Origin of the sequence: Micromonospora sp. ANENR4, assembly GCF_015354395.1 — a bacterium.
In the GTDB taxonomy this organism is placed as follows: domain Bacteria; phylum Actinomycetota; class Actinomycetes; order Mycobacteriales; family Micromonosporaceae; genus Micromonospora; species Micromonospora aurantiaca.
Genome location: NZ_JADKYQ010000007.1, coordinates 111,449 through 225,616, shown reverse-complemented (window position 1 = coordinate 225,616; position 114,168 = coordinate 111,449). Strand labels below are relative to the sequence as shown.

The following is a 114,168-nucleotide window of genomic DNA, read 5'->3' as shown; positions in this document are numbered from 1 at the left end:
CCGCGAGCACTGGAGCGGCTGGTGGCACGCGATTTCACCGTCGAGTCGCACGCCTGCCTGGCCTGCGACGTCTGCGGCGACGACGTGGTGGCGTTCAACGACATCGCCCTGGTCCGGCAGCCCGGGGCGGGCTTCGTCACCGCGACCTTAGCGGTCGACGGTCAGCGCTACGGCTACTACCGGTGCGACGCACTGGTGGTGAGCACGCCCACCGGCTCCACCGCGTACAGCTACGCAGCCGGTGGGCCGTTGATCTCGCCCGCGACCGAGGCGATGGTGGTGACGCCCTCCGCACCGATGGCCGGGATCTCCCGATCGGTGCTGCTCTCCGCGCACGAGAGCGTGCACCTGGAGCTACGCCCGGATTCCGCGCCGGTGGCGGTGGAGATGGACGGGTTGCTGATCCGTCAGGCGGCGACGGAGGGCTCGGTGCACGTCCGATACGTCCGCGACGCCGGCCGCGTCGTCCGCCTCGATCCGCGCCGCTACCAGGAGCGCAACCAGCTCAAGCTGAGCCTGCTCGACCTGCCGTTGCTGCCCGACCAGTTGCGCGAGCTGTTGCCGGAGGGCTTACGGGAGCAACTCGACCGCCGGAAGCTGCCCCCGCCGCGGTGACGGTGGCGCCGCGTCCCCCGGCGTCGCTCTCCGCCCACGGCACGGCAGCGGCGCGGTCCTGGCCAGGAGCCGAGTTCAACGCCCGGCGGAAGCACTCGACCAGCTCGGGGTAGTCGTCCGGCTCGACGTCCTGGTGCACCGGGAAGTTGATGATGTGCCGCGCGAGGCGCGCCGTCGTCGGGTGGTCGCGGAGGTGCTCGATGAGCGTGTGGTAGAGACTGACCATGCCGTAGCCCTCGCGGTTCATCTCGGCGTAGACGTGGTCACGGTTCTCGCGTCCGTCCCCGAGGATCCGCACCGGCAACGTCTGCGGCACGTCGTCCTCGTCCAGCTCGGGCCAGATCAGCTCGAAGGCATCACCGAGTTCCGGCAACGCGCCGAGCAAGCCGGTGAGGGCGCGGAAATTCTGCCGACGTCGCCGGGCGACGCCCAGCGTGTCGTAGTTGAGCAGGTGTCGCGCCAGCTCGGGCGCGGTTTCGCGCTGGCCGGTGAGTCGATCGGGGTTTCGGTAGGTCACCATCCCGCCGCGCGCGCCCGGCATCGGCAGCATCTTGTGCAGGGAGTAGAGCGACACCTCCCCGGTGCGCCCGGCCGGACCACCGAGCGCGTGGGTGAACCAGGCGTGCGCGAGGTCCTCCAGCAGCAGTGCCCCGTGCCGATCGGTCAGGGTACGGATTCGCCCGACCGCACGCTCGGTACGGCCGAAGTAGTGGATGACCACGACCACGTCGTACCGGCGCTCGGCGAGCCGGGCCTCCAGCGACGACAGGTCCACCGCGAGGTCCGGGGTCAGATCGTAGAAGCCGGGGTCGAGACCCAGATCGGTCACCGGGTCGAAGACGCCACTGCCCTCGTGCGCCGACCAGCCGATGAATGACGGCAACAGGATGTCGCGTTGCTCGCCTCGCCACACCTCGGGCTGCGCGAGAAGGTCCCGCATCCCCTCCCGGGCCGCGCCGTAGTACAGGCTCGGAGTGCGGAAGCCGTCGGGGTCGACGGCGGTCTTGGCGATCGTCCTCGTCACGGCAGCTCCAGTCGGGTGCGGATCTCGGTTGTGGACATCCTCAGCGAGCGGTTGGCGGCGCGCAGGGCACCGGTGGCGCTGGGTGGCGGGATGTCACCCGGCGCGATGACCAGCACACGATCGATCTCGGGGAACTCGCGCAGCACGGCGGCGACGACCGCCGGCTGCCGTAGGGTCGCGACGTCGAAGCAGCGCAGCACGCGGGCGCTCGGGCGACCGAACCGTACGTCGGAGTCACCGACGACGGCCGTGAGTTCGCCGAATCCGTAGGTGTCGAACCAGGCACGGGCGGCGTGCAGACCGTCGAGCCGTACGCCGGCGAACGGAGCGGATCGGTCGGGTGCGACGTCCGTGACCCACCATGTGCTCGTGGACTCGGTGGTGAAGCCGAGCCGGTCATACAACGCCCGGGCGGGGGGATTGTCCGCGAAGACGTCGAGCTGCATTCTCCGGACGCCGGGATGGCGAACGAGGTACGCCCGCAGCAGCGCGCGAGCGACGCCCCGGCCACGCGCGGCTCGGACCACGCAGATGTAGGAGAGGTGCGCGAGTCCCGGCTCGACGAGCGTCAGGTCCGCGAAGCCCAGCCGCTCGCCGCCGTCGGTCTCGGCCACCAGGAAACAACGGCCGGGGAAAGATGCCGGATGCGCCAGCACGACCTCCCAGAACCGTCCGACGCCGGGCTGGGCCGAAGTCAGATAGTCATGGAGGTGACGGACGAACGACGCCTGGCTGACCGAGGCCAGCCAGGCGGCGTCGGCGACCACCGCCGGACGGACGTGCACGTCGGGTGGAGCAGCCGTGGCATGTGTGCCGGATACGGGCGACATCGAATCCGACAGAGGCGCAGGACGCGGGACGACCGACATGGCCCACACCATAGGACGCAGACCACTCGCAAGGGTGGATTTCAGGCAGAAACCCGCCCGGTGAACGCCGGCCGCCCGAGCGGTCAGGCGGTGGCGAGCACCCCGTCGACCAGCGCCTTGGCCTCCTCCTGGATCCGGGCCAGGTGCTCCGGGCCCTGGAACGACTCGGCGTAGATCTTGTAGACGTCCTCGGTGCCGGACGGGCGGGCGGCGAACCAGCCCGATTCGGTGGTCACCTTGAGCCCGCCGATCGCGGCGCCGTTGCCGGGCGCGGTGGTGAGGATCGCGGTGATCGGCTCACCGGCCAGCTCGGTCGCGGTGACCTGCTCCGGCGACAGCTTGCCCAGGACGGCCTTCTGGGCCCGGTCGGCCGGGGCATCGATCCGGGCGTACGCGGGCGCGCCGAAGCGGTCGGCCAGCTCGGCCCAGTGCTCGCTGGGCGTACGGCCGGTGGTGGCGATGATCTCGGCGGCGAGCAGGCAGAGCAGGATGCCGTCCTTGTCGGTGGTCCAGGTGCCGCCGTCGCGGCGCAGGAACGACGCGCCGGCGCTCTCCTCGCCGCCGAAGCCGACGGTGCCGTCGAGCAGACCGGGCACGAACCACTTGAACCCGACCGGCACCTCCAGCAGCGGGCGGCCGAGATCGGCCGCGACCCGGTCGATCATCGAGGAGGAGACGAGCGTCTTGCCCACCGCCGCGGCCGGGCCCCACTGCTCCCGGGTACGGAACAGGTGGCCGATCGCCACGGCCAGGTAGTGGTTGGGGTTCATCAGGCCGCCGTCGGGCGTGACGATGCCGTGCCGGTCGGCGTCGGCGTCGTTGCCGGTGGAGACCGCGTAGTCGTCCCGGGCGGCGATCAGCGAGGCCATCGCGTTCGGCGAGGAGCAGTCCATCCGGATCTTGCCGTCGCCGTCGAGCGTCATGAACCGCCACGTCGGGTCCACCAGCGGGTTGATCACGGTGAGGTCGAGGCGGTGCCGTTCGGCGATCTCGCCCCAGTACGCCACGCTCGCCCCGCCCATCGGGTCCGCGCCGATGCGCACCCCGGCGTCGCGGATCGCGTCGATGTCCAGCGCGGCGGGCAGGTCGTCGACGTACCGGGCGAGGAAGTCGTACTCCCCGGTGGTGGCGGCGGCGCGCGCCCGCGCGTACGGGATACGTTTCACCTCCTTGAGCCCGGCGGCGAGGATGGCGTTCGCGCGGTCCTGGATCCACTTGGTGGCGTCGGTGTCGGCGGGCCCGCCGTGGGTGGGGTTGTACTTGAACCCGCCGTCGGACGGCGGGTTGTGCGACGGGGTGATGACGATGCCGTCGGCGAGGCCGCTGGTGCGCCCCCGGTTGTGGGTGAGGATGGCGTGCGAGACGGCGGGCGTCGGGGTGTAGCCGTCGCGGCTGTCGCGCAGCACTGTGACGTCGTTGGCGGCGAGCACCTCCAGCGCGTCGGCCTCGGCGGGCGCGGAGAGCGCGTGGGTGTCCCGGCCGAGGAACAGCGGCCCGGAAAGGCCCTGTTCGCGGCGGTAGTCGCAGAGCGCCTGGGTGACGGCGAGGATGTGGTCGGAGTTGAACGCGTGGCGGAGGCTGGATCCGCGGTGCCCGGAGGTGCCGAAGGAGACCTGCTGCGCCGGGTCGTCCGGGTCCGGGTGCTCGGCGTAGTAGGCGGTGACCAGCCGGGGCACGTCGACCAGGTCGGCGGGCTGTGCGGGCTGGCCGGCACGGGGGTGGGCCACTGCGGGATCCTCCTCGTTGATGCGGTGGGGATTGCTCAGGGCTCGACGCGCTGGCCCTTGCCGATGACGACGATGCCGTTGTCGGAGACGGTGTAGCGCTGGCGGTCCTTCTCCAGGTCGACGCCGATCTCGGCGCCCTCCGGGACGTGGACGTTCTTGTCCAGGATCGCGCGCCGGACGACCGCGTGGCGGCCGATCTGGACACCCTCCATCAGCACTGCCCCGTCGACGTGCGCCCACGAGTGGACCTTCACCTTCGGCGCCACGATCGAGTTCTCCACCAGCGAGCCGGAAATCACCGAGCCGGGCGAGACCATCGAGCTGACCGCGCGGCCGACGCGCTCGCCCCAGGCGTGCACGAACTTGGCCGGCGGGTACGGCGGCTGCTCGGTGTAGATGGGCCACTCGAAGTTGTAGAGGTTGAACACCGGGTGCACGTTGATCAGGTCCATGTGCGCGTCGTAGAACGAGTCGAGCGTTCCCACGTCCCGCCAGTAGCCGCGGTCGCGGTCGGTGCTGCCGGGCACCTCGTTGTCCTTGAAGTCGTAGACGTTGGCCTCGCCGCGCTCGACGAGCATCGGGATGATGCTGCCGCCCATGTCGTGCTTGCTCGTCTTGTCCGCCGCGTCGCGCTCGACCGCCTCGCACAGCGCCCGGGTGGTGAACACGTAGTTGCCCATCGAGGCGTAGATCTCGTCCGGCGCGTCGGGCAGCCCGACCGCGTCGGTGGGCTTCTCCCGGAACGCGCGGATGCGCTTGCCGTCCTCGCCGACCTCGATCACGCCGAACTGGTCGGCCGTCGACAGCGGCTGCCGGATGCCCGCCACCGTCACCCCGGCGCCGGAGGCGATGTGGTCCTCGACCATCTGCCGGGGATCCATCCGGTAGATGTGGTCCGCGCCGAAGACGATCACGTAGTCGGGTTGCTCGTCGTTGATCAGGTTGAAGCTCTGGTAGATCGCGTCGGCCGAGCCGGCGAACCACCACGGGCCGCGGCGCTGCTGCGCGGGCACCGGCGTGACGTAGTTGCCGAGCAGCGTCGACATCCGCCACGTCTTGGTGATGTGGCGGTCCAGGGAGTGCGACTTGTACTGGGTCAGGACGACGATCTTGAGGAAGCCGGCGTTCGCCAGGTTGGACAGGACGAAGTCGACCATGCGGTACATCCCGCCGAAGGGGACGGCGGGCTTCGCCCGGTCGGTCGTCAGGGGCATCAGGCGCTTGCCCTCCCCGCCGGCCAGGACGATCGCGAGCACCTTGGCAGCCATGCTCAGACGCTAACGACCCGGAACCGACTTCACCACTCGGACGCCCACACTTGCCACCGCGTGCGACGTGGCGCTCTGCACTAGGGTGCGGGCATGGCACCGATGCGCGTCGACCTGCTCACCCGCGAGTACCCGCCGGAGGTGTACGGCGGTGCCGGGGTGCACGTGGAATACCTCGCCCGTGAGCTGCGCCGGCTCGCCGACGTGCGGGTGCACTGCTTCGGCGCGCCGCGCGACGAGAAGGGCGTCACCGCGTACGCCGAGCCGGCCGCGCTCGCCGGCGCCAACGCCGCGCTGCGCGTCATGGGCGTCGACCTGGAGATGGCCGCCGGGACGGCCGGCACCGACGTGGTGCACAGCCACACCTGGTACGCCAACCTGGCCGGGCACACCGCAAAGCTGCTGCACGGGGTGCCGCACGTGGTGACCGCACACAGCCTGGAACCGCTGCGGCCGTGGAAGGCCGAGCAGCTCGGCGGCGGGTACGCGCTCTCCTCCTGGTGCGAGCGGACCGCGTTCGAGGCGGCCGACGCGATCATCGCGGTGAGCGCGGGCATGCGGCGCGACGTGCTCACCGCGTACCCGGCGGTGAACCCCGACCGGGTACGCGTGGTCTACAACGGCATCGACACCGCGCAGTACGCCCCGGACCCGGGCACCGACGTGCTCGACCGGCTCGGCATCGACCCGGGGAGGCCGAGCGTCGTCTACGTCGGGCGGATCACCCGGCAGAAGGGCCTGCCGTACCTGCTGCGGGCGGCCCGGGAACTGCCCGCCGACACCCAGCTGGTGCTGCTCGCCGGCGCGCCGGACACCCCGGAGATCGCGGCCGAGGTGGAGGGCCTCGTGGCGGAGCTGCGGGCCACCCGGTCCGGGGTGATCTGGGTGGCGGCGATGCTGCCCAAGCACGAGGTGATCCAGGTCCTCACCCACGCCACGGTCTTCGCCTGCCCGTCCGTCTACGAGCCGATGGGCATCGTCAACCTGGAGGCTATGGCCTGCGAGACCGCCGTGGTGGCGACCGCCACCGGCGGCATCCCCGAGGTGGTCGCCGACGGCAAGACCGGGCTGCTGGTGCCGATCGAGCAGGCCGGCGACGGCTCCGGCACCCCGCTGGACCCGGAGCGGTTCGTGGCCGACCTGGCCGCGCGCATGAACGAGCTGCTGGCCGACCCGGAGCGGATCGCCGCGTTCGGGGCGGCGGGGCGGCGGCGGGCGGTGGAGCACTTCTCCTGGGACGCGATCGCCCGCCAGACGCTCGACGTCTACCGCTCGGTGGGGGTGTAAGGAGGGGCACCCTGTTAACGCCTCCGGTAGAGGAAGGGCCCCTTATCAACGGGCGCGGCCCACCTCGCCGGGCGCTACGACGTGCGGGCGCCACAAGCCGGGTTAGGGTCGCCCGATGCCCGATGCGATCTTCGCCCATCCGCGTCTCGCGCCGGTCTACGACGCCTTCGACCCCGACCGGGACGACCTGGCCGCCTACCTCGCGCTCGCCGGGGAGCTGGGCGCGCGCACGGTGCTCGACGTGGGCTGCGGGACGGGGTCGCTGGCGGTCCTGCTGGCCCGGCACGGACACGCGGTCGTCGGCGTCGACCCGGCCGAGGCGTCCCTCGACGTCGCGCGGGCCAAGGACGGGGCCGGCGCGGTCCACTGGATCCACGGCGACGCCGCGGCGCTGCCCGCGCTCGACGCCGACCTGGCCACGATGACCGGGAACGTGGCGCAGGTCTTCCTGACCGACGCCGACTGGGGACGGACGCTCCGGAGCATCCATGCCGCGCTCCGGCCGGAGGGGCATCTCGTCTTCGAGACCCGGCGTCCCGACCATCGCGCCTGGGAGGAGTGGGCGACGGACACCGGCCCGGTCATCCGATCCGCCCCGGGCGTCGGGCGGGTGGAACGGCGTTTTCGGGTAACCGCGATCGACCTGCCGTTCGTGTCCTTCCGCTTCACCTACCGCTTCCTGTCCGACGGGGCGGTGGTCACGTCGGACTCGACGCTGCGGTTCCGCGACCGCGACGAGGTCGAGTCGAGCCTGACCGCCGCCGGATACCGGGTGCTCGACGTGCGGCAGGCGCCTGATCGCCCCGATCGGGAGTTCGTGTTCGTCGCGCAGCGGACGAGCTAGAGGCGGAGCGCGGGTCACGTCGCAGGGCGGTCACCGATTATTGACGCTTCCCGCCAAAAATGCTTCACTTGCCGCATGGCCTCGGACAACCCGCCCGCGCGGCGCCGACGCGGCCGGCCCACGGTGCTCGATCCCGAAGCGGTCGGCACCGCGGCCCTGCGGCTCTGGTCGGAGCGCGGCTACGGCGCCACCGGCTGGGACGACCTCTCCGCGGCCACCGGGATCAGCGCCCGCACCCTGATGCGGCACTTCCCGTCCAAGGCCGCCCTCGCCTGGGTGGGGGTGCCCGCCGCCACGCGGCGGCTGACCGAGACGTTCCGCGCGCTGCCCCTCGACGTCCCGCTGTCCGACGCGCTGCGCGCCGCAGTGGTCGCCTCCGTCTCCGACGACGCGCTCGTGCTCAGCGCGGGCGGGTACTGGATGCGGGTCGTCGCCGAGGAACCCGAACTGGCGGAAGCCTCCGCCCGCGCCTACGCGCCCTGGACCGAGGCCCTCGCCCGGGAGATCGCCCGGCGTCGACCGGGAGCGCCAAGGGCGATCTGCCACGCCGTCGCCGCCGCGTACCGCGAGGCGGCCCAGGCCGCGCTGTACGACTGGGCCCGCGGCGGCCCCGACGGCTCGCCCTCCCACGCCGTCGACGCCCTGCTGCGTCTGCTGGACATCCGCATCACCACACCCGAGGAAGCCCCGTGACCACCACGCGCCCGATCCCCGACCCGCTCGCCCCCGCCACCCTCGGTCCGGTTCGCCTGCGCAACCGGGTCATCAAGTCCGCCACCTTCGAGGGGGCGACCCCGGACGCCCTGGTCACCGACCGCCTGATCGACTACCACACCGCTGTGGGCCGCGGCGGCGTCGGCATGACGACTGTCGCCTACCTCGCCGTCGCGCCCGAGGGACGCACCGAACGGGGCCAGGTCTACTGGCGGCCCGAGGCGCTGCCCGGGCTGCGGCGACTGACCGAGGCGGTGCACGCCACCGGCGCCAAGGTCAGCGCCCAGATCGGGCACGCCGGGCCGGTGGCGAACTCCCGCTCGAACGGGCTGCCCTCGCTCGCCGCGTCGGCGCGGTTCAACCCCCTGGCGATGGGCTTCGACCGCGCCGCGACGCACGACGACATCCGCCGCGTCGTGGCCGCGCACGGCAGCGCCGCCGCGGCGGCCCGCGAGGTGGGCTTCGACGCCGTCGAGGTGCACCTGGGCCACACCTACCTCGCCGGATCGTTCCTGTCGCCGAAGCTCAACCGGCGCCGGGACGAGTTCGGCGGTGCGCTGGCCAACCGCGCCGAGTTCCCGCGCCGGATCCTGGCCGCCGTCAAGGAAGCAGTCGGCGACGACGTGGCCGTCATCGCCAAGATGAACATGAGCGACGGCGTACGCGGCGGTTTCGACCTCGACGAGTCGATCCCGTTCGCCCGGACGCTGGAGGCCGACGGGCACCTGGACGCCCTGGAACTCACCGGCGGGTCCTCGCTGCTCAACCCGATGTTCCTGTTCCGGGGCGACATCCCGCTCGCGGCGATGGCCGCGCCCCAGCCGCCGCTGCTGCGGCTCGGCATGAAGATGTTCGGCCGGTTCCTGTTCCACGACTACCCCTACCAGCCGCTCTACTTCCGCGACCTCGCGCTCCAGTTCCGCCGTGAGCTGTCCATGCCGCTGATCCTGCTCGGCGGCATCACCGACCTCGACGGGATGCGCACGGCCATGAGCGACGGCTTCGAGTACGTCGCGATGGCCCGCGCCCTGCTCCGGGAGCCGGATCTGATCAGCAAGATCAGCCGCGACGCCACCACCCGGTCGCGCTGCACCCACTGCAACCTCTGCGCCGCCAGCATCTTCACCGGCACCCACTGTCCCCTGGACGCCGAGGGGACGGCGGCGCTCGTCGCCGCCGGCACCCGGCCCGTCGTCGCCCCGTAGCAAGGAGTCCCCCGATGTCCGTACCCCGGCAGCCCCAGCCGGCCTCGGTCGACCTCGTCGTGATCGGCTCCGGCACCGGCCTCGCCGCCGCGCTCAGCGCCCACGAGGCAGGCCTCTCCGTCGTGGTCGTGGAGAAGTCGCGCTGGGTCGGCGGCTCCACAGCCCGCTCCGGCGGCGCCTTCTGGATCCCCGCCAACCCCGTCCTGGCCGCCGAGGGCTCCGGGGACACGCCCGAGCGCGGCGCGGCGTACCTGGAGGCAGTCGTGGACGGCTCCGCGCCCGACCAGCGCTGGCGCAGCTTCCTCGAGCACGGCACCGCCACGATCGAGATGCTCACGCGGACCACCCCGATGCGGTTCCTCTGGGCTCGCGGCTACTCCGACTACCACCCGGAGCTGCCCGGCGGCACCGCTGAGGGCCGGAGCTGCGAGTGCCGCCCGCTCGACCTGAAGGTCCTCGGCGCCGACCGCGCGCGGCTGCGTCCCGCCGTCCTCTCCGCGCCAGTGCCCATGCCGGTCACCGGCGCGGACTACAAGTGGCTCAACCTGATGGCGAGGACCCCGGTCCGCGCGCTGCCCCGCATCGTGACCCGCCTCGCCCAGGGTCTCGGCGGCCTCGCGCTCGGGCGCGAGTACGCCGCCGGCGGCCAGGCCATCGCCGCCGGCCTGTTCGCCGGCGTCCGCCGCGCCGGCATCCCGGTGTGGACCGGGACGGCGCTGGAGCGGCTCCTGGTCGACGGGGACCGGGTCGTCGGGGCCGAGCTGCGCCACGGGGAGACGACGTTCACCGTACGGGCCGAGCGAGGTGTCGTGCTCGCCACCGGCGGCTTCGACCACGACCTGCCGCTGCGGCACGTCCACCACCACCGCGACCTGGGCGACTGGAGCCTCGGCGCGGACAGCAACACCGGCGACGGGATCCGCGCCGCCCAGGCGGCGGGCGCCGGCACCGACCTGATGGAGCAAGCGTGGTGGTTCCCCGCCGTCGCGCCGGTCGGCGACGCCGCGCCGTCGGTGCTCCTCGCCGAGCGTTCCCTGCCCGGGTCGCTCATGGTGGACGGCACGGGCCGCCGGTTCGTCAACGAGTCCTGCGACTACATGACGTTCGGGCAGCGGGTGCTCGGCCTCGCCCACGAGGTCGGAGCACTGCCGGCCATGTGGCTGGTCTTCGACCAGCGGTACCGCAACAGCTACGTCTTCGCCGGCACGCACTTCCCCCGCGCCCCGCTGCCGAAGTCCTGGTACGCGGCGGGCATCGCGCACCGCGCGGGCACCCCGGGTGACCTCGCCCGGTCGATGGGCGTGGACGCCGACGCGCTGAGCGCCACGCTGGCGCGGTTCAACCAGCTCGCCGCCGCGGGCGTCGACGACGACTTCGCGCGTGGCGCCAGCGCGTACGACCGCTACTACGGCGACCCGACGGTGACGCCCAACCCGAACCTGCGGCCCCTGGCCGGCAACCTGTACGCCGTCCGGGTCGTCCTGTCCGACCTCGGGACCTGCGGCGGGGTCCGGGCCGACGGCCTCGGCCGGGCGCTGTCCGACGCGGGGACACCGATCCCCGGGCTGTACGCGATCGGCAACGCCGCCGCCAACGCCTTCGGCCGCACCTACCCGGGGGCCGGGGCGACCATCGGCCAGGGCTTGGTCTACGGCTACATCGTCGGGCGGCACGCGGCGGGCAAGCTCCCCGCCGCCGACCGGGCCGAGGGCCGCCGGACGGCGGAATAGGCACGGTTTTGTCGCACCCGGGCCCGCCCCGCGTGCCAGCATCCGGCAGACGCACGGGGCCGGCCCGGACCGACCGCCGGCGAAGCGGAGAGGAACCGACATGGGTACGTACGCGGTGACCGGCGCGGCCTCCGGCATGGGCCGGGCGTCCGCCGAGCGGCTGCGGCGCGACGGGCACACAGTCGTCGGCGTGGACCTGCGGGACGTGGAGGTCGTCGCCGACCTCTCCACGCCGGCCGGGCGCGCGGCGGCGGCGACCGAGGTGCTGGAGCGCGCCGGAGGGCGGCTCGACGGGGCGGTCTGCGCCGCCGGGCTCGGCGGCATCCCCGGCCGGGACCGGCTCGTGCAGCAGGTCAACTTCTTCGGCGTGGTGGAGCTGCTCGAGGCGTGGCGACCGGCGCTGGCCGCCGCCGGCAACAGCAAGGTGGTGGTGTTCGGCTCGAACTCCGTCACGCTCACCCCGATGGTGCCGGAGCGCGCCGTACGGGCCCTGCTCGACCGCGACGCCGACAGGGCGCTGCGCGTGGTGGGGCGCTTCGGCAAGCGCTCGGCGCCGTTCGCGTACGCGAGTTCGAAGCTGGCGGTGACGCGGTGGGCACGCCACGCCGCGATCTCGCCGGAGTGGGCCGGCGCCGGCATCCGGGTGAACGTCCTGGCCCCCGGCATCATCGCCACCCCGCTGCTGGAGGAGCAGATCGCCCGTGGCGAGAAGGAGGCGGTCGAGGGGCTGCCGGTGCCGATCGGCGGGCGCGGCAGGCCGGCGGACGTCGGCGAGTGGGTGGCGTTCATGCTGTCGCCGGCCGCCGACTTCCTCTGCGGTTCGGTGATCTTCCTGGACGGCGGCTCGGACGCCTACTTCCGCACCGACGACTGGCCCGTCTCCACCGGGCCGGCCGGGGTGCTGCGTTACATGCGGCGCGCCAAGGCGTGGCGCCGTGGAAGCAGCGCGCAACCGAGCGCGAGAGGATCTCGCGCAGTAGGTTGAGCGGGTGACTGGACGGTTCCCGATCGAAGACGTCTCCCCCGTCGTCTCCTGCGGTCGCTACCCGGCCAAGGCGGTGGTCGGCGAGGTCGTGCCGGTGTCGGCACGGGCCTATCGCGAGGGCCACGACGCGCTCGGGTGCAACGTGGTCTGGCTCGGCCCGGACGGCGCGGCCCGCCCGTTCACCCGGATGCGCCCCGGCGAGCCCGGCCAGGACCGCTGGCACGCCACCATCCGCCCGGACGCGGTGGGCCTGTGGCGCTTCGCCGTGGAGGCGTTTCAAGACCCGTACCTCACCTGGCAGAACGCGGTCACCAAGAAGCTCGCCGTCGGCCAGGGCGCGGCCGAGCTGGCGAACGACCTGGCCGAGGGCGTACGCGTGCTGACCGCCGCGCTCGACCTGGTGCCGAAGGTCGACCGTGATCGCGTACGCGAAGCCGTGCGGGCCCTGGCCGACGACGGCCTGGACCTGCCGCGGCGGGTGAGCGCGGCGCTGGATCTGGCCGGCCTGCTCTGGGAGCACCCGGTCCGCGAGCTGGTCACCACCGGCGAGGAGCGCACGCTCTGGGTGGACCGGCCGCGGGCGCTCTTCTCCGCCTGGTACGAGTTCTTCCCCCGTTCCGAGGGCGCGGTCCCGGCGACTGTCGACGCGCCCGCCCGTTCCGGCACGTTCGCCACCGCGATCGAGCGGCTGCCGGGTGTCGCGGCGATGGGTTTCGACGTGCTCTACCTGCCGCCGATCCACCCGATCGGCCGGGTCAACCGCAAGGGCCGCAACAACGCGCTCACCGCCGGGCCGGACGACGTGGGCTCGCCGTGGGCGATCGGCGCGGCCGAGGGCGGCCACGACGCCATCCACCCCGACCTGGGTACGCCGGAGGACTTCCGCGACTTCGTCGCGGCCGCCGCCGAGCAGGGGCTGGAGGTGGCGATGGACCTGGCGTTGCAGTGCGCGCCGGATCATCCGTGGGTCACCGAGCACCCGGAGTGGTTCACCACCCGGGCCGACGGCAGCATCGCGTACGCGGAGAACCCGCCGAAGAAGTACCAGGACATCTACCCGCTGAACTTCGACAACGACCCCGAGGGCATCCGGGCCGAGGTGCTGCGGGTGGTGCTGCACTGGGTTTGCGAGGGAATCCGGATCTTCCGGGTGGACAACCCGCACACCAAGCCGTTCGACTTCTGGCACTGGCTGATCGCCGAGGTCAAGAAGGTCGACCCGGACGTGCTGTTCCTGGCCGAGGCGTTCACCCGGCCGGCGATCATGCACGGGCTCGGCAAGATCGGTTTCACCCAGTCGTACACCTATTTCACCTGGCGCACGACGGCGGCCGAGATGCGGGAGTACTGCGAGGAGCTGGTCGCGTCGGTGGACTGGATGCGGCCGAACTTCTGGCCGAACACGCCGGACATCCTGCACTCGTCGTTGCAGCACGGCGGGCCGCCGATGTTCAAGATCCGGGCGGTGCTGGCGGCGCTGCTGTCCCCCTCCTGGGGCATGTACGCGGGGTTCGAGCTGTTCGAGCACGTCGCCCGCCCGGGTGCCGAGGAGTACCTGGACAACGAGAAGTACGAGCTGCGGCCCCGGGACTGGGACGCCGCGCTGACGCAGGGCCGGTCGCTGGCGCCGTTCATCACCACGCTGAACCGGGTACGCCGGGACAACCCCGCCCTGCACCGGCTGCGCAACCTGCGGTTCCACGACATCGACAACCCGGCACTGCTGTGCTGGTCGAAGCACGACCCGGAGACCGGCAACACGGTGATCGTGGTCTGCTCGTTCGACTCCCGCGAGGTGCAGTGGGGCAACACCACGCTCGACATGCCGGCGCTCGGCCTGGACTGGCACGAGCGGTTCACCGTGCGCGACGAGCTGACCGGCGCCGAGTACGACTGGGGACAGCGCAACGCGGTACGCCTGGACCCGTACCTGCAACCGGCGCACGTGCTCACCGTGCGCCGCCCGGCCGCACCGGCCCCCGCCGAGCCGGAGCACCCGGCCGCGCCCGACCTGACAGTGGAAGACGTACCCGCCGACCTCTCCGGCGGCACCGCCCCGACCGCACCGGCCGACAAGGACGACGCCCGATGGACCAGCTGATCGCCGGCGAGGTACACGACCCGCACGCCGTGCTCGGCGCGCATCCGGCCGACGGGAGCACCACGATCCGGACGCTGCGCCGGGGCGCGGGTGAGGTGACGGTGCTCGCCGACGGCGAACGGCACCCGATGAAGCGGGTGCACGACGCCGGTGTCTTCGAGGCGGTGCTCCCCGGCGAGGTGCTCGACTACCGGGTCGAGGTGGACGGCACGCCGCACGACGACCCGTACCGTTATCCGCCCACGCTCGGCGACCTCGACCTGCACCTGATCGGCGAGGGCCGGCACGAGCGGCTCTGGGCGGCGCTCGGCGCCCGTGTCTTCGACGAGGGCGTCGCGTTCACCGTCTGGGCTCCCAACGCGCGCGCGGTGCGGCTGATCGGCGACGTCACCGGCTGGGCGCCGGACGACGGGTGGCCGATGCGCTCGCTCGGCTCCAGCGGCGTGTGGGAGATCTTCGTGCCCGGCATGCCGGTGGGCAGCCGCTACAAGTACCGCATCCTCGGCGCCGACGGCCGGTGGCGGGACAAGGCCGACCCGATGGCCGCGCGCACCGAGGTGCCGCCGGCCACCGCGTCGGTGGTGCACGAGTCACGGTACGAGTGGGGTGACGCGGACTGGCTCGCGCGCCGGTCCCGGCAGGCGCCGCACCAGGAGCCGATGAGCGTGTACGAGGTGCACCTGGGCTCGTGGCGACCCGGCCTCGGCTACCGGGAGCTGGCCGAGCAGCTCACCGCGTACGTGCTGGAGATGGGCTTCACCCACGTGGAGTTCCTGCCGGTGATGGAGCACCCGTTCGGCGGCTCGTGGGGTTACCAGGTCACCGGCTACTACGCGCCGACCGCCCGGTTCGGCGACCCGGACGACTTCCGGTACCTGGTGGACCGGCTGCACGCCGCCGGCATCGGCGTGCTCCTGGACTGGGTGCCGGCGCACTTCCCGAAGGACGAGTGGGCGCTCGCGCGTTTCGACGGCACCCCGCTGTACGAGCACCCCGACCCGCGTCGCGGCGAGCACCCCGACTGGGGCACGTACGTCTTCGACTTCGGCCGCAACGAGGTGCGCAACTTCCTCGTCGCCAACGCGCTGTACTGGCTTGACGAGTTCCACATCGACGGGCTGCGCGTGGACGCGGTCGCGTCGATGCTCTACCTGGACTACTCGCGGCAGGACGGGCAGTGGGCGCCGAACGTGCACGGCGGCCGGGAGAACCTGGAGGCGATCGCGTTCCTCCAGGAGGTCAACGCCACCGTCTACCGGCACCACCCGGGCGTCCTGATGATCGCCGAGGAGTCCACCGCCTGGCCCGGCGTCACGAAGCCGACCTCGGAGGGCGGGCTCGGGTTCGGCTTCAAGTGGAACATGGGCTGGATGCACGACACCCTGCTCTACACCTCGAAGGACCCGATCTACCGGCAGCACCACCACCATCAGCTCACGTTCTCGCTGGCGTACGCGTGGAGCGAGAACTACGTGCTGCCGATCAGCCACGACGAGGTGGTGCACGGCAAGGGGTCACTGGCGGGCAAGATGCCCGGCGACACCTGGCAGCGGCTGGCCACCGTGCGAGGGCTGCTGGCGTACATGTGGGCGCACCCGGGCAAGCAACTGCTGTTCATGGGCTGCGAGCTGGCCGACGACAGGGAGTGGAGCGAGGAGCGGGGCCTCGACTGGTACCTGACCCACGACCCGGCGCGCGCCGGCGTGCAGCGGCTGGTGGCCGACCTGAACCGCGTCTACCGGGCCAGCCCGGCGCTCTGGGCGCAGGACACCGACCCGGCCGGCTTCCGCTGGATCGCCGGGGACGACGTCGCCAACAACGCGGTGTCGTTCATCCGGATCGCCCCGGACGGGCAGACGCTGGTGTGCGTGGCGAACTTCTCCGCGACTCCGCTGGAGGACTACCGGATCGGCCTCCCGGCCGCAGGTACGTGGGCGGAGTCGCTGAACACCGACGCCCACCACTACGGCGGGTCGGGCGTGGGCAACCTGGGCGAGGTGCACGCCGAGAACGTGCCGTGGCACGGCCTGCCCGCGTCGGTGGCGCTGCGCGTCCCCCCGCTGGGCGTCCTCTGGCTCTCCCCCCGCTGACCCCGTGCCGGCCCCGCGACCCCCGTTGATCATGAAGTTGGCGGCACTCTAAGAGATCCACAACGCCGTCAACTTCATGATCGACGCGGAGAAGCAAAAGACGGTCAGACCAGGTCGGCTTCGCGCAGCAGCTTCCAGAGGCCGGCGCCGTCGGGGGCGCTCAGCCACTTCTGGCCGATCGGGCCCGACGACGAACGGCCCGCCGGTGCCGGGAGGCTGCCTGCGAGCACCGACTGGGTCGGGGACAGTTGCCGGATCGCCACCCCGGCCACGTGGTCCGGGTGCGCTGCGGCGAACTCCCGGTAGATCTCCGGGTCGTGCTGTCCGTCGTCGCCGATCAGCAGCCATCGCACCTCGGGGAACTCCCGGGACAGCCGGGCCAGCGTGGCCCGCTTGTGCTCCCGGCCGCTGCGGAACCACCTGTCCGCGGTCGGCCCCCAGTCGGTGAGCAGCAGCGGCCCGGCCGGGTAGAGGTGCCGGGACAGGAACCGGGTGAGCGTCGGCGCGACGTTCCAGGCGCCGGTGGACAGGTAGAAGACCGGCGCGCCCGGGTGGGCGGTGGCCAGCCGCTCGTACAGCACCGCCATGCCGGGCACCGCCGTGCGGGCGTGCTCGTCCAGCACGAACGTGTTCCACGCGGCGAGCAGCGGCCGGGGCAGCGCGGTCACCATGACCGTGTCGTCGATGTCGGAGAGGATGCCGAACCGGACGGCCGGGTCGAGCACGCGGACCAGCGCCTCCACCGGCTCGGCGTCGGCGACGCTGAGGCGTACGCAGCCCCAGCCGGGGGCGAAGTCGGCCTCGATCACGGTGTCGACGAAGCCGCTGCGGTCGGCGGTCACCTCCTGGCGCACGCCGTCGGCCTCGATGGTCACCTTCACGTGCTTGGCGGGCAGCGTGGCGAAGCTGCGCCAGCCCCGCACCTTGTCCAGCCGGCCCCGCCGCCGGGTGTCCGGACGCCCGAGCAGCACGCGGCAGAGCACGCGCGCCCAGCCGGGGGCGCCGTAGCCCGCGTACGCGATGATGTTGGGCTGCCACCCGGTGCGCCGCAACCGGCGCTCCACCAGGCCGTGCACGGCGTCCTCGAAGCGCGCGGCGCGGTGCAGTTGCGGAACGGCAAGCTGGTCCGGTGGTGTGGGCGGCACACGGCAACAGTGCCACAACCGGACCGGCCGGGCCACGCGAGTGATCCACGCCGATCCGACCCGGCGGCGGGCGCCGCCGTGACAGACTGCGGTCGGGACGACGACGGGGGCGTTTGTCGTGTCGACGACGAAGCGGGACCGGGTACTGCCGCGTCCGGACGCGCCGGCGCTGGTGGCGCTGCTGCTCGGCGTCGCGGCCGTCGGCTACCGGCTGGTGCTGACGCTGCTCACGGTGCCCGCGTCGAACAGCGACGAGGCCACGTTCGGCCTGGCCGCGCTGCACATCGCCGAGCGCGGTGAGCGGCCGGTCTTCCTCTACGGCCAGCGCTACATGGGCGTGCTGGAGTCGTACCTGGCCGCGCCGCTTGTCGGCTGGGCCGGGCCGAGCTGGCCGCTGCTGCGGCTGCCCCTGCTGGCGCTCTTCGCGGTCTTCCTGTGGCTGGCGTACCGGCTGACCCGCCGCCTGTTCTCCCCCTGGCTCGCAGTGGTCGTGGTGGGCCTGCTCGCGCTCGGCTCGGAGCGGGTGGTCCGCGACCAGCTCACGGTGGTCGGCGGCCGTCCGGAGGTCAAGCCGGCGGTGCTGGCGATGCTGCTGATCGCGGTGGCCCTCGGCGACCGGCGGATCCGGCACCACTGGCTGGCCACCGGCGCGTTCGGGCTGCTCGCCGGGCTGGCGCTGTGGTCGGACTGGCTGATCGCGCCGTACCTGCTGGTGGCGGCGGTGGTGCTCGCCGTGGCGGTGCCCCGGGATCTGATCGGCTGGCCGGGTGTGCTGCTGGTGGTGGGCTTCCTGGCCGGGATCGCCCCGGTGGTCAAGGACAACCTCGTCGCGCCGCCCGGGCAGGACTCGCTGTCGGTGTTCCGCGAGATCAGCACCAAGGAGGGGGTCGCGCCGTCGCTCGCCGAGCGGCTGCGCGGCGGGCTGCTGGAGGGGGTGCCGCTGGCGTCGGGCATGTGCCCGATGGACGGCTGCGCGCGCTGGGCGCAGTGGTTCGGCGTGCTCTACCCGGTGCTGCTGGTGGCCGCCGCCGGGCTCGGGCTGCTCGCGTACCGCCGGGCCGCCGACCACGCCGCGCGGGTCCGGGCCGTGGCGATCCTCGCCCTGGTCGTGGGCGCGGCGCTGACACTTCTGGCGTACGTGCGCAGTCCGCTCGCCGCGACCGACCCGCTCGGCAACGCCCGCTACCTGTCGGTGCTCCAGATCTCGCTGCCGGCCGTACTGTGGCCGCTCTGGCTGGCCGCCGCGCACGCGGTGCGGGGCACCGCCGGACGGGCGGCCCGGCTGGGCGGCGCCACGGCGGCGGCGGTGCTGGCCGGGCTGACCGCCGCCACCGTCGCCGGGACCGTGGCATTCCTGACCGGTGTGCCGGGCGTACGGGACGAGGAGCGTACCGCCCGCCGCCTGGCCGACACGGTGCGGCAGGCCGGTCTGCACGAGGTGTACGGGGACTACTGGACCTGCAACCGGCTGATCTTCAACACCGGGGAGACCGTCGCCTGCGGTGTGCTCGACGGCGCCCTCACTCCCGGGCAGAACCGCTATCCGGCGTACTGGCAGCGGGTGGCGCGCGCGGACCGGCCCGGGTACGTGGTGGCGGCCGGCTCCCCGGCCGAGCGCACGCTGCGGCGGCTGCTGGGAGACCGCGCCGACGCGGCGGTGGTGGCCGAGGTGGGCGGTAGTCGCGTGTACCACCCCGAGCGTGCCGTCCGGCCGTGGCGCTGACCCCGGCCCGTACGCTGTGCCGGTGCTCATCCTGCTGCCCCCGTCGGAGGGGAAGGCCGAGGCCGGCACCGGCCGCCGGCTGGACCTGTCCCGGCTGTCCCTGACCGAGCTGAACCCGGCCCGGGAGGCGGTCCTGACCGCGCTCGTCAACCTGTGCGCCGGGCCGGGCGAGACGGCGGCCCGGACCGCGCTGGGCCTCACCGAGGGGCAGCGCGGCGAACTGCGGCGCAACGCCCGGCTGCGGGAGGCGGCCACCGCGCCGGCCGGGCGGCTCTACACCGGCGTGCTCTACGAGGCGCTCGGTCTGGACACGCTGCCGCCCGACGCGCAGCGGGCGGCCCGCCGCCAGGTGCTGATCAGCTCCGGCCTGTGGGGCGCGGTACGCCTCGCCGACCGGATCCCGCCGTACCGCTGCCCGATCGGAGCGCGGCTGCCGGGGCTCGGCGCGCTGTCGGCGTACTGGCGGGAGGCGCTCGGCCCGGTGCTGGAGCCGGCCGCCGGACGCGGCCCGGTGCTGGACCTGCGGTCCGGCGCGTACGCGGCCACCTGGACGCCGCGCGGCGCGCTCGCCGAACGCACGGTGACGGTGCGGGTGCTGCACGAACGGATCGTGGACGGCACGCCGACCCGGTCGGTGGTGAGCCACTTCAACAAGGCCACGAAGGGCCGGCTGGTGCGGGATCTGCTGCTCGCCGACGCCCGGCCGCGTACCGCCGACGCCCTGGTGGGGGCGCTGCGGGAGCTGAAGTACACGGTCGAGGAGGCGCCCCGGGCGGCCGGGCGGCCCCGGCAGGTCGACCTGGTGGTCACCGAACTCTGAGCCGCGGGCTTCCCGCAAATTTTGCTCAAGGCTGGGGCGCATCGGTTCCCGGTCCGGCGCTCGGCAGCGACGGTAGAGGTACCCCGACTCTGACCGAGGAGCCGCGCCGATGCTCACCACGCTGCTCGACCGCCCGCGCCCGTCGCCGCCGCCACTGGACTGGCTGACCCTGACCGACGCCTTCGAGGTCGCCTGCATGGTGCGCTGCACTCCGCCGCCGGCCGCCGACGTCCGCCGTCTCGACTCCGGACCGCACCGGGGCGGGATCGCCGAGTTCAACCGCGAGGACGCGGCGCAGCGGATGCGGCAGCTGCTGGGACGCCTCGACGTGCCGGTGGAGCACGAGCTGACCACCGGTGGCCTGCGCCGCCGCTACGAGCTGCACCGGTTGTCGGTGCCGCCGCCGCACCGGGCGGCGTACGCGAATCTGCTGGCCGCGGGCTGGCGGCAGGGACGCCGGGAGCTGCTCGGCGGGCCGTTCCCCGGCGCATCGGCGCCGCGGCGGCTGTGGCGGCCCCGGCTGGCCGCGGCGGCCTGGCGGGCCGCGCTGCTCGCCGGTGGCCGGCACGTCCGCCGGCACTGCCTCGGCATCCGGCTCGCCGACCGGGACCTGGCGGCGGTGCTGGTACGCGGCGCGGCGCTGCTGGACGTGCCGGCGGCACTGCGGCCGGGCTCGGGCTGCTTCCTGGTGGTGGTACCGAACGGCGAGCACCGGCAGCGGATCACCGAGAGCGCGGAGCTGGCCCCGGCGAGCTGACCGGCCCCGTGCGGGCTCGCGCGGCGGTGCCCCCACCGTGCGGGCTTGCGCCGTGACGGGTGCACGGCGCAGAGTGCAGCCCGTGAGCCGACACTGGCCTGTGCGCGCCGCCGCCCCGCTCGTGCTGGTGCTGCTGCTCGTCGCCGGGCTGGCCGGATGCCGGGACGAGCCGTCCGAGCCGACCCGGATCCGCATCGCCACCGGCAGCCCGACCGCCGTCTACCACGCCTTCGGCCAGTCGCTGGCGTCCCTGCTCAACCGGGAGGTACCCGGCGTACGGGCCGAGGTGGTGGTCACCGCCGCGTCGGCGCAGAACGTCCGGCTGGTCGGCGCCGGGGAGGCGGAGCTGGGCTTCACCCAGGCCGACGTGTTGCCGCCGCGCGAGCCCGAACATCCGTCGGTGCTCGCCGTGGCCCGGGTCTACGACGACCTGCTGCACCTGGTCACCCGCGCCGGCGGGCCGATCCGCACCCTCGGCGACCTGCGCGGCCGGCGGGTGTCGGTGGGCGCCGACGGCTCCGGCACCGAGATCACCGCCAGCCGCCTGCTGGAGGTGGCCCAGCTCGGCGGCAACCGGGTCCGCCAGGAGCACCTGGGGCTGGACGACTCGGTGGCGGCCCTGCGGGACGGGCGGATCGACGCGTTCTTCTTCTCCGGCGGGCTACCCGTACGCGGCGTCGCCGAGCTGGCCCAGCGAACCTCGCTGCGGATCGTGGACCTCGGCGACTGGACCGAGCCGCTGCGCCGGGCGTACGGGCAGGTCTACGTGACCCGGGACGTGCCGCGCTCGGTGTACCGGGCCGACCCGGTCAGCACCGTGGCGAACCCGAACTACCTGATCGTCCGCGCCGACCTGCCCGCCGCGCTGGTGCGGGAGGTGACCCGCCTGCTGATGGACCGCCGGCAGGAACTGGCCGCAGCGCACCCGGCGGCGGGACGGATGAGTCCCCGGTCGGCGATCGTCACCACTCCGCTGCCGCTGCATCCGGGCGCGGCGCAGTGGTATCGCGCCGCGAAGCCCTGACGTGGGTCAGCACCGGACCGGCGCGTCGGCGGGCGCCGGGAACCACAGCTCGGCGACCAGGCCCCGGGGCTCGCCCTGGCGCATGGTGAGCCGGCCGTCGGAGGCGTCGACGAGCACCGCCGCGATGGTCAGCCCGAGGCCCACGCCGTCCACGTTCTGCGCGTCCGGCGCCCGCCAGAACCGCTCGGTGGCCTGGTCGAGCTGACTGGCGGTCATGCCCGGACCGGTGTCGCTGACGGTCAGCACCGTCCCGCCGCCGACGGCGCGTACGGTCACCGTCACCTCTCCCCCGGTGCCGCTGAACTTCACCGCGTTGTCGATCAGGGCGTCCAGCGCCTGGTCGATGGCGGTCGGCACGGTCCGGGCGTACGCCGGCGCGTCCTCGGCGTCGAGGCGGAGCGTGACCTCCCGGTGCCGGGCCAACGGCAGCCAGGCCGTCACCCGGGAGGCGGCGGTGGCGGTGGCGTCCACAGTGACCCGCTGGTTCTCCTCCCGCTCGGCGCGGGCCAGCGTGAGCAGCGCGTCGAGCACCGTGGCGAGCCGGTCGGTCTCCTCCAGCGCGAGCCGGTGCTCGGCGCGCCCGTCCGGGTCGGTGAGGCTGGGGCCCAGTTCCTCCACCCGCAGCCGCAGCGCGGTGAGCGGGTTGCGCAGCTGGTGGCTGGCGTGCGCGACGAAGGCGCGTTGCCGGTCCATCACGTCGGACACCGCGTCGGCCATGTCGTTGAAGCTGGTCGCCAGCCGGCGCAGCTCGGGCGGCCCGAGTCCGGCGCGGACCCGCGCGGCGCGGCGGCCCTCGGCGATCTCGTGGGTCACCGCGTCCAGCTCGGTGACCGGGCGCAGCACCCAGCCGGCCAGCCCGAACGCGGTCGAGACGCAGGCCAGCACCGCCAGCAGCCCGATGCCCGCCAGCAGCAGCCACCACACGGTGACCGTGCGGCGCACACCGTCCGCCGGGCTGGTCGTGACCACGGCGCCGAGCACCTCGCCGCCGTCGTTGATCGGCACCGCCGTCACCACCGGGCCGCCGACCCAGGGCCAGACCGACTCCGGGCCGCTGAACTGCTGCCCGGACAGCGCGGTGTCGAGCGCCGGGCCGGTGCCCGCGCCCGGCTCCCACCCGGACGAGGCCACCACGGTACGGCGGTCCCGGTCCACCACTGCCGCGCCGATGCCGTAGAGCGCGTCGTAGGCGGCCAGTTCCCCGTCCAGCGGGCCGGGGCTGCCGCCCCGCAACGCGGGCCCGGCCAGCGAGGCGAAGCGGGTGGCGTCGGCGAGACGGTCGGCGCGGACCCGGTCGGTCTCCCGGGTCGCGAGCGTGGCCGCCAGCGGTGTCTCCAGGGCGATCAGGACCAGCACCATCAGCAGCAGGTAGCTGATCACCAGCCGGCGGCGCACGACCCGGCCCTCACGCCTCGCGGAGCCGGTAGCCGACCCCGCGTACGGTCTCCACCAGCGTCGGGTCGCCGAGCTTGCCGCGCAGCGACCCGACGTGCACCTCCACGGTGTGCCGGTCGGCCCAGGTGGTGCCCCACACGTCGAGCAGGATCCGCTCGCGCGGCACCGCCACCCCGGGCTGGCGGGCCAGGGACAGCAGGATGTCGAACTCCTTGCGGGTGAGCGAGACGTCCCGGCCGGCCACCGTCACGGTCCGGCCGCCCACGTCGATGCGGACCGTACCGGCCTCGATCAGGTTGCGCTGCGGCGCGGTGTGCGCGGCCCGGCGCAGCACCGCCTCGATCCGCGCCTGCAACTCCACCATCGAGAACGGCTTCACCACGTAGTCGTCGGCGCCCAGCCGCAGCCCCAGCACCCGGTCGCGTTCCTCGCCGCGCGCGGTCACCGCGATGATGCCGAGCCGGCTGCTGCGCCGCCGCAGCTCGCGGCACAGGTCGGTGCCGTCGCCGTCGGGCAGCCCCAGGTCGAGCAGCACCAGGTCGCAGGGGGCGGCGGAGAGCGCGGCCGCCACCGTCGCGGCGTGTTCCACCTGGTAGCCGCGCCGGGTCAGCGCGGACGACAGCGCGGCGGCGACCCGGCGGTCGTCCTCGACCAGGAGGATCCGCACCCGTTCCTCCCTCGAGTCGACGTGTTGCCCTGGGAATGGTGGCAGACGCGCCGCCGGGACGCGAGGCCGCTCTAGGCTGCTGCCGTGATCTACAAGATTCTCTCCGACGACGAGTGGGCGCAGGCGCGGGCGGACGGGCGGTTCGCCGGCACCGCGATGGACCGCCAGGACGGCTACGTCCACCTCTCCGCCGCCGACCAGGTGGTGGAGACCGCGCGCAGGTTCTTCGCCGGGGTCACCGGCCTGACCCTGCTCGCGGTCGACGAGGCCCGGCTCGGTGACGCGCTGCGCTGGGAGGAGTCCCGTGGCGGCGCGCTGTTCCCGCACCTGTACGCGGCGTTGCCGGTGGACGCCGTGGTGGCCACGCACCCGCTGCCGGCCGACCGTCCGGCCGCCGACGCGGTGGCCGAACTGCTCGGGTGAGCGCTCGTTATGCTGCGTCGAGCCCGCCCGACGGCGCGACGCGCCCTGGCATGTGATGCGAGTTGAGATGACTGACAGCAACGACCGGTCCGCCTCCGTCTTCGTCCACCCGACGGCCGACGTGGAGTCCGGCGCCCAGGTCGGCGACGGCACCAAGGTCTGGCACCTGGCGCACATCCGGTCCAGCGCCCAGGTCGGCGCCGGCTGCGTGATCGGCCGCAACGTCTACGTCGACGCGGGCGTCACCGTCGGCGACCTGGTGAAGATCCAGAACAACGTCTCGGTCTACCAGGGCGTGACCATCGAGGACGAGGTGTTCGTGGGCCCGTGCGCGGTGTTCACGAACGACTTCCGCCCGCGCGCCCAGAATCCGGACTGGACGATCACCCCGACGCTGGTCCGCCGGGGCGCGTCGATCGGCGCGAACGCCACGCTCGTGTGCGGCATCGAGGTCGGCGAGTACGCGATGATCGCCGCCGGTTCGGTGGTGACCCGCGACGTCAAGCCGTACCAGCTGGTGGCCGGCAACCCGGCCCGCCCGAAGGGCTGGGTGGACGCCAAGGGCGAGGTCATCTCCCGCGACGTCGACAACCCGCCGCAGCAGGGCTGACCGGACGGACAGGGGCGACGACCGGCGCGGTCGTCGCCCCTGTCACCGGTACGCCTCAGCCGCAGAGCCGGCCGATCTCGTCCCGGAACCGGTCCATCGGGTTCGACCCGGCCGGTCCGAGCAGGTACTCCTTCAGCTCCCGCCGCGCCCCGGTCATCGGGTCGTCGCCGGTCCGGGTCACGTCGAGGATCTTCGCCAGCTCGCCGCAGTCCGCCGAGAGCAGGTACGCCGCCCGCGCGGTCGGGAACTGCCGCCGGAACTCGTCCTCGGGCAGGCCGGCCGGATTGGCCACCACGTACGGGCGCTCGCTCTGCACGAAGTCGGAGACCACGCTGGACACGTCGCTGACCAGCAGGTCGGTGACGTTGAAGCAGTCGAACAGCCCCGGGGTGCGGCCGGTGACCACGAGGTGCGCGGCGCTGTCCAGCGAGGACGCGTCGGTCTCGCCGCCGGCCGCCTTGATCCGGGCCACGATCCGCTCGTGCACAGCACGGGCCTTGGGCGAGCGCGTGCCGGTCAGCGGGTGCGGCTTGTAGATCACCCGGACGTCCCCGGCGGCGAGCAGGCCGGACACGATCCGCTCCCCCATCAGCACGAGCGAGGTGTGGTACGGGTCGTCGTCGAGCCAGCCCTCCCAGGTCGGCGCGTACAGCACGGTGAAGCGGTGGTCGGCGGCCCCGGAACCGAACGTGTGCACCCCGGCGAGCTGCGGCCGGCCGATCTCCACGATGTCGCGGTCCAGCACGCCGACGTCGGCGCGGGCGTACCGTTCCCGCCCGGCCGGCCCGGCCACCCAGACCTCGTCGTACACCTTGCTGTACGGGTTCACGCTCGCCTGCTTGTCGCTGTCGCCGTGACCCACGAAGACGTGCTTGACGCCCGGCTCCCGCAGCAGGTGGATGTTGGCGCCGACGTTGGCGGCGTACAGCGCCACGCGCAGCGAACTCAGGTCCAGGTTCATGAAGTCCACGCCGGCCGGCACGCAGATCACCGGCAGCCGGGTGTCGGCGAGCTGCCCGAACGCGTCCGCGGCGCGCAGCAGCACGACGGCGCGGCGGCCGGTCGCCTCCACCGGCGCGAGCCACATGTTGGCCTGGTAGACGTCCTTGGCCGGGCCGGCGAAGTAGAGCGCCACCTCGGGCCGCTCCCGGGCCATCCAGTCGTGCACGGCGGGCAGCACACCCGGGGCCCTGCCCCGGCCGCGCAGCGCGGTGAGCGCCAGCACCGCGGCGGTGACCAGGCCGGCGGCGAGCGTGACCAGGCCGGTGACCACCACCGGGGCGACCCGGTCGAGCGCGGCGGCCACCACCGCGGCAGGCACCAGCAGCACGTTCAGCAGCGGCATCTGCAGCCCGGCCAGCCGCCGCGCCCAGGCCGGCGGCACCGGCACCCGCCGCAGCGCGCCGAGGTCGATGTTGCGGGTGTACGCCGGCGGGTCGACCCGGCCGTCGATCACCTTGGTCACCGCGCCGGTGGCGACGGCTACCGTCCACAGCGCGGCGGGCAGCAGTAGGACGGCGACGGTGCCCGCCACGCCGGGACGCACCGCGGCGACCACCAGCAGGGCCACCGACAGGTCCCGCACCAGCCGCCGGAAGGTCGTGCCGAGACCGGCCTTGTCCAGCAGCGTGGCGGTCCCGGTGTGCCGCCCGGCCAGGGCCAGCTCACCGGCGACGGCGACCACGGCGGCCACCGCGTACGGGACCACCAGGCCGAGGACTCCGGCGAGGACCATGACCGCGTAGCCGAGAAGCGTCGCGCCGACCGCGGCGAGACCCTGCTGGCTGCGTACTCTGCTCAACAACGAACGCTCCCTGTCTGCCCCGCCGATGTCGGTCCGAGTCGATCTCCGACGGCTGCGACCCTAAACGGATCACATGACACAAGTATTGCCGGGGTGTCCGGCAGGTGAACTGCGGACGGCGTCATGACGATGACGGCATGCGACGGGCCCCGGCCGTCCGAGAACGGCCGGGGCCCGACGAAAGCGCTGGGGTCAGCCCCCGATGACCACCCGGCGCACGCCGGTCCAGCGCGCCGGGTCGGTGACCCGGCGGCCGTCGACAAGCACCGTCACGCCCGGCAGGTCGGCCGGGGCGAGGGTGCGGTACTCCGCGTGGTCGGCCTGGATGACGGCGGCGCCGACCGGCTCGCCGTCGTACCCGGGCAGGCCGTGCGCGACCAGTTCCTCGTTCGTGTACATCGGGTCCGAGACGTACGGCACCGCGCCCCGGCGGCGCAGCGCCTCCACGGTCGGGAAGACGCCGGAGAACGCGGTCTCCTTCACGCCACCCCGGTAGGCGGCGCCCAGCACCAGCACGCCCACCCCGGTCAGGTCGCCGTACGCGGCGGCGAGCAGGTCGACCGCGTACTCCGGCATGGCCGCGTTGGCCTCACGCGCCGAGCGGACCACTGTGGCGGCCGGGTCGTTCCACAGGTACATCCGCGGGTAGATCGGGATGCAGTGGCCGCCGACCGCGATACCCGGCGAGTGGATGTGGCTGTACGGCTGCGTGTTGCACGCCTCGATGACCTTGGTGACGTCCACGCCGACGGTGTCGGCGAAGCGGGCGAACTGGTTCGCCAGGCCGATGTTCACGTCCCGGTAGGTCGTCTCGGCGAGCTTGGCCAGCTCGGACGCCTCGGCCGAGCCGAGGTCCCACACGCCGTTGGGCCGGTCCAGATCGGGGCGCTCGTCGAAGTCGAGCACCGCCTCGTAGAACCGCACGCCGTGCGCGGCCGACGCCTCGTCGATGCCGCCGACCAGCTTCGGGTAGCGGCGCAGGTCGGCGAAGACCCGGCCGGTGAGCACCCGCTCCGGGCTGAACACCAGGTGGAAGTCGGTGCCGGCGGTCAGGCCGGAACCCTCGGCGAGCATCGACGCCCACCGGTTACGGGTGGTGCCGACCGGCAGCGTGGTCTCGTAGCTGACCAGCGTGCCCGGCTTCAGCCCACGGGCGATGGCCCGGGTGGCGTCGTCCATCCAGCCGAAGTCCGGCACGCCCTCGGCGTCCACGAACAGCGGCACGACCACGACGACCGCCTCCGACTCGGCGACCGCGGTGGCGGTGTCGGTGGTGGCCGACAGCAGGCCGGCGGCCACCGCCTCCTTGAGCTTGACGTCCAGGTCGGCCTCACCCGGGAAGGGCACGGCACCGTCGTTGACCAGCTGGACGACCCGCTCGGAGACGTCGGCGCCGATCACCCGGTGCCCCTTGGACGCGAACTGCACGGCCAGCGGCAGACCGATCTTGCCGAGCGCGACGACGCAGATGTTCATGAACTACTTTCCTCCAGAGGGCCAGATTCGGCGCAGGCGGGCAAGGAACCGACCGGGGGTCACCGGCGTGATCGCGACGATCACCTGGCCCTTGTGGTTCGTGGTGGGCGTGACGAGGTGCCAGCGGACACCGCGCCGGGCCACCAGCCGGGGTGCGGCGACAGGGCGTTCGGTGCGCAACGGCGCCGAGCCCGTCCCGCCCAGGGCGGAGACCTCGGCGCGTACGATACGACGCTCACCTGTCCCCGCGACGACCGCCAGCAACCGGTCCACCGCGAAGTCCGTCCGTACGACGGTACCGGGGCCGGACGCCTCGACCGACGTGACACCCGTCAGATCGCCCACGCTGACCCGCAGCGCCTCCGCGTTCAGCTCGGCCAGCTCGGCCCAGCGGCTGCGCGCGGTGACCACCAGGGCCCGGGCCCCGGCGGCGTCGCGTCCCCAGGCCAGCCCGGTCGCGGTCAGCTTGGCCAGTATCGCGGCGGCCCGGTCGGTGACGTCGTACCAGTCGTCCGGGTAGCCGAACGCCGGGTCGCGGAAGCCGACCTGGGCGGCGTACCAGCGGTCACCCTCGATGATCACCTCGGGCAGCGACCGGTCGGCGTGCTGGCCGACGATCGTGCGCAGCGCGTCGAGGTCGCCGTCCCGCGCCACCGCGACCCGCAGCCGCTCCTCGGGTGCCATCCGGGCGGTCACCCCGTCGGTCAGGTACGCCTCGGCGAGCTTGCGGATCCGGTCGTGGACCTGCCGCTGCACGTCCGGGGAGAGGGCGAGGAACTCCGCGCGGAGCAGCTTCGCCACCTCCCAGGTGAAGTGACGCACCAGCACCGCGTCCCGCCGCGGGCCGGGCTCGATCAGCCCGGCGACGAAACCGACGAGTTCCTCGGCGCAGCGCAGCCGCTCCTCGAACCGGCTGGCGTACGTGATGTTCTGGGCGTTGTCCCGCTTGACCGCGTAGTAGTACTCGTAGTCGCCGAGGACCGACACCTTCTTGGCCCGGAAGCACGCCTCCAGCGTGAACGGCTGGTCGCTGCCCATCGGCATGTCGGTGCGGTACCGCAGGCCGTGCCGCTCGATCAGGTCCCGGCGGAACAGCTTGGTGTTCGACAACGACCAGGGCAGGTCGCTGCCGAACAGGTCGAGCCGCTCCTGGGTGGTGGCGTACACGGCCTGGTGCACGTAGCGCTTGTTGGTGCCGACCATCCGGCCGAGCACCACGTCGGAGTCCCACCGGTCGGCGGCGTCGACCAGGCGCTCCAGCGCCTCCGGACCGAGGTGGTCGTCCGAGCCGATGAAGAAGACGTACCGGCCGCGGGCGTGGTCGAGCGCCACGTTGCTCGGCGCCGCCGGGCCGCCGGAGTTGGCCTGGTGCAGCACCCGGACCGTGCCCGGGTACCGCTTGGCGTAGCGGTCCAGTTCGGCGCCGCTGCCGTCGGTGGAGCCGTCGTCCACGGCGACGACCTCCAGCCGGTCCAGCCCGATGGTCTGCCCGACCAGCGAGTCCAGGCAGGCGGTCAGGTACGGCATGGTGTTGTAGACGGCGACCACCACTGTCACGTCCGGCCCGCTCACGCCCCCACCTCCACCTGCGCCGGCTGCACCGGTGCGTGCGCCGCCGGCGCCGGCCGGGGCGGTGCGTCCGGCAGCAGCCGGGAGTAGACCTCGTCGAGCACCCGCGCCTGCGCCTCCCAGGTCCAGCCGGCCAGCAGGCCCGGCCGGTCGTACGCGGCGCGGTACCGCTGCGGGTCCGCGAGCACCGCGGTGACCGCGCGGACGAAGTCGGCCACGTCCTCGGCGCGGAACACCTCGCCCTGACCGGTCTCCCGGACAGTCTCGGCCATGGTGCGCACGTCGGACACGACCAGCGGCAGACCGGCGTGTGAATACTCGAAGAACTTGGTGATCAGCGCGATCTCGTGGTTCGGCCAGTGCTGGATCGGGATGACGCCGACCTGTGCGCCGCTGAGGAACCGGACGACCTGGTGGTGCGGCACGTACGGCAGCACGTGCAGCCGGTCCGCCACGCCCAGCTCACCGGCCCGGGTGACGAGGCCCCTGACGTACGCCGAGTCGGGCTTGTTGACCACGAACGCGACGTGCGCGCCGGGCAGCCGCGGCAGTGCCTCGACCATCACGCCGAGGCCGCGCTTGGCGGCGGCCACCCCGCTGTAGACGAGCAGCGGCTCGTCCGGTCCGAGCCCGCAGCGGGCGCGGATGTCCGGCACCGGCTCGGCCGGGTCGGCCGGCAGCTCCGCCACCGCCGGGGCGTTCAGCACGACCGCCGGCCGTTCGGCCAGCCCGTGCTCGGTGCGCAGCAGGTCGGCCAGGCCACCGGAGACGGTCATGGTGGCGTCGGCATACGGCACGTACTCCCGCTCGTGCGCCACGTTGCCTGGTAGCCAGCGGGCGTTGTCGCGCCACGGCTGCACACCGGGAAGATATTCGTGGGCGTCCCAGAGCAGGGCGATCCGGCGGCCCTTCGCGGCGGCCCGGACCTTCGCGCGGGCGCCGACGCCGAGCATCCGGAAGTCGTTGGCGTGGATCAGGTCCGGCGCCAGCTCGTCGACCACCGGGCCGTAGGCCAGTTCGTAGTCCCACAGGCCCGGTTCCAGGCGCCGCCACGCGCCGTCGCCGCGCAGCCCGCGCCAGAACATGGTGTACGCGCGGTCCCAGGGGCCGTCCAGCTTGCGGCCCTTGCGGGCCCGGGTGAGCTGACGGTTGCGGAACCCGACCCACTTGCGGGTCAGGCCGGACAGCTTCTCCTCGGCACGCAGCGCGGCCCAGGGCAGCCCGCCCGGCCGGCCCGCGCCGGACTCGCGGGCCGCGACGGTGAGCGCCGCCCGGCGGACCGCCAGGTCCGCGCGCCAGGCCTTGACCGCCTGGGTACGGTGCGCCGCGATGCCGCTGGGCGGATAGGCGAGCGGGTGCCGCAGCCAGGCCCGGCGGAACTCGTGCCGGCGGCGGGCCAGCGGCTCGGGCATCGGCACGAGGCGTACCTCGGCGGCGCCGAGGCGCCAGCTCTGCGGGCTGCCGACCGGCGCCCGCCCGAGCAGCACCACGTCCCAGCCGGCGTCGGCGGCGGAGCGGGCCGCCTTCTGCACCCGGGAGTCACCGATGACCCCGTTGTCCACCAGCATCACGACCCGTCCCCGGGTGCCCGCCGCTGCGGTCGTGCCGTCAGATCCCATTCCTGCCCGTTTCGTCGTCGCCAGCACCGCGCCCGCGGACCCGAGCGAGTCTACGACAGCGGATCGGGCCCGGACGTCCGCCGCCGCCGGTGCCCCCCGACCTGCTGTGACTGTTGCTACCCTCCACCCTGTCCAACGACCGGCGCCCGCTCCGGGTCGTTCGCCGGGTCGCCGGCCGCGCCACGCGGGCCCTCGGCCAACCCCAGCTCAGCGCGAACGGGACCGCACAATGGACGTGGTGACCACCGAGGAACCCCGCCGGCCCGCACCAGCCCCGGCGACCGAGCCGGCCACAGCCGATCGCGCCCGGCCCGGTCCCGTCCGGCGGCTGCGCGACGCCGCCCGGGACGCGGCGCCCGCGCTGGCGGTCTACGCGGTGATCCGGCTCGTCGGCGTCCTGGCCGTCTACGTCTGGGCCCGCTCGCTCAACCTCTCCCCGGTGCGCGAGCTGACGCTGTCCGACGCGACGTACTACCTCGCCATCGCCCAGCGGGGCTACGACGGGTACGAACGGGTGCAGAGCGACATGGCGTTCTTCCCGCTCTACCCGGCCCTGATCGGCGTGGTCGAACGGGTCACCCCGCTCGGGCCGCGTACCGCGGGGCTCGCGGTGGCCGCGCTGGCCGGCCTGGCGGCGGCCTGGGCGCTGTACGCGATCGGCTCGTACCTGCACGACCGTCGCACCGGCGTGCTGCTCGCCGCGCTCTGGGCGGCGCTGCCGCACGCCGTCGTGCAGTCGATGGCCTACAGCGAGACGCTGTTCACCGCGCTGGCCGCGTGGACGCTGTACGCGCTGCTGCGTCGGCACTGGCTGACCGCGGGCGTGCTCTGCCTGTTCGCCGGTCTGACCCGGCCCACCGCCTCGTCGCTGATCCCGGTGGTCGGCCTGGCCGCGCTGCTCGCCGTGGTCCGGCGCCGGGACGGCTGGCGGCCGTGGGTGGCCATGATGCTCGCCCCGGCCGGCTGGCTCGCCTACCTGGCCTGGGTGGGCGTCCAGACCGGGCGGCCGGACGGCTGGTTCCACATCCAGTCCGCCGGCTGGCGCAGCCACTTCGACTTCGGCGTGGACACGTTCCGGCGGGGACGCGAGGTGCTGGCGGTGTCCGCGACACCGCAGATGCTCGTGGTGAGCCTGGTGCTGCTGCTGGCGCTGATGTTCTTCGTGCTCAGCGTGATCGACCGCCAGCCCTGGGAGTTGCTGCTGTTCAGCGGGCTGATGCTGGTCACCACGCTCGGCGCGGCGGGCTACTACCACTCCAAGGCGCGGTTCCTGGTGCCGGCGTTCGCGCTGCTGCTGCCGGCCGCCGTCGGCCTGGCCCGGGCCGGGCGGGCCCGGGCCGTCACCGTGCTGGTCGCGCTCACGGCGTTCTCGACCTACTTCGGTGGCTACCTGCTGCTCATCTGGACCCGGTCGCCGTGACCCTCACCGGGTGAGCGGGCGGACGTCCCACAGCCAGACGTCCGCCACCCGCTGCCCCGGCCCGTAGAGCGCGTCGAGCACCACCTTGAGGTCGTCGTGGCGGCGGGCCCGGTCCGGCAGCGCCACCGCGTCGGCCTTCCAGTGCCGCACGTCGGCGCGGGCCTGCTCGACGTCGGCCGGGCCGACAGCGGTGTCCCGCTGGCCCCGCGACACGGCGGTGAGCAGCTTCGCGGTCGGCTGCGGCTCGACGCCCCACCGGCCGGTGTTGTCGGTCTTGGAGACCGGCCCGAGGAAGTACCCCTCCGGTACGGCGAAGCCGGCCAGCGCGGCGGAACTCCAGTACAGCGACGTCATGCCGTCGACCGGGACCGGCACCAGGGTGCGGCCGGGGGCGACGTGCTCCTTCCAGACGCCGGCGGTGACGAAGTCCGGCACCGGGTTGCGCCCGCGCGCCTCCAGCGGGGTGGGCAGGATCGGCAGCAGCGCGGCGAACAGCGCCACAGCGGCCAGACGGGGCACCAGCCGGGACTGGCCGGGCTCGTCCGCCCGTACCCGGGCCACCCGGTCCCCGGCCACCGCGAACAGCACGCCGAGCGCCACCGTGGTGATCAGCGCGAACCGGGACACCACCACCGAGTCGAACACCGGCAGCTCGGACACCAGCGCGAACGGCGCCGGCACGTCGGTGCGGCGGGTGCCCACGGTCCAGGTGGTGCCGATCGAGAAGACCGCCGAGATCAGCGCGACCACGGCGAGCACCCGGACCACGATCTCGCGGCGCAGCCACAGGGCGGCGCCGATCGCCAGGATCACCACCGACCAGCCGTAGAAGCTGGCCTGCTCGGTGGTGTTCGGGCCCCAGCGCAGGGCGCTGGTGGGGCTGCCGGCCACGGACTCGGTGGCGTACCGCACGAACGAGCCGAGGGTCAGCGCGTAGACGTCCGGGTCGCCCGGGTGACCGACCCGGTGCTGCGGGCCGGCGAACTGCATCCACAGCGGGTACGCGGAGGCCGCACCGACGAGCACGCCGGTGATGGCGAGCCCGCCGAGCATCGGCCCGGCCCGGCGCAGCGCCTCCCGCGGCCGGAAGATCACGTAGCCGACGACCATCATCAGGCAGCCGAGCGCGGTCAGGAACAGGATCTCCAGGCTCACGAAGAACTGCGCCACCACGAGCGCGCCCAGCACCAGGCCGTTGCGCACCGGGCGGCCGTCCCGGGCCAGCCGGATCACCTGCCAGAGGATGAACGGCACCAGCCACTGGGCGGTGATGTGCGGGTGGCCGTTGCTGTGCGACACCAGCGCCGGCGCGAACGCGCAGAACAGGCCGCCGGCGAAGGCCGCCACCCGGGACGAGACCAGGTTGCGGGACAGCACGTGGTACCAGGCGTACGCGGTGCCGGCCAGGTTGAGCGTGATGAACAGCAGGTACGCGAACGGCGCGCCGAACAGCAGGGTGACCGGAGACAGCACCAGCCCTGGTAGCTGCATGCCGACGTTCGTCATCAGGTTCACGCCGTCCGGGGCGTTCTGCAACGAGGTGAAGAACGGGTTCTCCAGGTTGCTGACCGCGTGCGCGGCGTACGCCAGCATCCACTCGTTGAAGCCCTGGTCGTTGGGGCGACTGCCGAGCAACCGCCCGTCGGGGTTCACCCAGCCCCGCGCGGTCACCCAGAACGCGCCGGCCAGGTAGATCGCCGCGACCAGCAGATCCGGCCGCATCCGGTGCCACCGCCCGGGGCGGTCGGCACGCTCCGCCGCGGCGGTCTCCGGCTGCGCCTGCTGCTGCGCGGCGTCGGCGGGCCGGTCCGCGCCGTCGGCGGTCGGCGGCTTCGCGGTCTCGCCGGTGGCGTCGGCCACCGATCCACCGGCGTCTGCGGTGCGGGTACGGGTCTCGGGCCCGGGGGCGGTCATGGCGCCGTAGTGTACGCAAGCCGGGCCGCGCCGCCGGGCCAGGCTCGCCCGGCCCGGTGAAGACTCGGCGACGATCCCCCGGCGGCGGGACGTACCGGCGGTGACCGGACCGTGCCGCGGCGGCGGCGAGCAGCCGGGCGGGCGCCCGCCGGACCGGGGTGATCCGGCCGGTTCGGTTAGGCTGGTCCCTCGTGTCCCGTTCCACGCCACCGGTCACCGTGCTCCCCGTCGGGGCGACGGCGTCCGGTGACGGCGGGTGGCCCGGCCCACCATCGCGTACCGGCCACGTCCGCGTACGTCGTCCGGCGGCGGGTGGGGCACTACTATTTCTAGGGCCTGCGGGCACCGGCCCGGCCACCCGGCCGGGGTCCACGGCCTCCCGTCTCGGGCGGCGGCCGGTCCGCCCCGAGAATCCGTCGCAGATCACGAGGAGTCACGTGTGAAGGTCGTCAGCATCGTCGGCGCCCGACCGCAGTTGGTGAAGCTGGCGCCCATCGCGGCGGCGTTCGCCGAGGACGGGTGCGAGCACGTGATCGTGCACACCGGCCAGCACTACGACGCCGACCTGTCCGACGTCTTCTTCTCCGGCCTCGGCATCCCCGACCCGGACGTGCACCTGGGGATCGGCTCCGGCAGCCACGGCGTGCAGACCGGCAACACCCTGGCCGCCCTGGATCCGGTGCTCGCCGCCGAGGCGCCGGACTGGGTGCTGGTGTACGGCGACACCAACTCGACGCTGGCCGGCACGCTGTCGGCGGTCAAGCAGCACCTGCGGGTGGCGCACCTGGAGGCCGGGCTGCGGTCGTTCAACCGGCGGATGCCGGAGGAGCACAACCGGGTGCTCACCGACCACGCCGCCGATCTGCTGCTCGCCCCCACCGAGGAGGCCGTCCGGCACCTCGCCACGGAGGGCCTGGCCGCCCGTACCGAACTGGTCGGCGACGTGATGGTGGACGTCTGCCTGCGGGTCCGCGACGACGTGGCGCGGGGCGGGCAGCCCCGCCCGGCGCTGCCCGACGGCATCGACCCGGACGCGCCGTACCTGCTCGCCACCCTGCACCGCGCGGAGAACACCGACGACCCGAAGCGGCTCGCCGCGCTGCTCGACGCGCTCGCCGACCTGCCCGTGCCGGTCGCGCTGCTGGCCCACCCGCGGCTGGTCGCCCGCGCCGACGAGCACGGGCTGAAGCTGACCCGGGGCGCGCTGCACGCCGGCCGGCCGCTGCCGTACGCCGCGATGGTGGCCGCCGTGGTCGGCTCCGCCGGCGTGGTCACCGACTCGGGCGGCCTCCAGAAGGAGGCGTACCTGCTGGACCGGCCGTGCACCACGCTGCGCACCGAGACGGAGTGGGTCGAGACGCTCGCCGACGGCTGGAACGTGCTGGTACCGGATCCGCGCGAGCTGGGCGCCGGCTGGGCGGCCACCGCGACGCGTCCCGCCCCGGAGGCGCCGCGCGGCACCCCGTACGGTGACGGCCGGGCGGCCCGGCGGGTCGCCGAGACGCTGCGGCGGCACCTGGCATGACGACGCGCTCCCTCCTCACGATCGGTTATCAGCGATGACCAACCACACCGTCCCGCTCCCCCGCTCGCGGGGCGGGAAGCGGCCGCACGCCATCTACCTCGCGATCGGCTTCCCGCCCGCGGCGAAGAGCAGCGCGTACCGGCTGCGCGAGACGGCGAACCAGTTCGTCGCCCAGGGCTGGGACATCACCGTCATCACGATCTGCCAGCAGGCGTGGGAGCGGGAGTACGGCCTGGACCACACGCTGTCGGAGAAGGTCGACCCGCGGGTGCGGGTGGTCGAGCTGCCGCTGATCCGGGAGGACCTGGAGACCGACATCAGGGCGTTCTCCGAGGAGCGGTCGCTGGACCCGGCGGGCTGGATCAAGCGGCTTCGCAAGCGCGAGCAGCAGGCGTTCCCGGAGCCGGTGTTCGGCGGCTGGCGGTACGAGCTGGAGAAGGCGGTGCTGCGGCTGCACCGCGAGCACCCGGCCGACCTGCTGCTCGCCTCCTGCGCCCCGTACGTGAACCTGGCGGCCACCCGGAAGCTGTGGGAGGAGCACAAGGTCCCGTACGCGGTCGACTTCCGCGACGGCTGGTCGCTCGACGTGATCGGCGGCGGCGAGGCGTTCACCCGCGACTCGGTCTCCGGCCGGTGGGAGTCCACGGTGCTGGAGAACGCGCTCGCGGTGTGGTGCGTCAACGACCCGATCGCCGGCTTCTACCGGGAGCGCTACCCGCACCTGGCCGACCGGGTGCACGTGGTGCGCAACGGCTACGACGAGGACAGCCTGCCGGACATCTCCGGCCGCTCGCCGGACCCGGCAGCCGGGCTGACCTTCGGCTACCTGGGCTCGGTCAACTTCAGCCCGGCGTTCCTGGAGTCGGTACTGGACGCCTGGCGCATCGCCCGGCGCGACGACCCGCTGCTGGCCCGCTCCCGGTTCGAGGTGCGCGGGCACATCGGCGCGGGCGCGTCGCGTGAGGCCAACCGGCACATGGACCTGCTCAAGGAGGCCGCCGTCGACGGGGTCAGCTTCGGCGGCCCGGTGCCGAAGGCGGAGCTGGCGGCCACGTACGGCTCCTGGGACGCGCTGGTGCTGATGCTCGTCGGTGGACGGTTCGTCACCTCCGGCAAGGTGTACGAGTTCATGGCCAGCGGCCTGCCCGTGCTCTCCGCCCACGACGTCGACCACGACGCCAGCAACGTGCTCGCCGGCCATCCGCTGTGGACCGGGGCGGTCGGGCTCGACCCGCACCGCCTCGCCGGCTCCTTCGTGGAGGCCGGCCGGCTGGCCCTGAAGGCGACCGACGCGGACCGGGCCGCCGCCCGGGACCTGGCCCGCCGTTTCGCGCGGCCCGCTGTGCTCGCCCCGGCGGTCCGCCGCCTCACCGAACTCGTCCGGCCCACCGGCGCCGGCGCGGCCACCCCGGCCACTACCTCCTCGACGGGAGATGCCCGACTGTGACCACAGTGCTCATCGTGGCCGCCGCCGCACCGAAGCAGCCGGCCGTGCTGATCGAGGCGCTGGAACGTTTCCGCAGCCGTGGCGCCCGCGTCACGGTGGCGTGCTTCTTCGACAGCGCGGAACTCCCGGTCGACCCGGCGCTGGCCGAGGTGCGGTCGTTCGTCGTACCCGCCGAGAAGCGCGACGCCCGGCTGCGGCGGGCGCTCGGCCGGGCGCAGGCCAACCGCAAGATCTGGCTGCACGCGCAGCGCCATGCCTGGCTGCGGCAGCGTTTCCGGTCCGCCGACCTGCTGGTGGCGCTGGACCCCCGGTCGGTCTACACGGTGTGGGAGATGGCCCAGCGCAACACCCGGGCCGGCGCACACTTCGGGCTCGTGCCGGCGCAGCGGGCGCTCGACGCGCCGCGTACCGAGCCGGTCGGCAAGCGGCTGGAGCGGCAGGTCGCGGCGGCCGCCGGCATCGGCACCCGGGGCGCCAAGCGGGCGGCGGTGGAGACCGTGCGCACCACCGTCCAGAAGGCGACCGGCCAGCGGATCATGAGCAACCCGGCCGGCGCCTGGTTCTGGTCCCGCGCGGTGGCCGCGCCCCGCGTACCGGACCGGCTGCGCAGCAAGCTCGCGGTACGGCTGCACGACAGCGCGGTCAAGGCGGGCCGCCCGGCGGTCGCGGCCCGGACCGCCGCGGCCGCGGTCAGCCGGATCAACAGCGCCGCCACCCGGGCGGACGTGCTCACCAAGGCCGCGCAGGGCGAGCTGGCCCTCGGGCACGTCCCGTCCGGGCTGCACGACGCGATCCGCGCCCAGCTCGCGCTTGCCGACGCCCGGCTGGCGAAGGACCCGAAGAAGGCCGCCGCTGCGGTGTCGCGGGCGTGGAGCCTGGCGTCCAACCGGGTGCTGCACTTCGACCGGCTCTCCTCGCCGATGAGCGACGACCCGGGCGCCTTCCTGGCGCCGTTCCGGGAGAGCGCGGCGGCGCGGAAGCTGTCCGAGCCGCGGGGCCGGCTCGCCCCGGCCGCCCCGGCGCCCACCGACCGGCCGCTGCGGCTGCTGGTCACCACGCTGATCAACGACAACTTCCTCCAGGAGATCCTGGAGCGCTACCGGGGCATGCCGAACGTGGAGGTCCGTTTCCTGGACCTGTACGAGGACCCGGTGACCCGTCCGCTGGCGCTCAGCGGCAGCACCGTGATGGAGCACCTGCTCGGCGCCGAGTCGACGTACGGGGCCAAGATCGAGGAGTGGCTTCGGCCGCACCTGGACTGGGCCGACACCGTGTTCGTCGACTGGTGCCAGGCCACCGCCGCGCTCTTCACGCTGCACGACCCGGGGACGGCCAGGATCATCGTCCGGCTGCACAGCTTCGAGGCGTTCAACTTCTGGCCGCACCTGGTGGACTTCTCCCGGGTCGACGACGTCGTCTTCGTCTCCGAGCACCTGCGGGACCTGTCCACCGCGGTGCTGCCGCAGCTCACCGGCGAACACGCCCCCCGGCTGTGGGTGGTCGACAACGCGATGGACCTGCAGCGCTACCCCCGGGCCAAGCCGGCCGACGCCCGGTTCACGCTGGGGCTGGTCGGGTTCAGCTCGGTGGCGAAGGACCCGCGGTGGGCGATCGACGTGCTGCGGAAGCTGCGGGAGCACGACGAGCGGTACAACCTGACGCTCATCGGCAGCAACTTCAACAACCGGACCAGCAAGCCGGCGAAGGACTACGGCCGGCTGCTCGCCAAGGACCTGGCCGAGCTGGAGCCGCTGGGCGCGGTCCGGCGCTACGGGCAGACCGACGACGTGCCGGGTGCGCTCCAGGAGGTCGGCGTCATCCTCAGCACCTCGGTGCGGGAGAGCTTCCACTGCGGTCTGGTGGAGGGCGTGGCGAGCGGCGCTGTGCCGGTGGTGCGGGACTGGCCGTTCTTCGCCGGCAAGCCGCACGGTGCCCGTACCCTCTTCCCCGCCGACTGGATGGCGGACACCCCGGCGGAGGCGGCGGAGCGGATCCTGGCCGTCACCGCGACCGAGCAGGCGTGGGCGGACGCCGGCCGGGCCGCCTCGGAGCACGTGCTGAAGACCTGGGACTGGGCCGTCACCCAGGCCGACTACGACCGGCTGCTGCTGGGCGACTGAGCAGGCGCAACGAGTGCGGGGCCCGGCCGGTCGGCCGGGCCCCGCTGTCGTTCTCCGCCGGTCAGCGCACCGGCACCGCCGTCCGCTGGTTCGGCACCGCCGTGACGGCGGTGTCCGCCGCCGCCGGCCGCATCGGGCCGGGGTGGTTCGGCAGCAGCCGGGTGTAGACCTCGTCCATCACCCGGGCCTGCGCCTCCCAGGTCCACTGCTCCAGCACACCCGGCCGGTCGTACGCGGCCCGGTAGCGCTGCGGATCGGCCAGCACGGTACGCACCGCCCGGACGTAGTCGTCCAGGTCCTCGGCCCGGAAGACCTCGCCGTGCCCGGTGGCCCGGGTCGCCTCGGCCATCGTCCGCACGTCGCTGACCACCATCGGCAGGCCGCCGTGGGCGTACTCGAAGAACTTGGTGATCAGCGCGATCTCGTGGTTCGGCTTGTGGTGGATCGGGATGACGCCCAGGTCGGCCGGGGCGACGAACGCGGACACCTGCCAGTGCGGCACGTACGGCAGCAGGTGCACCCGGTCGGCCACGCCCAGTTCGGCGGCCAGCTCCTCCAGCTCGTACATGATCGGGGCCTTGCCGTTGGGGTGCACCGAGACCAGCGCGACGTGCGCCTCGGGCATCTCGGTGAGCCCACGGATCATGATGTCCACGCCGCGCGAGGGGTTGATGCCGCCGCAGTAGACGAGCAGCGGCGTGCCGGCGTCGATGCCGCACATCGCCCGGATGTCCGGTACCGGCGTGGCCCGCTGTTCCGGCGTGAGCGACCGCGGCGGCGCGTTCAGCACCACGGCCGGCTGCTCGGGCAGGTCGTGGCTCTCCCGCAGCAGGTCGGCCAGGGTGGACGAGACGGTGATGACCGCGTCGGCGTACGGCGCGTGCTCCCGCACGTAGGCGATCTGGGCGGGCAGCCAGCGCAGGTTGGCCGGCCGGCCGATGATGCCGGGGACGAACTCGTGCGCGTCCCAGAGCAGCTTGACGTCGCGTCCGCCGGCCCGGGCCCGCATGACCGCCCGCGCGCCGACGCCGAGCATCCGGAAGTCGTGCGCCTGGATCAGATCCGGCCGCAGCTCGTCCACGACCGAGGCGAAGGCCAGCTCGAAGTCCCACAGTTCCGGGTCCAGCCGGCGCCAGGCCCGGTCACCGTGCACCCGCTGCCAGAACCGCAGCGCGGCGCGGTCGAGCCGCGAGTCCGGGTTCTGCTGGCTCTCCTGGAGCCGCCGCAGCTGCGCCGAGCGGAACTTGACCCAACGGAACATCGTCTTGTTGAGGAAGTACGGCGCGGCCAGCCGGGCCTTGCCGGCCAGCTCGGCGAGGCGGGGCCCGCCCGCCGCCCGGTTCACCTTGATCTCGGAGAGACGGAACGTCAGGTCGTCCCGGCGGGCCCGCAGCGTGTTCAGCCGCCGCTTGGCGTCCGGCCCCGGCTTGTACGCCAGCGGGCGGCGCAGCAGCGCGCGGCGGTACGCGACCGGGTGGGTCAGCCGCCGGGGCATCCGGATCAGGCGGACCTCGGCGTCGCCGATGCGCCAGGTGTCCTCGGTCGCCGCGCCCTTGAGGATGCCGACCAGGATCACCTCCCAGCCGGCCTCGGCGGCGGAGCGGGCGGCCTTCTGCACCCGGGAGTCGCCGTGGACTCCGTTGTCGACCAGCATCACCACCCGTCCCCGGGTCGGTCGGGCATCGCTACTCGGGACAGCTTGCATCGGGTGCTTCTCCTCGTTGGCGGGGCGGTGCACGGGCGGTCGGCGGGTCACCGGAGGAAGGCGTCGAATGCCTCGGCGGTCCGCCGGCCGTCGTGGTGGTCACGGACGTAACGCGCGCCCTCCGCGGCCAGGGCGACCGCGGCGGGCCTGTCGTCGAGCAGCGACTCGATCGTCTTGACGAGCGTGCCGGGTGTGGCGTTGGCGATCGGCGGCTGGACCCCGGCGGCCCGGTGCGGTCCTTCACTCACGTACGCCACCACGACCTTGCCGGCTGCCATCCCCTCACAGGAGAAGGTGCCGTAGCTGCCCATCACCAACTGGTCGACCACGATGTCGCAGTCCTGCACCAGGCGGCGCATCTCGCTGTGCGGCAGACCCTCCACCAGGCGCAGTTCGATGATCCGTCGATCGTGCAGCTCCTGCAACCGGGGCAGCAGCCGGTCGGTGCCCTTGGTCCAGCGGTTGGACGGGGCGTGCAGCACCACCGGCCGGGTGCGTTCCAGCACCGGGCGGTCGCAGGCCCAGGCGTCCACGTCCACGATCAGCGGCGCCCAGGTGGCGAACGGCACGTCGTCCAGCAGGTCCGGCGTGGTCACGAAGAACGGCAGGCCGCTCTCCTCGGCCGTACGCCGGTTCTGCTCGGCCACCACGGTGAGCCGCTCGCGCAGCTCCTCCGGCGCGTCCCGGAACGCGGACTCGGCGTGCCGCTCCAGGTGCGCGCCGGGGTGGCGGATCTCACTGCCGTGCGCCAGCAGCGCGACCTTGAGCCGGGCCCGGCGCAGCGCGGGCAGGTCCGCGGCGATGTCGTCGCCGTTGAGCCGGCCGAGCACCGGACGGAACGCGTCCACGATCAGGTGCGTGTAGAAGCCGAGCACCCGCGCGGCCTGCTGCACCTGCACGTCGAGCCGGTGCTCGCCGGGGAAGTGCAGATACCGGTCGGCCGGGTAGCGGTAGGTGGCCGGTGGCTTGGCGACGACCAGCTCGATGCCGACGTCCGCCCGCGCGGCGCTGATCGCCACCGCGAGGGCGGAGAGCTGCCCGGCGTAGTTCGCCGTGCCCAGACCCAGCCGGACCGGCCCGGCGCCGAGCGCCCGCCACCGGCCCGGAGTGCCGGCCTCGACCGGCGCGACCGCCGGCTCCGGCGGCTCCGGCGTGTCGTCGTCGCCCCGCTGCCAGGCCCGTTCCACCGCCTTGGCGAAGGAGGGCACCGAGCCGGGCGCGTAGAAGTCGCCGGTCCGGTGGCGGGCCAGGTGCTCACGGACCACCCGGTTGTCGGCGGCGACGATCCGCAGGCCGGCGGCGAGGCAGGTGTCGAGCAGCCCGAGACCGGCGTCCGGCGCGAACCCGAACACGGCCACGTCCCCCGAGGCGAGGAACGCGGCCGTCATCGTGCGCGGGCGCGGCACCGGGTGGACCCGGCGTCGGGCCTTGCCGGCCCGGCGGACCAAATCCTGGACGGCCGCCTGCTCCGCCGGGTCGCAGACCAGCGCCAGGTGGAACTCGGGCAACCGGGCCAGGGCGCGCAGCACGCCGTCCAGTGCCCGGTCGCCGGTGATCCCGCCGGCATGCACCAGCAGCGGCGTGCCGGCGGGAAGTTCACACAGTTCGCGTACCGAAGGAGTCTCCCAGGGGCGCGTGCCGGCGGCGGCCCGGCGGAGCGCGATGCGCCACCGCCGGGGAATCCGCCGCCGCACCGCGGAGACCGTCCGCCGCACCGGCGCCGGGCTCATCGCAGTGCCGGCTCCGCGTCGCTGCCGCTGGCCGCCACGGACACGACCTTGCCGTCGGCGGACGACTCCAGCAGGGCGGCCGCGACCTGTACGGTACGCAGACCCTGCCGCAGCGTGACGATGTCGCTCTGCTTGCCCTCCACCGCGTCCCGGAAGCGCTCGTGCTCGACCAGCAGCGGCTCGCGCTTCGGGATCGCGTAGCGGACCATGTCGCCCTCGGCCACGCCGCGGAACGCGCGCAGCGCCTCCCACTCGGTGTCGATGGCGGCGTTGGCGTAGAACGTCAGGTCGGCGGTGAGCGTGTCGGCCACGAAGCAGCCCTTGTCACCGGTGACCACTGTGGACCGCTCCTTGAGCGGGCTGAGCCAGTTCACCAGGTGGTTGACCATCGTGCCGTCGGAGAGCTGGCCGACCACGGCGACCATGTCCTCGTGCAGCCGGCCGCTGCGCGAGACGGTGCGGGCCGCGACCGAGGCGTACTGCCGGCCGGTCACCCAGGCGGTCAGGTCGATGTCGTGGGTGGCCAGGTCCATCACCACGCCGACGTCGGCGATCCGGTGCGGGAACGGGCCCTGGCGCCGGGTCACGACCTGGAACACCTCGCCCAGCTCGCCCGCCTCCAGACGGGTCCGCAGGCTCTGCAGCGCCGGGTTGTAGCGCTCGATGTGGCCGACGCCCGCGACCAGGCCGGCGTTCTCGAACGCCTCGACCAGCCGGGTGGCCGCGTCGACGGACTGGGCCAGCGGCTTCTCGATGAGCGCGCAGACGCCGTTGGCGGCCAGCTCCATGCCGATCGGCTCGTGCAGCGCCGTCGGGCAGGCCACCACCGCGTAGTCGACGCCGAGGGCGAGCAGGTCGCTCAGCTCGGGTACGACCGGGGCGCGCAGCGTGCCGGTCACGTCGCCGGCCGGGTCGACCACGCCGACCAGCTCGACGCCGTCCAGGTTGGACAGCACGCGGGCGTGGTTGCGCCCCATCGCGCCGAGGCCGATCAGGCCGGCCCGCAGCTTCCGTCCGCCGTCGCTCATCGGGCACCGCCGGCCAGGTTCGCGCCCTCGGCGATCCGCTCCAGCTCGGCCTGGCTCAGCGACGGGTGCACCGGCAGCGAGACCACCTCGGCGGCGGCCCGCTCGGTCTCCGGCAGGTCCCACGCGCCCGGCTTGCCGTCCACGAGGTACGGCTTGAGCCGGTGGATCGGGGTCGGGTAGTAGACCGCGTTGCCGATGCCCAGCTCGGTGAGGCGGGCCTGGGCGGCGTCCCGGTCGCCCCGCACCCGCACCGTGTACTGGTGGTAGACGTGCTTGGCGCCGTCGGCGACCGGCGGGGTGACCATGCCGGTGATCGCCGAGTCGAGGAACTTGGCGTTGGCGCGGCGCTGCTCGGTCCACTCGGCGAGCTGGGTGAGCTGCACCCGGCCGATGGCGGCGGCCACGTCGGTCATCCGCATGTTGGCGCCGACGATCTCGTTGGCGTACCGCTGCTCCATGCCCTGGTTGCGCAGCAGCCGCAGGGTGCGGGCGAGGTCCGCGTCGGCGGTGGTGATCATGCCGCCCTCGAGGGAGTGCATGTTCTTCGTCGGGTAGAAGCTGAAGCAGCCGGCGGTGCCGAAGGCGCCGACCGGGGTGCCGTTCAGCTCGGCGCCGTGCGCCTGCGCGGCGTCCTCGACCACGGCGAGGCCGTGCTGCTGCGCGATCTCCATGATCCGGTCCATCGCGGCCGGGTGGCCGTAGAGGTGCACCGGCATGATCGCGACGGTCTTCGGCGTGATCGCCGCGGCGACCGCCTCCGGGTCGACGCAGAAGCTGCCCGGCTCGATGTCCACGAAGACCGGCTCGGCGCCGACCAGCCGGACCGCGTTGCCGCTGGCGGCGAAGGAGAACGAGGGGACGACGATCTCGTCGCCCGGGCCGAAGCCGAGCGCCATCAGCGTCAGCTGGAGCGCGGAGGTGCCGGAGTTGACGGCGACGCAGTGCCGGCCGGCCACCAGGTCGCCGAACTCCTCCTCGAATGCCGCGACCTCGGGGCCCTGCACGACCCGGCCGCTCCGCAGCACCCGGACGGCCGCCTCGATCTCGGCTTCGCCGATGATCGGCCGTGCGGGGGGAATGAACTCTGGATGCGGCCCGGCCATGGGGCTTCCTCCTGTCGACGCGTGGTTCATGGGAGACATTTCGGGGGATGGTACCGCTCTGTCGGGAAAACCAGCCGTTCGCACTGATTGTCCGACCGGTTGTGACCTTCTGTTCATGATCGGCGACGGACCTCCGGGGGCGGCCCGGGGCTCACACTTCCACCTCGTCGCGCACAGGCTCCACGCATGCTACCCGCAGGGCGGCGACGATCGCGGCCGCCATCCGGGGCACCTCGGCGGGCTCCAGCGGGGCCCGGGAGATCGCCATCCGCCAGTAGACCGGACCGACGATCAGATCGACGGCGGCCCGCCTGTCGGTGGCCGGGGACAGCTCGCCGCGCTCGACCGCGCGGCCGATCAGGATCCGGCCCACCGCCTGCTGGTAGTCGTCCAGGGCGGCCTGCAACTTCTCCGCGATCTGCGGGTTGCGGGCCGCCTCGGCCAGCAGGTCCGGGATGATCTGCGCGGCCAGCCGGTGACGTAGTGCACGCGCCATCACGTGCAGCAGGATCTCCAGGTCACCGAGGAGGCTGCCGGTGTCCAGCAGCGGGATGTTCCGGCCCGCCACCGCCGAGACCATGTCCAGCACCAGATCGAGCTTGGAACGCCAGCGGCGGTAGATGGCGGTCTTGCTCACACCGGCCCGGCGGGCCACCGCCTCGATGGAGAGGCGACCGTAGCCGACCTCGGCCAACTCCTGCATCACGGCGGCGCGGATGGCACTGGTGATCTCCCCGCGCAGCACCGCCGCGCCGGCCGGAGCACGCCTCTTCTCGGTCGTCACGTGGAACAATGTAGCGCAACGACGGTACGGTTGCGTCCCGACGTTCGGTGGACTACCTTCCATGCAGCAGCGAGGCGGCTCCTCCCCGCCCGGCCACGCTGGATCTCATTCACCGCACTGCTCCCCATCAGCACGAAAGATCGGAGCGCCTGAACATGGCCAACACCGCGGTGGCCGACCCCGAATCCGGACTGACCCGGGCCCAACTGGCCCAGCGGTACGGGCTACGGGTGGCCGGGGAACGACCCGCCCTGGGTGAGTACGCCCGCCGGTTGTGGGCGTACCGGCACTTCATGACCGCGTACTCCCGGGCGAAGGTCGCCTCCTCGCTGAGCAACACCCAGCTCGGCCAGCTCTGGCAGGTGCTGACACCGCTCACCAACGCGGCCGTCTACTTCCTGATCTTCGGCGTCATCCTGGGCCAGCACCGGAACGTGCCGAACTTCATCGCGTACCTGTGCACCGGCGTCTTCATCTTCATCTTCACGCAGACCGCGGCCTCGAACGGCGTCAGCGCGATCACCGGCAACCTGGGCCTGATCCGGGCGCTCCAGTTCCCCCGGGCGGCGCTGCCGATCACCGTCACGCTGGTGCAGCTCCAGCAGCTGCTCATGTCGATGGTGGTGCTGGCCGGCATCGTGCTCGTCACCGGCGAGCCGCTCACCTTCCGCTGGATCCTGATCGTCCCGATGCTGCTGCTCCAGACGATCTTCAACGTCGGGCTGAGCATGGTCATGGCCCGCCTCGGTTCCAAGGCCACCGACCTCAAGCAGGTCATGCCGTTCGTGATGCGCACCTGGCTGTACGCCTCCGGCGTGCTCTACCCGGTGACGCTCATCCGCGAGCACCTGCCGCCGTGGGCGGCGAACATCCTGGAGTGGAACCCGCCGCTGGTCTTCATCGAGCTGGCCCGCTACGCGCTGCTCGACTCGCACCAGGCGCACCTGGTGAGCTCCCCGGCGAAGCTCTGGGCGCTCGGGGTGTTCTGGGCGATCGTGATGGGCGTCGGCGGGTTCGTCTACTTCTGGCGCGGAGAGAAGGAGTACGGCCGTGGCTGAGCAGACCCTGCCGTTGAACGCCGGCCCGGTGACCGACTCGGGCCGCGTCCCCACAGTGGTGGTGGACGACGTGCACGTCATCTACCGGATCCACAAGGGCGCGACCGGCGGCACCACACCGGTCTCCGCGCTCAAGCGGATCGTCTCCCGTACCAAGGCGCCGAACATCCGCGAGGTGCACGCGGTCAAGGGCGTGAGCTTCACCGCGTACGAGGGTGAGGCGATCGGCCTGATCGGCAGCAACGGCTCCGGCAAGTCCACGCTGCTGCGGGCCATCGCCGGGCTGCTCCCGCCGGCCCGCGGCGCCGTCTACACCCAGGGCCAGCCGTCGCTGCTCGGCGTCAACGCCGCGCTGCTCAACGACCTGTCCGGTGAGCGCAACGTGGTGCTCGGCTGCCTCGCCATGGGCATGCACCCGGACGAGGTCAAGAAGATCGCCCCGGAGATCATCGAGTTCTCCGGGATCAACGAGCGCGGCGACTTCGCCTCGCTGCCGATGCGCACCTACTCCTCCGGCATGGGCGCGCGGCTGCGCTTCGCGATCTCCTCGGCGAAGAAGCACGACGTGCTGCTCATCGACGAGGCGCTGGCCACCGGCGACCGCAAGTTCCGGGTCCGCAGCGAGCAGCGGGTCCGCGAACTGCGCGACAGCGCCGGCACCGTCTTCCTGGTCAGCCACTCGATCGGCTCGATCCGGGACACCTGTGAGCGGACCATCTGGCTGGAGAGCGGCGTCCTGAAGATGGACGGCCCCACCAAGGAGGTCTGCGACGCGTACGAGAACCAGAAGTAGCGCCTCGGAGCGCACCGCACCGGGTTCCGCCCGGAGCGGTGCGCTCCCGCGTACGCGTTAAGGTTTTCGGACCCATCCCCTTTCACCCAGAGTGAGGTACGGCAATGACGCAGGACCACACCACCGCACCGGACGCCGCGCCGGCGAGCCCGGCACCCTGGCGCCCCGCGCGTACGGTGGCCGTGATCCTCGCCGGGGGGACCGGTACGCGCCTCGGGCTGGGCATCCCCAAGCAGCTGCTCAAGATCGCCGGTAAGCCGATCATCGAGCACACGCTGGCCGTCTTCGAGGCCGCGCCGGAGATCGACGAGATCATCGTGCTGATGGCCACCGGTCACGTCGACGACGCGCGGCGCATCGTCGCCGACGCCGGCTTCCGCAAGGTCACCAAGGTGATCGAGGGCGGTGAGACCCGCAACGACACCACCCGGATCGCGCTCGACGCGGTCGGCGAGGGCGACGTCAACATCCTCTTCCACGACGCGGTCCGCCCGCTGGTCAGCGCCCGGATCGTGCGTGAGTGCGTGAACGCGCTCTGGACCTACTCGGCCGTCGACGTGGCCATCCCGTCCGCCGACACGATCATCCAGGTCGACGCGGACGACTGCATCACCGACATCCCGGTGCGCTCCCGGCTGCGCCGCGGCCAGACCCCGCAGGCGTTCCGCTCCGGCACCATCCGTGAGGCGTACCGGCACGCCGAGGGCGACCCCGACTTCGCCGCCACCGACGACTGCGGCGTGGTGCTGCGCTACCTGCCCGGCACGCCGATCAAGGTGATCGACGGCTCGGACGAGAACATCAAGGTCACCCACCCGGTCGACGTGCACCTGGCCGACAAGCTGTTCCAGCTCGCCGCCGCGCAGGCGCCCCGGCTGACCGACCACCGCAGCTACGCCGAGGAGCTGACCGGCCGGACCATCGTGGTCTTCGGCGGCAGCTACGGCATCGGCCACGACCTGGCCGAACTGGCCCGCTCCTACGGTGCACAGGTCTTCCCGTTCAGCCGCTCCACCACCGGCACGCACGTCGAGCGCGCCGAGGACGTGGCCGCCGCGCTGAAGACCGCCTTCGAGGCCACCGGCCGGATCGACCACGTGGTGGTCACCGCCGGCATCCTCGAGAAGGGCGCTCTGGCCGAGATGGACACCGAGACGATGGACCGTCTCCTGCACGTCAACTTCGTCGGCCCGGTCACCATCGCGCGCCAGTCCCTGCCGTACCTGCAGCAGACCAAGGGCCAGCTGCTGCTCTACACGTCCAGCTCGTACACCAGGGGCCGGGCCCGCTACGCGCTCTACTCGGCCACCAAGGCCGCGCTGGTCAACCTGACCCAGGCGCTCGCCGACGAGTGGGCCGAGTTCGGGGTACGCGTCAACTGCGTCAACCCGGAGCGCACCGCCACTCCGATGCGGACGCGGGCGTTCGGCGAGGAGCCGGAGCACACGCTGCTCTCCTCCGAGGCGGTCGCGCAGGCGTCCCTGGACGTGCTGATCTCCGACCTGACCGGCCAGGTGGTCGACGTGCGCCGGTCCCCCGGCGAGCAGGTGGCCGCCGTACCGGCCCAGCCGGGCCCGCACCGGTCCGAGCTGTCCGCCGACGCCTGAACCCGACGGGACGACCAGATGCGTGGTGACCTGGTCCGCAAGCTGCTCGCCCGGGTGCTGACCACCGGGCTGGCGGTGCTGGCCTTCCTCGTCGTGGCGCTCACCGGCGCCACCGGCTGGGGCCTGGCCCTGGCGGTCGCGGCGCTGGCCGCCACCGCCTGGGAGCGCCGCGTCCGGCCGTCCGCCGACGGGCTCGCCGAGACGGTGCTCGTGGCCGCCGGCATCCTGGTCGGCTACGCCCGGCGCCTCGACGACGGCTTCGACCCGGCGCTCACCGCCACCGCACTGGTGCTGCTCGGGCTGGTGCTGCTGGTCGGCCCGCTGCGGCAGGCCGGCGCGCTGGAGATCCGCGCGGCGAACCTCCCGGTCCGCACGTGGACACCAGTGGTCGCCGCCCGGCTCGGCGACGCGCTGCTGGTGCTGCTCGCCGTGGTGGCGCTCGCCGCCGCCCTGACGCTGCCCGCCTGGACCGCGCTGGTCGCCGCGCTGCTGGTCGGCGCCGGATGCGGGGCGGTCGCGCTGGACCTCGCCCGGCGCCGGTTCCGGCCACCAGCCGGAGGTGGACCGGTCGGCCGGGCGCTGCGCCGCCACCAGCCCGAGTTCGTGCTGCACTTCTCCGCCCCGCCCGGCTCGGAGTACCAGGTCACCATGTGGCTGCCGTACCTGGAACGGATCGGCCGCCCGTTCATGGTGGTGCTGCGCGAGCCGGAGCTCCTGCCCGCGGTGGCCGCCGCCACCCGCGCCCCGGTGGTCCTCTGCCCCACGCTGAAGGCGCTGGACGAGGCGCTGGTGCCCAGCCTGCGGGTCGCGTTCTACGTCAACCACGGCGCGAAGAACGCCCACCTGATCCGGTTCAGCCGGCTCACCCACGTGCAGCTGCACCACGGCGACAGCGACAAGGCCCCCAGCGCCAACCCGGTCTCGGCCATCTTCGACAAGATCTTCGTGGCCGGTCAGGCCGCGATCGACAGGTACGCCCGCGCCGGCGTGGAGATCCCCGCCGACAAGTTCGTCGTGGTCGGCCGCCCCCAGGTCGAGGCCATCGAGGTACGCCGGGAGCCGGTCACCCCGCCGGCGCACCCGACGGTCCTCTACACGCCCACCTGGACCGGGCACCACGCCGACGCCAACTACTGCTCGCTGCCGGTGGCCGAGACGCTGATCCGCCGGCTGATCGACAGGGGTGCCGTGGTGATCCTGCGCGCCCACCCGTACACCGGCAAGAACCCGGCCTCGGCCCGCCAGCTCGCCCGCCTCACCGAACTGCTCGCCGCCGACCGTGCGAAGACCGGCCGGCCGCACCTGTTCGGCGCCGCCGCGAGCCGCGAGCTGACGCTCACCGAGTGCGTCAACCGCGCCGACGCGCTGGTCTCCGACGTCTCCGGGGTCATCTCCGACTGGCTCTACTCCGGCAAGCCGTACGCGGTCACCGACACCGGCGCCGACGGCGAGCACTTCGTCGAGCGGTTCCCGCTCGCGGCGTCCGGCTACGTGCTGCGGCGCGACATGTCAAACGTGGACGAGGTGCTCACCGACCTGCTGGACGCCGACCCGAAGGCGGCACAGCGCTGGGCGGCGCGTACCCGCTACCTGGGCGACTTCCCCGCCGACGCCTACGCCGAGGCGTTCCTCTCCGCCGCCCGCCGGCAACTGGAACCCGACTGGGCGGTCCCGGGGCCGCGCGCGGCCCGCTAGAAGCGCGAGCCGGCCCGTCGCGGGCCGGCTCGCCCGTTCAGAGGTACGGGTCGAGCAGGGCGAGCACCGCCTCCGGGTCCTCGACGTGCGCGTTGTGGCCCAGTCCCGGCAGCGTCGCCACCGGCACGCCCAGCTCCTTGAGCTGCGCGTCGGTCACCATCGGATCCGCCTCGCCGCGGGCCAGCAGCACCGGTACACCGGTGGCCGCCAGCAGCACCGGCAGCCGGGGCTCCCCGACCGCGAACGCGGCCGGGTCCATCGCGAGCCGCCAGCGGCCGTCCTCCCGCCGCAATCCCGCGTCCACCACCGGGTGGTCCGGGGCGAACAGCCCGGCGAGCCCTGATACCCGCAGGTAGCGCCGGGCCGCCTCGTCCCGGGTGGCGAACCAGGTGACCGGCCGGGCGGCCAGTTCCGCCGACTTCGCCAGCTCGGCCGGCGACCAGACCGCCTTGATGCCGAGCCCGACCACCGCGTCGACCGGGAGCCCGCTCTGCCGGGCCGCGAGCGCCAGCGCCACCACCCCGCCGAGCGAGTGCCCGAGCAGCACCAGCCGGTCGTCGGGGCCGAGCCGCACCGGCCCGAGCCCGTCCACCACGCGCTGGGCCAGCGCCTCGAACGAGTAGCCGGGCAGCGGCGGTGACCAGCCGTGACCGGCCAGGTCGGGGGCGAGCCAGCGGCCGGGCCAGCGGCGTTCCAGCAGCGGCGCCCAGGGCAGCCACACCTCGCCGGTGGCACCCATGCCGTGCAGGAGAATCAGGTGCCGCTTCCCCGTCGCATCGCCCATTGGCGCAGTCTGCCACCGCCCGCCCCGGACACGCGAGACCGAACCCCGCCGACCCCCTCGCTGCGGCTCCGGCCGCCCACACGCCGCCCTCACCCTCGATCTTGGAGTTGTGGCACCTTCCATAGCGGGCGAGCCGGGCATACTGGGTGCCACAAGTCCAAGATCGGCGCGCCAAGACGGCGTGAGGGCGGGGGCGGGACGAGGAAGGCCGGCGCCCCGGGTGGGGTGCCGGCCTTCGGGTGTGCGGGACGGTCAGGCGGAGTAGCCGCGGCTGGCGATCCAGTGCGCCAGGTCGATCGTGGTGACCCAGTACGACGGCAGCGACGGGTCGGCCGAGTCGGCGATCCGCACGGTCCGGCCGTCGTCCTTGTAGCCGACCACGGCGACGTAGTGGCCGCCCGGGAACGAGTGCCAGCCGCCGTTGGTGTCGGTGGCCGTACCGGCGACGTTCGCGACGACCCCGCGGCCGTTGCTGATCGCCTCGACCACGTCGGCCTGGAGGCGGTCCATCTGGGCCGGGGTGGCCGAGCCGGGAATCATGCGGGTCCGGTACGGGTTGCCCTTGACCTGCTGGTTGAGCACCCGGGTGGTGTCCTCGGCGGAGTTGGTGCCCATCTCGGTGGTGCCGAGAGGACCGGCGAGCGCGTCCTGGCTGCGCTCGATGCCGGCGGCGCTGAGCGCGTTGCGCACGGCGGCCGGGCCGCAGTAGAAGTAGTTGATCTGCGCCTGGTAGTCGTAGTCGAGCGACTTGCTCGACGGCGGCTTCGGCTTGGCCTTGGGCGTGGTGTCCGGGTCCGCCGTGGCCTTCGCGGACGGGGAGGCGCTCGGCGACGCGCTGGGCGCGGCGGAGGCGCTGGGCGGTACGGCGATGCGGGCCTCGCCGCGGCTGGCGGGCTGCTCGCCGAGACGGGCGGAGCCGAGGTCGGCGACCGCGGCGGTGTTCTCCTGGACCGGGGCGTCGTCACCGGCGGTGGCGACGGTTCCGGCACCGGCGGCCAGCACGAGCGCGGCGGCCGATCCGGCGATGATCTGGTACGGGCGTTCGGTGACGATCCGTCGCAGCTGACGCTTCAGGTGGTGCTTCACGAAATCCTCCACGGGGCGTGAGCGGCGCACGCCGGCCCGGCACGCGGAGGAACTCACACGTGCTGGCGGGGCCGGATGGCCGGGGGATCGGGAACGCCCGTGATGCCGGGCGCCCAGGGGGCGGTTGCCGGTCGCGCGTCAGGCGCGCGCGGGCACCGCTTCGCCGTGGAGGCGGGGGGACGATCGAGGGGTGGGCAAGAGGGGTTGCTCCTTCCGTGGCCGCCGACCGGGTTAGCTGACGGATTCGGGCGGGAAGTACGCCCTACCGCGGGCCGTCGGCCCGCGGATTCACCCCGATGGTGCTCATGGGTCCCCGGTTCGTGGAACACGATTAGGCGGGTCGGTGCGGCGTCGCCGTCGGCGATCGATTACCGCATCGGACGCGCCGACACTACCGGTGGGTATGTCCCATGCCAAGCGCTCCCACCTGCGTAAACGTGATCCGCGGTAACGGATTTCGGAACACCCGGTTACTGACTTCGCTCAATGGGACAAGCAGTTTCGACGGCGCCCGGCGGCGGAAAGCGGACAGACGGCGAGCACCCGACCGGCAATCGCGGGACTCGATGACCCGTTCTGCGCCCGGCGCCCGTTTCGGCGGCCCGGGTGACCGGGCTCACCATATTCCGGGTAACGATTCGGTCGAGACGGTCGTCTCAGCCGACCCGGGCCGGGCGCCAGCGGGCGTTGCGGACCGTCGCGGCCACCGGCACGGCGCTCGCCGTCGCGCTCCGGTACGCCGGGGCGGGCCGCAGCGCGGCGGTGGCCGCGTACGCCTCGGCGGCGAGCGTCCGGGCGGCCTCGGCGGCCAGTTCCGCGTCCCGCCAGGCCGTCCGCTCCCGCGCGGCGGCGCTCTCCCATCCGGCCCGGCGCCCGTCCCGGACGGTGCGGGCCAGCAGGATCTCCTGCTCGGCCGGGTGCCGGCGGGGATCCCACCCGTTGCGGCGGGCCAGCACGTCGGCGAGCTGACGGGCGGTCAGGTCGCCCCGCCAGTGCGCCGTCATGGCGGCGTGGTGCAGCCAGCGCTCCCGGGCCGCGTACTCGGCGGGGGTGCGCGGCGTGCGCGGGGCGGGCAGCGCGGCGGCACCGGCGAGGCGGCGGGCGGCGGCGTCCGCCTCGTCGTACGCGGTCCAGGCCCGGTCCGCCTCGTCCTGCGCGGCCAGCCACCGCTCCCGGCGGCGACGGGCCGTCTGGGCGGCTCCGGCGGCGGCCACCGCGACCTCCTCGGCGTACCGGATCAGGTCGTCGCGGCGGGCGGCGTCGGCGTCGGCCGGTTCGGGGGCGGCCTCCGGCACGGGGTCGCGTTCGGGCCGGGCGACGAGGGCGGCGAGCAGGCCGAGGGCGAGCAGCAGGAGGAAGGACCAGATGGCGGCGGCCTCGGGCACGGAGGTGAGGAAGTGGTACAGAGCGGTCTGGGACATGGTCGGCACCTCACGGGAAGGACCTGGCGGGAGGACCCGCACGACCTCGCCGGGGCGGGCCGGTGGCCGCCGGGGCGGGTGCGGGGATGACGTGCGAGTGGGTGCGGAGGACGGGCGCGGCCCGTGAGCGGGTCAGCGGGCGGGCGGGGCCCGCGGGCCGGCCGGTGCGGCGGCCCGTCCGGCCGGGACCGGCTGCGGTGCGGCCGGGGCGGCTGCCCGGGGCGCGGGCGCCGGCACCCCGGCGGGGAGGGCCTGCCGCTCGGCCACGCGGTCGACCTCCGGCCGCACGGCGGTCGAGGTGCCCGTGACCGGGTACGCCGAGACGGCGACCGCCGGGGCCGGGGCGGCAGCGGCGACACCGGCCGGCAGCGTGGCGGCGCCGAACGAACAGGCGACGACCACGGCGAGACTGGCGAGCATCCGGGCGGTCCAGCGCGCCACCCACCACACGGGGCAGGTGAGCGCGATCGGAAGCACGGGTACAAATTACCGCCGAACCCCCACGAACGCACCGCCGTACGGCGTGTCGCGGATCGACCGGCCGACGTGTGCGCGTGTCAGTGCGGGCGACGCCGCCCGGCGTACTCGATGTCCTCGGCCGGACCGGTGACGGACGCCGCGCCCCCGTCGGAGGCGGGCCCGGTGGCGGCCTCGGCGGGCGTGCGCGGAGCCGGCACAGCCGGTGCGGGCGACGCCGCGCGGGCCCGGCGGGACGGGCCGAGCAGGCGCATCATCGGTGTCTCCACCCAGCGGTGCAGCGCGGCGGCCAGCGCGAGCGTGATCACCAGGAAGCCCAGCACCGCGAGCGGGCCGCGCCAGCCGGGCAGGCCGGTCCCCCAGTGCCCGGTCAGCCGCAGCACGGTGACCATGACCAGCACGTGCACCAGGTAGAAGGCGAACGACACCTCGCCGAGCCAGACCATCGCCCGGGACCGCCAGGGGGTGGGCCGGCCGCGCACGTCGGCGTCCGCCGCGGCGGCGATGACCAGGAGGTACGCGACAGCGAGCAGCGCCGCCCAGAACTCGGCCGGGATCCACAGCGCGGCGACCACCCAGGTGGTGACGAAGATGCCGGTGGCGACGGCGAGGTTCGGGCCACGCCAGCGGTGCCGGCGCATCAGCTCGGCGGCGGCCACGCCCATCCAGAACTCCAGCGAGCGGGTCACCGGGAAGATCTGGGTGAACCACCACCGCTGCTCCTCCGGGACGAGCTGCTGGCCGGGCCACAGCGCCAGGATGAGCAGCGGCGCCGCGACCAGTACGGTCCGCAGCACCCCGGTACGGGCCCGGCGCAGCCACGGCACCACGAGTGGCAGGCACAGGTAGAAGGCCAGCTCGCAGGAGAGCGACCAGCTCACGTTGTTGATGCTGTAGAAGTAGCCGCCCAGCGGGATCCACGCCTGGACCAGGAAGAAGTTGGCGATCGCGGCCCACGGCACGATCGGGTCGGCGAACCAGGCCGCTACCGCCAGCGCGGCGACGAACGTCACCACGTGGTTCGGGTAGATCTTGGCGAACCGGCGGCGCAGGAACGTCCACGCGCGCTCCCCGTCCCGGTACGACCAGACCAGCACGAACCCGCTGAGGATGAAGAAGAACTCGACGCCGGACAGGCCCAGACTGAACGCCTTGTCGACCAGGGGCTTCAGGTGCGGCTCGGCGACGATCCCCATCGTCCCGGCGTGGAAGCCGAAGACCAGCAGCGCGGCCACCCACCGCAATCCGGTCAGCGACGGCAGTCGCGGGGCACGGGTGACGGTCGGCGCGCTGGTCATTCCGGGCACCCTACCCCGGGCAACCGGGACGTTCCCGGCGAGCCGACGTCCGCTCGGCTCCACAGCGGCGGCGGATAGGATTTCCGTTCTGCACGCGCGGGCACCCACCCGGCTCCCGCCCGCACGCCGTGCCGTACGGAAGGTGAGCGAAACCGGATGCACCAGCGGATCCTGCTCCGCGCCCGCAAGGGCCCGTTCGACGTCCTCACACCCGAGGAGACGTTCGCCGGCAACTGGATCGGGGACAACAGCGGCAACCTGGTCTTCAGCCACGCCGCGTACAAGCTGCTCGCCACCTCCACAGCCGAGATCACACCGACCCGCACCCCGGCCGACCCGCGTCTCGCCGACGAGATCAACGAGCGGCACGACGTGTTCGTCGTACCCCTCGCCAACGCGTTCCGCCGCAGCTTCGTGCACCGCCTGACGCCGCTGACCCGGCTGATCGAACGGCTGAAGATCCCGGTGGTGGTGCTCGGCGTCGGCGTGCAGACGAACGTCGACGGCGACCGCGAGTACCTGCGCCAGATCGACGAGCCGGTGCGCGCCTTCTGCAAGGCCGTGCTGGACCGGTCGCACAGCATCGGCGTCCGCGGCGAGGTGACCGAGAGCTACCTCAACGCGCTGGGCTTCTCCGACGTGGAGCAGATCGGCTGCCCGTCGATGTTCCTGCACGGCGACACGTTCCACCTGGAGAAGAACCGCCCGGAGCTGACCGCCGACTCGAAGGTCGCGCTCACCATCTCCCCGTACGTCCGCTCGATGGCCGCTGTGGTCCGCCACCACCAGGAGCGCTACCCGAACCTCTGCTACGTGCCGCAGGACCTGCGCACACTCGGCACCCTGCTCTACGGCGACGCGCCCGAGTACCGGGGCCAGAGCAGCGACATCCCGCTGCACACCTCGCACCCGCTGTTCGCCGAGGACAAGGTGCGCATGTTCGTCGACCCGTGGACGTGGATGGACCACCTCTCCGGGTACGACTTCGCGTTCGGCACCCGCATCCACGGCACCATCACCGCGCTCGTCGCCGGCACGCCCGGCTACCTGTTCGCGCACGACTCACGCACCCTGGAACTGGCCCGCTACTTCGGCATCCCGCACCGGATCATGCGGGACGTGCCGGCCGACGTCGACGCCGCCGACCTCTACGCGGAGGCCGACTACACGTCGCTCAACGACGGCCACAAGGCCCGCTTCGAGACCATCACCGGGTTCCTGCGCAAGCACGACCTCGGCACCTCGTTCGCCGACGGCGACAGCGCCGCGCGCTTCGACAGACAGGTCGCCGAGACGGTGTTCCCGCCGGCCGTCCGGCCCGCCGCCGCCACCCCGCCGGCCGAACTGCTGACCCGCATCGAGCGGCTGCGCGACGAGAACGCCAAGCTCACCGCCACCATCGACGCGCTGCGCTCGCAGCAGCTCCGGGAGCGGATCAAGCAGGCCGTCCCGGGCACCGTCCGCCGGATGCTGCGGCGCTGACCGTCGTACGCCTGTTCGAGAGCACGGTACGATCGGCTGCGTGTCCGACGCGTACCAGCCCTCGATGCTCGACCTGGCCGAGCAGGGCCCGACCCTGGGCCCGCTCGCCGGGGCGCTGCGCCGGCACGAGCTGAGCCGGGGCGCCTGGGTCGACCACCTGCCCGGCTGGGTGCGCGGCTCCGACGAGGTGCTCGACACGCTGCGGCACGACGTGCCGTGGCGGGCCGAACGCCGCACCATGTACGACACCGCTGTCGACGTGCCCCGGCTGCTCTGCTGGTACGCGGCCGGCCGGCCCCTGCCGCACCCGGTGCTCACCGCGGCCCGGGACGCGCTCACCCGGCACTACGCGCCCGAACTGGGCGAGCCGTTCGTCACCGCCGGCATGTGCCTCTACCGCGACGGCCGCGACAGCGTCGCCTGGCACGGCGACACCCTCGGCCGCTCCGCGCACACCGACACCCTGGTGGCGATCGTGTCGTTCGGTTCCCCGCGCGCGCTGCTGCTGCGCCCCCGCGGCGGTGGCGGCGGCAGCCTGCGGTTCCCGCTCGGCCACGGCGACCTCGTGGTCATGGGCGGCTCCTGCCAGCGCACCTGGGAGCACGCGGTGCCGAAGACCACCCGGCCGGTCGGCCCCCGCGTCAGCGTCCAGTTCCGTCCCACCGGCGTCGCCTGAGCCCGGGCCGGGCCCACATCCGGCCAGGGCACGTGCTAGAAACAACTCCCAGGGTCGATCACGCCCCCGTCACCCGCTGACGCGAAGGGCGACCGATGACCCAGTCCCCCACCTCCCGCTGGTCCCCGTGGACCCTGCACGGCGACGGCCGCCAGGTACGCCCCGGCGACGTGGTCGCGCCCGACGAACGGCTCTCCTGGCCGCGCACCATCGGCGTGGGCGTGCAGCACGTGGTCGCCATGTTCGGCGCCACCTTCACCGTCCCGCTGATCACCGGCTTCCCGCCTGCCACCACGCTGCTCTTCTCCGGGCTCGGCACGCTGCTGTTCCTGCTGATCACCGGTAACCGGCTGCCCTCGTACCTCGGCTCGTCGTTCGCGTTCATCGCGCCGGTCCTGGCGGCGAAGACCGACGGCGGCATCGGCGCGGCCCTCGGCGGCATCGTCGTCGCGGGCGTCGCGCTGGCGATCGTCGGCGTGGTGGTGCAGGTGGCCGGCTCCCGCTGGATCGACGCGCTGATGCCGCCGGTGGTCACCGGCGCGATCGTCATGCTGATCGGCCTCAACCTCGCGCCGGTCGCGTGGGACGGTGGCGGCTCCGGCACCGGCGTGAAGGCGCAGCCGCTGATCGCCGTGGTCACGCTCGTCGCGATCCTGCTCACCACTGTGCTGTTCCGCGGCTTCGTGGCGCGGCTGTCGATCCTCGTCGGCGTGGTGGTCGGCTGGGTGCTCGCCGCGCTGACCGGCAACCTCGACCAGCAGGCGGTCCGGGGCCTGCGCCAGGCGGCCTGGATCGGTTTCCCCGAGTTCCACACGCCGAGCTTCGACGCGCGCGCCGTCGTGCTGGTCATCCCGGTGATCCTGGTGCTGATCGCGGAGAACGCCGGGCACGTCAAGGCGGTGGCCGCGATGACCGGCCGCAACCTGGACCGCGACATGGGCCGGGCGCTGCTCGGCGACGGCGTCGCCACGGTGCTGGCCGGTTCCGGCGGTGGTTCCGGCACCACCACGTACGCGGAGAACATCGGCGTGATGGCGGCGACCCGCGTCTACTCCACCGCCGCGTACTGGGTGGCCGGCGGCACGGCGATCCTGCTCGGGCTGTGCCCGAAGTTCGGCGCGCTGATCCTGACGGTCCCGGCCGGGGTGCTCGGTGGCGCCACCACCGCGCTGTACGGCCTGATCGCCATCCTGGGCGCCCGGATCTGGATCGAGAACCGGGTCGACTTCCACGATCCGATCAACCTGTTCACCGCCGCGGTGGCGGTGATCATCGGCGCCGCCAACTACACCCTGACCGCGGGCGACCTGTCGTTCAACGGCATCGCGCTGGGTACTGCCGCCGCCCTGGTCATCTACCACGGCATGCGCCTGATCGCCCGCCTGCGGGGCACCACCCCCGAGTCCCGCCAGTCCCCCGAACCCGAACTCTGACCCGGGTCCTCTCCCCCACCCGTCCCGCTGCCCCGCCGTCGCCCCGCCGTCGCCCCGTTGATCATGAAGTTAGCGGCACAAATTGCCCGATTCACGCCCGCCAACTTCATGGTCAACAGACGGTGGGGGTGCGATCGGGGCACCCGGAGGGCCGGACCGCGTCGATCATGAAGTTGACGGCGATCGGTGTCCGTTTTGTCCCCGCCAACCTCATGATCGACCGGGCAGGGTGGGGGCGAGTGCCCACACACCCGCAACTCGCCAGGCGCCGACGGCGCCCCCTGCGGTGATCAAGGAGTTTGTGGTCGGCGGGAGCGTGAAAGGGCCGCAAACTCCTTGATCACCCGGGTCGGACAGGGCCGAGATGGGCAGGGTCGCCGGGTGCGCGGGCGGGCGCGGCTGAGCGGTAGGGCGGGTGCGCCAGGCGCCCGCCCTACCTCGTCAGTCGCGGTCGATGTGGTGGCCTACGACCGTCGGGCCCAGCATCACGGCGAAACCGGAACCGTCTCGGCGCGGGTCCGCTGGGGGCAGCTCCACCGGGTCTCCGGTGGCCGTCGCGCCCACCGGCCGCGGGCCGATCCAGGCCACCGACAGCTCCAGCTCACCCTTGAGGAACCGCTGCGCGCGTACGCCGCCGGTCGCCCTTCCCTTCGCCGGGTACGCCTTGAACGGCGTCACCTTCACCGTGGCTCCGGTCGAGGTGACCACCATCGGCTCACCGTGCTTCGCGTCGTCGGTGCGGATCGCGCCGAAGAAGACCACCCGGGCGTCGCCCGGCAGGTTGATGCCGGCCATGCCGCCGCCCTTGAGCCCCTGCGGGCGTACCACCGATGCGGCGAAGCGCAGCAGCGACGCCTCCGAGGACACGAACGCCAGCGTCTCGGCGCCGTCGGTCAGCCAGGTCGCGCCGACCACCTCGTCGCCGTCACGCAGCGAGATCACCTCGAACTCGTCGGAGCGGACCGGCCAGTCCGGGGCGCACACCTTCACCACGCCTGCCCGGGTGCCGAGCGCCAGACCGGGCGAGCCCTGCGCGGACGGACCCAGCGGGGCCAGCCCGACCACCGTCTCACCCGGCTCCAGCGGCACCAGTTCCGCCGCCGACATGCCGCCGCGCAGCGACACCGTGCCGGACTGCTCCGGCAGCACCGGCAACGGCAGCACGTCGATCTTGAACGCGCGCCCGGCGCTGGTCACCAGCAGCACGCGGCCGCGGGCGGTGGAGTGCACGATCGCGCGTACCGCGTCGTGCTTGACCCGGCCGCTGCGCCGGCGCGCCTCGGCGGCCTCCTCCGACTCGGCCGCGGTCCGTGCCACCAACCCGGTGGCGGAGAGGATCACCTGGCACGGGTCGTCGGCGACCTCCAGCGGACCGGCGGGCACCGAGGCGGCGAGCACCTCCTTGAGGTCACCGTCGACGAGCGTGGTGCGCCGCGGCGCGCCGAACTGCTTGACCACGGCGGCCAGCTCGTCGGAGACGACCTTCCGCAGCACCTTCGGGTCGTCCAGGATCTTCGACAGCTCGGCGATCTCGCCGCGCAGCTTCTCCTGCTCGGCCTCCAGCTCCAGCCGGTCGTACTTGGTCAGCCGGCGCAGCGGAGTGTCCAGGATGTAGCTCGCCTGGATCTCGGAGAGCTTGAACTTCTGCATCAGGCCGTCCTTGGCGGCCTGCGCGTCCTCGCTGGCGCGGATCAGCTTGACCACCCGATCGATGTCGAGCAGAGCGATCAGCAGACCGTCGACCAGGTGCAGGCGCTCCTCCCGCTTGCGCTTGCGGTACGCGCTGCGCCGGGTCACCACCTCGTAGCGGTGGGCCAGGAACACGTCGAGCAGTTCCTTGAGCCCGAGCGTGCGGGGCTGGCCGTCGACGAGCACCAGGTTGTTCACGCCGAAGGACTGCTCCAGCGGGGTGAGCCGGTAGAGGTCGGCCAGCAGCGCCTGCGGGTTCACGCCGACCTTGCACTCCACCACCAGGCGGGTGCCGTTCTCGCGGTCGGTGAGGTCCTTGACGTCGGCGATGCCGGTCAGCCGCTTGGTCTTGTTGACCTCGTTGGTGATGGCCGCGATGACCTTCTCGGCGCCGACGCCGTACGGCAGCTCCGTGACGGTGATGGCCTGCCGGCCGCGGCTGCCCTCCAGCGGGCCGATCTCCACCCGCCCGCGCATGCGCACCACGCCGCGCCCGGTCTCGTACGCGCGGCGCACCTCGTCCAGGCCGAGCAGCAGCCCGCCGGTGGGCAGGTCGGGGCCGGGCACGAACTCCATGAGCTTGTCGAGTGTGGCGTCCGGGTGGTTGATCAGCCAGCGGGCGGCCTGGACCACCTCGCCGAGGTTGTGCGGGATCATGTTCGTCGCCATGCCGACCGCGATGCCGGACGCGCCGTTGACGAGCAGGTTCGGGAACGCCGCCGGCAGCACCGTGGGCTGGGTCAGCGAGCCGTCGTAGTTCGGCTCGAAATCGACTGTGTCCTCGCCCAGCTCGCCGGTGAGCAGCATCGCCTCCCGGGACATCCGGGCCTCGGTGTATCGCGCCGCGGCCGGGCCGTCGTCCGGGCTGCCGAAGTTGCCGTGCCCGTCGATGAGCGGGACGTTGAGCGAGAAGTCCTGGGCCAACCGAACCATCGCGTCGTAGATCGCGGTGTCGCCGTGCGGGTGGTACTTGCCCATTGCGTCGCCGACGATGCGGGCGCTCTTGACGTGGCCGCGGTCCGGCCGGTAGCCCTGCTCGTACATCGACCACAGGATGCGCCGGTGCACCGGCTTGAGCCCGTCGCGCGCGTCGGGCAGGGCGCGGGAGTGGATGACCGAGAACGCGTACTCCAGGTAGGAGTCCGAGACCTCGGTGACCAGCGGGTTGTCGAAGACGCGGGCGCCGGCCTGGTCGAAGGCGGCGAGGTCCGCCTTCGCGCGGTCGTCCTTGCGGCGTGCCATGGTGCGGTTCCCTTCCGAGAAGAACCCGTTGGTCAGGCGTCGATGGCGTCGCGGTCGACGCGGTCGGCGGAGTCGATCAGCCAGTTGCGGCGGGGTTCGACCTTCTCCCCCATGAGCAGTTCGAGGATCCGTTCGGCGGCGTCGACGTCGTCGAGCGTGATCCGGCGGACCGCCCGGGTGGCCGGGTTCATGGTCGTCTCCCACAGCTCGTCGGCGTCCATCTCACCGAGGCCCTTGAAGCGCGGGATCGGCGTGACGATCTGCTTGCCGGCCTTCTCCAGCTTGCGCACCGTCGCCTCCATCTCCGCCTGCGTGTAGGTGTAGACGGTCTGCGGGTTGCGCCCCTTGGTCGTGATCTTGTGCAGGGGCGGCATCGCCGCGTAGAGCCGCCCGGCCTCGATCAGCGGCCGCATGTAGCGGGCGAACAGCGTGATCAGCAGGGTACGGATGTGCGCGCCGTCGACGTCCGCGTCGGCCATGATGAGGACCCGGCCGTAGCGCAGGGCCGACAGGTCGAACGTCCGGCCGGAGCCGGCGCCGAGCACCTGGACGATCGCGGCGCACTCGGCGTTGTCCAGCACCTGCTGGAGGTTCGCCTTCTGCACGTTGAGGATCTTGCCGCGGATCGGCAGCAGCGCCTGGTATTCGGAGGACCGCGCGAGCCGCCCCGTCCCGAGGGCGCTGTCCCCCTCCACGATGAACAGTTCACTTCGCTCGATGCCCGCGGCCCGGCAGTCGACGAGCTTGGCCGGCATGGCCGCGCCCTCCAGCGCGGTCTTGCGGCGGGCGGCGTCCTTCTGCTGCTTCTGGGTGAGCCGGACCCGGGCCGCGTCGACGATCTTCTGGAGCACCGTGCGGGCCTCGGCCTTGGTGCGGCGGTCGTCCAGCCAGCTCTTGAGGTGCGCCTCGACCAGGCCCTGGAGCACCTTGGTGATGCCGGCGGTGGACAGCTCGTCCTTTGTCTGCGAGGTGAACTGCGGCTCCGGGATGCGCACGTGCACCACTGCGGTCATGCCCTCCAGGACATCGTCCAGGGTGGGCGCGTCCTCCTTGGGCTTGAGCAGGCCGCGGGCGTTGCGGGCGGCCTCGGCGAGGGTACGGGCCAGCGCGCGCTCGAAGCCCTTGCGGTGGGTGCCGCCGTGGGCGTTGCGGATGGTGTTGGTGAAGCACTCGACGGTGCGCTCGTAGCCGGTGCCCCAGCGGAAGGCCACCTCGACCTCGGCGCGCCGCTGCACGTTGGACTGCATGACGCCGTTGGCGTCGGCGGCGTTCTCCCGGTAGGTGCCCTCGCCGGTGACCAGCAGCGTGCCGGAGACCGGCCGGTCGCCGGCCGGGGCGAGGAACTCCACCATGTCGGTGAGGCCGTTGGGGAAGTGGAAGCTCTCCTCGACGCTCTGCTCGCCGGTCTCGTCGCGCAGCCGGTAGGCGACGCCGGGCACGAGGAACGCGGTGTTGCGCAGCTTGAGCCGGACCGTCTGGGTGTCGAGCGCGGCGCCGGTCTCGAAGTAGCGGGGGTCGTGCCACCAGCGGATCGAGGTGCCGGTGCGCTGGCCGCGCTTCATCGCGCCGACGATCTGCAGGCCGGGGCCGGGGGTGAAGGGCGCGTCCGGCCCGTCGCCGTCGAAGACGCCCGGTACGCCGTGGCGGAACGACATGGCGTGGACCTTGCCGCCGCGCCGGACGGTGACGTCGAAGCGGCGGGACAACGCGTTGACGGCCGAGGCGCCGACGCCGTGCAGGCCGCCGGAGGTCTTGTAGCCGGAGCCGCCGAACTTGCCGCCCGCGTGCAGGCGGGTCAGCACCAGCTCGACGCCGGAGATGCCGGACTTGGCGTGCACGTCGGTGGGGATGCCCCGGCCGTCGTCGTCGACCTGGACCGAGCCGTCGGCGTGCAGGATCACGTCGACAGTGGTGGCGTGACCGGCGACACCCTCGTCGGTCGAGTTGTCGAGGATCTCGTTGACGAGGTGACCCACGCCACGGCTGTCGGTCGAGCCGATGTACATGCCCGGGCGCTTGCGGACGGCGTCGAGGCCCTCCAGATGCGTCAGGTCGTCGGCCCCGTAGAGGGTCTCAGGCTGTGCGGTCAACTGGTCGTACTCCCAGGTCTCGGCGGTGTGGTGCCGTTCACCGTGTGATCCCCCACGATGATCGCCGGGCGCGGCGCGCCGGAGCGAGCCTAGCCGGGTGCCCCGACAGGTCGGCGGCACCGGGGCGGTGCGTTGCGCGATCGGCCTGCCGTCCGGTTCCGTCCGGCGGTCGAGCACGGCGGCCCGGCGGGACGGGCGGGGTGTCCAGCCGACACAACGACCCGGGCGCCGGATGTCTTCCCCGGTGAACGGCCACCGATGTCGGGCCATTGACGTCCGTCACACGCGCGTGATCTGATCGCCCTCCTGAAGAATCTTTCACGTTTCGATGTCTTGGGAGGTCGGGCATGTCCGTGTTCCGTCGTTCCGTGCTCGCGGCGGCGCTGGCGCTCGCCACGGTGGCGTTGCCCGCCGCCGCGGCGCCCGCCCGGCCCGCAGCCGCCGCACTGCCCACCGCCGCGGTGGCGCTGGGAGACAGCTTCATCAGCGGTGAGGGCGCCGGGGCGTACGCGCCGGTCGTGGACGTCAACGGGGTGGCCCAGGGCTTCCCCGGCTGGTCCGCCGCCAACGCCAACGCCTACTTCTGCCACCGCTCACCGAACGCCTCGCTGTTCCAGGCCGACCTGCCCGGCATCTCCGCGCGGTTCAACCTGGCCTGCTCGGGCGGCCAGCCGTACGACATCGCCGGCGCCTCGGCCACCCGGGCCAAGGGACGGCAGGTGGCCGCCCAGCTCGACCAGCTCCGGTCGGTGGCGCGGACCCACGACATCGACCTGGTGCTCGTCGGGCTCGGCTCGAACAACAGCTCGTTCACCTTCGGCAGCGTGGCGGAGAAGTGCGCCAACCGGTTCATCGCCGACGCGTGGACCGGCTGGTGGGAGTTCTGGGCGTACCTGGGCGGGCCGGTGGAGCAGAAGCCGTGCACGGACGCCGACCTGGGCACGGCCGCGCAGTTCGCCGCCGCCACCGCGGAGACCACCACGGCGCTGCGGCAGCTGCTCACCACGCTGGACCAGATCGACGCCGACGGGCAGCACCGGGTGGTGTTCCAGGACTACACGAACCCGCTGCCGTTCGAGCTGGACCAGACCTACTGGACCGAGGACAGCCGCGACGACACCCGGGACAAGTTCCGCGCGCTCGGCGCCGAGCGGTACGCGGCCGGCTGCCCGATCCACCGGGCCAGCCTGGCGCCCGGGCACCGCTTCTCGCAGGGCCTCGGCACGCTCGTCAGCTCGGTGCGCGGCACGCTCGCCGGTGAGTTCCCGCAGGACGACCTGGTCTACCTGAACGTGCAGCGCGCGTTCGACGGCGCCCGGCTCTGCGAGTCGACGGGCAGCCCGGGCAACGCCCTGGCCACCCCGATCCGGCTGATGGACGGCCCGAGCGGCACGTTCGTCACCAGCCTCTCCGGATACGACAAGCTCGACATCCAGCGCATCGCCAACGCCTGCGGCACGTACTTCCAGACCTGCCAGGAGTCGTGGCACCCGAACGCCGCCGGGCACAAGGTGCTCGGCCGGTGCCTGGCCGGGGCGGCGGCGACCGGCGCCCGTACCGTCTCCTGCGTCCGCGCCCCGGACGGCACGGTGAGCGTGAGCTGACAGCGACGGCCGGCGCCCCCGCACCCCGGGGGCGCCGGGCCGGGGCCGGCCGGAACGCGCGTCCGGCCCGGTCCGGCGTCAGGCCCGGATCGCGGTGCCGAGCACGTGCGGCGAGGCCGGCGCCGGCAGCCCGCTCGGCGGGAAGCGGAACCGGTCCAGTTCGGTCACCGTGAACCCGGCGGCCCGGATCGCGGCCACCGTGTCCCGGGCGGTGTGGCATCCGGCGCAGAACAGCGGCCAGAGCGTGGCGTCGGCCAGGCGCTGGGCCCGGCGCAGGCCGGAGGTCTGCGCCACCACGTGTTCGTAGAAGCGCAGTTCGCCGCCGGGCCGCAGCACCCGCCGCGCCTCGCGCAGCGCGACCGCCTGGTCCGGCACCGAGCAGAGGACGAGCGACAGCACCACCGCGTCGGCGGCGCCGTCGGCGACCGGCAGCTCCTCGGCCAGCCCGGCGGCGACGGTGACCGGGACCGGGGCGCCCGGCGCGGCGGCGCGGGCCAGCGCGCGCAGGTGGGGTTCCGGCTCGACCGCGAGCACCCGGCTGACCTGCGGCGGATAGTGCGCGAGGTTGCGCCCGTTGCCGGCGCCGACCTCGACCACCAGGCCGCGCAGCCCGGCGACGAGGCGGACGCGGTGCCGGGCCACGCCCGCCTGGTCCATCCCGACGCTGGCGCGGGCGAACAGCCGGGCGTAGATCGGATGGGAGACGGCCATCAGCGACCTGCCGGTGGTGCGCCGAGGCTGAGCAGGAGCGGGCCGGCGGATCCGTCCACCAGGTCGCCGAGGCGTACCCCGTCGAGCACGGCGAGGAACGCGGCCTGCGCGCGGCGCAGCTCACCGCGCAGCCGGCACTCCGCGACCAGCGGGCAGACCGGCTGCGCGCAGTCGACCACCTCGCCGTCGCCCTCGAAGGCGCGGACCACCTGGCCGACGGTGAGGTCCGCGGCGTGCTCGGCGAAGGCCACGCCGCCGGAGCGGCCCCGAATGGTCACCAGGACCCCGATGCGTTGCAGCCGCTGCACCACCTTGGCGACGTGGCTGCGGGGCAGTTCGAGCCGGGTGGCGAGTTCGTCGACGGTGGCCCGGACCGGGGACGCGGCGGTCAGCATGGCGATCCGCAACGCCATGTCGGTCGACCGGTTGAGCCTCACGCACCGACCCTAGCCACTCGGCGCCGCCCAGGACACCAGCAGATTCACGGTGACCCATGCCACCCCGGCACCGGGACCTTCGACCCTAAAAGAGGAATCTCTGAATCCTGTTTTGTGGGGATCGACCTGTTCGAGCCCCGAAAGGAGATTCGGTAGTGCTCTCGGAATCCTCAGCGGCGGTCGTGACCGCCACCCTGCCCGTCGTGCGGGCGCACGGCGAGGCCATCACCGGCCGCTTCTACCAGCGCATGTTCGACGCCCACCCGGACCTGCTGGACCTGTTCAACCGGGGCAACCAGGCCACCGGGGCGCAGAAGGCCGCGCTCGCCTCGGCGGTGGTCGCGTACGCGGCGCACCTGACCGGCGACGGCGGCATGCCGTGGGGGCCGGTCCTGGACCGGATCGCGCACAAGCACGCCTCCCTCGGCATCACCGCCACCCAGTACCCGATCGTCGGCCGCCACCTGCTCGCCGCGGTCGGCGAGGTGCTCGGCGGGGCGATCACCCCGGCGGTGGCCGCCGCCTGGGACGAGGTCTACTGGCTGCTGGCCTGCGAGCTGATCGCCCGCGAGGCGCGGCTCTACGCCGGCGCCGGCGTACCCGAGGGCGGTCCGGTGTGGCAGGACTGGCGGGTGACCGGCCGGACCCGGGAGAGCGCCGACGTCGTCTCGCTCACCCTCGCGCCGGCCGGCGGCGGCGCCGCACCCGGCTTCACCCCCGGCCGGTACGTCTCGGTCGCCGTCGACCTGGACGGCGGCCGAGGGCAGCAGATCCGCCAGTACAGCCTCTCCGGCCGCCCCGGCGCCGACCAGTGGCGGATCACCGTGAAGCGGGTACGCGGCGAGGGCGGCGCCCCCGACGGCATGGTCTCCGGTCACCTGCACGACCGGGTGGCCGCCGGCGACACGCTGCGGCTCAGCCCGGCGTTCGGCGAGGTCGACGCCACCGGCGGCGACGGGCCGCTGCTGCTGGTCAGCGCCGGCATCGGGCTCACCCCGGCGATGGCGGCGCTGGCCCACCTGGCCGACCGGAACCCCGGACGGCGGGTGACGCTGGCGCACGCCGACCGGGACGCCGAGGCGCACGCGCTGCGCGCGGAACTCCCCGCGCTCCAGCAGCGGCTGCCGAACCTGGCCGTCCACCTCTGGTACCTCGACGCCGCCGGGGCCGACCTGCCCGGCCTGAAGGCGGAGGTGTCCGCCGGGCTGATCGACCCGGACCGGCTCCCGCTGCCCGCCGGGGTGGACGTGCACCTGTGCGGCCCGGTCCCGTTCATGAACCTGGTCCGGGGCAACCTGCTGCGCCGGGGTGTGCCGGCCGAGCGGATCGCCTACGAGGTGTTCGGCCCCGGGATGCTGCCGGGCTGACGCCCCGCGGTGAAGTCGACGATCTCCTGGTTAGGGGCGCAAGCCGAGGGTAGGGGTCCTCCATGCGCATCCCCGGCATCAACGCGACCTTCCGGCCACCACGGAAGCGGTGGACGCCGCCCCACCGGACGCCGGGGCGCCGGCCACCCGCGTCGACACGCTCGTGGCGGTCGCGCGCCGGCTGACCGGGGACGCCGACGCCGCGTACCGGCTCGGCGCACGGGCACGCGAGTGGCGAGGAAGCGGTCCGGACCGCTTCCTCGCCGACTGGGACCGGATCCTGGAGGACGAGAACATGCGCATCGCGATGATTTCCCAGCACGCCAGCCCGCTCGCCGCCCCCGGCGAGGAGGACGCGGGCGGCCAGAACACGCACGTGGCGGAACTCGCGTCCGCGCTCACCGTTGCCGGCCACGACGTCCGCGTCTACACCCGCCGTGACTCCCCCGCGCTGCCCGAGGCGGTCGACGCGCCGGACGGCTACCAGGTGTGCCACGTGCCGGCCGGTCCCGCGCGGCGGGTGCCGAAGGACGACCTGCTGCCGTACACGGGCGAGTTCGGAAGCCGGCTGGCCGACACCTGGCGGCGCGGCGGCTGGACCCCGGACGTGGCGCACGCGCACTTCTGGATGAGCGGGCTGGCCACCGTGCACGCGAGCCGTCGCACCGGCGTGCCGACCGTGTTGACGTACCACTCGCTCGGCACTGTCAAGCGTCGCCACCAGGGCGTACGGGACACCAGTGCACCGGGGCGCGCCGGTTACGAGCGGGCGCTCGGCCGGGCCGTGGACCGGGTCGTCGTGCAGTGCTCCGACGAGGTCGCCGAGCTGGTCCGGATGGGCGTACCCCGGTCCCGGATGGCGCTCGTGCCGGCCGGCGTCAACGAGGCGGTGTTCCGCCCGGACGGCCCGGTCGCGCCCCGCGACCCGGCCCGCCCGCGCATCCTCACCGTCGGGCGGATGGTCGAACGCAAGGGCTTCCTGGACGTGGTCCGGGCGCTGCCGGCGGTGCCGGACGCGGAGTGCGTGGTGGTCGGCGGCCCGCCGGGCCACCTGCTGCCCGCCGACACGTTCGCCCGCCGGCTGTCCGCGCTCGCCGACTCGTGCGGCGTGGCCGATCGGGTACGGCTGCTCGGCGGCGTGCCGCGCGAGGAGATGGCCGCCTGGTACCGGTCGGCGGACGTGCTCGTGGCCGCCCCCTGGTACGAGCCGTTCGGGCTCACCCCGCTGGAGGGCATGGCCTGCGGCGTGCCGGTGATCGGCACGAACGTGGGCGGCATCGCCGACAGCGTGGTGGACGGGCTCACCGGCGACCTGGTGCCGCCGCGTGACCCCCGCGCGCTCGGCACCGCGCTGCGCCGGCTGCTCGGCGACAACGTGCGCCGGTTCGCGTACGCCACCGCCGCGCTCGACCGTGTTCGCAGCCGGTACTCCTGGAGGCGCTGCGCGGAGCAGCTCGTCGCGGTCTACGGTGCGCTGACGAACGCGGCCCGGCCCGCACCGGCGGTGGCGTGAGGCGACCCCTTGCTACCCACCGGTAAGGTTCGGGCCGTACCCTGATCCGGGTGAGCGGGGACTACACCCAGGAGTACGTGGACGTCGACGGCGCGCGCATCGGCGTGCAGGTCTACCCGGAGCCGGCCGGTCCGCCCGGCGCGCCGGTGGTGCTGATCTGGCCCGCGATGGGCGTACGCGCCCGCTACTACCGGCCGTTCGCCGCCGCGCTGCGCGACGCCGGGCTCGCGGTGATCGTGGCCGACCTGCGCGGCACCGGCGAGAGCACCCCGGTGCCGTCGCGCGCCTGCCGGTACGGCTACCAGGAGATGGCCGCCGACGTCGGCGCCGTGCTCGACGCGCTCAAGCCCCGGCTGGACGGCCGCACCCGGCTGCTGCTCGGGCACTCCCTCGGTGGCCAGGTCGCGGTGCTGCACCAGGCGCTGGACGACGACGACCGGGTGGACGGGCTGGCCCTGGTGGCGGTGGGGCTGCCGTGGTGGCGGACGTACCCGGGCCTGCGCGGGTGGGGCGTGCTGCCGTACACCCAGGCCATCGCGGCGACGGCGCGGCTGCTCGGCGTCTGGCCGGGCTGGGGTTTCGGCGGCCGGCAGGCACGCGGCGTGATCCGCGACTGGGCCCACACCGCCCGCACCGGCCGGTTCCCGGCACTCGACGGCGTGGACGCGGAGGCCGCCGTGCGGCGGATCCGGACGCCGGTGCTCGCGGTCAGCGTCGACGACGACCAGTACACGCCGCACGAGACGCTCGACCACCTCTGCGGGAAGCTGACCGCGGCGCCGGTGACGCGGCACCGCTACACGGCCGCCGAGGCGGACGCACGGCTGGACCACTTCACCTGGGTACGCGCGTCGGCGCCGCTGGCCGCCCGGATCGCCGCGTTCGCGGACACGCTCCCCCGGCGCTGAGCCCACGCCGGCACTGAGCCACTGAGCGCACGCTCCCCCGCCGGTGAGCCACGCCCGGGCGTGAGTCGCCCGATCGTGGGTATGCCGCACCGCCCGAACACGGCGGAGGGGGATCTGATGTCAGAACGGCACACCACGCTGCGCTCGATGCACGACCTGGGCCTGGCGGCCTGGTTCGGCGGTTCCCTGATGGGGGCGCTGGGCGTGAACGGCGCGGCGGCGCGGATCAACGACACGACCGAGCGGCTGCCGGTGGCCTCGGCCGGGTGGGCGCGGTGGACACCGGTGAACGCGGCGGCGATCGGCGCGCACCTGGCCGGCGCGGTCGGTGAACTGGTCACCGAGAGCCCGCGGATGGCCCGCCAGGCGGGCGTGGGGAAGATGAGCGCGGTGAAGACCGCGCTGACGGTCGGGGCGCTGGCCGTGACCGGCTACAGCCGGCTGGTCGGCATGCGGCTGGAGAAGGCCGGCGGGCCGCCGGTCGAGGGGACCACCGAACCGAACCACCACACCCCGGCGAACGTCGCCGCCAGTCAACGGCAGATGAAGCTGCTCCAGTGGGCTGTTCCGGCGCTGACCGGCGCGCTCGTCGTGGTGTCGGCGTACATGGGCGAGCAGCAGAAGCCGGGCCAGGTGTTCCGGGGCATGCTCGACCGCGCGGGCGGGCTGATGGCCGCGCCGAAGAACATCGGCAAGGTGGCCGCCGTGGGCGCGGCCGGCCGTCACCTGGTCGGGGCGAGCCGCTGACCACCGCGCGGCCGACGACCCACATCGGGGTGGGTCGCCGGCCGCGCGGTGCACCGGGACCGGACCGGCCGCCGTCGGGCGGCGCGGGCACAGCAGGCGAGGTGAGGTGACCATGACCAGCAGGGACCGGCCGGGTACCGGTGACGGGCGCGGGCCGGAGTCGGCGGCGCCGTGGGGGACCACCGACGGCTTCGACGCCGACCCGCCGTGGGGCGCCGGTGACAGCGACCCGATGGACGAGGGCAGCGAGGAGACCGCCGTACCGCAGGGGCGGCGCGGTGAGCGCCGGGCGGCCGGCGCCGGGCCGGGCGGGCCGAAGGCGGGCCGGCACGGGTTCGGATCCGTCGAGCCGACCCGGACGGCCGAGGCCGGGCCGGGCGCACCGCCGGATCCCGCCCCGTCCGGGCGGACGTTCCCGGACGACAGGGCGGACGGCGACCTCGGCGACAACGCGCTGGAGGAGGCGACCGGGATGCGTCCGGAGACGCGTCCCTGAGCCGTCAGGACCCGGTGCCGTCCTCACCCGGGTCGCCGAGCGCGGACGGCTCGTTGTCCGGCACCGGCGACTCGGTCACCGGATGCCCGGTGTCGTCGACCAGGCCCGGCGCCATGCTGCCGCCGTGTGCCTCCTCGGCCTCCCGGGTCGCCCGCGGGTCCCGCTCGTCGTTGCGCCGCTGCTCCACCGATCCCCCTTCGCTGTCGTCCATGACCCCGGCGGTACCCGGACGGTGGCGGCGGAAACGTCAGGCGCGCGCGGCAGCGGGGGCGACGTCGAGCAGGTCGGCGAGGCGGGCGGCGTCGCGCTGGGCCTGGTCGCCACAGCAGTTGTTCATCAGCACGTGCAGTTCGGCGCACTGGTCGGCCAGTTCGCGCAGCAGCACCGACCAGTGCCGCAGCTCGTGCTCGCCGTAGGCGTAGCGGAACCGTTCCTGCTTGTCGCCGCTCTCCCAGGCCGTGCTGTGCCCGTGGAACCGGATCACGGCCAGGTCGGTGGTGGCGACCAGGACCGGCGGCACCGAGGAGACGTGCCCCTGCGGCATGTCCACGCAGGCGTACCCGAGGTCGTGCTCGCGCAGGAACGTCACGGTCTCGGCCATCGCGTCCCCGTCGAACCAGGACGAGTGCCGCAGCTCGACGGTGACCGGCCAGGGACGGCAGCGCCGGGCCGCGTCGAGGATCCGCCGCCGAGCCGCCTCGCCACGCGCCAGCCACGGCGGGAACTGCAACAGCACGGCGCCGAGCCGGTCGGCCGCCGCGAGCGGCGCCAGCGCCGCGTGGAACCGGTCCCACACCTCGTCGTACGCCCCGGCGGGCAGGTCGCGCCAGCGGATCCGGCTCGGGCCGCCGGCCGGACGCAGGTCCTTCGGCAACGCGTCGATCGGTGTGTGGTGGCCGGTGAACAGGCGGAACGCCTTGACGTCGAAGGTGAATCCGTCCGGCGTCGCGGCCGCCCAGCCCGCCGTGGTCTCCGGCGCCGGCACGGCGTAGTACGACGTGTCCACCTCGACCAGTCCGAACCGCTCCGCGTACCAGCCGAGCCGGCCGGCGGGCGTGTTGACCCCGCGCGGATACCAGCCGGAGCGGACCAGCATCTGGTCGGCCCAGGACGACGTGCCCACCTTGATGACACCCATGTAATTCAGTTCACCGCGACCGCCGGACATCGGCAACCGGAGATGCCCTCCGGGTCCGGACCGGCACCGGGTGACCGGCCTCACCGTGGTTTCGCGCCGCCCGAGTGTGACGCCCGGCCGGTTCGCGGCGCTGAGGGTCACGAGATGGACGCATCCGGCCTGGACCAGGAAACCGTCGAGCGGCTGCTCGCCGGCCGCTCCGGCGACGCGCCGCCCGCTCCGCCGGCACTGCTCGCCGTGCTGGCCGCGGTCCGGGCCGCACCGGGCGCGGGCGAACTCGACGGCGAGGCGGCAGCGGTCGCCGGGTACCGGTCGGCCCGGCGGATGCGCCGTCGCCGCCGTGTCCGCTTCGGTGTCCGGATGGCGGTGGCCGGGCTCGCCGCGTCCCTCACCGGTGGTGTCGCGCTCGCCGCGACCGGGAACCTGCCGCGCGCCGCACGACCGGCGCCGCCGCCGATCGGCACCGCGCCGCCCGCGCCGGAGACCCGACCCGCCCGGCCGACCGGCTCGCCGGGCCCCGGGACACCGCAGCCGTCCGCACCGCCGGGACTGTGCGTCGCGTACCGGGCGCTCGCCGAACCGGACCGGGGACGCGCCCTCGCCACACCCGCCTTCAGCGACCTCGTCACCGCCGCCGGGGGCCACGACCGGGTGCCCGACTACTGCGCCGGGCTGCTGGGCGACGACGATCCGCCGGGCCGGGCCGACGGCGGACCAGGCGGCGGCCGGACCGCGCACCCGGTCCACCCGTCCGGCGGACCGCCGGGCGTGGACGTCCCGGCGCCGGAGCACGCCGGGCCGCCGTCGGGCACCCCGCCCGGGCGGCGGGCCGGTTGACGACCGGCTGGTAACTTGCCCGCGTGACCCCCCGGCGTCGCCGATCGGCGATCCTCCTCCGTGTGGCGGTGGTGCTCGCCGTGCTGGCCGGCATCGTCCTCACCGCGCTCGGCCCGGCCACGGTGACCGGCCTGCTGCCGTACTTCACCATCCAGAGCAACGTGGCGGTCGGCGTCCTCGCCGGGTACGCCGCCTGGTGCGCGCTGCGCGACCGGCCCGAGCCGCCGAGTGCCCTCAAGGGAGCGGTGACCCTCTACATCACCATCACCGGCACCGTCTACCACCTGGTGCTGGCCAACCCGGCCAGCCCGTTCGCGATGGCCCAGCCGGACCGGCAACCGGGTGAGTGGTGGGGCAACCAGTTCCTGCACACCGTGGTGCCGCTGCTGGCGGTCGCCGACTGGGCGCTGTTCGACAGGCGCGGCCGGCTGCGCCCCCGGTACGCCGCCTGGTGGCTGGTGTTCCCGCTCGGATACCTCGGGTTCGCGCTGGTACGCGGCCTGATCGTGGACAGGTACCCGTACCCGTTCATCGACGCGGGCGAGCTCGGCTACGACGGGTTGGCGGTCAGCGCGGTCGGGTTCGCCACGGTGTTCTGGCTGCTGGGCCTGCTGTTCGTGGGCGTGGACCGGCTGCTCGCCCGGGCCGGGCGCGCCGAACCGGCGACCCCACCGGCCACGCCCGGCGCGGTGGGGCCGCCGGCCACGGCCGGGCCGGACGAGCCGCCGGTGGTCCAGCGGGAGACCACCAGCTCGGCCTGAGCGGCCCGGCGGATCAGGCGGCGCGCCGGGCCGGCTCGCCCGCGCGGACCCGGCGGCCCGCGCCGCGTTCCCGGCCGTACGAGTCGGCCCGCCCCCACCGGCCCGGCACGTCGAGCAGCTCGATCCGCCCGTACCCGGTCGGGACGGCCGGGTTCACCAGCAGGTTCTCTCCGCACGGACGCAGCCCCAGCATGGTCGACAACAGCATCAGCAACCCGCCCGACGCCCACGACTGCGGTCGTCCGGCCTCCGGCAACTGGACCGGGTACTTGGTCACCGCACGGGGGTAGCCGGCGATCGTCTCCGGGACCGATCCGCCGAGCGTCTCCGCCATCGCGAACACTCCGGCGACGATGTCGGCCGCCGCCTCGTCGTAGCCGTACCGCCGCAGCCCCGCCGCGACGATCGCGTTGTCCCACGGCCACACCGCGCCGAGGTGCGCGCCGACCGGGTTGTACGGCCGCTGCCCCTGCGCGTAGGTGCGCACGCCCCAGCCGGAGAACAGGTCCGGTCCGCACAGGTGCCCGGCCAGCGCGTCGGCCCGTTCCGGCGCCACGATGCCGCTCCACAGCAGGTGCCCCAGGTGCGAGGTGAGCGCGTCGACCGGCTCACCGTCCGGGGTGAGCGCCAGCGCGTAGTAGCCGCGCTGCGGCAGCCAGAAGTCGCGATCGAACCGCTCCCGCAACCGCGCCGCGTCGGCCTCCAGGCGTTCGGCGTAGGCCGGGTCGCCCCAGAACTCCCGGGCCAGGCGGGCGCCCCGGATCCGCGCGTCGTACGCGTACCCCTGAAGCTCGCACGTCGCGCGCGGGTACGGCGGCTCCACGCCGTGCCGGTCGACGATCGCCGCCGGCGAATTGCGCCAGGTCTGGTTGGCGACCCCGGTGTCGGTGTTGCGCGGCTGGTAGCGCAGGTAACCGTCGCCGCACTGGTCGCCGTAGCGGGTCAGCCAGTCCAGCGCCATCCGCGCCGGGTGCCGCAGCTCGTGGACCAGGTCGGCGTCACCGGTCCAGCGCTCGTACTCGTCGAGCAGGATCACGAACAGCGGGGTGGTGTCGGCGGCGCCGTAGTAGAGCGCGGTGGGCTGCTCGTCGAACGCGGCCGCCTCGCCGTACCGCAGCTCGGCGACGATCTTGCCGGGTTCCTCCTCGTGCCGGTCGTCTAGCCGGCCGCCCTGCACCATCGCCAGCATGTGCAGCGTTCCCGGGGTCAGCTCGGGCGTGAACGGCAGCGTCTGGAGGCAGGTGATCAGCGCGTCCCGCCCGTACAGCGCCATCGCCCAGGGCATCCCGCCGACCGGCACCCGCTCGCTGTAGGCCAGCGGCATGTACCGCAGCGCGGCCAGGTCGGTCAGGGCCTGCCGGTACACGGCGGCCAGCCCGGGCCGTTCGGCGACCAGGTGCGGCGCCCGGTCGTACCACCGTTCGAGGTCGTCGCGCATGTCCTGACGGACGTGCTGCCGGTGCGACTCGATGCCGGCCCGCAGGTCCCGCCCGCCGGCGCCCTGGATGACCATGCCGACGTGCAGGTCGACCTGCCACTTGCCCTGCGGCTCGACGCGAATCCGGAAGGTCATCCCGCGCGTGTCCACCTCCCCCGGGACGGTGCTGGAGACGCACGTCTCCCGGGTGAACCGCCCACGCTCGTACCGGATCCGCAGCCGCCGCTGCTCCGGTTCGGGGATGACGGTCGGCCGGCGCGGGCCGGGACGCAGGATCTCGGAGGTGTCGGCGAAGTCGCCGGCCATCTCCATCCGCACCGTGTACTCGGCGGGCTCGGCCGAGTGGTTCAGCACCGTGAGGCTCTCGTGGTACGCCTCGTCGATCGAGCGGTGCCGGATCACCGAGACGTCGGCGTCCACGTAGTGGCTGGCCGCGCCCGGCACCAGCACGAATCGGGTCTCGAAGTAGGTCAGGTCGTCGCGGGACAGCGCGTGCAACCGCTCGCCGTCGATCGTGAGCACCCAGTGGGACAGGAACCGGGTGTCGAACGAGAACAGGCCGATCGGCGCGGACGGGTCGCGTTCCATGTCCCCCTGCGCGTCGCTCACGGCGAACGCGTTACCGGCGAGGACATGGACCAGCTCCTGCCTCATCGGGCCGCCACCCGGGCGCCGGCCACGTCCCGGGGGTCTCGGGCGTCCGGCGGGCCGGGGAAGAGCCGGCGCAGCGTCATCAGCAGCTTGAGTTCGCCCCGCGCGGCGAGGTCGTTGCGCAGCAGCGCGGCGGCCGGGTGCAGGCGTCCCGCCGCGATCCGGTCGAACACCTCGCGGTCCGCGCCGACCACCAGGTCCGCCTCCTCGGCCAGGCGGTCCACCCGGACGTCCTGCCGGTCGATGGTCAGGTACCAGTGCTCGGTGCGGCCGTCGTCGCGCAGGTCCAGGCGGATGGTGCCGGAGGTGGTCTCGGGCAGCTCCGGGTGCCGGCCGGCGGTTCCCCGGGTCAGGTGTTCCACGGCCGAGACGCTCATCGGGCCCTCCTCGTCGGTGGTCGCGGCCGGCGCCGCTCGTCCCGCAGCGTCCCCGCATCGCGGGTGAGGCGAACTCACCCGGACCGGGTGAGGCACGGCGGCGCGGCGGGTATCCCTGCGGCCATGCCGACGACCGGGGACGCCACCGCCGACCGGGTGCTGCTCGCGCTGCTGACCATGCAGCGCGAGGCCTGGGAACAGGGCATCCTCGGCCAGGCGCTGCTCGACCTGGGCCTGGACGAGGCAGCGGTACTGGTCGCCGACGCCGTGGTGACCCGGCAGCGGCCGGACGGCCGGCTCGGTGAACCGGCCGGTTCGGTGGGCGCGGTGAACGGCGCCGCGTGCGGCGAGGTGGTCCGGCACGCCGCCCGCCGCACCGGCGACCGGCGGTACGCCGAGGCGCTGGACGCCCAGCTCGACTGGCTGGCCCGCCGGGCGCCGAGGGCCGCCGACGGCACGCTGTTCCACCTGCTCGACGGCCGCCAGGTGTGGGCGGACACGATCTACATGGTGGTGCCGCTGCTGGCGCTGACCGGCCGGACCGGGGCGGCCGCGGCGCAGGTCGCGGGGCACCGGCGACGGCTGTACGACACACGCACCGGCCTGTACGCCGCCCGCTGGGACGAGGACCGCTGCGAGCTGGACCGGCCCGGGCCGTGGGGCACCGGCAACGGCTGGGTGGTCGCCGGGATCGCCCGCGCGCTGCGGCTCGCGCCGGACCGGCCGGACGGCCTCCGGGCCGAGCTGGCCGGGCACGCCGAGGAGGTGCTGACCGCCTGCCTCGCGTACCGGGGCGCGGACGGGCTGTTCCCGGACGTGCTGGACGAGCCGGGCGCGTTCCGGGAGGCCAACACCGCCCAGTTGCTCGGGTACGCGGCCCTCACCGGGGTGGCCGACGGGTGGCTGTCCCGGTCGTGGTTCGAGGTGGGGGCGGGCCTGCTCGCGGCCGCCGCCCGGCGGGTCGACGCGTACGGCCGGGTGACAGGGGTCAGCGGGGCGCCGGACTTCGAAGGCCCCGGCACCTCGCCCGAGGCGCAGGCGTGCCACCTGCTCGGGCTCGCCGCGCTGCGCCGGGCCGGCGCGACGCTCAGCGCAGGATGAGTCCCCGCACGTACGCGGCCTGACCGACATGCTGGAGGTCGTCGTCGAGCACGCTCACCAGCCGCACCCCGAGCGTCACCGGCGGATCCCAGTTCTCGTCCACCACCCGGTCGAGGTCGGCCGGGCGCAGGCCGCGCAGGTACGCGAGGCTCCGGTCCACCACCGCCCGGTGGTAGTCGAGCAGCACGCCGCCGTTCTCGGGGCGTACCGCGGCGATCTGCTCCGGGCCGTGCCCGAAGCCGGTGTCGGCTGGGTCCGGCGGCAGGCCGCAGCGCGCCGCCCAGTCGCCGGTGGCCCACAGCTGCGGCTCCCCCATCACGTCGGCCACGTGGTCGTCCTGGATCCGGGTCAGGTGCCAGACCAGCCAGCCGACCGGGTTCGCCCCGTCGGCCGGCGCCCGCCGCAGCTGGGCCGCGTCGAGCCCGTCGAGCGCCCCGGCGACCAGATCGGGCAACCGCCCGTACGCCTCGGTCAGCACGTCCGTCGCGTCCACGTGTCCCTCACTCCCTGCCGACTCCTGCCGTCCCTTCGGGCAGTACCGCCCAGCGTGCCCGGCAAACCTCGGCGCGGGCCCCGCCTCTAGGGTGATCGCGTGGTCGCGGCGCTGGAGCTGTATCTGGACACCGACGCCACCCGGCGGATCCGGGTGCTGTGGGACCTGCTGGAGTCCGACGGGGTGCCGAGCATGCGGTCCCTGCTGGCGCAGCGGCACCGCCCGCACGTCTCGCTGGCGGTCGCGCCCCGCCTGGACCCGCACCGCGTCGCCGAGGCGCTCGCCGGAACGGTGGTGGCCGCGCCGCTGCGGCTGGAGTTCCAGCACGCCGGGCAGTTCGTCGGGCGGGTGCTCTGGCTCGGGCCGGCGCCGACGCCCGAGCTGCTGGCGCACCACGCGGCGGTGCACGAGCGGCTGGCGCGGGCCGGCGTCGAGGTGGTGGAGCACTACCGCCCGGGCCGCTGGGTGCCGCACTGCACGCTGTCGATGCGGGTGCCGAACCCGCTGATGGGCGCAGCGGTGCGCCGCTGCCTGGAGGTGCTGCCGCTGACCGCGACGGTGGTCGGCGCGGCGGTGGCCGACCACGCCCGCGACATCTCCCACCCCCTGCCCTGATTCCCCTTCTACACCCGTGATCCACACCAGTTCCCCGACGTGGTGCCATCCCGCTCCATGATCAACGCCAGCTCGGGGAAATGGTGGCATCCCGATCCAAGATCGACACCAGCTCGGGGAAATGGCGGCATCAGACCACCATTGATGGAGCCACCTCCCCGAACTGGTGTTGATCTTGGGCGGGGGCAGCGCAGGTGAGGCGGTTGCGTCAGGGGAAGGTGGGGTCGGTTCCGGTCAGATCGAGGAGGAACGTCGGGTAGTCCGGCTGCGGGCACCTGTCGCCCCGGTGGCCGAGCCGCTCGTAGAACGGCGCCGCCCGCTCGTGGTGGGCCTGCCACTCCAGGTGCCGCGCCCGCCCGGCGGCCCACCGGCGGACCGCGTCGAACAACGACCTGCCCACCCCGTCGCGGCGGCGGTCCGCCCGGACGTACAGGTCGTGCAGGCGTACGGTCCGGTGCGCGTCACCGGAACGCAGGTGCGGGCCGTGGTCCTGGGCGGCGGCGTACCCGACCGGCCCGCCAGCGTCGACGGCGCCGAGCAGCACCCAGCGGGGGTCGGCCAGCAGCGCGGCGAACCGCAGCCGGTGGACCTCCGGCGGCTCGTCGCCCACGCCCATGTCCCGCAGCATCGGCCACAGCTGCGGCCAGTCCGGCACGCGCAGGTCCCGCACGATGATCGGCATCGGACCAGGATGCGGGCGGGACAGCTCGGCGGCGACCGGGTTTCGCGCCATCTGCGGCCGCCCTGACGATCGGGGCCGAACCGACGCAAGCTGGTAAAAGCGCAGGTCAGAGCCATTCTGGCCACCCGAAGACGTGCGGCCGGAGCGGCAGCGAAGCACGTCGAAGGAGAGCCTCATGGCCGCACCCGTCGTCCGTTCCGTCACCGCCGACCAGACCGTCCTGCTGCCCGGGCAGTCGACCACCGTCCGGGTCGACGCCTACCACCCCGACTCGCGCCTGCTGACGCTCGCCGGCCGGGTCAGCGACCCCACCGGCGTCACCTGGGACAGCCCGGTCCGGGTGGACCTGAGCGTCCCGCTGACCATCCAGCTCGCCGGCGCCTCGCCGGGGGTGACAGTCACACCGAGCGGCGCCGAACCGGGCCGCTTCACAGTCTCCGTGCTGGCCGGCCGGGGCACGGTGACGCTGACCGCGACGGCGCGTGACGGCGCCGGCCGCACCGGCACGGGCACCACCACGCTGACCGTGCCGCTGCTGGTCGGGATGAGCGCCGAGAAGGGCGCCCGGACCCAGCGGGCGGTGGCCGACTATCCGGGCATCCGCTACATGCGCGACTTCGGCACGGACGGCCCGGACGCGGACGCGCTGCCGGAACTGCCCGCGCTGAACACGGGCAAGTTCGCCGACGCGCCCTCCGCCGTCATGCACGTCAGCTGGAAGGACGACGTCGAGCAGCTGGCCGGCTGGCTCGACGGCGTGAACCGCCCGATCTACCTGACCTGGTACCACGAGCCGATGGGCGACGTGACCCCCGCCACGTACCGGGCGACGGCGAGCCGGGTGACCCAGATCCTGGCCGCGCACCGCAACCGGCGGTGGGTGCTCGGGCACGGCCCGATCGTGACCCGCTACTGGCTCGACGAGGGGCGCGGCAACCCGGCCGACTGGGGCTACCCGGGCATGACCCACTACGGCGTGGACTGCTACTCCCGGGACACCGCCGCGTACTGGCCCGCCTCCCGGATGTTCGGCGTGGCCTTCGGCAAGGTGCGCGCCGCGTACCCGGGGATCCGGCTGCTGGTGCCCGAGTACGGCCTGAGCCGCATCGCCACGGACACCACCGGCGCGGGCCGGGCGCGGACGATCCGCGAGCACGTCACCTGGCTGCGGCAGCAGAACGACGTGGACGCGATCGCGTACTGGAACAACTGGGCCGAGTTCGAGCTGGGTGACCCGCCGCTCGAGGCCACGGCCTGGCGCGATCTCCAGGTGGGCCCGGCATAGACTGGACCCATGAGGCGTAGTCGGTGACCAGCGGGAGCGTGACGTACCCGGGTTACACCCACGGCTGCCTCGCCTACGACGACCCGGCCGTGCTGCGCGCACTCGCGGTCGAGCAGGTCACCGCCGGTCTCGCCGCCGGTGAGCAGGTCTGGGTGGTCTGTCCGGAGGATCGCGCCACTGTCACCGGCTGGCTGGCCTCGGTTCCCGGGCTCGACGCCGCGCGCCGGCGGGACGCGCTCCGGCTGGTTCCCGTCGGCGAGGCGTACCGGCACGACGAGATCGTCGACCCCGACCGGCAGGTCAAGGCGTACGTGCGGGCCACCACCGAGGCGCTGACCGCAGGGCACACCGGCCTGCGGGTGCTGGCGGAGGCGACGAGCCTGGTCCGCAGCCCCGCCCAGCGGGACGCGTTCGCCCGCTACGAGCACCGGATCGACCACTGGATGCGGCACCGGCCGATGTCGGCGGTCTGTGCCTACGACCGCCGGCAGCTGGACGACGCGGCGATCGCCGAGCTGGCCTGCCTGCACTCGGTGACGAACGCGGACGTGCTGTTCCGGCTGCACGCCGGCGACGGCGACTCGGTGGTGGCGCTGGCCGGCGAGCTGGACCCGTCCAACCACCGGGACTTCGCCGCCGCGCTGGAGCGGGCCGACCCGCGGCCGGTGGCGGGCCGGGTCGTGTTCGACGCCGCCGAGCTGCGTTTCGTCGACCACCGCAGCCTGCTGCACCTGCGCGACCACGCCCGCCGGCACGACGCCGTCGCGGTGCTGCGTACGCCGAGCCGCGCCCCGGCCCGGCTGGTCGACCTGCTCGGTCTGTCCGAGGTACGGGTGGAGGTCGTCCGATGAGGAGCGGCGCGGCCTCCGGCCACGTGGGCTACTTCCACGAGGCGTTCGTCTACGACTCCGACGAGGAGCTGCTGGCGGTGGCGCTGCCGTTCCTGCTGGACGGGATCGCGGCCGGCGAGCCGACGGCGGTGAACCTGGACGAGCGCAACGCCGAGCTGGTGCGCCGGGCGCTGCCCACCGGCGCCGAGGTCACGTTCCTGCCGGTCGGTGACGTCTACGCCCGGCCGAGCGTCGCGCTGCGTTCCTACCGGGAGCTGCTCGCGTCGTACGTGGCGGCGGGGGCGGCGCAGATCCGGATGGTCGGCGAGCTGCCGCCGGTGCTGCTCGGCGCGACCTGGGACTGGTGGGCGCGCTACGAGTCGGCGATCAATCACGCCTACGACGACTTCCCGCTCTGGGGCATCTGCGCCTACGACCGCCGGGGCACGCCCGCACACGTGCTCGCCGACGTGGCGCGTACCCATCCGCTGGTGGCGCGGCCGGACGGCGGGCACGAGACGGCCGGTCTCTACACCGACCCGACGAGTTACCTGACCGAGTTCCGTCCGGCGCCGGCCGACCCGGTGCAGCGGACCGCGCCGCTGGTCGAGCTGGTCGACCCGACGCCGGCCCGCGCGCGGGCCGAGGTACGCGCCGCCGACGGTGGCCTGTTGCCGCCCGACGGCCTGGACGGCCTGGTCATCGCGGTCAGCGAGGTGGTGAGCAACGCGCTGCGCCACGGCGAGCCGCCGGTGTGCCTGCGGTTGTGGCGCGCGCCGGACCGGATCGTGGTGACCGTCCACGATCGGGGTACCGGCCCGAAGGATCCGTTCGCCGGGCTGCTGCCGGCGGGCGACGGTTCCGACGGCGGTCTGGGCCTCTGGATCAGCCACCAGAGTTGCGACCACGTGACGTACCACAGGGACGCGGCCGGCTTCACCATCCGCCTGACGGCGGGGAACCCGCACTTCCCGGTCTGACCGTGCCGCCGGTCGGCGGGCAGGGGGGCGGGGCGGGGCGAGCCTCGCGCGCGGACGCGGTACCGTAGCGCCTCATCGTGCCCTGCGGGGCGGTCATCCGCCGGCCTGGCGCTGGCGAACCGACGGAGGATGGCGAATGTCCAACGGTGCCGAGCCGTTCGCACCCCACGACGACCTGTCCGGGCGGCCCCGGTTCGATCCCGCGTTGCGCGGCTACGACAAACGTCAGGTGGACCGGTACGTCGAGCAGGTCGACGCCGAGGTGAGCGCGCTGACCGCCGCGCGGGACCGGGCGTACGCGCAGGTGCGCGATCTGACCGCGCAGGTGCAGCGGGCGCAGGCCGAGGCGGTGGAGCTGCGGGACCGTCCGTCGGCGGTGGACCGGGCGTCCTTCCGCGACCTCGGCCCGATGGTGGACCAGATCCTGGACCTGGCCGAGAAGCAGGCCGGCCAGATCACCGACGTGGCCACCCGGCGCGCGGAGGACGTCCAGGGGCAGGCGGAGAAGCTGCTCGCCGCCGCGCAGGAGCAGGCCGCGCGGGAGCGGCGGGAGCTGGACGAGGAGCTGTCCGCCCGCCGGGCCGAGCAGGATCGGGTGGACGAGGAGCGGCGGGCCGCCGCGCAGGCGGAGCTGACCGCCGTGCGGGAGCTGGCGGAGAAGCTGCGCGTCGAGGGCCAGGCCGTGCACGACCGGGCCCAGCAGGAGGCGAAGCGGATCACCGAGCAGAGCGCGCAGCAGGTCGAGCAGGCGCGCTCGGCGTCCGAGGCGCTGGTGAAGGCCGCGCGGACGCAGATCCAGCAGGAGGTCCAGGCCAACCGCAGCAAGGCCCAGCAGGAGCTGGCCCAGTGGCAGGCCACGATGGCCAAGGAGCTGGACGAGCGGCGGGCCGCCGCCGAGCAGGAGCTGGCCGACCGGGCCGCCGCCGCCGAGAAGGACATCGCCGCGCTGGTCGCCGAGGCGCAGCAGTACGCCACCGAGGTCCGGGAGCGGGCCGACGAGGAGACGGCGGCGCACCAGGAGCAGCTCGCCGGCGTGCAGCGGGAGATCCAGCAGCGGCAGGAGACGCTGACCGGGCTGAAGGCGGAGCTGGAGAGCGTCTCCCGGCAGCTGGAGGACACCCGCCAGGAGATCGCCACCATCGAGCGGACCGGCGCGGAGGTGGAGGAGCGGCTGGTCGGCGTACGCCGGGAGCTGGCCGCGGAGACCAAGCGGCTGGACGAGGCGCGGCGTTCGGCGGACCTGGCCGAGCAGCACGCCAAGGAGACCCGGGCCCGGGTGCAGCGGGAGGCCAAGCGGGTCGCCGACCTGGCCGCGGCGGCGGTCATGGCGGCCGCCGCGGGCGGCGGGGAGACCGCCGAGTACCCGCAGGTGGCGGCGCGCCCGCCGATCACCGTGCCGGCCGAGGTGACGCCCCGGGCGGTGGACGGGCGGACCGAGCCGGACGCGATCGAGCCGGACCGGTCGGAGCCGCCGGTCGTGGAGCCGTTCGTCGAGCGGCTGGACGGGCCGAGCTTCGACGCGTTCGCGGTCCGCACGCCGGCCCCGCGCGGTGTGCCCGAGGCGGAGACGACGGGTACGGACAACGGCGTACCGGCCACCGCCTGAGACGTCGGCGCCGCCGGTCCGGGCCGGGCCGGCGGCACCGCATCTTGCTCATCGACCTTGCTTTATGCAAATATTTGGATCGATCTGCTGGTGCATCTCGATCTTTATTCGGGGGTTGACGGGTATGCGGAAGATCTCCTCCATCGGTGCCGCCGTCGTCCTGACCGTCGCTTCGGCGGGCGCCGTGGTGGCCGGCACGGCCGCACCGGCCAGCGCCGGGTGCAGCCACTCGCACTCCAACGTGGACAGCAAGTTCGGCCAGCTGTTCAACGCCACGAACGTCAACATCCGCACCGGCCCGCACACCACGTGCGCCTCCCTCGGTTACGGGCAGCTCAGCCACACTGTCGACTTCCACTGCTTCGCCAGCGGCGACCGGGTCAGCGCGAACGGCCACACCACCTACACGTGGACCTACCTGCGGGACGTCACCACCGGTGTCTCCGGCTGGGTCGCCGACGCGCTGCTGGACAACCTCGGCGGCAACGTCGCCTGCTGACCGGGCCACCCGGCGGGCCCGCGGCGGGCACAATGACCGGGCATGACCGGTCTGCACCCGCCCGTCGAGCCGTACGCCACCCATCTGCTCCCGGTCGGTGACGGCCACGTCCTGTACGTGGAGGAGGTCGGCCGGCCGGACGGCGTACCAGTGGTGTTCCTGCACGGCGGGCCCGGCGGCGGCCTGGTGCCGGCGGCACGGCGGTTCTTCGACCCCGCGCGCCACCGGGCCGTGCTGTTCGACCAGCGCGGCGCCGGCCGCAGCACCCCGCACGGCGAGGTGCGCGCCAACACCACCTGGCATCTGGTGGCCGACCTGGAGACGATCCGGCAGCGGCTGGGCATCGACTCGTGGCTGGTGTTCGGCGGCTCGTGGGGCACCACGCTCGCCCTGGCGTACGCGCAGGCGCACCCGGAGCGGGTGACCGGGCTGGTCCTGCGCGGTGTGCTGCTGCTGCGGCGCAGCGAGCGGGACTGGTTCTACCAGGGCGGGCTGCGCCACCTCCAGCCCGAGGAGTGGGAGCGGTTCGTGGCGCCGATCCCGCCGGACGAGCGCGACGACGTGCTGGCCGCGTACCACAGGCGGTTGCACGGCCCGGACCAGGCGCGGGCCCGGGAGTACGCGCGGGCCTGGGGGCGGTGGGAGGCGGTCAACTCGTCGCTGCGGCCCGACCCGGAGCTGCTCGCCCACTTCACCACCGACGACCACGCGCTGCCGGTGGCCCGGATCCTGTCGCACTACGCGGTGCACGGCGGTTTCCTGGCCGAGGGTCAGTTGCTCGACGGCGTGGACCGGATCCGGCACCTGCCCGCCGTGATCGTCAACGGCCGGTACGACCTGTGCTGCCCGCCGGTGTCCGCGTACGACCTGGCCCGCCGGTGGCCGGAGGCGACGCTGCGAATCGTGCCGGAGGCCGGGCACTCCGCCGCCGAGCCGGCCGTCACCCGGGAGGTGCTGCGTGCGCTCGACGAGGTGACCGCGAGGGCCGGCTGACCGGACCCGCCGGTTCGCGCCTGGCCATCCGCGACCGCCGCTGGCAGGATCGGCCGGGTGACGGGTGCGCTGTACGCGGTCAGTGACCTCCACGTGTCGTACGCGGAGAACCGCGCGGTGGTGGACGGCCTGCGGCCGGAGACGGCGGACGACTGGCTGATCGTGGCCGGTGACGTCGGCGAGGTCTTCGCCGACATCGAGCGGACGCTGCGACTGCTGCGCGACCGGTTCGCGCGGGTGGTGTGGGCGCCGGGCAACCACGAGCTGTGGACCAGCCCGAACGACCCGGTGACGCTGCGTGGGGTGGCCCGCTACGACGCCCTCGTCGCGATGTGCCGCGAGCTGGACGTGCTGACCCCGGAGGACGACTACCCGGTGTGGCGCGGCGCGGGCGGGCCGGTCACGGTGGCGCCGCTGTTCCTGCTCTACGACTACTCGTTCCGCGCCCCCGGCACCACCACGAAGGAGGAGTCGCTGCGCGCGGCGTACGACGCCGGCGTGGTGTGCACCGACGAGATGATGTTGCACCCCGACCCGTACCCGGACCGGGAGTCCTGGTGCGCGGCGCGGCTGGAGGTGACCCGGCGGCGGCTGGAGGCCACCGACCCGGCGCTGCCGACAGTGCTGGTCACCCACTGGCCGCTGGTGCGGCAGCCCACCGACGTGCTCTGGTTCCCGGAGTTCGCCCAGTGGTGCGGCACCGACCGGACGGCCGACTGGCACGTGCGCCACCGCGCCGCCGTCGCGGTCTACGGCCACCTGCACATCCCGCGCACCACGCACTACGACGGGGTGCGGTTCGAGGAGGTGTCGCTGGGCTACCCGCGCGAGTGGCGGCGCCGGGGCGGCGAGCCGGCGCCGATGAAGCGGATCCTCGGATGATCGCGGCACTGCTGCCGGCCGGGGCGCTGGCCGTCGAGGCGTTCGCCGACGTGCCGGACGAGGCGCCGTACCCGGGCGAGGAGGACCTGGTGGCCCGCGCGGTGGCCGCGCGCCGCCAGGAGTTCGTGACGGCCCGCCGCTGCGCGCGGGAGGCACTGGCCCGCCTCGGCTACGCCCCGGCGCCGATCCGTCCCGGTCCCCGGCGGGAACCGGTCTGGCCGGCCGGCGTGGTGGGCAGCATCACGCACTGCACCGGCTACCGGGCGGCGGCGGTGGCCCCGGCCGGGGCGCTGGCCGGGCTGGGCATCGACGCCGAGCCGCACGAGCCGCTGCCCGACGGGGTGGCCGGGGTGGTCACCGTGGCGGGCGAGCCGGAGCGGCTGGCCGCGCTGCGCGACGCCGACCCGGGGACGCACTGGGACCGGCTGCTGTTCAGCGCCAAGGAGTCGGTCTACAAGGCGTGGTACCCGCTGACCGGGCGCTGGCTCGGGTTCGAGGAGGCGGAGCTGACCTTCGACCGGGACGGCCGGTTCACCGCCCGGATCCTGGTCGACGGCGCCCGCGCCGACGGCGGCCCGCCGCTCGACGTCCTGGACGGCCGCTGGCTGGTCGCCGGCGGGCTGCTGCTCACCGCCGTGTCCGTGCCGCGCCGGTCCTGACCGGCGATACCGCGATTGTTCCGGTTTGCCCGCCCTGAGCTGGGGTAGGGCCGAAAGGGCCTGGACATTTAGCTGTAGGAGGACAGGTCCTGATGGAATCCAGCAAGCCCGCCCAGATCGTCAAGGGTGTCGTCGAAGCCGCCGTCGAGAAGGTCGGCGACGCGCTGACTCCGGACGTGCCGGGCGCTCCCGGAAGCGCGCCGCCACCGCTGGAGGAGCCGACCACGCCGCACGGCCCGCTGCCGCCCAAGGCCGAGCAGGGCGCGCCGGACACCCGGACCCCGACCGGCGCCGAGACCGGCGTGCCGAAGATCGCCAAGGGGCAGCAGGGTGCGTACCTCACCACCGCCAACGGCGCCCGGCTGCGCGACACCGACCACTCGCTCAAGGCCGGTCCGCGCGGCCCGGTCCTGCTCCAGGACCACCACCTGCGGGAGAAGATCACCCACTTCGACCACGAGCGGATCCCGGAGCGGGTGGTGCACGCCCGCGGCGCTGGTGCGCACGGCACGTTCGTCGCGTACGGCACCGCCGAGGAGGTGACCCGGGCCGGCTTCCTGAAGAAGGGGCGCGAGACGCCGGTCTTCGTCCGCTTCTCCACCGTGCTGGGCTCGCGCGGCTCGGCCGACACGGTCCGCGACACCCGCGGCTTCGCCACCAAGTTCTACACCGACGAGGGCACGTTCGACCTGGTCGCCAACAACATCCCGGTGTTCTTCATCCAGGACGCGATCAAGTTCCCGGACGTCATCCACGCGGGCAAGCCGCACCCGGACCGGGAGATCCCGCAGGCGCAGAGCGCGCACGACACGTTCTGGGACTTCGTCTCGCTGCACACCGAGGCGCAGCACCACACCATCTGGAACATGTCCGACCGGGGCATCCCGCGGTCGTACCGGACCATGGAGGGCTTCGGCGTGCACACGTTCCGGATGGTCGACGAGGCCGGGGCGACGGTGCTGGTCAAGTTCCACTGGAAGCCGAAGCTGGGCGTGCACTCCCTGACCTGGGAGGAGGCACAGCTGATCGGCGGGATCGACCCCGACTACCACCGCCGCGACCTGTACGACGCGATCGAGGCCGGCGCGTACCCGGAGTGGGAGCTGGGCATCCAGGTCTTCCCGGACACGCCGGAGGAGACGTTCGCCGGGATCGACCTGCTCGACCCGACGAAGATCGTGCCGGAGGAGCTGGCGCCGGTGCAGCCGATCGGCAAGCTCACGCTGAACAAGACGCCGCGGAACTTCTTCGCCGAGACCGAGCAGGTGGCGTTCCACGTCGGGCACCTGCCGCCGGGCATCGACGTGACGAACGACCCGCTGCTGCAGGGCCGTCTCTTCTCGTACGTGGACACGCAGCTCACCCGCCTGGGCGGGCCGAACTTCACCCAGATCCCGATCAACCGGCCGCACGCCGACGTCAACGACATGCTGCGTGACGGCTTCCACCAGCACGCGGTGCACGCCGGGGTGGCGCCGTACCGGCCGAACTCGCTCGACGGCGGCAACCCGTTCCCGGCCGGCGACCGGGAGCACGCGTTCGTGGACACCCCGGTGACGGTGGCCGAGGCGCCGAAGGTGCGGGCCGCGCCGGCCTCCTTCGACGACCACTACAGCCAGGTACGCCTGTTCTGGCAGAGCATGTCGCCGGTGGAGAAGGAGCACATCATCCGGGCGTACACGTTCGAGCTGGGCAAGTGCTACCACCAGGCGATCAAGGAGCGGCAGCTCCAGTGCCTGGCGAACGTGGACCCGGTGCTGTGCGAGCAGGTGGCGATCGGTCTGGGCCTGCCCGTGCCGCAGCCCACAGTGCCGCTGGCGGAGGTGCAGCCCAGCCCGGCGCTGTCCCAGGTGGGCCGCCAGTGGCCGGCCGACGGCCGGATGGTCGGCATCGTGGTCGACGCCCAGGCCGGCCTGGACGACGTGCACGAGGTACGCCGGGCGGTGGCCGCCGCCGGCATGGTGCCGTTGCTGATCGCCGCGCACGGCGGCACCGTCGACGGGCTGCCGGTGCAGCGCACGTTCGCCACCGGCCGTTCGGTCGAGTTCGACGCGGTGCTGCTGGCCGGCGCTCCGGCTCCGGCGCCGGACGCGCTGCCGGCCCGCGACGCCAAGGCCGGCGCACCGGGCGGGGCGACCGTCGACCCGCGGGTGCTCCTGCTGGTCGAGGAGGCGTGGCGGCACGCCAAGGTGATCGGCGCCTGGGGCGCCGGTGCCGAGGTGCTGAACCAGGCCGGCGTCACCGGCACGCCCGGCGTGGTCACCGGTGGTTCCGGCGCCGAGGTGCTCGCCGAGGTGCAGCGGCTGATGGCGGCGCACCGGGTCTGGGAGAGGTTCCCGGCCTCGGTCGCCTGATCCCGAAGTCGCGCGTGGGGCGGTCCCGGACGGGGCCGCCCCACGCCGTGCGTACGGCCCGGCCCGGCGGGGACCGGCCTCACCAGCGGTTGCGGGCCTCCTCGGCCCAGCCGACCAGGCCGTCCAGGTCCACGCGCCCGCCGTCGTCTGTGGCCGCCCAGCCGGTGAAGGTCCCGAAGCACTGGTGCGTCTCCCCGGCCAGCACGAGCAGGTTGGTCCGCGCCACCCGCTCGTGGAACGGGTGGAACGTGACGTCCACCCGGTCACCGGTGATCCGCCACGGCCGCAGCCAGTCGGCGCGGTCGTACTCCCAGATCAGATCCGCACCGATCTTGTGCAGCCGCCCGTCGACGAAGACCGCGTTCTCGGTCGAGCCGGTGCCGTCGGTCCACTTGCCGCCGAGCTGGATCGACCGGCCCGGCCCGCTGCCGGCCGCCCAGTTCCACCGCACCGCGTACCGCCACTTGCCCCGGCCGTGGTCGAGCGCCGCGTACGACCCCTCCCCCACCGGGTACGCCGTGCCGTCCACGGTGATCGTGCCGTGCACCGGCCGGCCGATGTCCTTGACCGTGTACTGGAACCGTCGCGTGCTCCACGGCACCACCACGCCGAGCGACTCGTGCCCCGGCGGCAGCGGCACGGTCAGGTCCACCTCGACGCCGGGCGCGCTGGCGCGCAGCGTACTGCCGTCCGGGCCCTGCTCGACTGCGATGGTCAGGTTCCCGCCCCGGGCCCGGACCGGGCCGGCGCCGCTGACCGGCGGCAGCACAGTGCCCCGGGCGAACGGCACCACCGCCTCCGCCGTGGTCTCCCGGCCGGTGCGCCGGTCGAGCAGGTAGAGGCTCTGCACCCCGGCGTAGTCGAGCGACGACGCGACAAGGCCGAGGATGTGCGTCGGCGTGACCACACCCCAGTGCTCCCACCGCTTGGCCCGGCCCCAGCCGCGCAGGTTCGCCCGGTGCAGCGGCCGGCGGCTCCAGCCGACCGCGTCCGGGTTCAGCCGCCCGTCCGGCCGGCACAGGTCGACCGGCTCGGTGATCTCCCGCTCATGCGTCATCGCCGCAGGCTACCGACGCCGTCGCGGGCCCGGCGGGCGGCCTCGGCAGCCGTCCCGCCGGGCCGTTACGTCAGCGGCCCTGCTTGGCGCGGCAGATCTCCACCGGCACCGCCGGGGCGCCGTCGACCGGCGCCGGATCCTCCGGGGTGGGCGCGATGCCGCCGGCCGAGATCCGGTCCAGCGTGGCCAGCCCGGCCGCGTCGACCTGACCGAACACCGTGTAGTTGGGGCGCAGCGCCGAGTCGGCCTGGACCAGGAAGAACTGGCTGCCGTTGGTGTCCGGGCCGGCGTTGGCCATGGCCAGGGTGCCGCGCGCGTACAGGCGGCGTACACCGGTCGGGTCGGTCGGCGCGGGCGGCAGGTCGGTGGGCAGCTCGTCGCGGTAGCGGTAGCCCGGGCCGCCCTCGCCGGTGCCGGACGGGTCGCCGCACTGGAGGACCGTGAGCGTCGGGTACGCGGTGAGCCGGTGGCAGGGCGTCCGGTCGTAGAAGCGCTTGCGGACCAGGTGCAGGAAGCTCTGCACCGTGCACGGCGCCTGCTCGCGGTCCAGCGTCAACCCGATCGGCCCCTGGTTGGTGCGCAGCGTGACCCGCACGGTGCCCCGGTCCGGCGTGCGGCGCGGGTCCGGCGGCAGCGGCACCGGCCGGGCGGCCGGCTCGTCCGGCGTCGGCGTGTACGCGCACGGCCCCTTCGTGGGCGCGGGGTCGGCAGGAGGCGCCGCGGTCGCGGCGACACCTGCGGCGGCGACGATCGTCGCGGCGGCCACGCTCACCCCGGCGAGGCGGGCCAGCAGGGGTAAGGCGGCGTGCGTTCGGGTTTCGCTCGACACGGTGGTCCTCCCTGGACTCGTGGTACCAGAACGACCGGAGTCTATGGATCGGGTGGGGTGATGTCGACGCGGGCGCTCGGCGGGTCGAAAGTCGGTTGCCGGCCAGCGCCGCGTCCGAGAAGGTGATCGGCATGACGTTCTGACGGATCGCACCCAGCCCGCAGGCCCCTCCTCGCCGCCTGCCGTTCCCGCTTCTCTTTCCGCAGAATCGAGCGTCTGTGTCCGCGTACCCCTCCGGGCGGGCCGTCGTGCCCGCCACCGTCTCCGTCTTCTCCTCCCCCGGCAGCTGGATCGAGTCCGCCGCGCTCGACCAGTGCCGCCAGGTCGCGGCCCTGGACGGCATGGCGCACGTCGCCGCCATGCCCGATCTGCACCCCGGCAAGGGCGCGCCGATCGGCGCCGCGATGTCCTCGACCGTGCTCTACCCGTTCCTCGTCGGCTCCGACATCGGGTGCGGCATCGCGGTCTTCCCGATCGCGCTGCGCCGGGTCGTACCGGAACGGCTCGCGGCCCGGTTCCCCGACCTGGACCGGGCGCTCGACCCGGACCGGGACGCCGACGACCCGGCCTGGTCGGTGCTCGACGGCGACGTGCCGGCCGGGCACCTCGACGGCCTCGGCACCGTCGGACGCGGCAACCACTTCGTCGAACTGGCCCGCGTCGGGCCGATCCTCGCGGCGGAGCACGCCGAGCGGCTCGGACTGGACGCCGGTGACCTGGTGCTCGTGGTGCACTCCGGGTCGCGCGGGCTGGGCGAGCGGATCCTGCGCGAGCACACCGAGACGCACGGCGCCGGTCCCGCGCCCGACCCGGACGCCTACCTGGCCCGGCACGACGCGGCCGTGCGCTGGGGCTCGCTCAACCGGCGGCTGCTGGCCGCGCGGGTCGCGTACGCGCTCGGCGCCGAACCCACCGAACCGGTCGTCGACCAGTGCCACAACCTGGTCGAGATCCGCGACGGCCGCTACCTGCACCGCAAGGGCGCGGCGCCGGGCGACGGGCGGGACGTGCTGATCGCCGGCACCCGTGGCACACCCTCCTACCTGGTGGCCGCGCACGCCGGGCCGGACGCCGGCTACTCGGTGGCGCACGGCGCCGGGCGCAAGATGTCCCGCGCCGACGCGCTGCGCCGGGGCCGGGCCAAGCACACCGTCGAGGAGCTGCGGCGTACGCCGGTCGGCTCGATAGTGGTGTGCGGCGACCGGCAGCTGCTGTTCGAGGAGGCGCCCACCGCGTACAAGCGCATCGAGCAGGTGATCGGCGACCTGGTGGCGCACGACCTCGCCACGCCGGTCACCACCACGGTTCCGCTCGTCACCTACAAGACGCCGGACGCAGGCCGCCGCGACGAGCGCCGGAAGGGCCGCCGGTGACCGAGCTGCTGCTGTCCGCCGGGCGCGGACCCGCCGAGTGCGCCTGGGCACTGACCCGGCTGCTGTCCCGAATGGAGGGCGAGGCGGCCCGGCGGGGCCTGCGTACCGAGCGGGTCGAGACGGTACCCGGCGACCGGGCCGGCACGTACCGGTCGGTGCTGGTCCGGATCAGCGGCGCCGGGGCGGAGGCGTTCGCGGCCGGGTGGACCGGCACGCTCTGCTGGCAGGCGCCCAGCCCGTACCGGACGGGCCACGGCCGGAAGAACTGGTACGTCACCGCGCGGACCTGCCGGACCGACGTGGTGGTCACGCCGTTCCACGAGGCGGACGTGGAGTTCGTGCCGTGCCGCACCGGCGGGCCCGGCGGCCAGCACCGCAACAAGGCGAGCACCGCCGTCCGGGCCACGCACCGCCCGTCCGGCCGGACCGTGGTGGTGGACACCGAACGGCACCTGCACCTCAACCGCCGGATCGCGGTCGAGCTGCTGCGGCAGCGGATCGCCGCCGACGACGAGGCGGCCCGGCGCGCGGGCGTCGACGCCCGCTGGCGGATCCACGACGAGCTCGTGCGCGGCGACCCGGTACGGGTGGAGCGGCCCTGACCCGGCCCGATCCGCCGCGCCTGCCGCCCCCGGCTACCGTGGTCGCGGCGACCGGGCGGCCCCGGCCCGCCGCGACGCGAGCGCGAGGAGGACGAATGCGACGGAGAAGGACCGGTCCGGTGGCGGCGCTCTCACTCGCCTCCTGCGGCGGGGACGCCGGGACCGATCCCGAGACCTACCTCCGCGACGCCATGCGCGGACAGGTCACCGACGGCGCCTTCGACATGGACCGCGTCCGGTGAGCGCGCTCGTGCAACGCTTCCGCGCCGTGGTCGCGATGTGGATCTTCGTCGGCGGGGGTGGGTTCCTGCTGGCCGGGTTCCTCGGCCTCGCGCTGCTGACCCAGACGGGTCCGTTCGCGGCCGCGTCGACCTTCTCCGCCGCCGCCGAGTTCGCACCCGGCGCCGAGATCAAGGTGCGGGACACCGGCGTACGCCCCGGCAACATCCTCATCCTCGCGACGCCGGCCGACGTCGATCCCGCCACCGTCCGGTGCACCGCGAAGAGCCGCGTCTACTCCACCGGCGAGCAGCGCAGCAGGGAGCTGACCGGGGCCCGGCCCGAGGGGACAGCGTCTGTGATGACCGACCGCGGTGACCCACGGCTGTTCACGCCGGTGGTGGCCACCGAGGGCATCACCTGGATGGACACCGACTTCGTGAGCTGCACCGCTGACGGCGTGGAGGCGTTCACGCTGGCGTCGGCGAAGGGCCTCCAGAGTGACCGGTTCCGGCTCGGCGCCGGCCTGCTGCTCATGCTGCTCGCGCCGGTGTTCGCCGGGCTCGGCTGCCTCGCGCTGTACCTCACCCGGAAGTGGAACCGGGAGGCGGCGCTGCGCGGCGGCTCGACGAGCTGGCCCTACCGGTGACCGGGATGCGCCTGCACGTGGGCTGTGCCATGTGGACGCACAAGTCCTGGTCCGGCCGCTTCCTGCCGCATCCGCTGCCCGCGCACGAGCGGCTGCGCGCGTACGCCGGGTGGTGCGACGCCGTGGAGGGCAACACCACGTTCTACGCCACCCCGGCCCGCCAGACGGTGGCGTCCTGGGCCGAGCAGACCGATCCGGGCTTCCGCTTCCTGCCGAAGCTGCCGAAGGTGGTCACGCACGAGCGCCGGCTCACCGGCGGCGAGGCGGAACTGCGGGCGTTCCTGCACGCGATGGAGCCGCTCGGGCCCCGGGCCGACGCGCTCTGGATCCAGCTGCCCGGCTCGTTCGGCCCCGGTGACGTGCCCGACCTCGACCGGTTCCTGCGCACACTGCCCAGCGGTCACCGGTACGCCGTCGAGGTCCGCCACCCCGCCTTCTTCACCGAGGCCGGTGCGGTACGCGCGCTGGAGGCGACGCTGCACCGGGCCGGCGCCGAGTGGATCCCGTTCGACACCACGGCGTTCTTCCGCACGCCGCCGACCAGCGACGCCGAGCGGGAGGCGTGGACGCGCAAGCCACGCCTCCCGCTGCGTACCCGGGCACTGACCGACCGGCCGATCGTGCGCTACCTGGGCCGCGACGACCCGGCAAGCACCGTCGAGGGCTGGCAGCCGTGGCTGGACGTGGTCACCGGCTGGCTGCGGGAGGGCCGCTCGCCGACCGTGTTCGTGCACACGCCGGACAACGCGGACGCGCCCGAGCTGGCCCGCCGCTTCCACGACCAGGTCCGCGAGCGCGTTCCCGGGCTCGCGCCGCTGCCCGAGCCGGAGCCGGTCGGCCCGGCCACGCTGTTCTGAGCGCCGGATGGGATCGCCGCCGGCGCCGGCCCGGCCGCCGCGCGAGGCGCATGACCCGCCGGCGGTCCCACTCAGCCCGGCCGGCCGCCCTCCGGTGGGGGCAGGCGGTCGTCGTACGCGCCGGACGGGCCCGCGTACCGCTCGCCACGCAGGAACGGCAGCGGGTTCGGGGTGCAGCCGTGCAGGCCGAGCGTCTGCTGCTGCATCACCGGCGCCGGGCGGCCCCGCCCCGGGCAGCGCTCGTGCCCCTGACCGAGACGGTGGCCCACCTCGTGGTTGACCACGTACCGGCGGTACGCGGCGAGGTCGCTCCCGTACGCGGGCGCGCCGAGCACCCAGCGGGCCACGTTCACCACCACCCGGTCCCCGTTACGGCAGGACGTGTACCGGTCCAGACCGTCCCCGCACAGGTCGTCGCGCGTACCGGGGGTGGCGAGGTAGACGGTGAAGTCGGCGGGCTCACGGGCGCCGACGCGGCGCAGGGCGATCCGTCCGTCGGTCGTCCAGCCACCCGGTCCGACGAGGATGCCGGTGACCTGCGCCCCGAACTCGGCCGCTGGCAGGCCGGTGATGTCGCGCTCCACCGCCACCCGGTAGCGCAGCAGCCGACCCGTACCCCCTGTGGTGGCCGGCTCGGCGGCGGCGAACCGCCACCGGTTGCCGCCCTCGGCGGGATAGCCGATCCGCGCCGGCCGGGGCCGGACGGGCGCTGCCGCCGACACGGCCGGCCCGGCGGCCGACGGTCCGGCCGGCCCGGACGGCGCGACTGCGGGCTGGTCCGCCACGGCCGGTGTGCACCCGGCCAGCGCCACCGTCAGCGCGATCACCGCCGCGCCGCCGCGCGTCCGGTCCACGGTCCTGGTCATCTCGTCTCCCCTCGGCGCCCGGTCGGGGGCGCGGGGATGAGGACGGGTGGCCAGTCGCGAAAGTTGGTCCGGCGGGGACTCAACCTTTTCCGCGTCCCGCACGTCCCTACCGGGGTGAGAGGTGCAGAGGACCGGCATGGCCCGGGGTGACGCGGAGTTCGTCGAGTTCGCGCGGGCGTCCTCCGCGCGGCTGACGCACGCCGCCTTCCTCATGACCGGCAACCACCACCACGCCGAGGACGCCGCCCAGACCGCGCTCGTGCGCACGTACGCGTCGTGGTCCCGGATCCGCAACGGCGATCCGTACGGCTACGCCCGGTCGGTGCTGGTGAACCACCTCGTCGACACCTGGCGGCGGCCGATCCGCGAGTACCCGAGCGAGGACCTCCCGGAGCGACGCGGAGGCGACCTGGCCGAGGAGGTGGCGACGCGGCGGTGGCTGGTCACCGCGCTCGGCACGCTCACCGCGCGCGAACGCGCCGTCGTCGTCCTGCGTCACTACTTCGACCTGCCGGAGGCCCAGGTGGCCCGCGAACTCGACGTGTCCGTCGGCACCGTCAAGAGCACCTCGTCCCGGGCGCTGGAGAAGCTGCGTACCGCCGGTCTGTCCGCGCCCCGACCGCAGGAGACGTGCCGGTGACCGAGATGGACGAGCTGCGCCGCGCGATGCGGGCGACCGAACGGGCCGACGGCCTGGACATCGCGGACATCATGCGCCGGGGACGCCGGCTGCGCCGCCGCCGGCGGATCGGCGCCGGGGTCGCGGCGGCGGTGGCGACGGTCGCGGTGGCGGTCGGTGTCGACGCCGTGGCGACGCGGTCCGGCCCGCCGGACCTCCCGCCCGGGGAGCCGGTCGCCACCGTGTCGCCCGGCCCGCCGCCGCCCACGCCGACCGCCGCGCCGGCCCCGACCAAGGCGCCGCCGCAACCGCTCGGAACGGTCGTGGACAGCGGCATCCGGTACGGCGCCGACGCGCGCGTGTTCTTCATGGTCCCGGTCGACGTGCCGGAGCTGCCGCGCGTGACGATCGGCCTGGTCGCCGGGCGGCGCGCGCCGGACGGCCGCCTGACCTCCGACTTCCTGGTGAACGACGTGACCGGCAGCGACCGCCGGCCGGGCTTCCACGAGATCGGGTACGACCAGCAGCGGGCGCCCACCGACACGACGATCCCCACGTTCGGCTACTTCGTCGGCCCGGCGGCCCGCATCGTCGGGACTGTCGACGGCCGGCAGGTCGAGGCGAAGCTGGTCCGCTGGAGCGAAGACCCCCAGGTGGTGATCTTCTGGTTCGACCCGAAGACCCTCACCCCGGGAACCCCCCTGGACGGCATCACCGCCCGCACCTCCCAGGGCCGCCGCCTGTAGCCTCTCCCTCCCTGTCCCTCCCTCCTGTGCCCGGTGATCAAGGAGTTTGCGGGCGGACATCGCCCTGCTGAGGACACAAACTCCTTGATCACCGGCGGGAGGAGGGCAGTCGCAGCCCCTATGAGGGCGCTCTCGTACCAAGATCCACGACTGCCCTCAGAATGCAGACCGCCGCTCCTTCAGGTGAGAAAGGCGGCTGGACCCTCGGCCCCTCGTCGGCGATCTTGCACTTCGTGCCCGGTCAGATTGGACATTCGCGACATCAACCGGGCCGCAGTGCAAGATCGCGGGGAGCGGGTGAGGGTGCGGGGCGAGGGTGGGGTGGGCGGGTGTGAGGATCGGGGCATGCGTGCTGTGGTGTTCGAGCGGTTCGGGGTGCGGCCGGAGGTTTGCCGGGTGGATGATCCGGCGCCGGCGCCGGACGGGGTGGTCGTCCGGGTCGGCGCTACCGGCCTGTGCCGCAGCGACTGGCACGGCTGGCAGGGCCACGACCCGGACATCCGCGTGCCGCACGTACCGGGGCACGAGTTCGCCGGTGTCGTCGTGGCGGCCGGCGCGGACGTGCGCGGGTGGCGGCCCGGCGACCGGGTGACCGCGCCGTTCGTCTGCGCGTGCGGGCGGTGCCCCTCGTGTCTCGCGGGCGACCAGCAGGTGTGCGAGCGGCAGACCCAGCCGGGCTTCACCGGGTGGGGCTCGTTCGCCGAACTGGTCGCGGTACGGCACGCCGACGTCAACCTGGTCCGGCTGCCGGACGAGCTGGACGAGGCGGCCGCCGCCGCGCTCGGCTGCCGGTTCGCCACCGCGTTCCGGGCCGTCGTCGCGCAGGGCCGGGTCGCGGCGGGCGAGTGGGTGGCGGTGCACGGCTGCGGCGGCGTCGGCCTGTCCGCGGTGATGGTCGCGGCGGCGAGCGGGGCGCGGGTGGTGGCGGTGGACGTGTCGTCCGGCGCGCTGGAACTGGCCCGCCGCAGCGGCGCCGCGGTCTGCGTGGACGCGAGCGCGCTCGGCGGTCCGGGCGAGGTGGCCGCCGCGATCCGGGAGACCACCGGCGGGGGCGCCCACCTGTCGCTGGACGCGCTCGGCAGTCACGCCACCTGCGTGGCGTCGATCGAGGGCCTGCGCCGGCGCGGCCGGCACGTGCAGGTCGGGCTGCTGCCCGCCGCGCAGGGCCGGCCCGCGCTGCCGATGGACCTGGTGATCGCGTACGAGCTGGAGCTGCGCGGCAGCCACGGCATGCCGGCACACGCGTACCCGGAGATGCTGCGGCTGGTCACCGCCGGGGTGCTGCGCCCGGCCGAGCTGGTCACCCGCACCATCGACCTGGACGCCGCCCCTGACGCGCTGGCCACGATGGACCGGCCGGCCACCGCCGGGATGTGCCTGATCCGGCCCTGAGACGGGCACGGGCCGGCCCGGCGCCGGGAGACCCGGCGCGGACCGGCCCGCGAGGCCGTCCGGTCAGTCGGTGACGGTCACCGTGACGGTACGGGGCGGCTGCTGGTACTGCCCCCGGTTGTCCATGCCGCGGATCGTCACCGTGTACGTGCCGGCCGGGATCACCGGTGACGTGTACGCGAAGTTCGACCCCGGCGAGCCCGGGCTGGTGAGGAACGTGGCGATCCACGGCCAGCTGGTCGGCGCGCCCGCCCGGCCGAACGTGCCGGCCGAGTTCATGCCCTGCCCGGCGCTGTTGCCGATCTGCACCTCGACCTTCTGCATCCCGCCGTCGTCCACGGCCCGGCCGGTGACCACGATCCGGCCACCGGTGTACGCCTGACCCTCGACCGGCGTGATGCTCGGCTCCAGCGTCGGGTCGGTGTCACCCGGGTAGACCAGGTAGCGGGCGGTCGCGCCGCTCGTCGAGTTGTCCTGCTGACCGGCGGTGTCCACGGCCCACGCCTCGACGCTGTACGTGCCCCGGGTGGGCAGGTCGATCGAGAGCGTGAACGCGGTGCTGGTCGCGCCCGGCGCGGCGAGCGTCGCGTCGACCGTGGCGAACGCGGCGGCCATCGTGCCGTTCGGTTGCACGTACCGGCCGGTGTCGAGGTCGCGCAGCGCGATCCGGACCGCCCGCACACCCTTGTCGTCGGTCGCCGTGCCGGCCAGGTCCAGGTGCAGCTGGTCGATGTCCTGGTTGGTGCCGGTGAAGCCGAGCAGCCCGTTCGGGAACGCGTCGCCCGGCACCTGGGCGGTGACGGTGAGCCGGCCCATGTTGGTGCTGGACGTGGTCAGGCCGAGCCTGTCGGTCGCCCGTACCCGGAAGTCGTAGACGCCGGGGGTGAGCGGCACCGTGGTGAACGACCAGTCGAACGTCGCGGCGTCGAGGTTGGTCGGGGAGATCCGGTGGTAACCGGCGACCGAGTCGGCGCCCCACGTGCCGTCGCTGGCGAGCGCCTCGCGGGTGGTGTTGTTGCGCAGGTAGATCTCGACCGACTTGAGCGCGTCGTCGTCACTCGCCGAACCGGCGAACGTGACGGTCCCGCCGGGCGCGACGGTGAACGGCACGGCGTTGCCCGGCGGCGTCATCGCCACCGGCGAGGTGATCGCCACCGTCGGCGGTACGCCGTTCGCGGAGACGGTCCAGTCGCGGGTGTCGCCGCGCAGGTCGCTCTGCCCGGTCGTGTCGACGGCGGTGGCGGTCATCTTCCACTGTCCCTCGGCGGGCAGCGTGACCTCGTACTGCCAGGTCGTGGACGTCGCGCCGATCACGTCCGGCTCGCCACGGAAGGTGTTGTAGACGGCGGCGACGGTGCCGTCGTCCTGCAGGTACCTGTTGTCCGGGGTGCGGAACGAGTAGATCAGCGAATTGACGCCCTTGTCGTCGGTGGCGGTGCCGGAGGCCACGAACGTCTGCGTGGCGACCAGGCCGGCCGCCGGCGAGCTGATCCGGGTCGTCGGCGGCAGGTCGTCGAAGCGGAACGCCTCGATCTTCTTGACCGCCTTGGTGGTGTCGCCGGCGCCGTTGCGGTCGAACGTCTTGGCCTGCAACTGGTAGACCCCGGCCGGCAGCGTCACCGGCAGGCTCCACGTGGTGGAGGTGGCGTTCGGCGCGGCGACCGTCGTGTTGATCGCCTTGAACGCGCCCCAGGTGGTCAGGTCGGCCTGGAGGTACTTGCCGCTGTTGCGGTCCTGGATCTCCAGCTGGACCCGGGCCACGCCGGCCGGGGCGAGCGCCTGACCGCTGATCGTGAACGACTCGCCCGCCGGCTTCACCGCACCCTCGATCGGCGTCGTGATGGTGGTGTCCAGCGCCGCGGGCGCGGGCTCCTTGGAGAGGTCGAAGAAGGCCACCCGGCCGGTGGTCTTGCCGCCCTTGACGTTGCCGTCACCGCCGACGAGCAGGCCGCGCGAGGTGGCGAGCATCGCCTTCTCGCCCTCGTACGAGTTGGAGCCGGGGTTCCACTCCAGCGCGGTGCCGGTGAGCGGGTCGAGGGCGCCGAGGTGGTCGCGGCGGACCACCTGGTCGCCGAGGCCGTAGCCGCTGAGCCCCTGGCCGGTGCCGTAGCCGACGTTGTCCAGGCCGGGCCACGGCACGTTCGACGTGGGCGACTCCTGCCAGCTGAAGTGGCCGCCGACGTAGACGGCGGTGTCGGTGATCGCGACCGAGTAGATGCTGTCGAAGTGCCGGGAGATCCAGAGCGGCTCGACGTTGTCGTTTCCGGTCAGCGAGTACGCGATGGCGGTGTCGTTGATCGGCGGGCGGTCGCCGCCGGATCCGCTGGTGACCACGAAGTACGAGTCGTCCGGCGCGATGTCCCCGGCGAAGACGCGCTGGATGCCGCCGACGAAGGAGAGGTTGTCCTCCCACAGCCGGGTACGCCAGGGCAGCAGCGCCTTGCTCGCCGTACCGATGAGCGCCACGCCGTAACGGTCCTGGCCGGCGATCTGGCGGCCGGTGTGCACGACCAGCAGCTTGCTGCGGTCGTGGGTGAGCTTGAGCTGCTGCACGGTGAGCATGCCGCCGACGCCGATGCCGCCGGTGAGCGGCAGGTTGAAGCCGGTGTCGACGGCGCCCGTGGTGGGGTTGAGCGCTGCGAGGCCGCTCCGGCTGACCCCGTTGACGGTGGCGAACTGGCCGCCGACGTAGACCGCGTTGCCGCTGACCGCGAGCGCGGTGGCCCGCGCGTTGGCGGTGGCGGTGAACGCGGCGATCGGCGCGCCGGTGGTCGGGTTCAGCCGGGCGATCTTGCGCTTGGTGACGCCGTTGATCGTGTTGAACGCGCCGGCGATGTAGAGCGACGAGCCGTCCGGCGACGCCTCCACCGCGGCGACCGCGCCGTCGATGACCGGCTTGAACCCGGTGTCCACCTTGCCGGTGTCCAGGTTGTACGACGCCAGGGACTTCTGCGCGATCGCGGACCCGCCGACGTTCGCGATCGAGGTGAACGTGCCGGCGACGAAGACGCGGTTGCCGATCACCTCGATGTCGGTGATCTCGCCGTTGGTGATCCGCGGCGTGTCGGTGCGGGGCGTGGTCGGCATCAGCCGGGTGTCGCCGGGGGTGACCAGCGCACGGGTCGCTGTGGTACGCGCGGCGCCGAGCGCGGCGCTGCTTCCCGTCGCCTGTGCGCCGGTGTGGCCGGCCACGCCGGCGTCCCGCACGGTGACGGTGGCGGCGAGCGCCGGCACTCCCGCCACCACGACCGCGCCGGCGGCGACGACCGCCACTGCGCGAAGCCAGACTCGCATCGAGACAACTCTCCCTGTCCGCCGGGACGGCCCTCTCGGGTGATTCCCGAGTCCCCTCCGTCCGCGTGCCGGACGCCACCGTAGGAGGCAAAGACTTCTCGCGATACGTGCCGCACCGGTAATCGACCGGTCGCCATCAATTCCGGCCACACCGGCAGGGCGCCTCCACCGATCGGGTCACCGGCTGTCACCGTCCGGCCGTGCGCCGTCGGGTCCGCGACATCACCGTCGCGGCGGGCTCAGGGCGCCTCGTCGCCGCGCTTGTCCTCCTGCGCCAGCACCGCGTCGCGGCGACGCGGTTCGTCGCGTCCGGCAAGCGCCGTCGCCAGCCCGGGATCGGCCGCGAGCCGCTCCCGGTTGCGGTGCCAGAACGCCTCGAAACCCCCGGTGTACGGGCACGCCGTGTCGCCGAGCGCCACGTCGGGCTCGTACCGGCAGCCGGCGCACGGGGCACCGATCCGGAACAGGTGCGTACCGTCGAACGCCCACGGCCGGGTGTCGATGCGGGACAGGTCGGCGTACTGGCTCATGCCGATGACAGTGGCGTTCATGACCCAGTCCGCGCCGTCGACGAAGCTGCGGCGGAACCAGTCGGCCAGTTCGGCGGGACGCCAGCCGCGTTGCAGGCCGTAGTTGGCGAGCACCGTCAGCCGCGCGGTGTGGTGCGCCCAGGCGGTGTCCCGGACGCCCGCGAGCACGCCGGCGAGGCAGCGGGCCTCCACCGCGTCGGCGTCGAGCCGGTCGAACCACTCCGGCAGCGGCTGCGCGGCGCCGAGCCAGCCGGCGCCCCGGAACCGCGGCCCGAAGTACCAGTAGAGCTGCCACAAGAACTCGCGCCAACCTAGCAGGCCGCGCACGAACCGATGCACCGCGGCGGGCGGCGCGGCGCCGTCCCGGCCGGCCCGTTCGGCGGCCCGGATCGCCGGTTCCGGGTCGAGCAGGCCGCTGTTGAACGAGGACGACAGCGCGCTGTACGCGAGCAGTCCGTCACCGTCGCGGAGCAGGTCGTGGGTGTCGGCGTACGCGGGCAGCCGATGGGTCAGGAAGTGTGTGAGCCGGTCCTGCGCCTCGGCGTGCGTGGCGGGGTGACGGCGCGGCGCGTCCCGGCCGGTGAACCGGATCCCCTCCTCCGCCCAGCGGTCCAGGTCGCGGCGGACCTGCGCGTCGATGTCGTCCTCGACGACCGGCGGGGGCGGCGGCACGTCGACCGGTGGCCGGGCACGGCGGCGGCGGGCCGGGGCGGGCAGGTCGCGCAGCACGTCGTGGCGCTCGCGGGCGTACCGGTAGAAGTCGTCGACGCGCAGCCGGCCGCGCCGCCGGTCGGCCCAGGCGGCGAAGTCGGCGCGATCGGTGACGAATCCGCGCGGCGGCAGCACTGTCAGCCCGTCCACGGTACTGGCGAACGCCAACGCCGCCCGGGACGCCGGGTGCACCAGCTCGACCGGCTCGCCCAGCCCGGTGAGCGCCTCGCGGAACGTGTCGGCCCGTACCAGCCGTGCCCGGTCGCCGAGTCCGGCGGCGCGGTGCCGCAGCGTGGACAGGATCAGGTGTGCCTTCTGCCTGTGCATCGGCCGGGCGGCGAACAGCGACCGCGCCTCCACCAGCAGGACCCGCTGCGAGTCGTCGTCGAGGAAGTGCGGTCCGGCCTGATCCGCCAGGAGCCAGCGCCAGGGTGCCAATGCCATCCCTTCACAGTGGGCGTGTGGTCAGTCGCCCCGTACCCGGGGGTGGCGGTGGTCGGTCAGCCGCAGGCCGACGCCGCGTACCGCCGCGATGGTGACGCCGGTGCCCAGCTCGTCGAGCTTACGGCGCAGCCGCTTCACCAGGGACTGCACGTCGGCCCGGCCGTGCGTCGGCGCGTCGTGCCAGACCGCGTGATGCAGTTCGGCGTAGCTCCACACCCGTACCGGCTCGACGGTCAGGCAGGTCAGCAGGTCACGCTCCAGCCGGGTCAGGGCGGTCTCCCGGTTGCCCCACCGGGCGGTCGACCGGGCCGCGTCGATGACCAGCGCGCCGTCCGGCGCGGGCTTGTCCCGGGGTACTGGCGCAGCCGGCGCGACGGCCGGTGCGGGCGCGTGCGCCGAGGCCGGCGCATCGGTGATCAACTCGCGCAGCTCGTCCAGATCGGTGACCATCAGAAGGGGCGCGACGCCGTCCAGCAACTCGGTCAGCCGCAGCCGTTCGGCCGGGGACGACGTCACCCCGATGACGAGCGAGAATGGGCGCTCCGACGGGTCGGTGCCGGAGTTCGCCGCGTTCGTGCCGTCAGTCGTCACCGCGCCCCACCGTGACAAAAACTGTCAACAGGCCGCTCTAACCGGGGACCTGTTGGTGACATGTTGCTCACGTACGGTCATTGATCGTTCCTCACTGTCGATCATAGTGTCCACTCAGGCGTCCGGCGCAGACCCGCACGGCGCCTAGGGGGCCTGGGGGGGTTCTTTTCACACCGGTGTCGTAGTCGGGAGAGCACGTCTCCTGGCCCTTCTGCCATGGCTCGATCATCAGCGGGTCATCGGAACAGGAGGCAGCACCGATGCTGAGACGTCCACACAGATGGGGCCCGGCCCGGCGGCTGGTGAGCGCGGGCGCCGCCCTGGTGCTCGCCGCCACCGCGCTGGCCGCTACCGGCACCGCGGCACAGGCGGAGACGGGCGCGGGCGCGTCGGCCGGCGACAAGATCCGCCCCGAACTCACCCGGCAGCTCCAGGGCAAGAGCGAGGGCGACTTCTGGATCCACTTCGGCGCCGAGGCGGACCTGAGCAAGGCCGCCGCGATCAAGGACTGGAACGAGCGCGGCGCCGCCGTCGCGGCGGCGTTGAAGAAGACCGCCGCCGACAGCCAGTCGAAGATCCGGGCCGAGCTGGACCGCTCGGGCACGAAGTACCAGACCTTCTGGGCGACGAACGCCATCAAGGTCACCGACGGGTCGCTGACCATGGCGCAGAACTTCGCCGCCCACTCCGAGGTGGACGGTCTGTACGCACCGGTGGAGTACAAGCTGCCGGAGACCACGAAGGGCACCGACGAGAAGTCGGCGAACGCCCTGGAGTGGGGCATCGCCAACATCAACGCCGACGACGTCTGGTCCCAGTACGGCGTCAAGGGCGCCGGGATCACCGTGGCGAGCATCGACAGTGGCGTCCAGTTCGACCACCCGGCGCTGGTGAACGCCTACCGCGGCAACAACGGTGACGGCACCTTCGACCACGACTACAACTGGTTCGACGCTGCCGGCGAGTGCGCCACCGCACCATGCGACTCCGACGGCCACGGCACGCACACCATGGGCACCATGGCCGGCGCCGACGGGGCCAACCAGATCGGTGTCGCCCCCGAGGTCAAGTGGATCGCCGCGAACGGCTGCTGCCCGTCCGACGCCGCGCTGATCTCCTCCGGGCAGTGGATGCTGGAGCCCACCGACCTCGACGGGCAGAACCCGGACGCCAGCAAGCGCCCCAACATCATCAACAACTCGTGGGGCACCAGGACGCCGTCGAACGAGCCGTTCATGGAGGACGTCACCGACGCGTGGAACGCCTCCGGCATCTTCGGCGTCTGGTCCAACGGCAACAACGGCCCGTCCTGCCAGACCAGCGGCTCGCCGGGCAGCCTGGCGAGCAACTACTCGGCCGGCGCGTACGACATCAACAACAACATCGCCAGCTTCTCGTCCCGGGGCACCGGGCAGAACGGCGAGATCAAGCCGAACATCTCGGCGCCGGGTGTGAACGTGCGCTCCAGTGTGCCGACCGACTCGTACGCCAGCATCAGCGGCACCTCGATGGCGGCGCCGCACCTGGCCGGCGCGATCGCGCTGCTCTGGTCGGCGGCGCCCACCCTGGTCGGGGACGTCACGGCGACCCGCGCGCTGCTCGACGACGCGGCCATCGACAAGGGTGACACCCAGTGCGGCGGCACCACCGACGACAACAACGTCTACGGTGAGGGCCGCCTGGACGCGCTCGCGCTGCTCGCCGCCGCCCCGATCGGCGACAACGGCACGCTGGCCGGCAAGGTCACCGACGCCGCCACCGGTGCCGAAATCGCCGGCGCGACCGTCACCCTGACCGGCCCGGCGGACCGCACGCTGACCACCGGCGCGGACGGGACGTACTCCTCGCTCCTGCCGGCCGGCGACTACCAGGTGGTCGTCTCGGCCTTCGGGTACGCGACCCGCACGCTGTCCGCGACGATCACCGCGAACACGACCACCACGCTCGACGTCGCGCTCACCGCGGTACCCAGCGTCACGGTCAGCGGGCAGGTCACCGACGGGTCCGGGCACGGCTGGCCGCTGTACGCGAAGGTGAGCGTCGAGGGCACGCCGATCTCCGACTACACGACGCCGGCGACCGGCCACTACAGCCTGTCGCTGCCGTCCGGGGCCACCTACCGGCTCACTGTCGAACCGCAGTACGCCGGCTACCTGACCACCACGAAGGAGGTCACCGTCGGCACGGGCAACGTGACCGCCAACATCGCGGTGCAGGCGAACCCGGAGGCGTGCACCACCGCCCCCGGCTACACAGTCAGCTCCGACGGCGAGTACGAGACGTTCGACGGCACCGGTGTCCCGGACGGCTGGAGCGTGGTGGACAACGCCGGCACCGGCCAGGTCTGGGAGTTCACCGACGCCGGTGAGCGCGGCAACCTGACCGGCGGCAGCGGCAACTTCGCCATCATCGACAGCGACAACTACGGCAGCGGCGGGCAGCAGGACACGTCGCTGGTCAGCCCGGTGGTCGACCTGACCGGCGTGACCACGCCGGTGATCCGCTTCAACCAGGACTACAACTGGCTCAACAGCGACCGCGCGGACGTCGACCTGAGCCTGGACGGCGGCACCACGTGGAGCAACGTGCTCCGGCAGGCCGCCGACGTGCGCGGCCCGCGGGTGACCGAGGTGCCGATCCCGCAGGCGGCCGGCCAGTCGCAGGTGCGGGTGCGCTTCCACTACTACGAGGCGAGCTGGGAATGGTGGTGGCAGGTCGACAACGTCCTCATCGGCAGCAAGCTCGTCTGCAAGCCGGTCACGGGCGGCCTGGTGCTCGGCCACGTCCGCGACAAGAACGACAACGGCTACGTCAACGGCGCCACGGTGACCAGCAAGGACCGTCCGGCGGAGAAGGCCACCACGGTCGCCACGCCCGACGACACCGAGCTGCCCGACGGCTTCTACTGGATGTTCTCCTCGCTGACCGGGACGCACCCGTTCACCGCCGGCGCGGGCAACTACGTGAGCCAGACCAAGCAGGTCACGGTCGAGGAGGACTGGGCCACCGCGGCCAACTTCCAGCTCGCCGCCGGCCGGCTGTCGGTGAAGCCGACCTCGATCACCGGCACGGTCCGGATGCCGAGCGGGAAGGTCAGCAAGACGTTCACCGTCACGAACACCGGCGGGGCCCCGGTCACCGCCGAGTTCAGTGAGCGCGACGGCGGGTTCGTACTGCAACGGGCCGACGGCTCCCAGCTGTCCGAGCAGGCCCTGCTCGGCTCCACCGGCGCGCCGGCGCAACGGCTGACTGCCGCCACGTCGTTCGCGGCCCGCTCGTCGGGCAAGTCGTCGAACGCGATCGCCGCCGCCGCACCGCAGGCGGACCCCTGGACCACCATCCCGGGCTACCCGGCGAACGTGATGGACAACCGGGTCGTCAACGTCGACGGCACCGTCTACTCCATCGCCGGTGGCGACGGCACCGCGTCGAGCGCCAAGAACTACAAGTACGACCCGATCACCCAGACGTGGACGGGGATCGCCGACCTGCCCGGCGCGCGCAACGCCATGACGGTCGGCGTGATCGACGGCAAGATCATCGCCACCGGCGGCTGGGGTGCCGCCGGTCCGGACGCCGCCACCTTCTCGTACGACCCGGCGGCGAACACGTGGACCCGCAAGGCCGACAACCCGGCGCCGCGCGCGGCGGCCGGCCAGGCGGTCGCGGACGGCAAGCTGTACGCGATCGGCGGCTGCACCACCGCGAGCTGCACGCCGATGGCCAACTCGGTGGTCCGGTACGACCCGGGCGCCGACGCCTGGGAGACGCTGCCGGCGTACCCGAAGTCGGTGGCGTTCCTGTCCTGCGGCGGGATCGACGGCACCGTCTACTGCACCGGCGGCAACGACGGCACCACGTCGCAGAAGGTCGGTTACGCCTTCGACCCGGCCGCAGGAGCCTGGACCGCCATCCCGGACGCGCCGGCCGACAGCTGGGCCTCCTCGTACGCCGTCGCAGGCGGCAAGCTGCTGGTCGTCGGCGGGTCGCAGGGCGGCGCCATCACCAACGCCGGCTTCGCGTTCGACCCGGCGACCAACTCGTGGGCCAACCTGCCCAACGCCAACGCCCCCCGCTACCGGGGTGGCGCGGCCTGCGGGTTCTACAAGATCGGTGGTTCGTCGGGCGGCTTCACGGCCACCAAGGACAGCGAGGTCCTGCCCGGCTTCGGCGAGTGCGCCGAGGGCACTGCCGACGTGAGCTGGCTGACCGTCGACAAGTCGAAGGTCACGCTGGCGCCGGGTGAGAAGGTGACCGTCACGGTCGGCATGACCGCGAACGTCGACCAGCCCGGCACGTACTCGGCATCAGTGGTGATCAAGGAGAACACCCCGTACACGGTGGAGCCGGTGACGGTGACGATGATCGCGCAGCCGCCGACCACCTGGGGCAAGCTGTCCGGCACGGTCTTCGGCAAGAGCTGCCAGGGCGCCACCGCGCCGCTGGCAGGCGTGACAGTGCAGGTCGACTCCTGGGCGAACTCGTACACCTTCACCACCGACGCCCAGGGCCGGTACGCCTACTGGATGGACCGGCGCAACAACCCGCTGACGCTGATCGTCGCAAAGGACGGCTGGAAGCCCCAGACGCGCCAGACGAAGATCAACAGCAGCACGCCCACGGTGGAGGACTTCACCCTCTCCCCCACCCGCTGCTGACCTCAGCACCGACGAGGACGGCCCGCCCGGCACACACCGGGCGGGTCGTCCCACTCCTGTTGGTCCGTGAGTGGAGACCACCACGGCTCCCGGCTCCCGGCCGGCAGCTGCCCGAACGAGCATCCGCCCACGCCACCCCACAAGCCCCGGCGATCTTGCACTTGCAGCCCTGGCAAAGTGCGCCAAAGGGACACGCCGGGGGCCAAAAGTGCAAGATCGCCGAGCCAGGGGTGGGGTGGGTGGGTGGGTCAGGACTGTCAGGGGGTGAGGCGGAAACCTACGCCTCGGACGGCGTGGATCGTGGCGGAAGCGTCGAGGCGGCCCAACTTGCGGCGGAGGCGGCGGACCACCGAGTGCATGTCGGAGCCCCGTCCCAAGTGGTCGTTGCCCCAGACGGCGCGGTGCAGCCGGGCGTACGTCCACACCTGACCGGGCGTGCCGGCCAGGCAGACGATCAGGTCGTGCTCCAGGGGCGTCAGCCCGATCTCCCGCTCCCGCCAGCGCAGCACCCGCCGGTCGGAGTCGACGGCCAGATCCCGCCGGGGTGGCTCGGCCGGCGCCTCGTCAGCCGCGGGCGGCTGCGGCGCCGGGGCCAGCGCGGGCCTGCGCACCAGGTCGAGGAAACGGCGGGCCTGATGGGCGCTGGACACGATCAGGAAGGACTCGGTGCCGCCGAGCAGTTGGGCGAGCTGCCGGCGCTCGGCCGACGAGGACGCGATGCCGATGACCAAGGACGGGAGCCCTGTCATCCGTTCCCACCTTTCCGGCAGGCCGAACCACAACGCCGGGCGGTCGCCAGGCACGACGTTGCGGAGGCACCTGGCTTGCGGAGTTCGACCCGAGGGGTGTGGGAGCTGCGGTTTCGTGAGGCTTCGGGGTGAACTACCGGGATCATATAGCTGAGCACCGATGATTGGTATAGCAGTTAACGTCGATGTAACTGCGTGCAACAAGGTGTTCGAGGCAACGTGCGCCGGGCCGTGTTCGGCACGCGCGTACCGATGAGAGACGGGGCGTACGGCGGTCCAATGCGTGTGATCACCCACCTGCTCTGCCTGCCCGACGGGACGCCGACCCGCGCGGACATCGCGGCCCGCTGCGCCGACCTGGCCGAGGCGCTGCGCGGCCGCGACCGGGGCGTGGTGGTGTGCGACGTGTCCGCGGTGAGCGCGCCCGACCTGGTCACGGTCGAGGTGCTGGCACGGATGCGGCTGACCGCGCGGCGGTTCGGCTGGCGGCTGGAGGTACGCGGGGCCTGCGACGAGCTACGCGAGCTCGCCGGCCTGCTCGGGCTGGCCGGCACCCTCCTCGAGCCGGTCCGGCAGTCCGAACAACGGGAACAGGCGCTCGACGTCGAGGAAGTTGTTGAGCGACGTGATCCGGCCGCCGGAGACGCCGATCACGATCAGCGCCCAGGGCACGTGGCCTGAGCCGTCGGGGTCGCGCCGGTAGTGCCCGAACGCCGGCATCCCGTTGGCGGCGGTCGGCACCAGGCGGGAGCCGCGGCAGCCGCTGCCGGTGCCGGCCATCCACGCCGCGATGTGCTCGGGGCCGCGCAGCCACAGCGGCAGCGGCGGCATCGACAGCGTCGCGTCCTCGTGCAGCAGCGCGGTGAGCGCCGTCAGGTCGTACGCCTCGAAGGCCCGCACGTAGCGGGCGAGCAGCGCCTGCTGCTCGCTGTCGAGCGGCCGGCGCACGTCGGCCTCGGTGTCGGCCGAGGCGAGCGTGGCGCGCGCCCGTTGCAGCGCGCTGTTGACGCTCGCCACCGACGTGTCGAGCAGGTCGGCGACCTCCTGGGCCGACCACGCCAGCACCTCGCGCAGGATCAGCACGGCCCGCTGTTTCGGCGGCAGGTGCTGCAACGCCGCGACGAACGCCAGCCGGACCGACTCCCGGCCGGCCACCACCTCGGCCGGGTCGGCGACCTCCGGCAGCACCCGGTCGTCGGGCGCCGGGCCGAGCCAGATCTGCTCCGGGCGGGGCTCGCCGGGGTGGGTGGCGGTGCCGACGCCGGCCGGACCGAGGTCCATCGGCCGGACCCGGCGCTGCGCGCTGGTGGACATGGACAGGCAGACGTTCGTCGCGATCCGGTAGAGCCAGGTCCGCAGCGCGGACCGCCCCTCGAACTTGTCGAAATTACGCCAGGCACGGACGAATGTGTCCTGTACCGCGTCCTCGGCCTCGAAGGCCGAACCCAGCATCCGGTAGCAGTAGCCGGTCAGCTCCGACCGGTACTCCTCGAGTTGCGCCTCGACGGGGACGCTCGCCACCTCGCTCACCCCGCCGAAACTAGCCCACATGCTGCGTCAATGCGAGCACGTTCGGGCCCGCACCGATGAGTCCGTGCCGCCCGGCCGGTCCACCAGCCGTCAGGTCACCACGTCCGAGGAGCACCGATGACCACAGCGCAGCGCGACGAGACACAGGCCCCGGGGCGGTACGCCGACGTCAACGGCGTCCACCTCTACTACGAGACGCACGGCGAGGGCCGGCCGATGATCCTGCTGCACGGCGGCCTCACCTCGGGTGAGATGTTCGCGCCGCTCCTGCCCACGCTGGCCGCCCGGCACCAGGTGATCGTGGTGGACCTCCAGGGGCACGGCCGCACCGCCGACGTGGACCGGCCGCTCGACATGGCGCTGATGGCCGACGACGTGGCCGCGCTGATCGACCACCTCGGGCTGGACCGCCCGGACGTGGTCGGCTTCTCTCTCGGCGGCGGCGTCGCCCTGCACACCGGTTTCCGGCACCCCGACAGGATCGGCCGGCTGGTCGCCGCGTCCGCGCACATCCGCCGCGACGCCGTCTACCCGGAACTGCTGGCGCAGCAGGGTCAGGTCGGCGCCGCGGCGGCCGAGTACATGAAGGACACGCCGATGTACGAGCTGTACCAGCGGGTCGCGCCGCGTCCGGAGGACTTCCCCCGGCTGCTCGACAAGATCGGCGAGGCGATGCGGACGGACTTCGACTTCACCGAGCAGGTCCGTGCCCTGCGGGTGCCGACGCTCGTGGTGGCCGCCGACGCCGACATGGCCCCGCCGAGCCACTTCGTCGAGGTGTTCGGGCTGCTCGACGGCGGCCGGCGCGACGGCGGCTGGACGGGTGAGGGCCGCCCGGCGGGCGGACACGCGCTGGCGATCCTGCCCGGCCTGACCCACTACGACATCGACCAGTCGCCGCTGTTCGCCGCGGTCACCCTGGACTTCCTCGACCGCGGCCGCTGACCCGCGCGCGTGTGCCGCGTCCCGTACCGGGGTACCGCTTGCGCAGGAGCACCGGTGAGGAGGACGAGATGACCGACCCCAGGTACGCACCGATCGGGCTGGCCGCCGCCGGGCGGCTGGTCCCCGACGACGGACAGACCGACGGTGGTGAGGTCGTCGGCGCCGACGACGCGGCTGCCGACGCCGCCCGGGCCGGCGCCGACGTGGACCTGTCGCGGGCCGACCGGGACAGCGACGGCACCCCGGTGGGCGCCGCCGACGCCGAGGCCGACCGCAGGCGCGCGGCCGGCGAGTGACGATCTCCGCCCCGCCATCCGTACGACGGTGGCGGGGCGGAGCCGTCCTCAGCCGTCGACCGGCAGTTCCACGTCGGGCAGGTGCCCGAGCGCCCGGATCGCGGTGACCGCGGCGTACCCGTCGGCCAGCCAGGCGATGTCGGTGCCGG

General features: G+C 73.6%; 97 protein-coding genes, 1 pseudogene and 1 riboswitch (2 of these 99 only partly in view). Of the genes and pseudogenes, 57 read left to right on the top strand and 41 right to left on the bottom strand.

Features of this window, described 5'->3' with window-relative positions; genetic code table 11:
• Positions 1–615 carry the 3' portion of an NAD(+)/NADH kinase gene (locus IRY44_RS14490; RefSeq protein ID WP_194800917.1) on the top strand. Its footprint begins 315 nt before the window's first position, so only the last 615 of its 930 coding nucleotides appear in the window; the start codon falls outside the window, past its left edge; its stop codon occupies positions 613–615.
• On the opposite strand, the gene IRY44_RS14485 is transcribed toward IRY44_RS14490, so the two are convergent.
• The 4 genes from IRY44_RS14485 to glgC form a co-directional block, all read right to left on the bottom strand.
• Positions 506–1,639: a DegT/DnrJ/EryC1/StrS family aminotransferase gene (locus IRY44_RS14485; RefSeq protein ID WP_194800916.1), complete on the bottom strand. Its 1,134-nt coding sequence runs from the start codon at positions 1,637–1,639 to the stop codon at positions 506–508. The two genes, IRY44_RS14490 and IRY44_RS14485, sit on opposite strands and share 110 nt — an antisense overlap.
• Positions 1,636–2,424 (bottom strand): GNAT family N-acetyltransferase, encoded by a 789-nt coding sequence (locus IRY44_RS14480; RefSeq protein ID WP_194800915.1) that lies wholly within the window; start codon positions 2,422–2,424, stop codon positions 1,636–1,638. The genes IRY44_RS14485 and IRY44_RS14480 overlap by 4 nt, the downstream gene beginning before the upstream one ends.
• 167 nt (positions 2,425–2,591) lie before the next feature.
• Positions 2,592–4,235: a phosphoglucomutase (alpha-D-glucose-1,6-bisphosphate-dependent) gene (gene pgm / locus IRY44_RS14475; protein ID WP_194800914.1), complete on the bottom strand. Its 1,644-nt coding sequence runs from the start codon at positions 4,233–4,235 to the stop codon at positions 2,592–2,594.
• Between the two features lie 35 nt (positions 4,236–4,270).
• The gene (gene glgC, locus IRY44_RS14470; RefSeq protein WP_194800913.1) at positions 4,271–5,503 is read right to left on the bottom strand and encodes a glucose-1-phosphate adenylyltransferase; all 1,233 of its coding nucleotides are present in this window, start codon (positions 5,501–5,503) and stop codon (positions 4,271–4,273) included.
• Between the two features lie 93 nt (positions 5,504–5,596).
• Here glgC and glgA point away from each other — a divergent pair, with 93 nt between their 5' ends.
• The 8 genes from glgA to glgB all read left to right on the top strand — a co-directional run bounded on the left by glgA (position 5,597) and on the right by glgB (position 16,459).
• Complete coding sequence (gene glgA / locus IRY44_RS14465; RefSeq protein ID WP_228532074.1) at positions 5,597–6,790, top strand: glycogen synthase; 1,194 nt, start codon at positions 5,597–5,599, stop codon at positions 6,788–6,790.
• Between the two features lie 115 nt (positions 6,791–6,905).
• Entirely contained in the window at positions 6,906–7,634 is a 729-nt protein-coding gene (locus IRY44_RS14460; protein ID WP_194800912.1) for a bifunctional 2-polyprenyl-6-hydroxyphenol methylase/3-demethylubiquinol 3-O-methyltransferase UbiG, read from the top strand.
• Between the two features lie 75 nt (positions 7,635–7,709).
• The gene (locus IRY44_RS14455; RefSeq protein ID WP_194800911.1) at positions 7,710–8,327 is read left to right on the top strand and encodes a TetR/AcrR family transcriptional regulator; all 618 of its coding nucleotides are present in this window, start codon (positions 7,710–7,712) and stop codon (positions 8,325–8,327) included.
• Positions 8,324–9,553 carry an NADH:flavin oxidoreductase gene (locus IRY44_RS14450; RefSeq protein ID WP_194800910.1) on the top strand — a complete coding sequence of 410 codons (1,230 nt, stop codon included), beginning with the start codon at positions 8,324–8,326 and terminating at the stop codon, positions 9,551–9,553. The genes IRY44_RS14455 and IRY44_RS14450 overlap by 4 nt, the downstream gene beginning before the upstream one ends.
• 14 nt (positions 9,554–9,567) lie before the next feature.
• A complete protein-coding gene (locus tag IRY44_RS14445; protein WP_194800909.1) occupies positions 9,568–11,283 on the top strand; it encodes a 3-ketosteroid-delta-1-dehydrogenase in 1,716 nt (571 codons plus the stop codon).
• A gap of 100 nt (positions 11,284–11,383) precedes the next feature.
• Positions 11,384–12,268 carry an SDR family oxidoreductase gene (locus IRY44_RS14440; RefSeq protein ID WP_194800908.1) on the top strand — a complete coding sequence of 295 codons (885 nt, stop codon included), beginning with the start codon at positions 11,384–11,386 and terminating at the stop codon, positions 12,266–12,268.
• A gap of 4 nt (positions 12,269–12,272) precedes the next feature.
• Positions 12,273–14,369 (top strand): alpha-1,4-glucan--maltose-1-phosphate maltosyltransferase, encoded by a 2,097-nt coding sequence (locus tag IRY44_RS14435; RefSeq protein ID WP_194800907.1) that lies wholly within the window; start codon positions 12,273–12,275, stop codon positions 14,367–14,369.
• Positions 14,357–16,459 carry a 1,4-alpha-glucan branching protein GlgB gene (gene glgB / locus IRY44_RS14430; RefSeq protein WP_194800906.1) on the top strand — a complete coding sequence of 701 codons (2,103 nt, stop codon included), beginning with the start codon at positions 14,357–14,359 and terminating at the stop codon, positions 16,457–16,459. The genes IRY44_RS14435 and glgB overlap by 13 nt, the downstream gene beginning before the upstream one ends.
• Before the next feature lie 104 nt (positions 16,460–16,563).
• Here glgB and IRY44_RS14425 read toward each other — a convergent pair whose 3' ends face one another.
• Positions 16,564–17,640, bottom strand: a complete 1,077-nt coding sequence (locus tag IRY44_RS14425) for a phosphatase domain-containing protein (RefSeq protein ID WP_194800905.1) — start codon at positions 17,638–17,640, stop codon at positions 16,564–16,566.
• An 82-nt stretch (positions 17,641–17,722) separates the two neighbouring features.
• On the opposite strand from IRY44_RS14425, the gene IRY44_RS14420 reads away from it, so the two are divergent.
• The 4 genes from IRY44_RS14420 (at position 17,723) to IRY44_RS14405 (ending at position 21,928) form a co-directional block, all read left to right on the top strand.
• Complete coding sequence (locus IRY44_RS14420) at positions 17,723–19,327, top strand: hypothetical protein (protein ID WP_194800904.1); 1,605 nt, start codon at positions 17,723–17,725, stop codon at positions 19,325–19,327.
• 16 nt (positions 19,328–19,343) lie between these two features.
• A complete protein-coding gene (gene yaaA, locus IRY44_RS14415) occupies positions 19,344–20,147 on the top strand; it encodes a peroxide stress protein YaaA (protein WP_269698064.1) in 804 nt (267 codons plus the stop codon).
• 109 nt (positions 20,148–20,256) lie between these two features.
• Positions 20,257–20,904, top strand: a complete 648-nt coding sequence (locus IRY44_RS14410; protein WP_194800902.1) for a hypothetical protein — start codon at positions 20,257–20,259, stop codon at positions 20,902–20,904.
• Between the two features lie 82 nt (positions 20,905–20,986).
• Positions 20,987–21,928, top strand: a complete 942-nt coding sequence (locus tag IRY44_RS14405; RefSeq protein WP_194800901.1) for a TAXI family TRAP transporter solute-binding subunit — start codon at positions 20,987–20,989, stop codon at positions 21,926–21,928.
• 6 nt (positions 21,929–21,934) lie between these two features.
• Here IRY44_RS14405 and IRY44_RS14400 read toward each other — a convergent pair whose 3' ends face one another.
• Together IRY44_RS14400 and IRY44_RS14395 are read right to left on the bottom strand one after the other, a co-directional pair.
• Complete coding sequence (locus tag IRY44_RS14400) at positions 21,935–23,323, bottom strand: HAMP domain-containing sensor histidine kinase (RefSeq protein WP_194800900.1); 1,389 nt, start codon at positions 23,321–23,323, stop codon at positions 21,935–21,937.
• A gap of 10 nt (positions 23,324–23,333) precedes the next feature.
• Positions 23,334–23,990 carry a response regulator transcription factor gene (locus tag IRY44_RS14395; protein WP_013285276.1) on the bottom strand — a complete coding sequence of 219 codons (657 nt, stop codon included), beginning with the start codon at positions 23,988–23,990 and terminating at the stop codon, positions 23,334–23,336.
• 84 nt (positions 23,991–24,074) lie between these two features.
• Between IRY44_RS14395 and IRY44_RS14390 the strand changes: the two genes are divergently transcribed.
• Together IRY44_RS14390 and IRY44_RS14385 are read left to right on the top strand one after the other, a co-directional pair.
• A complete protein-coding gene (locus IRY44_RS14390) occupies positions 24,075–24,413 on the top strand; it encodes a DUF952 domain-containing protein (protein WP_194800899.1) in 339 nt (112 codons plus the stop codon).
• Between the two features lie 67 nt (positions 24,414–24,480).
• The gene (locus IRY44_RS14385) at positions 24,481–25,023 is read left to right on the top strand and encodes an acyltransferase (RefSeq protein WP_135239227.1); all 543 of its coding nucleotides are present in this window, start codon (positions 24,481–24,483) and stop codon (positions 25,021–25,023) included.
• A gap of 55 nt (positions 25,024–25,078) precedes the next feature.
• Here the strand turns inward: IRY44_RS14385 and IRY44_RS14380 are convergent, their stop codons facing one another.
• From IRY44_RS14380 to IRY44_RS14365, 4 genes are all read right to left on the bottom strand, one after another.
• A complete protein-coding gene (locus IRY44_RS14380) occupies positions 25,079–26,827 on the bottom strand; it encodes a CDP-glycerol glycerophosphotransferase family protein (RefSeq protein WP_194800898.1) in 1,749 nt (582 codons plus the stop codon).
• 192 nt (positions 26,828–27,019) lie between these two features.
• Positions 27,020–28,303 carry a nucleotide sugar dehydrogenase gene (locus IRY44_RS14375; protein ID WP_135239225.1) on the bottom strand — a complete coding sequence of 428 codons (1,284 nt, stop codon included), beginning with the start codon at positions 28,301–28,303 and terminating at the stop codon, positions 27,020–27,022.
• A 3-nt stretch (positions 28,304–28,306) separates the two neighbouring features.
• Positions 28,307–29,875, bottom strand: a complete 1,569-nt coding sequence (locus IRY44_RS14370; protein WP_194800897.1) for a glycosyltransferase — start codon at positions 29,873–29,875, stop codon at positions 28,307–28,309.
• Positions 29,872–31,440, bottom strand: coding sequence for a glycosyltransferase family 4 protein (locus IRY44_RS14365; protein WP_194801045.1), 1,569 nt, complete (start codon positions 31,438–31,440; stop codon positions 29,872–29,874). The genes IRY44_RS14370 and IRY44_RS14365 overlap by 4 nt, the downstream gene beginning before the upstream one ends.
• Positions 31,441–31,720: 280 nt before the next feature.
• On the opposite strand from IRY44_RS14365, the gene IRY44_RS14360 reads away from it, so the two are divergent.
• Positions 31,721–32,911, top strand: a complete 1,191-nt coding sequence (locus IRY44_RS14360; RefSeq protein ID WP_194800896.1) for a hypothetical protein — start codon at positions 31,721–31,723, stop codon at positions 32,909–32,911.
• A gap of 3 nt (positions 32,912–32,914) precedes the next feature.
• On the opposite strand, the gene IRY44_RS14355 is transcribed toward IRY44_RS14360, so the two are convergent.
• On the bottom strand, positions 32,915–34,825 hold the full coding sequence (locus tag IRY44_RS14355; protein ID WP_194800895.1) for a hypothetical protein: 1,911 nt from the start codon (positions 34,823–34,825) through the stop codon (positions 32,915–32,917).
• Positions 34,826–35,264: 439 nt separating this feature from the next.
• Here IRY44_RS14355 and wecB point away from each other — a divergent pair, with 439 nt between their 5' ends.
• Genes wecB through IRY44_RS14340 form a run of 3 tightly spaced genes read left to right on the top strand, consistent with a single transcriptional unit; the run spans position 35,265 to position 39,917 of the window.
• Positions 35,265–36,350, top strand: a complete 1,086-nt coding sequence (gene wecB / locus IRY44_RS14350) for a non-hydrolyzing UDP-N-acetylglucosamine 2-epimerase (protein ID WP_194800894.1) — start codon at positions 35,265–35,267, stop codon at positions 36,348–36,350.
• Positions 36,351–36,384: 34 nt separating this feature from the next.
• Positions 36,385–37,797 carry a glycosyl transferase gene (locus tag IRY44_RS14345; protein WP_194800893.1) on the top strand — a complete coding sequence of 471 codons (1,413 nt, stop codon included), beginning with the start codon at positions 36,385–36,387 and terminating at the stop codon, positions 37,795–37,797.
• Positions 37,794–39,917: a hypothetical protein gene (locus tag IRY44_RS14340; RefSeq protein WP_194800892.1), complete on the top strand. Its 2,124-nt coding sequence runs from the start codon at positions 37,794–37,796 to the stop codon at positions 39,915–39,917. Before IRY44_RS14345 ends, IRY44_RS14340 begins: the two co-directional genes overlap by 4 nt.
• A 61-nt stretch (positions 39,918–39,978) precedes the next feature.
• On the opposite strand, the gene IRY44_RS14335 is transcribed toward IRY44_RS14340, so the two are convergent.
• The 5 genes from IRY44_RS14335 to IRY44_RS14315 form a co-directional block, all read right to left on the bottom strand.
• Complete coding sequence (locus tag IRY44_RS14335) at positions 39,979–41,571, bottom strand: glycosyltransferase (RefSeq protein ID WP_194800891.1); 1,593 nt, start codon at positions 41,569–41,571, stop codon at positions 39,979–39,981.
• A gap of 98 nt (positions 41,572–41,669) precedes the next feature.
• The gene (locus tag IRY44_RS14330) at positions 41,670–43,352 is read right to left on the bottom strand and encodes a glycosyl transferase family 1 (protein ID WP_194800890.1); all 1,683 of its coding nucleotides are present in this window, start codon (positions 43,350–43,352) and stop codon (positions 41,670–41,672) included.
• Positions 43,349–44,380: a Gfo/Idh/MocA family protein gene (locus IRY44_RS14325; RefSeq protein ID WP_194800889.1), complete on the bottom strand. Its 1,032-nt coding sequence runs from the start codon at positions 44,378–44,380 to the stop codon at positions 43,349–43,351. Before IRY44_RS14325 ends, IRY44_RS14330 begins: the two co-directional genes overlap by 4 nt.
• Positions 44,377–45,483, bottom strand: a complete 1,107-nt coding sequence (locus tag IRY44_RS14320) for a DegT/DnrJ/EryC1/StrS aminotransferase family protein (protein ID WP_194800888.1) — start codon at positions 45,481–45,483, stop codon at positions 44,377–44,379. Before IRY44_RS14320 ends, IRY44_RS14325 begins: the two co-directional genes overlap by 4 nt.
• 151 nt (positions 45,484–45,634) lie before the next feature.
• Positions 45,635–46,267, bottom strand: a complete 633-nt coding sequence (locus IRY44_RS14315) for a TetR/AcrR family transcriptional regulator (RefSeq protein WP_135239215.1) — start codon at positions 46,265–46,267, stop codon at positions 45,635–45,637.
• Positions 46,268–46,422: 155 nt separating this feature from the next.
• On the opposite strand from IRY44_RS14315, the gene IRY44_RS14310 reads away from it, so the two are divergent.
• The 4 genes from IRY44_RS14310 to IRY44_RS14295 all read left to right on the top strand — a co-directional run bounded on the left by IRY44_RS14310 (position 46,423) and on the right by IRY44_RS14295 (position 51,420).
• Positions 46,423–47,325: an ABC transporter permease gene (locus tag IRY44_RS14310; RefSeq protein ID WP_194800887.1), complete on the top strand. Its 903-nt coding sequence runs from the start codon at positions 46,423–46,425 to the stop codon at positions 47,323–47,325.
• Entirely contained in the window at positions 47,318–48,118 is an 801-nt protein-coding gene (locus IRY44_RS14305) for an ABC transporter ATP-binding protein (RefSeq protein ID WP_135239213.1), read from the top strand. Before IRY44_RS14310 ends, IRY44_RS14305 begins: the two co-directional genes overlap by 8 nt.
• 104 nt (positions 48,119–48,222) lie before the next feature.
• Positions 48,223–49,725, top strand: coding sequence for a bifunctional cytidylyltransferase/SDR family oxidoreductase (locus IRY44_RS14300; RefSeq protein WP_194800886.1), 1,503 nt, complete (start codon positions 48,223–48,225; stop codon positions 49,723–49,725).
• Positions 49,726–49,743: 18 nt separating this feature from the next.
• Positions 49,744–51,420 (top strand): CDP-glycerol glycerophosphotransferase family protein, encoded by a 1,677-nt coding sequence (locus IRY44_RS14295; RefSeq protein ID WP_194800885.1) that lies wholly within the window; start codon positions 49,744–49,746, stop codon positions 51,418–51,420.
• 37 nt (positions 51,421–51,457) lie between these two features.
• On the opposite strand, the gene IRY44_RS14290 is transcribed toward IRY44_RS14295, so the two are convergent.
• The 5 genes from IRY44_RS14290 to IRY44_RS14270 form a co-directional block, all read right to left on the bottom strand.
• A complete protein-coding gene (locus IRY44_RS14290) occupies positions 51,458–52,204 on the bottom strand; it encodes an alpha/beta fold hydrolase (RefSeq protein ID WP_194800884.1) in 747 nt (248 codons plus the stop codon).
• A gap of 252 nt (positions 52,205–52,456) precedes the next feature.
• Positions 52,457–53,290, bottom strand: a complete 834-nt coding sequence (locus IRY44_RS14285) for a C39 family peptidase (RefSeq protein WP_269696489.1) — start codon at positions 53,288–53,290, stop codon at positions 52,457–52,459.
• Between the two features lie 205 nt (positions 53,291–53,495).
• A riboswitch (cyclic di-AMP (ydaO/yuaA leader) is annotated at positions 53,496–53,638 on the bottom strand.
• 308 nt (positions 53,639–53,946) lie between these two features.
• Entirely contained in the window at positions 53,947–54,711 is a 765-nt protein-coding gene (locus IRY44_RS14280; protein WP_194800882.1) for a hypothetical protein, read from the bottom strand.
• Positions 54,712–54,843: 132 nt separating this feature from the next.
• Positions 54,844–55,188 (bottom strand): hypothetical protein, encoded by a 345-nt coding sequence (locus IRY44_RS14275; protein WP_194800881.1) that lies wholly within the window; start codon positions 55,186–55,188, stop codon positions 54,844–54,846.
• An 80-nt stretch (positions 55,189–55,268) separates the two neighbouring features.
• Positions 55,269–56,486 carry an acyltransferase gene (locus IRY44_RS14270; protein WP_194800880.1) on the bottom strand — a complete coding sequence of 406 codons (1,218 nt, stop codon included), beginning with the start codon at positions 56,484–56,486 and terminating at the stop codon, positions 55,269–55,271.
• Positions 56,487–56,642: 156 nt separating this feature from the next.
• Between IRY44_RS14270 and IRY44_RS14265 the strand changes: the two genes are divergently transcribed.
• From IRY44_RS14265 to IRY44_RS14255, 3 genes are all read left to right on the top strand, one after another.
• Positions 56,643–57,968 carry a polysaccharide pyruvyl transferase family protein gene (locus tag IRY44_RS14265; protein WP_194800879.1) on the top strand — a complete coding sequence of 442 codons (1,326 nt, stop codon included), beginning with the start codon at positions 56,643–56,645 and terminating at the stop codon, positions 57,966–57,968.
• 40 nt (positions 57,969–58,008) lie between these two features.
• On the top strand, positions 58,009–58,644 hold the full coding sequence (locus IRY44_RS14260; protein WP_194800878.1) for an alpha-ketoglutarate-dependent dioxygenase AlkB: 636 nt from the start codon (positions 58,009–58,011) through the stop codon (positions 58,642–58,644).
• Between the two features lie 95 nt (positions 58,645–58,739).
• Positions 58,740–60,077, top strand: a complete 1,338-nt coding sequence (locus IRY44_RS14255; protein WP_194800877.1) for a uracil-xanthine permease family protein — start codon at positions 58,740–58,742, stop codon at positions 60,075–60,077.
• Positions 60,078–60,518: 441 nt separating this feature from the next.
• Here IRY44_RS14255 and IRY44_RS14250 read toward each other — a convergent pair whose 3' ends face one another.
• Together IRY44_RS14250 and IRY44_RS14245 are read right to left on the bottom strand one after the other, a co-directional pair.
• A complete protein-coding gene (locus tag IRY44_RS14250) occupies positions 60,519–63,008 on the bottom strand; it encodes a DNA topoisomerase (ATP-hydrolyzing) subunit A (protein WP_194800876.1) in 2,490 nt (829 codons plus the stop codon).
• A 32-nt stretch (positions 63,009–63,040) separates the two neighbouring features.
• The gene (locus IRY44_RS14245; RefSeq protein WP_194800875.1) at positions 63,041–65,098 is read right to left on the bottom strand and encodes a type IIA DNA topoisomerase subunit B; all 2,058 of its coding nucleotides are present in this window, start codon (positions 65,096–65,098) and stop codon (positions 63,041–63,043) included.
• Between the two features lie 347 nt (positions 65,099–65,445).
• Here IRY44_RS14245 and IRY44_RS14240 point away from each other — a divergent pair, with 347 nt between their 5' ends.
• A complete protein-coding gene (locus IRY44_RS14240; RefSeq protein WP_194800874.1) occupies positions 65,446–66,702 on the top strand; it encodes a hypothetical protein in 1,257 nt (418 codons plus the stop codon).
• 78 nt (positions 66,703–66,780) lie between these two features.
• On the opposite strand, the gene IRY44_RS14235 is transcribed toward IRY44_RS14240, so the two are convergent.
• Complete coding sequence (locus tag IRY44_RS14235) at positions 66,781–67,413, bottom strand: class I SAM-dependent methyltransferase (protein WP_194800873.1); 633 nt, start codon at positions 67,411–67,413, stop codon at positions 66,781–66,783.
• Positions 67,413–67,850: an Rrf2 family transcriptional regulator gene (locus IRY44_RS14230; protein WP_194800872.1), complete on the bottom strand. Its 438-nt coding sequence runs from the start codon at positions 67,848–67,850 to the stop codon at positions 67,413–67,415. The genes IRY44_RS14235 and IRY44_RS14230 overlap by 1 nt, the downstream gene beginning before the upstream one ends.
• A 155-nt stretch (positions 67,851–68,005) precedes the next feature.
• Here IRY44_RS14230 and IRY44_RS14225 point away from each other — a divergent pair, with 155 nt between their 5' ends.
• From IRY44_RS14225 to IRY44_RS14205, 5 genes are all read left to right on the top strand, one after another.
• Complete coding sequence (locus tag IRY44_RS14225) at positions 68,006–69,217, top strand: globin domain-containing protein (protein WP_194800871.1); 1,212 nt, start codon at positions 68,006–68,008, stop codon at positions 69,215–69,217.
• 295 nt (positions 69,218–69,512) lie between these two features.
• Positions 69,513–70,730, top strand: coding sequence for a glycosyltransferase (locus IRY44_RS14220; protein ID WP_194801044.1), 1,218 nt, complete (start codon positions 69,513–69,515; stop codon positions 70,728–70,730).
• A 50-nt stretch (positions 70,731–70,780) separates the two neighbouring features.
• Positions 70,781–71,638, top strand: coding sequence for an alpha/beta fold hydrolase (locus tag IRY44_RS14215; RefSeq protein ID WP_194800870.1), 858 nt, complete (start codon positions 70,781–70,783; stop codon positions 71,636–71,638).
• A gap of 117 nt (positions 71,639–71,755) precedes the next feature.
• Complete coding sequence (locus IRY44_RS14210) at positions 71,756–72,385, top strand: hypothetical protein (protein WP_194800869.1); 630 nt, start codon at positions 71,756–71,758, stop codon at positions 72,383–72,385.
• Between the two features lie 112 nt (positions 72,386–72,497).
• The gene (locus IRY44_RS14205) at positions 72,498–72,881 is read left to right on the top strand and encodes a hypothetical protein (protein ID WP_194800868.1); all 384 of its coding nucleotides are present in this window, start codon (positions 72,498–72,500) and stop codon (positions 72,879–72,881) included.
• Between the two features lie 4 nt (positions 72,882–72,885).
• Here IRY44_RS14205 and IRY44_RS14200 read toward each other — a convergent pair whose 3' ends face one another.
• Together IRY44_RS14200 and IRY44_RS14195 are read right to left on the bottom strand one after the other, a co-directional pair.
• Complete coding sequence (locus IRY44_RS14200; RefSeq protein WP_194800867.1) at positions 72,886–73,092, bottom strand: GTPase activator; 207 nt, start codon at positions 73,090–73,092, stop codon at positions 72,886–72,888.
• 36 nt (positions 73,093–73,128) lie between these two features.
• A complete protein-coding gene (locus IRY44_RS14195; RefSeq protein WP_194800866.1) occupies positions 73,129–74,019 on the bottom strand; it encodes a DUF72 domain-containing protein in 891 nt (296 codons plus the stop codon).
• A 144-nt stretch (positions 74,020–74,163) separates the two neighbouring features.
• On the opposite strand from IRY44_RS14195, the gene IRY44_RS14190 reads away from it, so the two are divergent.
• Positions 74,164–74,856: a hypothetical protein gene (locus tag IRY44_RS14190; RefSeq protein ID WP_194800865.1), complete on the top strand. Its 693-nt coding sequence runs from the start codon at positions 74,164–74,166 to the stop codon at positions 74,854–74,856.
• A 23-nt stretch (positions 74,857–74,879) separates the two neighbouring features.
• Positions 74,880–75,617, top strand: a complete 738-nt coding sequence (locus IRY44_RS14185) for a Pr6Pr family membrane protein (protein ID WP_269696481.1) — start codon at positions 74,880–74,882, stop codon at positions 75,615–75,617.
• Positions 75,618–75,630: 13 nt separating this feature from the next.
• On the opposite strand, the gene IRY44_RS14180 is transcribed toward IRY44_RS14185, so the two are convergent.
• Both IRY44_RS14180 and IRY44_RS14175 read right to left on the bottom strand, forming a co-directional pair.
• Positions 75,631–77,709, bottom strand: coding sequence for a glycogen debranching N-terminal domain-containing protein (locus tag IRY44_RS14180; protein WP_194800864.1), 2,079 nt, complete (start codon positions 77,707–77,709; stop codon positions 75,631–75,633).
• The gene (locus IRY44_RS14175; RefSeq protein ID WP_194800863.1) at positions 77,706–78,083 is read right to left on the bottom strand and encodes an SCP2 sterol-binding domain-containing protein; all 378 of its coding nucleotides are present in this window, start codon (positions 78,081–78,083) and stop codon (positions 77,706–77,708) included. The genes IRY44_RS14180 and IRY44_RS14175 overlap by 4 nt, the downstream gene beginning before the upstream one ends.
• A gap of 123 nt (positions 78,084–78,206) precedes the next feature.
• Here IRY44_RS14175 and IRY44_RS14170 point away from each other — a divergent pair, with 123 nt between their 5' ends.
• Positions 78,207–79,184 carry a glycoside hydrolase family 88 protein gene (locus IRY44_RS14170; RefSeq protein ID WP_194800862.1) on the top strand — a complete coding sequence of 326 codons (978 nt, stop codon included), beginning with the start codon at positions 78,207–78,209 and terminating at the stop codon, positions 79,182–79,184.
• Here IRY44_RS14170 and IRY44_RS14165 read toward each other — a convergent pair.
• Positions 79,171–79,677 carry a DinB family protein gene (locus tag IRY44_RS14165; RefSeq protein WP_194800861.1) on the bottom strand — a complete coding sequence of 169 codons (507 nt, stop codon included), beginning with the start codon at positions 79,675–79,677 and terminating at the stop codon, positions 79,171–79,173. The genes IRY44_RS14170 and IRY44_RS14165 overlap by 14 nt on opposite strands.
• 99 nt (positions 79,678–79,776) lie before the next feature.
• Here IRY44_RS14165 and IRY44_RS14160 point away from each other — a divergent pair, with 99 nt between their 5' ends.
• On the top strand, positions 79,777–80,292 hold the full coding sequence (locus IRY44_RS14160; protein ID WP_145752617.1) for a 2'-5' RNA ligase family protein: 516 nt from the start codon (positions 79,777–79,779) through the stop codon (positions 80,290–80,292).
• Between the two features lie 208 nt (positions 80,293–80,500).
• On the opposite strand, the gene IRY44_RS14155 is transcribed toward IRY44_RS14160, so the two are convergent.
• Entirely contained in the window at positions 80,501–80,974 is a 474-nt protein-coding gene (locus tag IRY44_RS14155) for a GNAT family N-acetyltransferase (RefSeq protein ID WP_228532071.1), read from the bottom strand.
• A gap of 175 nt (positions 80,975–81,149) precedes the next feature.
• On the opposite strand from IRY44_RS14155, the gene IRY44_RS14150 reads away from it, so the two are divergent.
• The 9 genes from IRY44_RS14150 (at position 81,150) to IRY44_RS14110 (ending at position 91,062) form a co-directional block, all read left to right on the top strand.
• A complete protein-coding gene (locus tag IRY44_RS14150) occupies positions 81,150–82,259 on the top strand; it encodes a hypothetical protein (RefSeq protein WP_194800859.1) in 1,110 nt (369 codons plus the stop codon).
• A 23-nt stretch (positions 82,260–82,282) separates the two neighbouring features.
• Positions 82,283–83,110, top strand: coding sequence for an MEDS domain-containing protein (locus IRY44_RS31275; protein ID WP_194800858.1), 828 nt, complete (start codon positions 82,283–82,285; stop codon positions 83,108–83,110).
• Positions 83,107–84,069 carry an anti-sigma factor RsbA family regulatory protein gene (locus IRY44_RS14140; protein ID WP_194800857.1) on the top strand — a complete coding sequence of 321 codons (963 nt, stop codon included), beginning with the start codon at positions 83,107–83,109 and terminating at the stop codon, positions 84,067–84,069. Before IRY44_RS31275 ends, IRY44_RS14140 begins: the two co-directional genes overlap by 4 nt.
• A 136-nt stretch (positions 84,070–84,205) precedes the next feature.
• Entirely contained in the window at positions 84,206–85,675 is a 1,470-nt protein-coding gene (locus tag IRY44_RS14135; RefSeq protein ID WP_194800856.1) for a hypothetical protein, read from the top strand.
• Between the two features lie 124 nt (positions 85,676–85,799).
• Entirely contained in the window at positions 85,800–86,174 is a 375-nt protein-coding gene (locus IRY44_RS14130) for a hypothetical protein (protein ID WP_194800855.1), read from the top strand.
• A gap of 42 nt (positions 86,175–86,216) precedes the next feature.
• On the top strand, positions 86,217–87,167 hold the full coding sequence (pip, locus tag IRY44_RS14125; RefSeq protein ID WP_194800854.1) for a prolyl aminopeptidase: 951 nt from the start codon (positions 86,217–86,219) through the stop codon (positions 87,165–87,167).
• Positions 87,168–87,224: 57 nt separating this feature from the next.
• Entirely contained in the window at positions 87,225–88,049 is an 825-nt protein-coding gene (locus tag IRY44_RS14120) for a metallophosphoesterase (RefSeq protein WP_194800853.1), read from the top strand.
• Positions 88,046–88,708: a 4'-phosphopantetheinyl transferase gene (locus tag IRY44_RS14115; protein WP_194800852.1), complete on the top strand. Its 663-nt coding sequence runs from the start codon at positions 88,046–88,048 to the stop codon at positions 88,706–88,708. The genes IRY44_RS14120 and IRY44_RS14115 overlap by 4 nt, the downstream gene beginning before the upstream one ends.
• A gap of 92 nt (positions 88,709–88,800) precedes the next feature.
• Positions 88,801–91,062: a catalase gene (locus IRY44_RS14110; RefSeq protein ID WP_194800851.1), complete on the top strand. Its 2,262-nt coding sequence runs from the start codon at positions 88,801–88,803 to the stop codon at positions 91,060–91,062.
• A gap of 79 nt (positions 91,063–91,141) precedes the next feature.
• On the opposite strand, the gene IRY44_RS14105 is transcribed toward IRY44_RS14110, so the two are convergent.
• Both IRY44_RS14105 and IRY44_RS14100 read right to left on the bottom strand, forming a co-directional pair.
• Entirely contained in the window at positions 91,142–92,119 is a 978-nt protein-coding gene (locus IRY44_RS14105) for a DUF2804 domain-containing protein (RefSeq protein ID WP_194800850.1), read from the bottom strand.
• Between the two features lie 70 nt (positions 92,120–92,189).
• Entirely contained in the window at positions 92,190–92,948 is a 759-nt protein-coding gene (locus IRY44_RS14100; protein WP_194800849.1) for a peptidylprolyl isomerase, read from the bottom strand.
• A gap of 218 nt (positions 92,949–93,166) precedes the next feature.
• Between IRY44_RS14100 and IRY44_RS14095 the strand changes: the two genes are divergently transcribed.
• From IRY44_RS14095 to IRY44_RS14075, 5 genes are all read left to right on the top strand, one after another.
• Entirely contained in the window at positions 93,167–94,321 is a 1,155-nt protein-coding gene (locus IRY44_RS14095) for an RNA ligase RtcB family protein (protein WP_194800848.1), read from the top strand.
• Complete coding sequence (prfH, locus tag IRY44_RS14090; protein WP_194800847.1) at positions 94,318–94,923, top strand: peptide chain release factor H; 606 nt, start codon at positions 94,318–94,320, stop codon at positions 94,921–94,923. Before IRY44_RS14095 ends, prfH begins: the two co-directional genes overlap by 4 nt.
• Before the next feature lie 95 nt (positions 94,924–95,018).
• Positions 95,019–95,165: a hypothetical protein gene (locus IRY44_RS14085; RefSeq protein ID WP_194800846.1), complete on the top strand. Its 147-nt coding sequence runs from the start codon at positions 95,019–95,021 to the stop codon at positions 95,163–95,165.
• Positions 95,162–95,791 carry a hypothetical protein gene (locus IRY44_RS14080; protein ID WP_194801056.1) on the top strand — a complete coding sequence of 210 codons (630 nt, stop codon included), beginning with the start codon at positions 95,162–95,164 and terminating at the stop codon, positions 95,789–95,791. The genes IRY44_RS14085 and IRY44_RS14080 overlap by 4 nt, the downstream gene beginning before the upstream one ends.
• Positions 95,792–95,820: 29 nt before the next feature.
• Entirely contained in the window at positions 95,821–96,648 is an 828-nt protein-coding gene (locus tag IRY44_RS14075) for a DUF72 domain-containing protein (RefSeq protein WP_228532109.1), read from the top strand.
• 71 nt (positions 96,649–96,719) lie between these two features.
• Here the strand turns inward: IRY44_RS14075 and IRY44_RS14070 are convergent, their stop codons facing one another.
• Entirely contained in the window at positions 96,720–97,514 is a 795-nt protein-coding gene (locus tag IRY44_RS14070; protein ID WP_194800845.1) for a DUF3152 domain-containing protein, read from the bottom strand.
• Positions 97,515–97,635: 121 nt separating this feature from the next.
• Here IRY44_RS14070 and IRY44_RS14065 point away from each other — a divergent pair, with 121 nt between their 5' ends.
• The 3 genes from IRY44_RS14065 (at position 97,636) to IRY44_RS14055 (ending at position 100,271) form a co-directional block, all read left to right on the top strand.
• Positions 97,636–98,154, top strand: coding sequence for a SigE family RNA polymerase sigma factor (locus tag IRY44_RS14065; RefSeq protein WP_269696473.1), 519 nt, complete (start codon positions 97,636–97,638; stop codon positions 98,152–98,154).
• Between the two features lie 5 nt (positions 98,155–98,159).
• The gene (locus IRY44_RS14060) at positions 98,160–98,879 is read left to right on the top strand and encodes a hypothetical protein (RefSeq protein WP_228532108.1); all 720 of its coding nucleotides are present in this window, start codon (positions 98,160–98,162) and stop codon (positions 98,877–98,879) included.
• 345 nt (positions 98,880–99,224) lie between these two features.
• Positions 99,225–100,271, top strand: a complete 1,047-nt coding sequence (locus IRY44_RS14055; RefSeq protein ID WP_194800843.1) for a zinc-dependent alcohol dehydrogenase family protein — start codon at positions 99,225–99,227, stop codon at positions 100,269–100,271.
• 63 nt (positions 100,272–100,334) lie between these two features.
• On the opposite strand, the gene IRY44_RS14050 is transcribed toward IRY44_RS14055, so the two are convergent.
• The 3 genes from IRY44_RS14050 to IRY44_RS14040 form a co-directional block, all read right to left on the bottom strand.
• Complete coding sequence (locus IRY44_RS14050; protein WP_194800842.1) at positions 100,335–103,565, bottom strand: Ig-like domain-containing protein; 3,231 nt, start codon at positions 103,563–103,565, stop codon at positions 100,335–100,337.
• A gap of 239 nt (positions 103,566–103,804) precedes the next feature.
• Positions 103,805–105,250 carry a cryptochrome/photolyase family protein gene (locus tag IRY44_RS14045; protein ID WP_228532070.1) on the bottom strand — a complete coding sequence of 482 codons (1,446 nt, stop codon included), beginning with the start codon at positions 105,248–105,250 and terminating at the stop codon, positions 103,805–103,807.
• Positions 105,251–105,271: 21 nt separating this feature from the next.
• Positions 105,272–105,841 (bottom strand): winged helix-turn-helix domain-containing protein, encoded by a 570-nt coding sequence (locus tag IRY44_RS14040; RefSeq protein ID WP_194800841.1) that lies wholly within the window; start codon positions 105,839–105,841, stop codon positions 105,272–105,274.
• A gap of 260 nt (positions 105,842–106,101) precedes the next feature.
• Here IRY44_RS14040 and IRY44_RS14035 point away from each other — a divergent pair, with 260 nt between their 5' ends.
• Entirely contained in the window at positions 106,102–110,499 is a 4,398-nt protein-coding gene (locus IRY44_RS14035; RefSeq protein ID WP_194800840.1) for a S8 family serine peptidase, read from the top strand.
• A gap of 257 nt (positions 110,500–110,756) precedes the next feature.
• On the opposite strand, the gene IRY44_RS14030 is transcribed toward IRY44_RS14035, so the two are convergent.
• Positions 110,757–111,248, bottom strand: a complete 492-nt coding sequence (locus tag IRY44_RS14030; RefSeq protein ID WP_194800839.1) for a winged helix-turn-helix domain-containing protein — start codon at positions 111,246–111,248, stop codon at positions 110,757–110,759.
• Between the two features lie 252 nt (positions 111,249–111,500).
• Between IRY44_RS14030 and IRY44_RS14025 the strand changes: the two are divergent.
• A pseudogene (locus IRY44_RS14025) lies at positions 111,501–111,734 on the top strand (hypothetical protein); the annotation flags it as partial.
• Positions 111,735–111,764: 30 nt separating this feature from the next.
• On the opposite strand, the gene IRY44_RS14020 reads toward IRY44_RS14025, so the two are convergent.
• Positions 111,765–112,799: a sigma-70 family RNA polymerase sigma factor gene (locus IRY44_RS14020; RefSeq protein ID WP_194800838.1), complete on the bottom strand. Its 1,035-nt coding sequence runs from the start codon at positions 112,797–112,799 to the stop codon at positions 111,765–111,767.
• 96 nt (positions 112,800–112,895) lie between these two features.
• On the opposite strand from IRY44_RS14020, the gene IRY44_RS14015 reads away from it, so the two are divergent.
• Positions 112,896–113,723 (top strand): alpha/beta fold hydrolase, encoded by an 828-nt coding sequence (locus IRY44_RS14015; protein WP_194800837.1) that lies wholly within the window; start codon positions 112,896–112,898, stop codon positions 113,721–113,723.
• Positions 113,724–113,791: 68 nt separating this feature from the next.
• Positions 113,792–114,019 (top strand): hypothetical protein, encoded by a 228-nt coding sequence (locus tag IRY44_RS14010; RefSeq protein ID WP_013474689.1) that lies wholly within the window; start codon positions 113,792–113,794, stop codon positions 114,017–114,019.
• 48 nt (positions 114,020–114,067) lie between these two features.
• Here the strand turns inward: IRY44_RS14010 and surE are convergent, their stop codons facing one another.
• Positions 114,068–114,168, bottom strand: partial view of a 5'/3'-nucleotidase SurE gene (gene surE, locus IRY44_RS14005; protein WP_194800836.1) — the 3' portion only. 730 nt of this gene lie beyond the right edge of the window; the window shows 101 of its 831 coding nt (coding positions 731–831); its start codon lies off the right edge, out of view; it ends in the stop codon at positions 114,068–114,070.

What these genes read in the sequence shown, in the direction of transcription:
- IRY44_RS14205 (WP_194800868.1), top strand. Translation starts at nt 72,498, where the DNA reads ATGACCAGCAGGGACCGGCCGGGTACCGGTGACGGGCGCGGGCCGGAG.
- IRY44_RS14240 (WP_194800874.1), top strand. Translation starts at nt 65,446, where the DNA reads ATGTCCGTGTTCCGTCGTTCCGTGCTCGCGGCGGCGCTGGCGCTCGCC.
- IRY44_RS14445 (WP_194800909.1), top strand. Translation starts at nt 9,568, where the DNA reads ATGTCCGTACCCCGGCAGCCCCAGCCGGCCTCGGTCGACCTCGTCGTG.
- IRY44_RS14280 (WP_194800882.1), bottom strand. Translation starts at nt 54,711, where the DNA reads ATGTCCCAGACCGCTCTGTACCACTTCCTCACCTCCGTGCCCGAGGCC.
- IRY44_RS14310 (WP_194800887.1), top strand. Translation starts at nt 46,423, where the DNA reads ATGGCCAACACCGCGGTGGCCGACCCCGAATCCGGACTGACCCGGGCC.
- IRY44_RS14250 (WP_194800876.1), bottom strand. Translation starts at nt 63,008, where the DNA reads ATGGCACGCCGCAAGGACGACCGCGCGAAGGCGGACCTCGCCGCCTTC.
- IRY44_RS14180 (WP_194800864.1), bottom strand. Translation starts at nt 77,709, where the DNA reads ATGAGGCAGGAGCTGGTCCATGTCCTCGCCGGTAACGCGTTCGCCGTG.
- glgB (WP_194800906.1), top strand. Translation starts at nt 14,357, where the DNA reads ATGGACCAGCTGATCGCCGGCGAGGTACACGACCCGCACGCCGTGCTC.
- IRY44_RS14220 (WP_194801044.1), top strand. Translation starts at nt 69,513, where the DNA reads ATGCGCATCGCGATGATTTCCCAGCACGCCAGCCCGCTCGCCGCCCCC.
- pip (WP_194800854.1), top strand. Translation starts at nt 86,217, where the DNA reads ATGACCGGTCTGCACCCGCCCGTCGAGCCGTACGCCACCCATCTGCTC.
- glgC (WP_194800913.1), bottom strand. Translation starts at nt 5,503, where the DNA reads ATGGCTGCCAAGGTGCTCGCGATCGTCCTGGCCGGCGGGGAGGGCAAG.
- IRY44_RS14170 (WP_194800862.1), top strand. Translation starts at nt 78,207, where the DNA reads ATGCCGACGACCGGGGACGCCACCGCCGACCGGGTGCTGCTCGCGCTG.
- IRY44_RS14155 (WP_228532071.1), bottom strand. Translation starts at nt 80,974, where the DNA reads ATGCCGATCATCGTGCGGGACCTGCGCGTGCCGGACTGGCCGCAGCTG.
- IRY44_RS14300 (WP_194800886.1), top strand. Translation starts at nt 48,223, where the DNA reads ATGACGCAGGACCACACCACCGCACCGGACGCCGCGCCGGCGAGCCCG.
- IRY44_RS14045 (WP_228532070.1), bottom strand. Translation starts at nt 105,250, where the DNA reads ATGGCATTGGCACCCTGGCGCTGGCTCCTGGCGGATCAGGCCGGACCG.
- IRY44_RS14130 (WP_194800855.1), top strand. Translation starts at nt 85,800, where the DNA reads ATGCGGAAGATCTCCTCCATCGGTGCCGCCGTCGTCCTGACCGTCGCT.
- IRY44_RS14010 (WP_013474689.1), top strand. Translation starts at nt 113,792, where the DNA reads ATGACCGACCCCAGGTACGCACCGATCGGGCTGGCCGCCGCCGGGCGG.
- IRY44_RS14150 (WP_194800859.1), top strand. Translation starts at nt 81,150, where the DNA reads ATGGCCGCACCCGTCGTCCGTTCCGTCACCGCCGACCAGACCGTCCTG.
- IRY44_RS14320 (WP_194800888.1), bottom strand. Translation starts at nt 45,483, where the DNA reads ATGGCCGGGCCGCATCCAGAGTTCATTCCCCCCGCACGGCCGATCATC.
- IRY44_RS14115 (WP_194800852.1), top strand. Translation starts at nt 88,046, where the DNA reads ATGATCGCGGCACTGCTGCCGGCCGGGGCGCTGGCCGTCGAGGCGTTC.
- IRY44_RS14085 (WP_194800846.1), top strand. Translation starts at nt 95,019, where the DNA reads ATGCGACGGAGAAGGACCGGTCCGGTGGCGGCGCTCTCACTCGCCTCC.
- IRY44_RS14135 (WP_194800856.1), top strand. Translation starts at nt 84,206, where the DNA reads ATGTCCAACGGTGCCGAGCCGTTCGCACCCCACGACGACCTGTCCGGG.
- IRY44_RS14020 (WP_194800838.1), bottom strand. Translation starts at nt 112,799, where the DNA reads ATGTGGGCTAGTTTCGGCGGGGTGAGCGAGGTGGCGAGCGTCCCCGTC.
- IRY44_RS14270 (WP_194800880.1), bottom strand. Translation starts at nt 56,486, where the DNA reads ATGACCAGCGCGCCGACCGTCACCCGTGCCCCGCGACTGCCGTCGCTG.
- IRY44_RS14140 (WP_194800857.1), top strand. Translation starts at nt 83,107, where the DNA reads ATGAGGAGCGGCGCGGCCTCCGGCCACGTGGGCTACTTCCACGAGGCG.
- IRY44_RS14325 (WP_194800889.1), bottom strand. Translation starts at nt 44,380, where the DNA reads ATGAGCGACGGCGGACGGAAGCTGCGGGCCGGCCTGATCGGCCTCGGC.
- IRY44_RS14375 (WP_135239225.1), bottom strand. Translation starts at nt 28,303, where the DNA reads ATGAACATCTGCGTCGTCGCGCTCGGCAAGATCGGTCTGCCGCTGGCC.
- IRY44_RS14455 (WP_194800911.1), top strand. Translation starts at nt 7,710, where the DNA reads ATGGCCTCGGACAACCCGCCCGCGCGGCGCCGACGCGGCCGGCCCACG.
- IRY44_RS14105 (WP_194800850.1), bottom strand. Translation starts at nt 92,119, where the DNA reads ATGACGCATGAGCGGGAGATCACCGAGCCGGTCGACCTGTGCCGGCCG.
- IRY44_RS14050 (WP_194800842.1), bottom strand. Translation starts at nt 103,565, where the DNA reads ATGCGAGTCTGGCTTCGCGCAGTGGCGGTCGTCGCCGCCGGCGCGGTC.
- IRY44_RS14440 (WP_194800908.1), top strand. Translation starts at nt 11,384, where the DNA reads ATGGGTACGTACGCGGTGACCGGCGCGGCCTCCGGCATGGGCCGGGCG.
- IRY44_RS14035 (WP_194800840.1), top strand. Translation starts at nt 106,102, where the DNA reads ATGCTGAGACGTCCACACAGATGGGGCCCGGCCCGGCGGCTGGTGAGC.
- IRY44_RS14055 (WP_194800843.1), top strand. Translation starts at nt 99,225, where the DNA reads ATGCGTGCTGTGGTGTTCGAGCGGTTCGGGGTGCGGCCGGAGGTTTGC.
- IRY44_RS14460 (WP_194800912.1), top strand. Translation starts at nt 6,906, where the DNA reads ATGCCCGATGCGATCTTCGCCCATCCGCGTCTCGCGCCGGTCTACGAC.
- IRY44_RS14355 (WP_194800895.1), bottom strand. Translation starts at nt 34,825, where the DNA reads ATGACCGCCCCCGGGCCCGAGACCCGTACCCGCACCGCAGACGCCGGT.
- IRY44_RS14030 (WP_194800839.1), bottom strand. Translation starts at nt 111,248, where the DNA reads ATGACAGGGCTCCCGTCCTTGGTCATCGGCATCGCGTCCTCGTCGGCC.
- IRY44_RS14110 (WP_194800851.1), top strand. Translation starts at nt 88,801, where the DNA reads ATGGAATCCAGCAAGCCCGCCCAGATCGTCAAGGGTGTCGTCGAAGCC.
- IRY44_RS14365 (WP_194801045.1), bottom strand. Translation starts at nt 31,440, where the DNA reads ATGCTGGTGGACAACGGGGTCATCGGTGACTCCCGGGTGCAGAAGGCG.
- IRY44_RS14265 (WP_194800879.1), top strand. Translation starts at nt 56,643, where the DNA reads ATGCACCAGCGGATCCTGCTCCGCGCCCGCAAGGGCCCGTTCGACGTC.
- IRY44_RS14015 (WP_194800837.1), top strand. Translation starts at nt 112,896, where the DNA reads ATGACCACAGCGCAGCGCGACGAGACACAGGCCCCGGGGCGGTACGCC.
- IRY44_RS14200 (WP_194800867.1), bottom strand. Translation starts at nt 73,092, where the DNA reads ATGGACGACAGCGAAGGGGGATCGGTGGAGCAGCGGCGCAACGACGAG.
- IRY44_RS14385 (WP_135239227.1), top strand. Translation starts at nt 24,481, where the DNA reads ATGACTGACAGCAACGACCGGTCCGCCTCCGTCTTCGTCCACCCGACG.
- IRY44_RS14075 (WP_228532109.1), top strand. Translation starts at nt 95,821, where the DNA reads ATGTGGACGCACAAGTCCTGGTCCGGCCGCTTCCTGCCGCATCCGCTG.
- IRY44_RS14410 (WP_194800902.1), top strand. Translation starts at nt 20,257, where the DNA reads ATGCTCACCACGCTGCTCGACCGCCCGCGCCCGTCGCCGCCGCCACTG.
- IRY44_RS14235 (WP_194800873.1), bottom strand. Translation starts at nt 67,413, where the DNA reads ATGGCCGTCTCCCATCCGATCTACGCCCGGCTGTTCGCCCGCGCCAGC.
- IRY44_RS14295 (WP_194800885.1), top strand. Translation starts at nt 49,744, where the DNA reads ATGCGTGGTGACCTGGTCCGCAAGCTGCTCGCCCGGGTGCTGACCACC.
- IRY44_RS14175 (WP_194800863.1), bottom strand. Translation starts at nt 78,083, where the DNA reads ATGAGCGTCTCGGCCGTGGAACACCTGACCCGGGGAACCGCCGGCCGG.
- IRY44_RS14335 (WP_194800891.1), bottom strand. Translation starts at nt 41,571, where the DNA reads ATGCTGGTCGACAACGGAGTCCACGGCGACTCCCGGGTGCAGAAGGCC.
- IRY44_RS14255 (WP_194800877.1), top strand. Translation starts at nt 58,740, where the DNA reads ATGACCCAGTCCCCCACCTCCCGCTGGTCCCCGTGGACCCTGCACGGC.
- IRY44_RS14345 (WP_194800893.1), top strand. Translation starts at nt 36,385, where the DNA reads ATGACCAACCACACCGTCCCGCTCCCCCGCTCGCGGGGCGGGAAGCGG.
- IRY44_RS14210 (WP_194800869.1), top strand. Translation starts at nt 71,756, where the DNA reads ATGTCAGAACGGCACACCACGCTGCGCTCGATGCACGACCTGGGCCTG.
- IRY44_RS14360 (WP_194800896.1), top strand. Translation starts at nt 31,721, where the DNA reads ATGGACGTGGTGACCACCGAGGAACCCCGCCGGCCCGCACCAGCCCCG.
- glgA (WP_228532074.1), top strand. Translation starts at nt 5,597, where the DNA reads ATGGCACCGATGCGCGTCGACCTGCTCACCCGCGAGTACCCGCCGGAG.
- IRY44_RS14190 (WP_194800865.1), top strand. Translation starts at nt 74,164, where the DNA reads ATGGACGCATCCGGCCTGGACCAGGAAACCGTCGAGCGGCTGCTCGCC.
- IRY44_RS14070 (WP_194800845.1), bottom strand. Translation starts at nt 97,514, where the DNA reads ATGACCAGGACCGTGGACCGGACGCGCGGCGGCGCGGCGGTGATCGCG.
- IRY44_RS14195 (WP_194800866.1), bottom strand. Translation starts at nt 74,019, where the DNA reads ATGGGTGTCATCAAGGTGGGCACGTCGTCCTGGGCCGACCAGATGCTG.
- IRY44_RS14330 (WP_194800890.1), bottom strand. Translation starts at nt 43,352, where the DNA reads ATGAGCCCGGCGCCGGTGCGGCGGACGGTCTCCGCGGTGCGGCGGCGG.
- IRY44_RS14290 (WP_194800884.1), bottom strand. Translation starts at nt 52,204, where the DNA reads ATGGGCGATGCGACGGGGAAGCGGCACCTGATTCTCCTGCACGGCATG.
- IRY44_RS14060 (WP_228532108.1), top strand. Translation starts at nt 98,160, where the DNA reads ATGGACGAGCTGCGCCGCGCGATGCGGGCGACCGAACGGGCCGACGGC.